We start from the raw sequence: 115,343 nt of genomic DNA, 5'->3' as shown, positions 1-115,343 counted from the left end.
GACCCGCGGCCCTTCCACGGCGTGATGCCGTACCGGGACGGGCGCATGCAGTCCTGGGCGTTCTCGCGCTGAGCGCGCGCGTCTTCAGTCGGCGCGTTCGACCTGGCGCGCGGGATCGGTGAGTTCGAGCCCGCGCAGGATCACGCCGGCCTGGGTGCGGTTGCGCACGCCGAGCTTCTCGAAGATCGCCGACAGGTGCGCCTTCACCGTGCGCTCCTGTACGTCCAGGCGGTCGGCGATCTGCTTGTTGAGCAGGCCGTCGGCGACCAGCGCCAGCACCCGGAACTGCTGCGGCGTGAGGCTGGCCAGGCGCGCGGCGAGGTCGGCGTCGCCGGGCGCGGATTCGGCGCGCGCGACGGCGCCGCGCAGCGCCGGCGGCAGCCATTCCTCGCAGGCCAGGACGGTGCGGATGGCGTCGCGCATCTCGTCCAGGCCGGCGCTCTTGGGGATATAGCCGGCCGCGCCGTGGTCGAGCGCGCGGCGTACCACCTGCGGATCCTCGTTCGCCGACACCAGCACCACCGCGACCGCGGGGAACTGGGCGCGGATCGCCGCCAGTCCGGCGAGGCCGTGGTTGCCGGGCATGTGCAGGTCCAGCAGCACCAGGTCGATGTCGGCGCGCGACTCCAGCGCGGCGAGGGTATCGTCCAGGGTGCCGGCCTCGATGGCGCCGGTGCCCGCGCCGGCCTCGACAGCTGCGCCGCGCAGCGCGGCGCGGAACAGCGGATGGTCGTCGGCGATGAGGAGGGTGGCCATGGCCTGCGTGCGCGGAGTTACTGCGTGGTCCAGCCGCCGTCGACCGGGAAGGACGCGCCGGTGACGTTGTGCGCTTCGCGCCGGCACAGCCAGACCGCCAGCGCGCCGATCTCGGCCGGCAGCGTCATGCGCATGCTCGGCTGCTTCTCGGCCACCAGCGCGCGCACGCCGTCGTCGCGGCTGCCGCCGTTGCGGCGGGCCTCGATCTGCGGCTCGATCAGCGGCGTTTCCACCCAGCCCGGGCAGATGCAGTTGACGGTCACGCCGCCGCTGTCCCGGCTGCCGGCAGCGGCATATTCCAGAGCCGCCACCTTCGACAGGCCGACGATGCCGTGCTTGGCCGCGACGTAGGGCGCCTTCTCCTTCGAGGCCACCAGGCCGTGCACCGAGGCGATGTTGACCACGCGCCCGTAGCCGCGTTCGGCCATGCCCGGCATCGCAGTGCGCATGGTGTGGAAGGCGGCGCTGAGGTTGATGGCGATGATGTCGTTCCACTTGCCGACGGGCATTTCCGCGAGCGATGCGGTGTACTGGATGCCGGCGTTGTTGACCAGCACGTCGACCGGGGACCAGGCGTCGATGTCGGCCATCATCGCGGCGATCGCGTCGGGGTCGCGCAGGTCGGCGTTGAAGTAGCGGGCGTCGCCGGCGCCGGCCTTGCGCACGGCGTCCAGCGCGGCCTCGATCTGCGCCGGGTCGCCGAGGCCGTTCACGGCAACGTGCGCGCCGGCTTCCGCCAGCGAGCAGGCGATGGCCAGGCCGATGCCGGAGGTGCTGCCGGTGACCAGCGCGGTGCGGCCGGAAAGGAAGGTGTCGGTCATGGCATGGGCCAGGCTGTGGGGAAGGGCCACGGTAGCAAATCGATGTGCCGCGTCCTTGCGTACGAAAGTACGATGCCGGCACCGGGAGCGACTGCTAGGGTGCTGCCATCCCCGGTTCCCTGAGGTGGCTTCCGTGCGCCAGACTCCGCTCCATTCGCCGCGCGCGCCGCGCCTCCGACTCATCGCCGCGGCCGCCGCGCTGGCCCTGTCCACGCTGGCCGGCTGCGCGAGCACCGCGCATCGCGCCGCGCCCACGGAGACCGCCGTGTTCGACCACCTGCGCAGCAGCACCCACCGCGACGGCGACGACCTGCTCACCGCGGGCCTGGGCCTCGACGGCCTGCGCGCGATGGCGCCGCCGGCCTTCGCCGATGCCGGGGCTCCCACCGTGGCCGAACTCCGCCGCCGCGCGCTGTGGAGCAACTGGCGCGGCATCGCCGACCTCGGTCCCGCCGGCGGCTACGGCACCCTGTACGGCAGCGTGGCCCCGGTGCCGGGTCGCGAATTCTCGGCCTATGCCACGGTGCCGGGCGCGACGCATCCGCACCGGGTGCTGGTACAGGTGCCGGATGCGTTCGACGCCGCGAAGCGCTGCGTGGTGGTGACCGCGTCCTCGGGTTCGCGCGGCATCTACGGCTCGATCGCCGTCGCCGGGGCTTGGGGCCTGCCGCGCGGCTGCGCGGTCGCCTATACCGACAAGGGTGCGGGCAGCGACTACTTCGACCTCGACGCGGGGCTGGGTTTCGGTGCCGATGGGCGCGTGGCCGGGCGCGATGCGGCCGACCTCGCCTTCGTCCCGGAGGCGCCGGCGGGCGCGACGGGCGTCGCCTTCAAGCATGCGCATTCGAAGGACAATCCGGAGGCCGACTGGGGCCGGCACGTGAAGCAGGCCGCCGAGTTCGCGCTGCACGCGCTGGACGAGGCCCGGCCCGCGGAGGCGCCCTTCACCTTCGACAACACCCGCGTCATCGCCGTCGGCATCTCCAACGGCGGCGGCGCGGTGCTGCGCGCGGCGGAGCTCGAGGGCGACTGGCTCGACGCCGTCGTCGCCGGCGAGCCCAACGTGTACGTCGACGCGCCCGGTGCACGCACGCTCTACGACTACACCACCGAGGCCGCGCTGCTGATGCCCTGCGTGCTGCTGGCTGTCGACGGCCTGCCGCAGCCGCCGCTGCTCGACCAGGTGCGTCCGCTGTACGCCGCGCGCTGCGCCTCGCTGGCCGCGGATGGGGTGCTGTCGGGCGCGGACACCGCCGCGCAGGCGCGCCAGGCCCGCGACCTGCTCGAGGCCGCAGGCTGGAGCGCCGAAGCGCTGCGCGCCGGCGCGCTCTCCGCGGGCTTCGACCTCTGGCGCGCGGTGGCGGCGACCTATGCCAGCGCCTACGGCCGCCACGGCGTGGGCGAGGGGCCGTGCGGCTTCTCGTTCGCGGCCCAGGGCAGCGACTTCCTGGCGCGCCCGGCCACGGCGGCCGAACGCGCCGCCTGGTGGGCGGACGCCAGCGGCATCCCGCCGGGCTCGGGCGTGGGCCTGGTCGATGCCGGCATCGCGCCGCCGGACCTGACGCTGAAGGGCCTGCAGTGCCTGCGCGGCCTGTGGACGGACGCGGGTGCCGACGCCGACCGCGTGCGCGCCGGCGTGGCCGCCACCCGCGCCGCGCCGCCGCGCGCCGGACTGCCGGTGGTGGTGGTGCACGGACTCGACGACGGCCTGATCCCGGTCGCCTTCAGCAGCGCGCCCTATGTCGGCCACGCGCGCGCCGCCGGCCGCGACGTGCGCTACTGGCAGGTGCGCAACGTGCAGCACTTCGACGGCTTCCTGGCATTCCCGGACTACGGCGCCCGCTACCTGCCGCTGCTGCCCTATGTGTACGAGGCCCTGGACCGGGTCGACGCGCACCTCGACGGCGCGGCGCTGCCGGCCGATGCCGTGATCGACGCGACGCCGCGCGGGGCGGCGCCGCTGGAGGCCTCGCACCTCGCCGTGCCGCGCTGAGGAAACGCGGCGGCGCGGACCGGTCCTGCTGGCGGCCGGGAGTGCGTCGTACTGCCGCATCCACGCCGGGTTTGGCATGCTGGATGCCCTCGCGGCCACCGGAACGCCCATGACCCGCCAGCGCCACTTCTCGATGCTCCGCGACTTCCACCTCGCGGACTGGTTCACCCTCGCCAACGCCTTCTGCGGCACCGGCGCGATCTTCGCGGCGATGCGCTACCTGCAGGAGGGCGGCGTCCGCGACCTGCTGCTTGGCATGGCGTTGATCCCGCTGGCCTTCGTGTTCGACGCCTTCGACGGGCGCATCGCGCGCTGGCGCAAGGTGGCCTCGACGCTGGGCCGCGAACTCGACTCGCTGGCCGACGTGATCTCCTTCGGCGTCGCACCCGCGGCCCTCGGCTATGCCTGCGGCCTGCAGGGCGGCTGGGACTGGGTGGTGCTGAGCTGGTTCGTCGGCTGCGGCGTCAGCCGCCTGGCGCGCTACAACGTCACCGCCGAAACGCTGGCCGACGGCGGCGACAAGGTGAAGTACTTCGAAGGTACGCCGATCCCGACCAGCGTCGCCATCGTCGGGCTGCTGGCGGTGGCCGCGTGGCAGGGCGCGATCGGCGACGCGATCTGGTTCGGGCAGTGGCAGCTCGGCCCCTGGCAGCTGCATCCGCTGGTGCTGGTGTATGCGCTGTCGGGCTCGCTGATGATCAGCAAGACCCTGCGCATCCCCAAGCCCTGAGCCGGCGCTGGCGCCGCCATGCGCGGTTGCTATGATCGGGCCAGGCGGACGGAGGCGGGCGATGCAGGGCAATCCACGGGACGATTTCGAGTCGCTGGCGCGGCGCTACTGGGCCGCATGGGGCGACGCGCTGCGCAGCGCCGCACCCGGCATGGGGGCGATCCCGGGCATGGGCGGGCCGCACATGCCGCCACCGGGCGTCGAGGCCTGGCAGGACTCGCTGGACTGGTGGGCGCGGCTCGCGCACGGCGGCCGCGCGGAGGCCGACGATGCGGTCGGCCATTTCAACCGGCAGGCGCGGCAGTGGTATGCGCGCATGCAGGAGGTGGCGGCGCGCTTCGCCGGCCAGGAGAACAACGCGGTGGACGTCGCGCGCGCCTGGAAGGAAGCCCTCGGCGCCGCCGGCGAGAACCCGTTCCCGGAGATGCTGCGCAGCCTGCGCGGCCACGGCCTGCAGGGCCTGGAGCAGTGGGTCGAGGACGCATCACCGTGGCTGCAGTCGATGCGCGACGAAAGCGCCTCCTGGCTGCGCATGCCGGCGTTCGGCGCCGGCCGCGAGCACCAGGAGCGCATGCAGCAGCTGGCCGGGCACATGGCCGAGTACCAGCAGGCGTCCAGCGCCTATGCCGCGCTGATGGCCAAGGCGCAGCAGGAGGCGTTCCTGATCTTCGAGAACCGGCTGATCGACCACGAGGAGCCGGGCCGCCAGCTGCAGTCGGCGCGCGCGCTGTTCGATCTCTGGATCGACGCCGCCGAGGAAGGCTACGCGGAAATCGCGCTGTCGCCCGAGTTCCGGGAGGTCTACGGCCGCCTGGTGAACGCGCAGATGCGCGTGCGCGCCGGCGTGCAGCGCATGGTCGAGGACGCGAGCGCGCAGCTGGGCATGCCCACGCGCAGCGAACTCGATGGCGCCCACCGCAAGCTGGCGCAGCTCGAGCGCGAAGTGCGCCGGCTGCGTGATGCGCTGGCCCGTTCGCCGCGGCCGGACGGCGCGCGTCGGCAGGCCGGGGATCCGGCGTCGGAGGCCGTGGCCGGCACGGCGCCGCGAGCCCGGGCCAAGGCCGTGTCGAAGCGAGGTGGCGGCGATACCGCCGCCGGGAAGCGTGCATCGCGGACGCCCGCGCGGACCGCGACGACGGCGGAGGCGACGCGGCGCCCCCGGGCCGCTGCTGCGACGGCTCCGAGCGCCGGTACCGCCGCGCGTGCGCCGAAAGCGCCTGCGAAGCGGACGTCGTTCGCGCGCAGCGGCTTCGGGGGTGCGATCTCCGGCGCCGTGCCGCGTGCCCCCGAACCGATCGCGAAGAAGGCCGGGAAGGATGCGAAGGCAGCGAAGCCAGCCGTGAAGAAGCCAGCGGGGAAGACGACTGGAAAGTCCGCGGGCAAGTCCGCGAAGAAGGGGAAGCGCTGACATGTACGGTCCGCTCAACATCACCCCCGCGGGACTCGCCGAAGAAGCGATGCGCCTGCAGCAGAAGCTGGCGGCCGGCCTGCAGGTGCTGCGCGAGGTCGACGACGTCGACTTCGGCGCCACGCGGCGCGAGGAGGTCTGGCGCGACGGCAAGGTCGTGCTCTACCGCTTCATCGGCGAGCGCGCGCCCAGCGTCGAGGTGCCGCTGCTGATCGCCTACGCGCTGGTCAACCGGCCTTACATGGTCGACCTGCAGGACAACAAGTCGCTGGTGCGCCAGCTGCTCGCGCGCGGCCAGGACGTCTACATCATCGACTGGGGCTATCCCGACCGCTCGGACCGCTTCCTCGACCTCGAGGACTACATCGAGCGCTTCATCGGCGGCGCCGTCGACCACCTGCGCGAGGCGTACGGTATCGACGCGATCAACCTGCTCGGGATCTGCCAGGGCGGCGCGTTCTCGCTGAGCTACGCCGCGCTCAACCCGGACAAGGTGCGCAACCTCATCACCATGGTCACGCCGGTGGACTTCCACACGCCGGACAACATGCTGTCGAACTGGACGCGCGGCATGGACGTGGACCTGTTCGTCGACACGCTGGGCAACGTGCCGGCCGACCTGATGAACATGTGCTACCTGACGCTGAAGCCCTGGCGGCTGTTCGTGCAGAAGTACGTCGGCATGGCCGACATCCTCGACGACAAGGCGGCGATGGAGGACTTCCTGCGCATGGAGAAGTGGATCTTCGACTCGCCCGACCAGGCCGGCGAGGCCTTCCGCCAGTTCATCACCATGTACTACCAGCGCAACGGCTTCGTGGAAGGCGGCATCGAGATCGGCGGCCGCGAGGTGCACCTGGGCATGGTCGAGATGCCGGTGCTCAACATCTACGCCGAGCAGGACCACCTGGTGCCGCCCTCGGCATCGAAGCCGCTGCGCGGGCTGGTCGGCACCGGTGACTACTCCGAACTGTCCTTCCGCGGCGGCCACATCGGCATCTACGTCTCTGGCCGCGCGCAGAAGGAAGTGCCCGACGCGATCCACGGCTGGCTGGCGCAGCGATGAACGTCGAACGTCCCAGGCTCGCCCGTCCGCTCGACGACCGCGTGCTCGCCGGCGTCGTCGGCGGCATCGCGCGCCGATTCGGCTGGAGCTCGACCCTGCTGCGCGTGGTCTACGTGGTGGCCTCGGTGCTCTCGGCCGCGTTCCCCGGCATCCTGGTGTACCTGGTGCTGTGGCTGCTGATGCCCGAGGACGGTTGAGCGCGCTGCGGGGCGCGGCGCGCGTGGCCGGGGGCGTCCTCGGCCTGGCGTGGACGCTGCCCAACACCCTGGTGGGCCTGGCCGTCGGACTGGCCGCGCTGCCGTTCGGCGCGCGCATGCGCCTGCGCGGGCCCGAGCTCGCCCTCGTCTTCGACGGCGTGCCCTGGGGGCCCGGCGGCGCGCTCACCCTGGGCAACGTCATCCTGCACACCGGCGACAGCCTCGACCGCGACTGCCTGACCTACGCCCACCGGGCGGGACTGTGCCGGCAGCCCGCCGTGCGCCTGGTCGACCACGAACGCGCGCACGTGCTGCAGTACATGGCGCTGGGGCCTTTCTTCCTGCCGCTGTACTTCCTGTGCGGCGGCATCGGCGTGCGCAACCGCTTCGAGCGCGCCGCCGACCGCTACGCATTGACCGGCCGCGGCTGGTGGCCGTGGCCAGGGCCGCCGATGGACGGTCGCCTGGATTGACGTCCGCCTAACGACCGCTGCGGTATCGTCGCCCCCGTCGAAGAAAAAGCCGGACGGCTCGACAGCCCAAGGCAATCGCTTCGACGACGAGAGGCTCAGCCGCCCGGGAACATCCCGGACGACTGGGCCTTTCACATGTCTTGCGCTGGGCCTGGACCTCGGGTAGACCCGAGGCTTCGGACTTCCCTGGAAGCGCTACTCTGGCGACTTCCGGAGGACACGCCATGAACCAAGTCTCGCTGGGTGACGGTCGCAGCGCCTGGTCGTTGTTCGTGCCGATCCTGCTCGCCGTCGCCTCCGGCATCCTGCTGGCCGACATCGTGCGCCACGTTGCCGGCACGGCCTTCGCCGGGGACGACGAGCCCGTGGTGGCCGTCGCGGCCGCGTCGCGCGCCGCGGGCGAGGGTGGGGCGGAGCCCGAGCCCGCAGTGGACGACGCGGCCGTCGTGACGGTCGGTCAGAGCAGCGGCGGCGACGTCGTGCTGCTGCCCGGTCCGATCACGGCGATGCGCGACGGCGCGGAGCGCGCCTGCATCAACGCCACCATCGCGCTGCGCCGGCCGAACGGCTGGGAGCAGGGCCTGGAGCACAGCGCGCCGCTGCGCTGCCGGGCCAGTTCGCCCTGACGGTGGCCGCGCTTCAGCCAGCGTGCTCCTGCATGCCGGGAATCGACAGGGTCGAATCCAGCGGCACCAAGGCGAGGCTGTCGCCCAGGGCGCGGCCCGCGGGTCCGAAGCGTCGTTCCACGAAGACCGCGCTGTCCGGGGCCACCACGACCAGCGTGCTGCATCGGGTGCCATAGGATTCGCCTCGAACGAAGGGCGGAGAGAGCATGCGCTCGAGCTCCAGGCCCACGCCCGTGTCGGGCAGCACGGCGTCCGGTGCGACGGTGGTGTCGGCGAGCGCGCCGAACAGGGGCTCGTATGCGTCGATCGCCTGCGGCGGATCGGCCAGGCCGGCCATCGAGCGCAGCCAGTCGTCGAGCGCCCGCGTCGCCGCCATGCTCTTGGGCCACGGCGCGTCGAAGGCGCCGTTCGACATGGCGTGGATGCCGGGTGCGACGGCGGCATGCCCCGCGCCGGGATGGTTGCTGGCATGGACCAGCGAGGCGCCGTCCCAGAACAGCGCATTGAACGGACCGTGGCCATTGGCGGCGGCGGGGCCGGCGGCGAAGGCCGCCGCGGACAGGTCGCCACGCACGAAGTCACGCACCAGCCACCCACGCGAACGCGGATACGCGCCGGCGGCGTGGCCGTTGCGCACATTGGTGACCGCCGCCAGCCGAGCGCGGCCCGACGCCTGCAGCCAGCCGCCACCCTGCAGGAGGTCGCGGCCGCCATACACGGCAGGGGCGTCGGGATCGGGGGCGGCGCTCGCCGTCGGGCGGGCGTGGAGTTCATCGCGGTTGGCGGCGATGACGAGCGGCCAGCGCGGATGCTGGCGCCAGGCGAGGGCGATCAGGCACATGCGGCCATCGTAGCCGGCGGGATCGCCCGGTGCGCGGAAGAAGTTTCCGGCCCAGCACCGTGGCCAGAGGCCACGGCCGTACGTCCCTGTAGGCGGCGCTCCGTCCGTTGGTGCGCTGTGCTGCCGGTCAGGACATGATGCGGACGAAGCGCTGGTGCCGGTATCGGCGCTGCCCCCGTCGCAGGGTCAGAAAAATCCTACGCTGGTGCCGGAAGTGGGACTCGAACCCACACGCTTTTAAGGGCGGCGGATTTTGAGTCCGCTGCGTCTACCGATTCCGCCATTCCGGCGCGGGCGCCAAGTATAGCGGCAGCGGACGCTCAGGCCGCCTCGTCGGTGCGCAGGGTGCTGTCCATGCGCAGGTGCCATTCGCCGGACACCGCCTCGAAGCGCGAGCACTGTTCCAGCGGCCCTTCGTACACGTGCAGCGACACCGCGATGGCGCTGGGGTCGGCGTTGCGGATCGTGTGGTACTCGTGCGGCGGGATCAGGCTGCCGGCGCTGCCGGGCCCGGCCTGCATGCCGCCGGCGGAGCGGAAGCGGAAGCGGTCGCCGTCGCGCTCGAGCAGCTGGAACTGGGTGATCTCGAGTTCGCCTTCCCAGACCCCCTCGACGCACCAGCAGCCGGCGTGGTCGTGGATCGGGGTGCCCTGGCCCGGGCCCCAGGTCATGGCCACCACGCTGTAGCCGTGCTCCGGGCTGCGATAGAGCTCGCGGCGGGCGTAATGGTCATCGATCGGGTGGTGCACGCAGTCGGGCAGGCGCACGCCGGGGTCGCGGATCAGCTCGCACAGCACGCCGCGCAGGGCCGCGGTGACCGCGTGGCAGTCGCCGGCCGCCAGGGCCTGGTCGATGCCCGCGACCAGCCGTTCGCGGCCTGGAAACGGGACGTCGGGGAGGGCGCCGCCGGTGCAATCGCTGGGCTTGCTCATGGCGTCGAGTGTACGACGGCCCGTCCGCCGCCCGCGCCGCGGCGCAGCATCCACGGTGTGCCGCGCCCCGGCGCGCGACTCACAGCGCCGCGAGGAAGCCGCCGATCGCGGGCGAGAAGCGCGCGAAGTCCACCAGGAACGCATCGTGTCCCTGTGGCGACTCCAGCGGCAGGAACTCCGCCGCCGAGCCCCCGGCGCGCAGGCCGTCGGCGATCTCCTCCTGCTGCTGCAGCGGGAACAGGATGTCGGTGTGCACGCCGATCGCCAGCGCGCGCTCGACCCGGATCTTCGCCAGGCCTTCGGCGGTGGTGCCGCCGCAGGATTCGCCGATGTCGAACCAGTCCATGCAGCGGCTGAGGTAGAGGTAGCAGTTGGGATCGAAATTGCGCACGAAGCGCCGTGCATGCGCCTCGAGGTAGCTCTCGACCTCGAACTCCAGTCCGAAGGGGTCCTCGTCGTCGCGGCGGTCGGAGTCCAGGCGCACGCGACCGAAGCGCCCGTCCCACTCCAGCGCCGAGCGGTAGGTGATGACGCCGAGCTTGCGCGCCATGCGCATACCGCTTTCGGGGTAGCGCGCGTCGTCGTAGTCGCCGTTGTTCCAGGCCGGATCGAGGCGGATGGCTTCGCGCTGCAGCGAGCGGATCGCGATCGAGAACGGCAGCGCGCGGGCCGCCCCCGAGACGTTGACGTGGCTGCGCGCGATGCCGGGATGCCGGGCAAGCAGGGCCAGTGCCGCCATCCCGCCCATCGAGTTGCCGATGACGCAGGCCAGTCGTTCGATGCCCAGCGCGCGCAGCACGTGCGCGGCGGCGTCGGCCACGTCCTCGATGGAGACGTCGGGGAAGGCGAGCCGGTACGGCTGGCCGGTGCCCGGATCGATTGAGGCGGGACCGCTGGAGCCCTTGCAGCTGCCCAGCGAGTTCACGCAGACCACGTGCCAGCGCGTGGTGTCCACCGCCTTGCCGGGACCGACCATGGCCTCCCACCAGCCGGGCGCGGGGTTGTCTTTGCTCGCCGCGGCATGCGCGTCGGGGGAGAGCCCGGTCAGGATCAGGATGGAGTTGTCGCCGGCGGCGTTGCGGCGGCCCCAGGTCTCGTAGGCGATGCGGCCCTGCGGGAGGACGCCGCCGCGCTTCATGGCGAAGCCGGCAGGCAGCTCGATCCAGCGCGTGCCGGGCGGGATGAATTCGGTCATGCGCGGCAGTTTACCGCCGCGGTGGCGCTCAGCAGACGCCCTGCGCCAGCAGCGCGTCGGCGACCCGGACGAAGCCGGCGATATTGGCGCCGTCGACATAGCTGACGCGGCCATCGCCGCGTGAGCCGTGCTCGACGCAGGTGGCGTGGATCCCGCGCATGATGCGCCGCAGGCGCGCGTCGACCTCGTCCGCGCTCCATGCCAGGCGCATCGCGTTCTGGCTCATCTCGAGGCCGGAGACCGCGACGCCGCCCGCGTTGCTGGCCTTGCCGGGCGCGTAGGGCACGCCCGCGGCTTCGAATACGCGCGCGGCCGCCGGCGTGACCGGCATGTTGGCGCCCTCGGCCACGCAGCGCACGCCGTTGCGCACCAGCGCGCGGGCGTCGTCCGCGTCGAGTTCGTTCTCGGTCGCGCAGGGCAGGGCGACGTCGACCGGCACCGACCAGGGGCGCCTCCCGGCCTCGTAGCGGGCGCCGACGCGCGCCGCGTAATCGCTGACGCGGCCGCCGTGCCCGTTGCGGATGTCCATCAGCGTGGCCAGCTTCTCGGGCGTGAAGCCTTCCTCGTCGACGACCATGCCGCTGGAGTCGGAGACGGTGACCACGGTCGCGCCCGACTGCATCGCCTTCTCGATGGCGTACTGCGCGACGTTGCCCGCCCCGGACACCGCGACCCGGAGGCCGTCGAACGAAGCGCCGGCGCGCTCGAGCATGTCCGCGGCGAAATAGACCGTGCCGTAGCCGGTCGACTGCGGACGCATCGGCGAGCCGCCGGTGGCGTCGCACTTGCCGGTGAACACGCAGTCGGCCCGGTTGGAGAGCCTGCGCACCATCCCCGCCATGTAGCCGATCTCGCGTGCGCCGACGCCGATGTCGCCCGCGGGCACGTCGACGTGCGCGCCGATGTGGCGCGACAGCTCGATCGCGAAGGCCTGGCAGAAGCGCATGACCTCGCCGGGGCTGCGGCCCTTGGGGTCGAAGTCCGACCCGCCCTTGGCCCCGCCCAGCGGCAGCGTGGTCAGCGCGTTCTTGAACGTCTGTTCTAAGGCGAGGAACTTCAGCACCGACAGGTCCACGCCCGGATGGAAGCGCAGGCCACCCTTGTAGGGGCCGAGCGCGTTGCTGTGCTGCACGCGGAAGCCGCGGTTGACGCGCACCTCGCCGCGGTCGTCGACCCAGGTGACGCGGAACATGATCGCGCGGTCGGGTTCGACCAGGCGCTCGAGGACGCCGCTGCTGGCCAGGCGCGGATGCGCGGCCAGGTGCGGCCAGACGCTCTCCACGACCTCGGCGACCGCCTGCAGGAACTCCGGCTGGCCCGGGTTGTGCCGGGCCACGTGGTCCAGGAAATCGGCGGCGCGGGCGTGCTTCATGCGCGGTGCGGCTCCGGAGGGATGCCGCACCGATGCTGCAATGCAGCAAGCGGCGCTGTCAAGGCGTCGGGTCGGCGCCGATCACCAGCTCGATGAGGTCCGTCGACGGCAGCGCGACGCGCACGGGTGCCGACTCGAGATCGGCGGCGCTGCGCTCGACGGTGCCGCTGGCCGTGATCCGCGCGGACACCAGCGCCGCGTCCAGCTGCGACAGCGTCTGCGTCGGCATCGGGCTGTCGCCGTCGTCGAGCACGATCTCCAGCGGCAGCGCGGACACCGGATGGCGCTCGGCCGCGACCGGCATCGGCGGGCCGTCGGGATGGCGAGCCATGACGAACACGGTGGCATCGCCATCGACCTGTCCGGCGAGCTCCGGCGCAAGGCTGATGCGCACGCGCAGGCCGCCGGCGGCGGGCGTGCCGGATACCGCGGCAGGCCGGCCCGCCGTGGGCGGAGCGGAAGCTCCGGTGGACGCGTCCAGCGGGGGCAGGCCGGCGGCTTCGCGCGCCTGCGCGATCTGCGGCCGCAGGCTGGAGGCGGTGGCCGCATCGACCTGGGGCAGGAGCGTTTCCCAGGTGGCCGCGGCCTCGGCGTCCAGGCCACGCTGGCGCTGGGCGACACCGAGGAACCAGCGTGCGCGCTGGTTGCCTGGCTGCAGCGCCAGCGCGCGTTCGAGCTGGGCCACGGCCGCGTCGTCGAAGCGGTTCTGCGGATGCGCCTGCGCGCTCGACTGCGCGACCTCGACCATCAGCGCCGGCTCGTCCGGCACCAGTGCCAGCGCCTTGCCGTAGGCCTCGTGCGCGGCGGCGTGGTCGCCCTGGACCGACATCGAGCGCGCGAGCAGGACCCAGCCCTCGGGCTGCTCCGGATTGCGCGCCAGCTCCTCGCGCAGCTGGGCCACGGCCTCGGCGAACTGTGCAGGATCCACCTGCGCATCCGGATCGACGCCGGCGGCGACCGGCGCGCGCGCGGCCGGATCCAGCGCGGCCGGCGTGCCGAGCAGCTGGTACAGCCCGAGCGACAGCACCGGCACGACGGCCATCACCGCCAGCCAGGTCCGCGGCGAACCGCGGCGCAGCGGCGCCGCCACGAGTGCGGTGGCCACCACGGCCGCGACCAGCACGGCAAGGAAGAACATGGGGGCCATCACCACTCCTGTCCGTCGTCGACGGGATCGGCCGCCACGCGGTTGGCCGATGCCCGTCGGCGCACCACGACCACCAGCACCACCGCGCCGGCCAGCAGCACCGCCGCCGGACCCAGCCACAGCAGCAGGGTGCCGCCGCCGAACGGCGGGCGGTAGAGCACGAACTCGCCGTAGCGTGCGACCAGGAACTCCTTGATCTCGGCGTCGCTGCGGCCTTCGCGCATGAGGTTGAACACCTCGCGACGCAGGTCGTGTGCGATCGGCGCGTCGGAATCGGCCAGCGACTGGTTCTGGCACATCACGCAGCGCAGCTCGAGGGTGAGCTCGTGGAAACGCTGCTCCTCGGCGCGGTCGCGGAATTCGAGCGGCTGCACGTTGCGCACCGCCTGGGCGGCGGCCGGCGGCGTCGCCAGCAGGCACATCGTCGCCAGCAGGGCGAGCAGGCACGCGGCGAGCGCGGACCGTGCGGCATGGATCGCAGGCGCGCTCATCCGCCGGCCCCCATCGCCTCGACCATCGGCGCGAGCACCTCGTCGACGATGGCGTCGTTCAGCGGGCCGACGTGCTTCCAGCGCACGATGCCCTCGGCGTCGACCAGGAAGGTTTCGGGGGCGCCATAGATGCCCCATTCGATCGCCGTCTGGCCTTCGTAGTCGGTGATCACCACCCAGTAGGGATTGCCGAACTGCTCGAGCCAGCGCAGCGCGTCCTCGGGCTCGTCCTTCCAGTTGTAGCCGATCACGCGGATCTTCTTCGTTTCCGCGTAGCGCGCCAGCACCGGATGCTCCTCCTGGCAGCCCGGGCACCAGCTGCCCCAGACGTTGAGGAGGTAGGGCTGGCCGCGCAGGTCGTCGCTGCCGACGCGGTAGCTGGCGTCGTGCAGCACCGGCAGCGAGAACTCCGGCGCCGGCTTGCCGATCAGGGGCGAGGGCAGGGATTCGCGGTCCGGCCGGTCGGAGCGGCTCACGCCCCAGGCCAGCAGCACCAGCAGCGCGATGAAGCCGCCGACCAGCAGGGTGGCCAGCAGCCTGCGGCCGCCGGCGGCGGTTTCGGGCGGCACAGGAGCGTTCATCGCGTGTCCTCCTTCCTCGTCACCAGCCGGAAGCGGCGGTCGAACGCCACCACCACCGCGCCCAGCGCCATCAGGATCGCGCCGGCCCAGATCCAGCGCACGAAGGGCTTCACGTGCAGGCGCACCGCCCAGGCCTCGTTGCCCAGCGGCTCGCCCAGCGCGACGAAGATGTCGGCGCGCACGCCGGCGTGGATGCCGGCGTCGGTCATGACTTGGCCGCCGCTGGCGTAGGCGCGCTTTTCCGGATGCAGCAGCACCAGCGGCCGGTCGTCGCGGAAGACCTGCACGTGGCCGCGGTCGGCCATGTAGTTCGGACCCTGTACACGGTCGACGCCGTCGAAGCGGAAATCGTAGCGGCCGATGGTCTGGGTCTGGCCCGGCAGCATCGGCACTTCGCGCAGCACGTTCTGCGCCTCGACCAGCAGCGCGCCGACCAGGAACACGGCGATGCCGAGGTGGCCCAGCACCATGCCCAGCATCTCCGGCGTGAAGCTCCGGCCCTTGGCGCGCAGGCGCGTCCAGACGAAGCGCAGCGTGCCCAGCCCGACCCAGGCGGCGGCGAACACGCCGAAGCCGGTCTTGACCGCGCCCTGCGGCGCCTGCACCCACGCCGCCACGCCCAGCCCCAGGGCCAGCGCGAACCACGGCGCGAGCAGTGCCAGTGGCTTCGACGTCTGCTCCTGCTGCCAGCGCACCAGCGGCCCGAACGGCACCAGCAGCACCAGCGGTGCCATCAGCACGATGAACAGCGTGCCGAAGTAGGGCGGGCCGACCGAGACCTTGCCCAGGCCGAGCGCGTCGGCCAGCAGGGGATACAGCGTGCCGAACAGCACCATCGCGCAGGCCGAGGCCAGCAGCAGGTTGTTGACCAGCAGCAGGGTCTCGCGGGATGCCGCCGAGAACGGCTTGCCCTGCGCCAGGCGCGGCGCGCGGGTCACGTACACCAGCAGCGCGCCGCCGATGACCGCGCCGAGGAAGACCAGGATGAAGAGGCCGCGCGAGGGATCGGCGGCGAAGGAGTGCACGCTGGTCAGCACGCCCGAGCGCACCAGGAACGCGCCGAGCAGCGACAGCGAGAACGCCGCGATCGCCAGCAGCATGGTCCAGCTGCCGAAGCTGCCGCGCTTCTCGGTGACCGCCTGCGAATGGATCAGCGCCGCGCCCACCAGCCAGGGCATGAAGCTCGCGTTCTCGACCGGATCCCAGAACCACCAGCCGCCCCAGCCGAGCTCGTAGTAGGCCCACCAGCTGCCCATCGCGATGCCCACGGTGAGGAAGGCCCAGGCGATGTTGGTCCAGGGCCGCGACCAGCGCAGCCAGCGCGCGTCGACCACGCCTTCCAGCAGGGCGGCGAGCGAGAACGCGAACGGCACCACGAAGCCGATGTAGCCGATGTACAGCAGCGGCGGATGGATGATCATCCCCGGGTCCTGCAGCAGCGGGTTCAGGTCATGGCCTTCCGCCGCCGCCGGCAGCAGGCGCTCGAAGGGATTCGAGGTGAACACCATGAACGACAGGAAGCCGACCGCGACCAGGCCGATGATGCCGAGTGCGCGCGCGCGGAAGCTCCACGGGATGCGTCGCGACAGCACCGCCACCGCCGCGTTCCACACCGCCAGCATCAGCGCCCACAGCAGCAGCGAGCCCTCGTGCGAGCCCCAGACCGCCGTGTAGCGGTAGACCAGCGGCAGCAGGCTGTTGGAGTTGTCGGCCACGTAGCGGACCGAGAAGTCGCCGGCGACGAAGGCCGCCGTCAGCAGCACGTAGGCGATGGCGACCAGCACCAGCTGCGCCAGTGCCGCGGGGCGCGTGACCGCGCCCAGGTCCTCGCGGCCGCGGGCGGCGCCCACGAGCCCGACAAGGCCCTGCAGCACGGCGAACACCAGCGCCAGGGCCAGCGCCGCCTGGCCGATCTCCGGCAGCATCAGCGACTGCCGTCCGCGGCCTGCGTCGCCGGCATCTCGACGTCGTGCTTCTCGTGCGCCAGGCCCATCTTGTCGGCCACTTCCTTCGGCACGTAGGTCTCGTCGTGCTTGGCCAGCACCTCGTCGGCGACGAAGGTGCCGTCGGCGCGCATGCGGCCGGTGGCGACCACCGACTGGCTCTCGCGGAACAGGTCGGGGAGGATCCCGGAATAGACCACCGGCATCAGCGCGTCACCGTCGCTGACCTGGAAACGCGCTTCCATCGAGCCGGGCGTGCGCTCGAACGAGCCCTTGGCGACCATGCCGCCGAGCCGGAACCGGGTTTCGCCGGAAGCGACGTCGGCGCCGGCGCGGCCGTCGAGCACCTCGGCCGGGGTGAACAGATAGGCGACGTTGCGCTGCAGCGCCGCGCCGACCAGCACCGCCACCAGGGCGGCCGCGGCGATGACGGCGAGCACGAACCAGAGGCGCCTGCGGCGGGTGGGATTCATCGGCCAAGCTCCGTGGGGCGGTCGTTGCGGGCGGGGCGCGCGGCGCGGCGCGCGGCGAGCCTGCGGGCGGCGCGCAGCTGGCGCGCGATGGCCAGGCGCGGGGCGATGTAGTCCCAGGCCAGCATCAGGGCGAACACCGCGTAGGCGGCGATGACGTATTCGCGATAGCTCATGCCTTGCCCGCCTCCGCGATGCGGCGCACCCAGTCCTTGCCCGCCTCGCGCTGCAGGTTGTCGGCGCGCGCGCGCGCCAGCAGCGAGCCCGCGAACCAGAACTTGGTGCCGATCACCATCCACACCAGCGGCGGCAGCATGCTCGGGTCCATCGAGGACTCGCCGAACACGCGGATGGTCTGGCCTTGGTGCAGCGAGTTCCACCACACCACCGAGTAGCGGATCACCGGCAGCATCACCACGCCCACCAGCGCCAGCAGCCCGGCCGCGCGCGCGGCGGTACGGCGGTCGTCGATGGCGTGGTACAGCCCGATCACGCCGAGATACAGGAACAGCAGCACCAGCTGGCTGGTCAGGCGCGGGTCCCAGTCCCACCACGTGCCCCACATCGGCTTGCCCCAGATCGAGCCGGTCGCAAGCGTGACCACGGTGAAGGCGGCGCCGATGGGCGCGCAGGCCATGGCCAGGATCTCGCAGAGCTTGATCCGCCAGATCAGCGCGATCGCCGAGTACAGCGCCATCAGCCCGAACACCAGCAGGCTCATCCAGGCCGCCGGGACGTGGATGTACAGGATCCGGAAGCTGTCGCCCTGCTGGTAGTCGGCGGGCACCTGGAACAGCGCGCCGTACACGCCCCAGCCCATCACCAGCGCGCCCAGCACGTAGCCCCAGGGGGCCCAGCGGGTGGCGAAGCGGTCGAAGTAGGGGGGCGATCCCAGCTGGTGGAACCAGCGGAGCACCGGGTTCATGTCGGACATCGGGTTTTCGCTGGCGGGAAGTGCCGGCCCGCGGGCCGGTCCCTGCCTGGGCCTGGGACTGGTTCGGGCCAACGCGTCATTCTTTCAGGTTTGGCACCGGCGGCCAAGCCGCGACGCTGGAACGCCGCGGTGCGGGCTGGCTGCGTTCAGGCGTGATCGTGGCCGGTTTTCGACGGCGCTGCACTGATCGCGGTCAATCTGTCCGGTTTGCGGTGGAATGTTGTCGATTCCGTGCGGGTTCACGCCGCGGGAGGCGGCTGGCGGGGGGAGCGCTCCGCCCCCCCCGCACGACCGTCGCCGGCTTCGTGGGAGTCAGAGCGCCGTGGCGCCGTGAGAGCGGCGGGTCACATCGAAGTTTCGTGGTCGCGTGTCTCCGAAGCCGCGCGCCACCAGCTACCGAAGCGGGGCGGTGCGGGGTGGGGATGGACAGCGCACATGGATGTGCGCGGTAGGCGAATCAGCCATGGATGGCTGCTTCGCCGGTCCGTCCCCACCCCGCAGCGACACGCTCCCTCACGAAGCCGTGGCAAGACTCAGGACAGCGCGATGCGGATCGCTGCGGCTGCGGCCAGCGGTGCCAGCACCAGCGCCGCGACCAGTCCAGCAGCGAGGAGCAGCAGGCCACCGCTGGCGTCGAAGCCCTGCGTTGCCGCGGTGACGCTGCCCGCGCCGAATACCAGCACCGGCACGTACAGCGGCAGCGCCAGCAGCGCCACCAGGATGCCCGAGCGGCGCATGCCCACGGTCAGCGCCGCGACCACCGCGCCGAGCAGCGCCAGCAGCGGCGTGCCGAGCAGAAGCGAGGCGAACAGCACGGGCCAGTCGGCGCGCGGCAGCGCCATCAGTTCGGCCAGCAGCGGCATCGCCAACACCAGCGGCAGCGCCGTCGTCGCCCAGTGCGTCGCCACCCGCACCAGCACCAGCCAGGCCAGCGGCACCGGCGCCAGCAGCCACTGCTCCAGGGAACCGTCCTCGGCATCGCCCCGGAACAGCGTGTCCAGCGCCAGCAGGCCCGACAGCAGCACCGCCACCCAGAGCGCGCCCGGCGCGACCCGCGCCAGCATCGCGCGGTCGCTGCCCAGCGCGAGCGCGAACAGCACCAGCACCAGCAGCGCGAACAGCGCCGGCTGCAGGCTGTCGCCGCGGCGGCGCCACAGCAGCTGCAGGTCGCGGACCGCGAGCGCGCGGGCGGCGGCCCACATCACGATGGCCGCTCCAGCACCAGCATCCGCGTGCGCACCGGCGGTGCCGCGTAGGCGCCGTGCGTGGTGACCATGGTCCCGCCACCCTCGCGCAGGTGCGCCTGGATCATGCGGTTGACCAGTTCGATGCCCTCGAGGTCGAGGTTGGCGTAGGGCTCGTCCATCAGCCACAGCGGTGCCGGCGACAGCCACAGCCGCGCCAGCGACAACCGCTTGCGCTGGCCGGCCGACATCTGCCGCGCCAGCGCGTCCTCGTAGCCGGCCAGGCCGACGGTGGCCATCGCGCCCTCCAGCGACATGCCCGGGCGGCTGCCGTGCAGCCCGCAGAGGAAGCGCAGGTTCTCCAGCGCGCTGAGGTCGGCCTTCTGCCCCGGCAGGTGGCCGAGGTAGCCGATCACCCGCGCGCGCAGCGCGGGATCCACCGGCCGCCCCTGCAGATGGACATCGCCATCGTCGGCGCGCAGCAGGCCCGCGAGCACCTTGAGCAGGGTGGTCTTGCCGGCGCCGTTGTCGCCCTGCACCAGCAGCGCCTCGCCTGCGGCGACCTCGAAATCGAGCGGGCCGAACACCGGCATGTCGTTGCGCGTGAAGCGCAGCGACCGGGCGGAGAGCAGGGGGGGCGACGGAGTGGCGGGTTCGGGCATGCTGCGGCACGGGCCGCGAGGGCGGCCGGACGGCGGCTATTCTAGCCAGTCGACCATCGGGACGTCCGGGAAGGCCGCGGGCTTCGTCGCCTGCATGCGCAGCCGCACCGGCTCGCCGCGCTCCCACCACAGCCCGCCAAGCTGCCCGAACTGGCGGCAGAGATCGTCGAGCAGCCCGCTGTCGACGTCGAACACCACCCAGCCCGGTTCGCGCCAGCTGCGGTTGCGCGCCGACGAGAACGAGGGAATGTGGACGATGCCGCGCGCGGCCAGTTCAAGCTCCAGCGCGGCATCCGCGCGCCGGTTGGAGGCTTCGTCCAGGGGCTGCGAGCACGGGTTCCAGGCAGACAGCAGCCCGAAACTGCGCACCCGCGGATGCAGCAGTTCGAGTCCTGGCACCGGCAGCCCGATCCGGATGTCGTGCCAGTCGCCGTCGCGGGCCCAGCGGTACACCGCGTCGAGGTAGGCGGTGGTCAGGCGTTGGACGTCGGCCTCGGTGGCGGCGGGGGGCGGGTAGTGCATGGAAGGATTTAACGCGATGCCGGCACGCTGCGTAAACTCGTCGATGCCCGGCACGTGGCCGGATGGAGGAACGCGCATGCCCGGCACCAAGCTCCCGAGGGTGGGAACCACCATCTTCACCGTGATGTCGCAGCTCGCGGCCGAGCACGGTGCGGTCAACCTCGGACAGGGCTTCCCCGATTTCGACGTGCCGCCGCGCCTGGTGGACGGGCTCGATCGCGCCATGCGCGCCGGCCACAACCAGTACGCGCCGATGACCGGCGTCGCCGCGCTGCGCGAGGCGATCGCCGACAAGACCGCGGCGCTCTACGGACATCGTCCCGATCCCGACGCCGAGGTCACCGTCACCAGCGGCGCCACCGAGGCGATCTTCAACGCCATCCACGCCGTGGTCCGCGCCGGCGACGACGTGGTGGTGCTCGATCCCGCCTACGACTGCTACGAGCCGGCGATCGACCTGGCCGGCGCGCGCGCGGTGCACGTGCCGCTGGATCCGGCGACCTTCGCCCCCGACTGGGCGCGGGTGCGCGCGGCGATCGGGCCGAAGACGCGCATGCTGATCGTCAACACGCCGCACAACCCGTCCGGCGCGATGCTCTCGGCCGACGACATGGCCGAGCTCGCGTCCATCGTCCAGGACACCGGCGTCTGGCTGGTCTCCGACGAGGTCTACGAGCACATCGTGTTCGACGGCGCGCGCCATGAATCCGCGCTGCGCTACCCGGAGCTGCGCGAGCGCGCCTTCGTGGTCTCGAGCTTCGGCAAGACCTACCATTGCACCGGCTGGAAGGTCGGCTACTGCATCGCGCCGCCGGGGCTGTCGCTCGAGTTCCGCAAGGTGCACCAGTACAACGTGTTCTGCACCTTCGCACCGGCGCAGCACGCGTTCGCTGACATGCTGCGCGAGGAGCCGGAGCATCATCTCGGCCTGGGCGCGTTCTACCAGGCCAAGCGCGACGCCTTCCGCGAGCAGCTGCTGGGCACGAAGCTGGAGCCGCTGCCGGTGCCCGGCGGGTATTTCCAGCTGGTCGACTATTCCGCGGTGAGCGATCTCGTCGACACGGAGTTCTGCCGCTGGCTGACCATCGAGCACGGCGTGGCCTCGATCCCGCTGTCGCCGTTCTACGAAAGCCCGCCGCCCGGCCAGCGCCTGGCGCGCCTGTGCTTCGCCAAGGCCCAGCCGACGCTGGACGCCGCCATCGAACGCCTCACCCGCCTGTAGCTGCTCCTGCAGCAGAGGTCGTCGGGTGCCACGTGGTCGTCCGGAAGGACTAGGATCTTGCCATGGACAACCTGCGCATCTCACTGGTCCAGGGCGACACGCTCTGGCACGACCCCGCCGGCAACCGCGAGTACTACGGCGACCTGATCGCGCCGCTGCGAGGCATCACCGACCTGGTGCTGCTGCCGGAAACCTTCACCAGCGGCTTCAGCAACGACGCCATCGGCCAGGCCGAGGACATGGACGGGCCGACGGTGCGCTGGATGCGCGAGCAGGCCGCCGCCCTGGCTGCGGTGGTCAGCGGCAGCGTCCAGCTGCGCGACGGCGACGGCGTCTACAACCGGCTGCTGTGGGTGCGGCCCGACGGGACGCTCGCGCACTACGACAAGCGACACCTGTTCACCTATGCGCGCGAGCACGAGCGCTACGCCGCCGGACGCGAGCGCCTGGTGGTCGAACTCCGCGGCTGGCGGATCAATCCGCTGGTCTGCTACGACCTGCGCTTCCCGGTGTTCGCGCGCAACACGCTCGATGCCGATGGCCGACCGGCCTTCGACCTGCAGCTGTACGTGGCCAACTGGCCGGCGGCGCGCGCCCAAGCGTGGAAGACCCTGCTGCGGGCGCGTGCGATCGAGAACCTCTGCTACGTCGCCGGGCTCAACCGCGTGGGTCGGGACGGCAACGGGCTTGCGTATTCGGGGGACAGTGCGGTGATCGACTTCCTCGGCGCCCCGCTGAGCGAGTGCGCCGACGAGGAGGTGGTCGTGACCACCACGCTGCTGGCGGGCGAACTGGCCGCCCACCGCGAGCGCTTCCCCGCGCTGGGCGACGGGGACGCGTTCACCCTGGCCTGAACTCAGGCGCCGCGGCGACCGCCGCCGCCGCCACCGCGCGGACCGCGCGGACCGGTGCCCTGCGGACGAGCACCCGGGCGCCCACCCGGCGCACCGCCGGGACGGCCGCCGGGCTTGCCGGCGCCACCAGGCCTGCCGCCACCGCCACCCGGGCGCGCCCCCCGCGGGCCGCGCGGGCGGTCATGCCCACCCGGCGTCGCGTGGTCGGACGGGAACACCGGCGCATTGCCGGGATGGCCATAGGGATGCGCCGCGCGCGCGGGCTTGCCGGCGCCGCCCGCGCGGGCCCCGCCGCCTGCGCCGCCAGGCTTGCGGCCGCCCGGCTTGCGCGCGCCGGGGCCGGCGTTGCGGTGGCCCGCCGGGCCGGTGTCCACGCCATCGGGCACGTACCAGCTGCGGAACGCGGCCGGATTACCCTCGGGCAGGGCGCGCTTGTCCTGGCGCTGCTTGAGCGGCCGGTGCGACTGCCGTGCCGCGGCTTCGCCGGTGACCGTCAGGCCGCCGGAGGGCTTGCGCGGTCCGCCGCGACGGCCGCGGTCCTCGCGCACGTGGTCGAAGCGGCGCAGCTCGCGGCCCTCGTCGGCCGTGGTGTGGCCGCCGACGTAGCCGTGGCTGCGGTGCTGGCCACCCACGTGCACGGTCGACTTGGCCGCGCGGCGCTGGCCGATCACCGGCAGCAGGGTGAGCGCGGCGGGGGCGCCGTCCTCGAGGCCCAGCTCGGTGCGCAGCGCCTGCACCTTCTCGTCGGCCAGCTCCTGTGACTGGCCGCGCAGCAGCGGCTGCGGCAGCTCGACCTGGCCGTAGCGGATGCGCTTCAGGCGGCTGACCTGGCAGCCCTGCGACTCCCACAGGCGGCGCACTTCGCGGTTGCGGCCTTCCTTGACGGTCACCTGGAACCACTCGTGCGAATCGGTGCCGCCGATGCGCTTGATCTCGTCGAACTTCGCCGGGCCGTCGTCCAGCGCGACGCCGCGCTGCAGGCGGTCGACGATGCCGTCGGGCACGGTCTCCATGCCTTCGGGCGCGCGCACGCGGCAGACGTATTCGCGCTCGACCTCGAAGGAGGGATGCATGAGCGCGTTCGCCAGCTCGCCGTCGGTGGTGAGCAGGAGCAGGCCGGTGGTGTTGATGTCCAAGCGGCCGATCGCGATCCAGCGCGCGCCCTTGAGCGCGGGCAGGGAATCGAAGATGGTCGGGCGGCCCTCGGGATCCTCGCGGGTGGTCACTTCGCCTTCGGGCTTGTTGTAGAGCAGCACGCGCGCGGGCTCGGTGAGCGCGCTGGCCACGAAGCTCTTGCCGTCGAGCTCGACGCGGTCGCCGCCGCGGATGCTCATGCCCAGCTGGGCGGTCTCGCCGTTGACCTTCACCAGGCCGTCGGCGATGCGCTGCTCGAGCGCGCGGCGCGAGCCCAGGCCGGCCTGGGCCAGCACCTTGTGCAGGCGTTCTTCCAGCTTCGGCGCTTCGGCTTCGGTGGTCGCGGCGGGGCCGCGCTTCAGCGACAGCTTGCGGCCGCCGGTCTTGTCTTGCGTCATTCTTCTTCCACTCCAGTGCTGTCGCCGTCGTCGGCGAGGGCATCGTCTTCATCGGTTGCCGCGGTCTGCGGCGGAACGTCCCCGGCGTCCGTGGCATCCACGGCGTCGGTTCCGGTGTCGGTTTCTGTATCCGTATCGCTGTCGCTGTCGCTGCCACTGTCGGCATCGCCACTGTCGGCATCGCCGCTGCCGGCGTCGATGTCGCCCAGCGGCATGGCCTCGTCGCCGTCCTGCTTCGCCTCCGGCTCGAACTGCAGCTGCGGCTCCAGCTCGCCGAAGTCCTTCAGCTCCGACAGCGGCGGCAGTTCGTCCAGGCGCTTGAGCCCGAAGTAGTCGAGGAAGCCCCTGGTGGTGCCGAGCAGCTCCGGCCGGCCCGGCATGTCGCGGTGGCCGACGACGCGGATCCACTCGCGCTCTTCCAGCGCCTTGATGATGTTGCTGTTGGTGGCCACGCCGCGGACCTGTTCGATCTCGCCGCGGGTGATCGGCTGGCGGTAGGCGATCAGGGCCAGGGTCTCGAGCGTGGCGCGGGTGTACTTCACCTGGCGCTCGGTCCACAGCCGCGCGACCCAGGCGTGGACGTCGGCCTTGACCTGGTAGCGCCAGCCGGAGGCGACCTCGACCAGCTCGACGCCGCGGTCGGCGCAGTCGGCCTGGAGGGCCTCGAGCGCCTGCGCGATCGCGCCGTCCGGCGCCGGCTCGTCGAGCGGGAACAGGCCGTTGAGCTGCACCACCGTCAGCGGCTGGCTGGACGCCAGCAGGGCGGCTTCGACGATGCGTTTGATCAGTTGCGGATCCATGCGTGTCCTGTTGCGGGTGGCGGTGCGTCAGCGCACCGCGTCGTCGTTCGCGACGCCGTCGTCGTCGTCGAACTCGCTGGCGAACTCCAGCGGGGCCTGGCCGTCGCCGCGATCCACCGCCAGCGACTTGACGTAGATCGGGGCCAGCGGCGCTTCCTGCACGACGTCGAGCAGGCGCTCCTTCGCGAGCTCCAGGATCGACAGGAAGGTCACCACCACCCCGAGCTTGCCCTCGCGCGCTTCGAACAGCTGCTCGAAGCGGTGGAAGGCGCCGTCCTCCAGCCGCGCGAGCAGTTCGCCCATGCGCTGGCGCACGCTCAGCGCCTCGCGCTTGATCGAGTGCCCGGTGAACAGCTCGGCGCGCTTGAGCACGTCGTGCAGCGCCATCAGCATCTCGCGCAGGTCGACCGGCGGCGGCTCGCGGTGCAGCGTCCGCTCCGGCACGAAGGCGCTGGCGGGCGCGGTGTCGCGGTCCATGCGGGGCAGGGTGTCGATGTCCTCCGCCGCCTGCTTGAAGCGCTCGTACTCCTGCAGCCGGCGGACCAGGTCGGCGCGCGGGTCGTCCTCGAGGCCTTCCTCCGACGGCGGCCGCGGCAGCAGCATCCGCGACTTGATCTCGGCCAGGATCGCGGCCATCACCAGGTACTCGGCCGCCAGCTCGAAGCGCAGCTCCTGCATCACGTCGATGTAGGACACGTACTGGCGGGTGATCTCGGCCACCGGGATGTCGAGGATGTCGAGGTTCTGGCGCCGGATCAGGTACAGCAGCAGGTCGAGCGGGCCCTCGAAGGCCTCGAGGATGACTTCAAGCGCGTCGGGCGGGATGTACAGGTCCTGCGGCAGCTGCATCAGCGGCTGCCCGTGCACCGTTGCCAGCGCGATTTCCTGCTGCATCGGCGCGCTCCCGGACGCGTGGGCGTCGGGCGCGGCGGCGGCAGCGGTGTCTGGACCGGCTTGGATCATCGGTGTCGCGGCCCCCTCCGGGCCACTCGAACTTGGGAACGCATGCGCCAGGCCCCGGGGCGGGACGCGGTGGCGCCTGTGCGGCCGGCGGCCGCGGGGCACTGCAGCCAGACCACTCCGGCCGGGCGCGACGGCAGGAGCCGTGGCGGCGCGGTGGCAGTGAGGTCGTGGGTGGGCCGGCGGGGGCAGGACGGGCGGACTGCGCCGCCGCTGCGTTCCGGCACTCGGAACCGGGATTCAGGGTAATGGCAGCGGAGAGGGCTGTCCAGCCCGGATCGCCGCGGGCTTCATGGCCGGTTGCGGCTACGATGTCGGCCCGCCACGCGTTTGGAGCAGAGTATGTGGTACGCGATCGAAGGCCGTGACGCCGCTGGCGTGCTGGACAGGCGCGTGGCCGCGCGCGCCGCCCATCTTGCGCGCCTGCAGGCGCTGCGCGACGAAGGCCGCCTGCTGGTCGCGGGGCCGTGCCCGGCCGTGGACGCGGAGGATCCGGGCCCGGCCGGGTTCTCCGGCAGCATCGTGATCGCGCGCTTCGATTCGCTGGAGGACGCGCGCGCCTGGGCGGACGCCGACCCCTACGTCGGCGCCGGCGTGTATGCGAGCGTCGAGGTGCGGCCGTTCCGCAAGGTGCTGCCCTGATCCTGGCCGGCGGCGGGGCTTTGCCGCTCGGGCTGTAACCGTTTACATTCGGGTCGATCCAGCGAGTCGGGGCCCGCATGGCGGTCACCATCAAGGACGTGGCGCGCGAAGCCGGGGTCTCGGTGGCCACCGTCTCGCGCGCGATCAATGGCCAGGAGGGCGTCGCGGCGGGGGTGCGCGACCGCGTGCTGGAGGTCGCCAGTCGCCTGGACTACGCCCCGCACCAGGCCGCACGCGCGCTCAGCAGCCGGCGCACCCGCACCGTCGGCGTGGTCCTGCCGGACCTGCACGGCGAGTTCTTCTCCGAACTGATCCGCGGCATCGGCCAGGAGGCGCGGGGGCACGGCCTGCACCTGCTGCTGTCCGCCCACCACGGCGATCCCGGCGAGCAGGGCTCCGCTCTGCAGGCGATGCGCGGCCGCGTCGATGGCGTGCTGGTGATGGCTCCGACCGACGGCGGCATCCTGCCGCTGGCCGGCCAGCTGTCCACGGCGCTGCCCGCGGTCCTCGTCAACGCCGCCGATCCGGAAGGCCGCTGGCCCGCGGTGGTGGTCGACGGCCATGCCGGGGCGCGCCGGATGACGCGGCACCTGCTGGACGCGGGCCGCCGCAGGATCGCCTTCGTGGCCGGCCCCGCCGACAACCGCGATGCGCGCGAGCGCCGGCGCGGGTACGAGGATGCGCTGCGGGAATTCGACCCCGCGGCCGGACGCGATCTTCGCCGCCAACGACGCCATGGCGATCGGCTGTCTGCGGGCCTGCGCCGACGCCGGCGTGGACGTGCCGGGCGAGGTCGCCGTGGCCGGCTTCGACGACATCCCGCTGGCCCGCCTCGTGCACCCGGCGCTCACCACCATGCAGGTAGATATCGCCGGGCTCGGGGCAAGCGCGTTGCGGCTGCTGGTGCAGTCGAGGGAGGGGGCCGGTGCAGGGGACGGCATCCGATCCATCGTGCCGCAGCTCGTCATCCGCGGATCCAGCCAGTGCGCCGGTTCCCGTCCCGGGCCATGACTGGCCCACGGAGACATTCGACATGAGTACGCACCGCCCGCGACACCTTCCCCTCCAGCGCTCGCTGCTGGCCGCCGCCCTGGCCTCGGGCCTGATGCTCTGCACGGCGCCGGCGCTTGCGCAGTCCACCGCCGCCACCGTGCGCGGGCAGGTCATGCTGGACTCCGCCCCGGCCACCGACGCCGAGGTCACCGCCACCAACCTGGTCACGGGCCTGCGCCGCAGCGTGCGCGTCACCAACGGCGGCTACAGCCTCGGCGGCCTGCCGCCCGGCAGCTACCGCATCGACGTCAGCGCCGGCGGCCGCACCGACAGCCGCAACGTCACCCTGCGGGTCGGCCAGACGGCCACGCTCGACCTCGGCGTGGGCGGCGTCGACGAGACCGCCACGGCAGGGGAGGCCGAAACGCTGGACACGGTGACCGTGACCGGCCAGGTGCTGGTCGAGACCCGCACCTCGGAGGTGGCCACCTACATCACGCCGAAGCAGATCCAGGCACTGCCGCAGGGCACGCGCAACTTCCTGGCCTTCGCCGACACCGTGCCCGGCGTGCAGTTCACCCAGGGCAGCGACGGGACCACCCGCCTGCGCTCGGGCGCGCAGGACTCCAGCGCGATCAACGTCTTCATCGACGGCGTGGGGCAGAAGAACTACGTGCTGCCCGGCGGCGTCAGCGGCCAGGACTCGACCCGCGGCAATCCGTTCCCGCAGGCGGCGATCGGCGAGTACAAGGTGATCACCTCCAACTACAAGGCCGAGTATGACCAGCTCGGCAGCGCCGCGATCACCGCGGTCACGCGCTCGGGCAGCAACGAGTTCGGCGGCAGCTTCTTCTGGGACCGCACGTCCACCGACTGGCGTGCGCCGACCGAGGGCGAGGAGGCATCGGGCGAGAAGGCCGAGTTCCGCGAGGAGCAGTACGGCGCCTCCTTCGAAGGCCCGATCATCCGCGACCGCCTGCAGTTCTTCCTCGCGTACGAGGCCAAGGAGTACGTCTCGCCGCGTTCGGTGGTGCCCGGCCAGGGCTTCGCGAGCACGCCGGGGCTGCTGCCGGCCGAATTGCAGCCGCTCGTCGGCACCTTCAGCTCACCGTTCAAGCAGGACATGTACTTCGGCAAGCTCAGCTGGCTGCCGGGCGACGCCCACCTGGTCGAGCTGACGGCCAAGGTCCGCGAGGAAACCGAGCTCGGCAACTTCGACGGCACGCGCACGCTGATGTACGGCAGCGCCAAGGACAACGACGATCGCCGGCTCGACCTGCGCTACCAGTTCAGCGGCGAGCGCTTCCTCAACGACTTCCACGTCGGCTACGAGGACGCGAGCTGGCGCCCGCGCGCCTACACCCTGGCGCCGGGCTACGTGCTGACCACCGCCAATCCCAACGACGTCATCCTCCAGGCCGGCGGCGGCCCGGATTTCCAGGACAAGGGACAGAAGGGCTGGTCGCTGCAGAACGACCTGACGTTCAACAGCTTCGAGTGGAACGGCCACCACACGATCAAGATGGGCGTGAAGTTCAAGGACATCGACATCACGTCGCTGGAGCAGAACCCGTACAACGCCCAGTATTACTACGACGTCGGCCAGGACACCTCGATCCCGTACCAGGTCCGCTTCGGCGCGCCGGTGGGCGAGGCGACCGGCGGCGTGACCACGTCCGGCAAGCAGTACGGGCTCTACCTCCAGGACGACTGGGAGGTCAACGAGCACCTCACGCTCAACCTCGGCCTGCGCTGGGACTACGAGACCAATCCCGCCTACACGGACTACGTGACGCCGGCCGACTACGTCGCGGCGCTGCGCGGCTGGGACAACATCAACGCGCCGGGCTCCGGCATCGACATCGAGGACTACATCAGCACCGGCTCGGAGCGCGACGACTTCAAGGACGCGTGGCAGCCCAGGCTGGGCTTCTCCTACGACCTGCGCGGCGACCAGCGCCACGTCATCTTCGGCGGCGCAGGGCGCTCGTACGACCGCAACCTCTTCAGCCAACTGGCGCTGGAGAGCACCAAGTACAGCTTCCCGCCGTATACCTACCAGTTCGACACCGCGGGCCACGACTGCGACGGCGCCAGTCCGACCTGCCTGGCCTGGGACGAGAGCTATTTCGATCCGGCGACGCTGCAGGCGCTGGTGGCGGCCAACCCCAATCTGGGCGCCGAACGCTACCTGATGCACAACGACATCAGGACGCCGTACTCGGACCAGTTCAGCCTCGGCATGCGCAACCTCTACGGCCCCTGGGTGACCGAGGTGACGCTGTCGCACATCACCAGCCACGACGGGCTGGTGTTCCATCTCGGCAACCGCCGGCCGGATGGCGACTTCTTCGCGCCGGGCACCACCTGGGGTCCGCCGTGGGACGACGGCGCGTTCGGCGTGCCGGGCTACGGCCGCCTGATCATCGGCACCAACGGGCTCGAGACCCGGGCCAACAGCCTCGCGCTGAAGATCGACAAGCCGTACACGCAGGCGTCGCGCTGGGGCATGACGTTCGCCTACACCTATACCGACGCCGAGCAGAATGCCAATACCACGTCGGGCGGAGCGTTCGACTATCCCGACCTCTCGGGCTTCGGCTGGCTCGCCTCGACCGGCGTGCCGAAGCACCGCATGGTCGCGACCGGCGTCTATGACGCGCCCTGGGGCATCACCCTGTCGGGCAAGCTGAGCCTGGCCAGCCCCAGTCCGCGCCAGGGCACCAACTGCCTCGCCGGGTGGAACGACTGCATCATCGATTACTACACGCCCGAGGGATCGATCGGCTTCAAGCAGTTCGACCTCGCGGCGCAGCGCACCTGGCAGGCCGGCGAGCGGCTGAGCTTCTACGTCCGCGGCGACGTGCTGAACGTGTTCGACTGGGTGAACTACGATGGCCGCGACGACTGGTTCGGTGCGCCCGGCGAGCCGAACCCGAATCTCGGCCGCCCGACCAGCCAGCTGTTGCCGACGCGCACGTTCAAGCTTTCGATGGGGTTCAACTGGTGATCGTGAGGCGACGCGACTGATGCGGATGCGGGGCCTGCCGTTGACACGCCTGCTGCCCTATGCCGCGTGCGTGCTGCTGCTCGCCGCGTGCGGACGCGGCGAGCAGCCGGCCAACGTCGAACCGCCGCGCCCGGGGCCGATCGAGGAGGTGGTGGTGACCGCCCCGCCGCCGGACGCGGTGAAGCCGGGCCCCGGGTCGCTGCCACCGCTGTTCCGCGACATCGAGAAGCGCACCTTCCAGTTCTTCTGGGACACCACCGACGAGCGCAATGGGATGACGCCGGACCGCTTTCCGTCGCGTCCGTTCGCGAGCATCGCGGCAATCGGCTTCGCGCTGACGGCGTACCCCATCGGCATCGAGAACGGCTGGATCAGCCGCCGGCAGGCGGTCGACCGGACGCTGCTGACGCTGGAGTTCCTGCTGGAATCACCGCAGGGTCCCGAGGCCACCGGCACCATCGGCCACCGCGGCTTCTTCTACCACTTCCTCGACATGCGCAGCGGCCACCGCTACGAGCCCTGGGTGGAGCTGTCGAGCGTGGACACGGGTCTGATGATGCTGGGCGTGCTGTTCGCGCAGTCGTACTACGACGGCGACGACCCGCGCGAGCAGCGCATCCGCGAGGTGGCCGACGAGCTCTACCGGCGCATCGAATGGCCCTGGATGCAGGTGCGGCCGCCGCTGGTGTCGATGGGCTGGTATCCGGAGCGCGGCTTCATCGAGCACGACTGGACCGGCTACGACGAGGCGATGCTGGTCTACATCCTCGCGCTGGGTTCGCCCACGCATCCGGTCGAGCCCGAGGCGTGGACGGCGTGGACGCGCACCTACGACGACAGCTGGGGCATTTTCCAGGGCCAGGAATACCTCAGCTTCGCGCCGCATTTCGGCCACCAGTACAGCCACGCCTGGATCGACTTCCGCGGCATCCGCGACGCCTATATGCGCGGGCGCGGCATCGACTATTTCGAGAACTCGCGACGCGCGACCTATGCCCAGCGTTCGTACGCGATCGAGAATCCGATGGGCTGGAAGGGCTATGGGCCCGAGATCTGGGGCCTGACCGCCAGCGATGGCCCGCAGCGCACCGACCAGGAATACGAGGGCCAGCTGCGCGAGTTCCGGCACTACAGTGCGCGCGGCGCCGGCATCGCCGTGGCCTTCGACGACGGTACCATCGCGCCAACCGCGGCGATCGCCTCGCTTCCGTTCGCACCGGAACTGGTGGTGCCGGCGACCGAGGCGCTGGTGGAGCGGCACGGCGAGTACCTGTATTCCAGCTACGGCTTCCTCGACGCCTTCAACCCCAGCTTCGAGTACGACATCCCGCTCAAGACCGGCCGCATCGTGCCGGGGAGAGGCTGGGTGGCCAGCGACTACATCGGCATCGACCAGGGGCCGATCCTGATCGGCATCGCCAACCACCGCAGCGGCTTCGTCTGGGAAGTGATGAAGCGGAATCCGTACATCCGCATCGGGCTGGAGCGCGCGGGTTTCACCGGTGGGTGGCTGGCGGAGCTGCAGGCGCGCGATGCGGCGGCAGACGAAGCCGCCGCGGGCGCCGAAGCCGAAGCTGAAGCTGAAGCCGAAACCGAAGCCGAAGCCGAAGCGGGTGCGGACGGTGCGGACGGTGCAGGCGGTGCGGAAGGCGAAGCGGGTAAGGAAAGCGAAACCCGTGCAGGGGACGGAGCCGCTGCGGCCGCGAACGCCGCCGGGCGCCGCGGCGAAGCGGGGGGCCGGACGACGGCCGCGCCCGCGATCGGCCTTCCGTCGCGCCGCGCGGCCTGACCCGCGTGGCCCGGCAGCGCTCCCTGTGGTGCCAGGCGGCCTGCGTCGCCGCGCTGGTCGCGGGCGCGGCGCTGGTCGCGGGCTGTGCGCGCAGCGGGGACGAGGCCACCACCACCATCCGCTTCTGGGCCATGGGCCGCGAGGCCGAGGTGGTGGCGGAGCTCCTGCCGGACTTCGAGCGCGAGCATCCGGGCCTGCGCGTCGAGGTCCAGGCCATTCCCTGGACCGCCGCGCACGAGAAGCTGCTGACCGCCTATGCCGCCGACGCGATGCCCGACCTGCTGCAGCTGGGCAACACCTGGATCCCCGAGTTCGCCGCGCTCGACGCGCTTGAGCCGCTGCGGCCGCGCGTCGACGCCTCGGCGGTGGTCGACGCCGCCGACTACTTCGCCGGCATCCTCGACACCAATGTCGTGAACGGCCAGCTGCTGGGCGTGCCCTGGTACGTCGACACGCGGCTGCTGTTCTACCGGCGGGACATCCTGCGCGAGGCGGGCGTCACCGGGGTGCCGCGCACCTGGGACGAGTGGGCCGCGGCGATGGATGCCGTGCAGCGCAATGCCGGCCCGGGACGCCACGCCATCCTGCTGCCGCTCAACGAGTTCGAACCCCAGCTCTCGCTGGCCCTGCAGCAGGAGGATCCGCTGCTGCGCGACGGTGGCACCCGCGGCAATTTCGACAGCCCCGGGTTCCGGCGTGCGCTCGCGTTCTACGCCCGCATCTTCGAGGAGGGCTGGGCACCCGCGCTGTCCGAGACCCAGGTGTCCAACGTCTGGGACGAGTTCTTCCACGGTTCCTACGCCTTTTACCTGTCCGGTCCCTGGAACATCCGCGAGTTCCGACGCCGCGCGCCGCCGGAGCTCGCCGGCGCCTGGGGCACGATGCCGCTGCCGGGGCCCGACGGGCCCGGCGCCGGCATCGCCGGCGGTACCAGCCTGGTGCTGCCGCGCGGCGGCGCGCGTGCCGATGCCGCCTGGCGGCTGGTGGAGTATCTCTCTCGCCCCGGGGTCCAGCGCCGCTTCCACGCGCTGAGCGGCAACCTTCCGCCGCGGCGCAGCGCCTGGGCGCATCCCGACCTGGCCGCCGATCCACTGGCCGCCGCGTTCCGTGACCAGCTCGAGCGCGTGCGCCCGACGCCCAAGGTGCTGGAGTGGGAGCGCATCGCGCAGGAGATCCGGCTGGTGACCGAGCGCGTGGTGCGCGGCGGGCTGTCGCAGGACCAGGCCGTGCGCGAGCTCGACGCCAGCGTCGACGCCATCCTCTCCAAGCGCCGCTGGATCATCGAAGGGGAGGCCCGCTGATGCGCGCCGGCGTCGCGGGCTGGATGTTCGTCGCACCGGCGCTGATCGTGATCGGTCTGTTCTTCGTGCTGCCGGTGGCGTCGGCCCTGCTGCTCAGCCTGACCGACTTCGACCTCTACGCGCTGGCCAACCCCGCCCACCTGCGTTTCGTCGCGCTCGACAACTACCTGGAGCTGCTGCGCACGCCGATCTTCTGGAAGGCGCTGTGGAACACCAGCTACTTCGTGGTGGTGGGCGTGCCGCTGTCGATCGCGGTGTCGCTGGCCGCGGCGCTGCTGCTGGACTCGCAGCTGGCGCGGGCGAAGGCCTTCTTCCGCACCGCGCTGTTCGCGCCGGTGGTGACCACGCTGGTGGCGGTGGCGGTGATCTGGCGCTACCTGTTCCACACCAGCTACGGCCTGGTGAACTGGGCGCTGGGCCACGTCGGCGTGTCCCCGGTCGACTGGCTGGGGGATCCACGCTGGGCGATGCCCACGATCATCGGCTTCGCGGTATGGAAGAACTTCGGCTACAACATGGTGATCCTGCTCGCCGGTCTGCAGGCGATCCCGCGCGAGCTCTACGAGGCGGCGCGCATCGATGGCGCGTCGACCTGGCGGCAGATCGTCCACATCACCCTGCCGGCGCTGGGGCCGGTGCTGCTGGTTGTGTCGGTGATCACGGTGTCGGGCTATTTCCAGCTTTTCGCCGAGCCCTACGTCATGACCCGCGGCGACCCGCTGCAGTCCACGGTCAGCGTGCTCTATTTCATGTTCGAGGAGGGCTTCCGCTGGTGGAACCTCGGCCGCGCCTCGGCGGTGGCCTTCATGCTGTTCCTGGTGATCCTCGGCGCCACCACGCTGCTGCTGCGCGCCGGCCGCAGGCGGGACCTGGTATGAGCCGGCCGGTCGGCGGTTCGCGGCTGCAGGCGCTGCTGGTCAACGGCGCGCTGGCGGCGTTCGCGCTGCTGGCGCTGGCGCCGCTGGCCTGGATGGTCTCGGTGTCGTTCATGCCGATGGGCGAGGCCTCGGGCTTCCCGCCGCCGCTGTTGCCCAGCGCGGTGACCCTGGACAACTACCGCGAACTGTTCGCGCGCACCGGCATCGGCCGCGCCTTCGCCAACAGCCTGCTGGTGTCGCTGGGCATCACGCTCGGGTCGCTGGCCATCAACACCGCGGCCGGCTACGCCTTCGCCAAGCTGCGATTCCGCGGCCGCGACCGCCTGTTCCAGGCGCTGCTGGCGGCGCTGGTGGTACCGGCGCAGGTGGCGATGCTGCCGCTGTTCCTGCTGATGAAGCAGCTCGGCCTGGTCAACACCCTGGGCGGCGTGGTGGTCCCGGCGCTTGCCGGCGTGTTCGGCATCTTCCTGGTGCGGCAGTACGCGCGCTCGATCCCGGATGCGCTGCTGGAGGCCGCGCGCATCGACGGCGCCGGCGAACTGCGCATCTTCGTGCAGGTGGTGCTGCCGATGCTGAAGCCGGTGCTGGTCACGCTGGCGATCTTCAGCTTCATGGCCGCCTGGAACGACTTCATGTGGCCGCTGATCGTGCTCGCCGACCAGGGGCAGTACACGCTGCCGGTGGCGCTGGCTGCGCTGTCGCGCGAGCACATCATGGACGTGGAGATGATGATGGCCGGCGCCGTGGTCACGGTGCTGCCGGTGCTGATGCTGTTCCTGGCGCTGCAGCGCTGGTACATGCAGGGCCTGCTGCTTGGCAGCGTCAAGGGATGAGGAGCGCGGACGGATGGCGGTGAGCGGGACGATGGGGCGCGGTGCGGGTGCCGCGGCACGGGCTGCGGGGCGGCGTGGCGGGTGGGGCAGGGCCGCGGTGGGGGCGCTCGCGGGCTGGCTGGCGTGCGCGTCGCCGGCGGCAGCGCAGGAAGTCCTGTCGACGCGGTTGCTCGACGGCTTCGAGGACTCCGCAGCGTGGCGCGTGGTCGCCTCCGACCAGGTCAGCGCCGCGATCCGCGCGGTCGACGGCGCCGAAGGCAGCGCCCTGTGCCTGGACTACGACTTCAACGGCGTCTCCGGCCACGCCGGCATCCAGCGCGCGCTGCCGCTGGATTTCCCCGTGAACTACCGCTTCGACCTCCAGCTGCGCGGGGACGCACCGGCCAACGACCTGCAGTTCAAGCTCGTCGATGCCAGCGGCGACAACGTCTGGTGGGCCAACCGCAGCTCGGTCGAGCCGCCCGCGCGCTGGACGCCGCAGCGCTACAAGGCGCGGCACATCGTCAAGGCCTGGGGGCCGGATCCGGATCCGCTGCTGCGCGCCAGCGCGTCGATGGAGTTCGTGGTCTACAACCGCGTCGGCGGCCGCGGCTCGGTCTGCTTCGACGCGCTGTCTTTCAGCGAGCTGGCGCCTCCCGACGACAGCCCCTTGCACGCGACCGCGCTGGCGACGGCGGGCGACGCCGCGGCGGCGGTCGACGGCGATGCCGCCAGCGCCTGGCGCGCGCCCAAGGTGGAAGGCGGCCAGCGGATCGTGCTCGACCTCGGCCGCGTGCGCGAATTCGGAGGGCTGGTGCTGGACTGGCTGCCCGGCCGTCAGGCGTCACGCTACCGCGTGCAGGTATCCGGCGACGGTGCCGCATGGCGCGACCTGCGCGACGTGCAGGGCAGCGATGGCGAGCGCGACTGGATCGCACTGCCGGAGTCGGAGGCGCGCTGGATCGCGCTGGACCTGCTCGACGGGCCGGGGGCGGAGTTCGCCCTGGCCGGCGCTACGGTGAAGCCGCTCGGCTTCAGTGCCCACCCCAACGACTTCGTGCGCGCGGTCGCCGCTGACCTGCCGCGCGGCCGCTACCCGCGCGGCTTCAGCGGCGAGCAGCCGTACTGGACCATCCTCGGCCTCGACGGCGGACTGCAGCAGGGCCTGATCGGCGAGGACGGCGCGGTCGAGGTCGCGCGCGGCGGCTTCAGCATCGAACCCTTCGTCGTCGCCGGCGGCCGCCTGGTGACCTGGGCCGACGCGGCACCGCGGCAGTCGCTCCAGGACGGCTACCTGCCGATCCCGAGCGTGGACTGGCGCCACGACGACTTCTCGCTGCGCGTCACCGCGTTCGCGGCCGGTACCCCCGAACGTTCGCAGCTGGTGCTGCGCTACCGGCTGGCCAACACCAGCGGGCGGCCGCAGGACCTGCAGCTGGCACTGGCCACGCGCCCGCTGCAGGTCAATCCGCCGGCGCAGTTCCTCAACACCCTCGGCGGCGTCAGCCGGATCAACGCGATCGCGGTCGACGGCGGCATGGTGTCGGTGGCGGGCGTGCCCCGGGTGTTCGCCAAGCAGGTGCCCGATGCCTCGTTCGCCTCGGCCTTCGACGCCGGCGACTTGGTCCGGCACCTCGCCGCCGGCAGGCTGCCCGCGACCACGCGCGTGGCGAACGATCCGGCGGGGCTGGCGTCGGCCGCGCTGGTCTGGCGCGCGCGGCTGGCGCCCGGCGCGGTGGAGAGCGTCGAGGTGATGGTGCCGATGACCGGCGGCAGCGCGCCGGCGCGGCGCTGGTGGGACGCGGAGGCGCTGCAGCAGGAGGTCGCGGCGCAGTGGCGCGGCAAGCTCGACCAGGTGCGGCTGGACGTCCCGCCCGAGGGCCAGGCGCTGGCCGACAGCCTGCGCACCGCGCTGGCGCACATGCTGGTGTCGCGCGTGGGGCCGCGGCTGCAGCCCGGCACGCGCTCGTACTCGCGCAGCTGGATCCGCGACGGCGCCATGATCTCCGAGGGCCTGCTGCGCATGGGCCGTGCCGACGCCGTGCGCGAGTACGTCGAGTGGTACGCGCCCTTCCAGTTCGACGACGGCAAGGTGCCGTGCTGCGTCGACGACCGCGGCAGCGATCCGGTTCCCGAGAACGACAGCCACGGCGAGCTGATCTTCAACATCGCCGAGTACTGGCGCCACACCGGCGACGACGCCTTCCTCGAGCGCATGTGGCCGCACGTGCTGGCCGCCTGGGAGTACATGGAGTCGCTGGCGCAGAGCGAGCGCACCGGGGCCAACCGCGCGCTGGACCCGGCCTTCTTCGGGATGATGCCGGCCTCGATCAGCCACGAGGGCTACTCGGCCAAGCCGATGCACTCGTACTGGGACAACTTCTGGGCGCTGCGCGGCTACAAGGACGCGGTGCAGGTGGCCGAAGCGCTGGGCAGGGCGGAGGACGCGGCGCGCATGGCCGCGGCGCGCGACCGCTTCCGCGCCGACCTGCTGGCCTCGCTCGACGCCGCCGCGACCCGCCACGCCATCGATTACCTGCCCGGCGCCGCGGAGCTGGGCGACTTCGATCCGACCTCCACCACCATCGCGCTCGCGCCCGGCGGCGAGCTCGCGCACCTGCCGCCCGACCGCGTGCACGCCACCTTCGAGCGCTACTGGCGCGAGTTCGCGCAGCGCCGCGACGGCGAGCGCGCATGGAAGGACTACACGCCCTACGAATGGCGCAACGTCGGCGCCTTCGTGCGCCTGGGCTGGCGCGAGCGCGCCTGGGACGCGGCGCGCTGGTTCCTCGACCACCGCGCGCCCGCGCCCTGGAACCAGTGGGCGGAAGTGGTGACGCCGACGCCGCGCACGCCGTTCTTCCTCGGCGACCTGCCGCACGCCTGGGTGGCGTCGGACTTCGTGCGTTCGGCGCTGGACATGTTCGCCTACGTGCGCGAGTCCGACGACAGCCTGGTGCTGGCGGCCGGCGTGCCGGCGTCGTGGCTGGACGGCCGTGGCGTGGCCCTGCACGGCATGCGTACGCCGCACGGCACGCTGGGCTACCGGCTGGCGCGCGAAGACGGACGGCTGGTGCTGGAGATCGCCGCCGACGCCGGCCTGCCGCCTGGCGGCCTGGTGCTGCCGTGGCCGTATCCGGGCGAACCCGGGCCCGCGAGCGTGGACGGCGTGACGGTCGCCTGGGATGGACGGGAGCTGCGCATCCCCCGCGCCGGCGCGCGCGTGGAGATCGCCGTGCCCTGAGGCGGATGCCGGGGCCAGCGCCGGACATAGGGTCGGCCCGGAGATGGAAGGCGACGCGCCCGGTGGTAGGTTCCGCGACGTGCGCGGCCCTCCCGGCGGCGCCTGACCGGAGCGCCCGTGTCCGTCAATCCGAACAGCCCCTACGGCCCCTTGCCCCATCAGCGGCCGGCGCCGCCGCCGCCGCCGGTCGAGACGCTGGCGGAGGCGACCGCGGACGAGGCCAACCGCACGGTCGAGGCCATGGACGCGCGGGCCAGCGAGCAGTTCCGCACGGACGTCGAGGCCCTCCCGGCAGGCCATCGGCAGGAGCTCCTGAACGGACTCGCGAGCAAGCTCGACGCGCAGAACCTGACGAAGATGCATGACGCCTTCGGCGCGCAGGCGGTCGGCGACGCGGTGGAACTGCGCGGCTCCGCCGCGGTCCGCAGCGAGTACCGCGACCTGACCGGAGGCGAGGCCGGTCCCGGGCTTCCCGGGGATCCCGACCTTCCGGGCCGCAACCAGGTCGAGGCCTCGCAGATCCAGCGCGCGCAGCAGGACTTTGAATCCAAGGGCATCGGCAACGGCGGCCTGCCGGCGCCCTACCTGCTGGGCACGCTCGCGGCCGATCACCGCACCGAGCCCGCCTATCTGGGCGAACTCGTCCGCCTGGCCGACGAGGCCGGCGCGCTCGACGGCGCGATGGGCGTGAACGCGTCGCTGTACTCGCGCGGCCCCGACGGCCAGTACACCCTGGCCGGCGCCGATGCCGACCGGGCGCGCGACGGCCTGGCGCTCGCCGTTGGCGTCGCCGTCGAGCGCGGCGTGCTCAGCGAGGGCCAGCTCCGGCATCGCGCCGCCGACGAGGGGCTGGCCGGCTGGGCCGACGTCGCCGGGCGGCTGGGGATCGCGAACGTCGGGCGCACCGACGCGACGCGCACCGTCGCGGAGGAGCTGCAGTCGCTGCAGGACGCGCATGACGAGGCGAAGTCGGAGGCCGACAAGCTCGACGAGGAGCTCAACACCTTCCTGCTGCGCGCCGGCCCGCTCACCGACGGGCAGCAGGCGAAGTTCATCGAGGCGTTCCGCACCGCAGACGACCACGCGGCGGTCTACGCCGCCGAAGCCGAGGCCGGCCAGGCGCTGGCGGACCACGTCACGGAGAACCGCGACGCGCTGCTGGAAGCCGCGGTGCGCGACCCCGCGATCGCGAGCCAGGTGGTCGACACCCTGGGCCGGCTGGCCGACTCCGGACATGGCGAGCTCGCGCTCGACCTGCTGGGCGAGATCCAAGGCGTGCCCGACTCGGCCCTGGGCGAGGCCTTCGCCGCCCACGCCGACACCCTGCAGGGCGAGCTGTTCGAGCGCATCTCCAGCGCCGCCGCGGTCGAGATCGTGGCCCGCCACGACGGCGACCTGCAGGCCGCCATCGCCGACCTGAAGGAGGCCTACCAGCCGTTCAAGGACGTCAAGGGCCTGTTCGACGGCGTCAAGGGCGGCATCGGCAGCTTCAGGGAAGGCATTGAGATGATGGACGCGGTCGCCGCGGGCGACTTCGACGTCCTGAAGAAGCTGGGCGACGGCTTCGCCGACTCCTCGCCGTTCTCGCGCGCGATGTCCGGCGTGGGCGTGGTGCTGGGCGCCGTCAAGGCCGGCCAGAGCGGCCAGTCCGGCGATTACCTCGAGGCCGTGCAGGGCTTCGCGTCCGCCGGCGAAAGCGGCCTGAACCTGCTCGCCGGCGCCACCAAGCACCTCGCCGACGCCGGCCGGCTGGCGCAGCATGGCGACGATGCGATCCGCTTCGCCACCTTCGCCTCGCGCCTGGCGCCGGGCCTGGGCGTGCTCGCCAGCGCGACCTCGGCGGCGATCAACGTGCAGAAGGCGGCCGAGGACGGCAACGTGGGCTATGCGCTCGCGGCGGTGGGCGACGTCTTCGGCGTGCTCGGCAGCGCCGTGGCCCTGGTGCCGGGCGCCGGCACTGCGGCGGGTGCGATCGTCAGCGGCATCGGCGCGGTGATCTCGGCCATCGGCGGCTTCATCGGCGACTCCATCGACAAGCACCAGACCCGCGAAGAACTCCGCTCCTATCTCAAGTCCACCGGCATGGACGCCGACACCGTCGAGCTGATGCTCGGCAGCGGCGAAGCCCAGAACAACGTCGCCGCGGAGCTCGGCGTGAGCGGCACGCAGTGGCAGCAGATGCTGGCCGACGACCCGGGGCTCGCGTATGCGCCGTACATCTTCAAGGAGGTCGCCGATGCCTACGGCCTCCGCGGCGAGCAGGCGGTGGAACTGTTCGCGAAGCTGCGCGACGACCATCCCGACGCCATGCTGGAACTGATGAAGGAGTTCGGCGAGAAGCCCATGGCCGGCGTGGACTACGGCCCGCTGGTGCGCGATTTCCTGGAGTCGGAGTTCCCGGCGGCGCACGGCTATGGCCGCGATCTCGAGGTGTCCGACACCCGGCCCGACGGCACTCCCAAGAGCGACGCCGAGCAGGCGGAGGACGACTACGCCGGCATCCGCGAGGGCACGCTGTCGGAGATCCACGGCAAGGCGGAGGCGCTGCTGGAGGCCAACGACAGCCACGAGTACCGGCTGCGCGTGCTCGAGCTGCTGTATGCCGACAACCGCTCCGACGCGGTGCTCGAGCTGGGCATCATGTACGGCGTGCATCCCGACGAGCTGCGTTGAGCGGTTCCCGCTGCGGCCGGGGGTCCGGCGTATGCTGGATCGCTCCGCCCGTGCCCGTGATGCAGCGGCTATCGGATCGGCTTCGGGCTCACGGGCACCAGAGGATCCTGAGCGGTGCGCCCGGCGTGGTGAAGGCGATGCGCACCGGGAACTCCATCGGGTCGTCGCCGGCCATGACCCGGTCGAGCAGCTCGCGCTTGCGGGCGCCGCGGATGAGCAGCAGCCGGGTCTCTGCGGGCGCGAGTCCCGCGGGCGTCAGGCTGATCCGGCGCGTCCAGGCACCGGCGCCCGGGCAGCCGGAGGCATCCACCGCGACGTAGGGGCGCGGCGAGGCGAGGGCATCCGCCAGCCCGATCATGCCCGGGAACAGCGATGCCACGTGCCCGTCCTCGCCCATGCCCAGCACCACCACGTCCGCCGGCCGGGCCGCGTGCATGTTGGCGGTGGTCACCGCCTCCTCGAAGCTGCGGCCGGCGCGGGTGATGGACTCGAAGCGCGTCGCCGCGGCGCGGTCGGTGAGCAGGCTCCCGCGCACCATGCGCGCATTGCTGTCGGGGTCGTCGGGCAGCAGCCAGCGCTCGTCGACCAGGGCCACGTCCACCCGATCCCAGGCCAGCGGCGCGCGGGCGAGCGCGGAATAGGCCGGTCCCGGCGTGCGCCCACCCGACAGCAGCAGGCGCGCCCGCGCATGTCCGTCCAGCGCGCGGCGCAGCGCCGCCGACAGCACGACGGCCGCCGCCCAGGCCCACTGCGTGCTGTCCTGGAACGACTGGAACTCGACGCCTTCGCGGAGCCGGGTGCCGCCGTGCGTTCCGGTGTGCGGGTGACTGTCGTGCATGCCGGCGCGGTCGTCCTCGGTCAGTAGGGCAGAGGGTCGGAGAGCGTGCGTCCGTTGCTGGCGATGACCTTCGAATACCAGCGCGCGCTGTCCTTCGGCGTGCGCTCCTGCGTGCCGTAGTTCACGTGCACGATACCAAACCGCTTGGAGTACCCGAGCGACCATTCCAGGTTGTCCAGCAGCGACCAGGCCATGTAGCCCCGGACGTCGACACCGGCGGCGATCGCGTCGTGGATCGCCGACAGGTGCTTGCGCAGGTAGTCGGTGCGCAGCGGGTCGCGCACGCGGCCGCCTTCGGCGACCGGTGGATCGAAGAAGGCGGCGCCGTTTTCGGTGATGTAGACCGGCAGGTCGCCGTAGGTGTCCTTGAACCAGAGCAGCAGGTCGGTCAGGCCCTGCGGGAACACTTCCCAGCCGGTCTCGGTATAGGTGCCCAGCGGCTGCCGCACGACGGCGGTCCTCTGCGGATAGCTGTCGCCGGCGGCGGTGACGCTGCGGGTGTAGTAGTTGATGCCGACGAAGTCGAGCGGCTGGCGGATCAGCGCGAAGTCCTCCGCCGGCCACTCCGGCCAGGCATCGCCGAAGATGTCCTTCAGTTCCGGCGGGTAACGGCCGAGCAGGGCGGGGTGCAGGAACTGCTCGTTCATGTACGCATGCGCGCGGCGCACGGCGGCGGCATCCGCGTCGGAGTCGCTGGCGGGGTATTTCGGCTCGATGTTCACCACCAGGCCGATCTCGTGCGCGCCCTCGGCCCGGTAGGCCTGCACCGCGGCGCCGTGCGCGCGCATCAGGTTGTGCGCGGCGATCGGTGCCTCGTAGCGGCTGCGGTGGCCGGGCGCCAGCGCGCCGTGCAGGTAGCCGCCGTCGGTGACCACCCAGGGTTCGTTGATCGTGGCCCACTTCTTCACCCGGCCGTCGAGCGCGCGGTAAAGGGTGGTGCCGTACTCGGCGAACCAGTCGGCGCAGTCGCGGTTGAGCCAGCCGCCGCGGTCGTCGAGCGCGGCCGGCAGGTCCCAGTGGAACAGCGTCAGCAGCGGCTCGATGTCGTTCTCGAGCAGTTCGTCGACCAGGCGCGAATAGAAGTCCAGGCCCTTCGGGTTGACGCGCCCCGTGCCCTCGGGGTGGATGCGCGACCAGGACACGCTGAAGCGGTAGGCCTTGAGGCCAAGCTCGCGCATCAGGCGCACGTCGTCCTTCCAGCGCTTGTAGTGGTCGCAGGCGACGTCGCCGGTGTCGCCGTTGAGGGTCATGCCCGGCGTGTGCGCGAAGCGCGTCCAGATGCTGGGGCCGGCGCCATCGGCCAGCGGCGATCCCTCGATCTGGTGGGCGGCGGTGGCCGCGCCCCAGAGGAAACCTTCTGGAAAGCGGAAGTCCCGCGCGGGGGCAGGGGAGTCGGACATGGGGGCTCCAGGGGGCGCGGCGTGCGCGGACAGGCGTTGGAAACGGTTACATTGCGAGGATAACGCAGCATCCCCGGCGCCGCATGACGGGGGAAACCAGCCGGGAGTGGCGATGGCCGAGGTCAGGCTCGAACACGTACGCAAGGTCTATCCGGACGGCCATGTCGCCGTGCACGACGCGAGCTTCGAAGCCGGCGACGGCGAGCTGCTGGTGCTGGTGGGCCCCTCGGGCTGCGGCAAGTCGACCCTGCTGCGGATGATCGCCGGCCTGGAGACGGTCGACGGCGGCACGCTGTCGATCGGCGGTCGCGTGGTCAATGACGTCGCTCCGCGCGACCGCGACATCGCGATGGTGTTCCAGAACTACGCGCTGTACCCGCACATGACGGTGGCCGGCAACCTGGCCTTCGGCCTGAAGCTGCGTGGCATGGACAAGGCCGCGATCGCCGCGCGCGTGGCGGACGCGGCGAAGACGCTGGGGCTGGAAGACATGCTGGAGCGCAGGCCCGCGGCACTGTCCGGCGGACAGCGCCAGCGCGTGGCGCTGGGGCGCGCGCTGGTGCGCCAGCCGCAGGTCTTCCTGCTCGACGAACCGCTGTCCAACCTCGATGCGCGGCTGCGCGCGGCGATGCGGGTGGAGATCGCGCGCCTGCACCGCAGCCTCGGCACCACCATGGTCTACGTCACCCACGACCAGGTCGAGGCGATGACGCTGGGCCAGCGCATCGTGGTGCTCGACGGCGGGCGCATCCAGCAGATCGATACGCCGATGGCGCTGTACGAGCGCCCGGCGAACCTGTTCGTGGCGACCTTCCTGGGCAGCCCGGCGATGAACATCCTCTGTGGCCGATTCGTTGGTGGCGCCGCGCCCGCGCTGCTGATGGACGACGGCCTGCGGCTGCCGCTGCCGGGGCTGCAGGCGCGGGAGGGTTGGGACGGCCGCAGCCTCGCGGTCGGCGTGCGGCCGGAGCACCTGGTGCCCGCGGAAGCGGATGACGACCCGTTCGACGCCACGGTCGAACTGGTCGAGCCGGTGGGGAGCGAGGTCCTCGTCAACCTGCGGGCCGCCGGGCACGACCTCGTCGCGCGCATGCCGCCTGCGCGGATGCCGCGCCGCGGCGACCGGCTGTCGCTTGCGGTCGCGCGCGGGCGGATGCACGTGTTCGAACCGGACACCGGCGCCAGGCTGGGGCCCGACGCGACAGGGTAGGCCGCCGCACGACCCTCAGTGGCCCGCGCCCGGGCCCGCGCCGGGCGGCGCCCGCACGCGCAGGTAGCGCGGAAAGCGCGGCAATCCGTTGCCGGTGAGGCCGTTGTGGCGGTACGTGACCAGGCTGCCCGGCGGCGGCGGTGCCGCACGCTCGGCATCTCCCAAGCCGCTCCCGATCCGGAAGCGGACGCCGTCGGCGCGCTCCACCAGCAGCGCGCCGGTCATCCCGGCGTACTTGCCGCGCCCGGGCAGGTGGGCGATCACGCGCGCCTCGGCGTCGTCATGAGGCTTGAGCTTGAGCAGGCCCGTGCTGCGGCCCGGCAGGTAGCGCGCGTCGCGGTGGTGGAGCATCAGGCCTTCGCCGCCCGCGGCGAGCACGGCGCGCAGGCGCGCCTGGAGTCCGGCGTCGTCGGCCACGCGCGACTGCGCCACGGGACGCAGCCAGGGTGGATGGCCGGCGCCTGCAAGCGCACGCATCGCCAGCACCCGGTCCTCGAACGTGCCCCCGTGGTCGGGAAGATCGAAGACCAGGAAGCGGACGTCGCGCCAGGGCGCAGCGTCCGCCGGGGGATTGCGCACCAGCGCGCCGGTGTCATCGAAGCGGCCGCGTCCCATCCAGAGTTCGCCGTCCATCGCCACGTCGGGCCAGCCCGCCGTGAACCAGGGCGGCGCGTCGATCGGGTACCCGCCGCGCGTCCACAGGCGTCGCCCGTCCCAGCGGGCGCGCACGCCGTCGAGCTTCTCGCTGATCCAGTACGCACCGATCCCGCCCGCCGCCGCCACGGCGCGCAGAGCGTCCACCTGGGCCGCCTGCATCGGCTCGGCCCGGCCGGCGGTGGCCAGTGCGCTGGCGGGAAGGCCTGCACAGGCCAGGGTGCAGGCCAGGGCGCCAAGGCGCAGCGCGGTTGTTCGGATGGCGGGGCGCGTGTCCATGGGGGTTTCCGGCCGGCGGGGGATCCAGCCTGTACGGCCGTCGTTGCACCGCGCATCGGCCGCCGCCGCGGGCCCGCGTCGGGCCACGGCCTGCCGGCACGTCGGTCGCAAGGCTCGGCGCGCGCCGCCGGATCGGCGATCATCACGGGGTCCCCGTTGCCTCTTCCCGATGAGCCCGCGATTCCACTTCGGCCCCTGCGTCCTGGACACCGCGACGCGCGAGCTTCGCCGGCATGGCGAACCCGTCACCCTGCAGGCCCGGGTGTTCGAATGCCTGTCGTACCTGATCGAGCACCGCGACCGCGCGGTGACGCGCGACGAGCTGGTACAGGCGGTGTTCCGGCGGAACGATGTCTCGGACGCACAGCTCGGGCAGGTGATCGTGCGCACCCGTCGCGCCGTTGGCGATGACGGACAGTCGCAGCACACCGTGCTCACCGTTCCCCGCTACGGCTTCCGCTGGGTGGCCGACGTGCGGGTCGAAGCCGAGAGCCCCGCGCAACCACCGGCACCGCAAGCCTCGCCCCCGCTGCAGCAGCCATCGCCCCGGCCGCAACCCCCGACGCAGCCCATGCTGCACGCGAGCGCGGGCCGCGTCGCCATTGCGGGCCGGCCGCGGCTCCGGCCGCTGGCGGTGGCAGGCGTGCTGTCGGCACTGGTTCTGCTGCTGGCCGCGGCCTGGTGGTGGCGCGGCGCAACGCCGGATGAAAGCGCCCGGCCGCCGGTCGCAGCGCCGGATGCGCACGCGGTGCCCGCGGCCACCGGTGCCCTGCTGGTGCTGCCGACGCAGGTGCCGGAAGGCGAAGAGCTGGCCTGGGTGCGACTCGGGCTCATGGACTACATCGGCGACCGCCTGCGCCGCGGCGGACTCGCCGTGCTTTCAAGCGAATCCGCACTGGCCGCGCACGCACGCGGCGCCACCGGCGATCCGGAGCAGCTGCGGGCCCTGCTCGGCACCGGCTGGCGCGTCGAAAGCGAGGTGGTCAGCACCGGCGCGGGCTGGTCCGTGCGCCTGGCCGCCCACGCCGCCGACGGCGTGACCCAGACGGCGTCCGCGCAGGCCGCGGACCTGGTGGAGGCCGCGCGTGCCGCGGCCGACCGCCTCGCGCCGCGGCTGGGAGGCGCCGCGCCGGAAGGCACCGAGGCCCCCGGCCTCGGCGAGCGCCTGCAGCGCGCCCGTGCCGCCATGCTGGCCGGCGAGCTCGGCGTCGCGCGCGCCATCCTGACCGCCGCGCCGGAGCTGCAGCGCGCCCAGCCCCGGCTGCAGTACCAGCTCGCACGCGTGGACTTCCGCGCTGGCGAACACATTCAGGGCCTGGAGCGACTGGACCGCCTGCTGGCGGAGGGCGGCGCGACCGAGCCGCTGTTCCGGGCCCAGGTGCTCAACGCGCGCGGGGCGATGCTGGTGCGCCTGGAGCGGCTCGAGGAAGCAGAGGCCGCCTACGATGCCTCGGTGCTGGAGTCGGAGGGGCATCCGGCCGAGCTCGGCCAGGCGCTGAGCGGGCGCGCCGTGGTCCATGCGATGGACGGGCGGTTCGACCAGGCGCTTTCGGACTTCTCCCGCGCGCGGGTGGCGCTGCAGAGCGCGGGCGACGCCCTCGCGGTCGCGCGCATCGACGCGAACCTCGGGATCCTCGAGAACGATCGCGGACGGCCGGCGCAGGCCCTGCCGCTGCTGGCCGAAGCCGAAGCGGCCTTCGCCGGCATGGGCGCCGTGAACGAACTCGCGACCGCGCTCGCCGCCCGGGCGAACGCCGAACTACGGCTGCTGCGCATCGACGAGGCCCTGGCGACCAGCGCGCGCGGGATGGAGGCGCTCGAGCGCGTGGCCGATCCGGGGCAGCGCGCCGAACTGGTGCGCGCGCGCGCGTCCTCCCTGCGCACGGCGGGGGAGCCCGACGCCGCCGCCGCGGTGCTCGCTACCAGTCCGCCGCCGGGGGCGGGGCTGTCGGCGCAGCTCGAGGCGGGCCTGCTCGAGGCCGACATCGCCCTGGACCAGGCGGAGCCCGCACGCGCACTGGCGCTCGCCGACGCCACCCTGGATGCCGTGCCGGCCGGCGTGCAGCCGGAAGCGCGCGCCTGGCTCCAGCTGCGGCGCGAGCAGGCGGCCCTGCAGGCCGACCGCCCGCCCCGGCGCGGCGACGAACCGGGATTCGGCGCCTTCGTTCCCGACCGGCTGCGCCATGCGCTTGGCCTGCTGCGCGCCAACCGGCCCGCTGCCGAGGTGGACGCGGCGTTCGCCGACGCGCTGTCGCTGGCCGAGCGACAGGGCGCCCCGGCCGGAATCGCCGAGGTCGTCCTGGCCCAGGCCGACTGGCTGCTGGAACACGGACGCATCGCCGAGGCGGCCGCCCTGGCGAACCGGATCGCGCCCTGGGCGGCGGGCGCCGGACCGGTGGCCCGGCTGCAGGCGCGGCTCGAACGGTTACCTCTCGAAAAACTTGAAGATCAGGACGTAAATAACTGAAGGAACGTGTTTCAGTCATGCATCCGTCATGCGATCGGAGTGTCGCGGCGGCGCGCCGGGGGCAGGCTCGATGCACCTTTCCACCCCGACGAGGTTCCTCCGTGAAGCCGATTCCCCTGGCGCGTCGCGCCCTGACAACCGCCCTGGTCCTGGCCCTGCCGTTTGCCGCGGCCGCGGCCGAACCGCTGGAACTGACGCTGCTGCGCGGCGGCGAGATCTCCGCGCCGCCCGTGGTCTCGGGGTCGCTGGTCTTCATGGCGACCGGCCGCGTGGTCGCGGCCTGGGACTACGCCGACCCGGCCCGTCCGCTGCGTCTTCCGGCAGCCGCCCCGGCCGGCGGCGCCATCAACGCCCTGGTGCGCGTGGGCGACCATCTTTATGGCAGTTGGTACGGCTATGACGGCAGCAGCGGCGTCACCACCTGGTCGCTGGCCGATCCGCGTGCGCCCCGGCGGCTGCGCGACGACACCGGCTACGGGCCGGGCGAGTACCGGCGCGCCGTGGGCATGACGGTGGCCAACGGCCACCTGTACCTCTTCGACAACGAGCAGGGCCTGCTGGTCTCCGACCTGGCCAACCCGGCCGCGCCCGTGTTCGAGGCCACCGGCCAGGACGGCCTGCCGGCGCAGTTCACCGACATCAGGGCCTACGGCAACACCCTCCATGCCAGCGGCCGCAACTGGTCGGGCAGGACGGTCTACGCCATCTACGACGTCTCGAATCCGCGGGCGCCGGTCCGCGTCGCCAACGAAGCCCTCGACGGGATCGACACCTTCCGCGTCCTCAGCGGGCCGCAGCAGGCGATCGGCATCGGCAACAACCTGACGGTCTACAACGTCGCCGCGGCCGTGACCACGCGGGGATCGATCGCGATCCCGCCGGCCACCGCCGGGGCGCGCGTCGGCGACCATGTCTACAGCTTCGGCTACGGTCCCGGCATGGGCGTCTGGAACGTGGCCGATCCGGACGCGCCCGCGCCCGTGCTGCAGTCGAAGATCGACGGCTTCGCCGGCCGGCACGGCACCGCGCTGGGGTCCAGCCACATGCTGCTGCAGACCACCACCGACCTCGTGCACACGCTGGACGTCAGCCGGCCCGGGGCACCGCAGCAGCTGGCCACCTCCTGGGTGCCGGGCGGCGTGCTGGCGGTGGACGCGGCGATCCACGAGGGCCGCACCGTGCTGCTGCAGGCCAACTACGGCCTGACCGTCAACGACTCCGACACCCTCGCGCCGCTGGCGCGGGTCGAAGCCAGCCTGCCGAAGAGCCTGGAAGGCCGCAGCTTCGAGCAGGTGGCGCTGGCCGGCGACATCGCCTGGATGGCCGCCTGGGGCTACGGCCTGGTGGCCGTCGACCTCGACGCCCAGGGCGGCCCGAAGGAGGTGGGCAGGCTGGAGCATCCCTTCGCCGCCACGCTGGCCATCGACGGCACGCGTGCCTACGTGGGGCGCTGGACCAACGGCGGCGGGCTCGCGGTGGTCGACATCGCCAATCCGGCCGCACCGGCCGTGCGCGCGGAGATCCCGTTGGCCAACCAGCCGTTCCGCATGCATGCCTCGGGCGGCTACCTGTTCGTCGCGCAGACCGCCGAGTCCGGTGCCGAACGGGGCGGAGGGCTGCAGGTGTACGACGTGTCCGGCCGCGGCGCGCCGGTGCCGGTCGCGCATGTCGACGACGGCTGCGGCTCGTCCTTCGACCTGTCCGTGGACGAGGCCGCCAACCGCGCCTACCTGGCCTGCGCGGACGGCCTGCGCGTGATCGACATCGCCACGCCGACCGCGCCCAAGGTCATCGGCCAGTACCTCGGCGGCGACGGCTTCAGCTACACCCGCGTCGCCCAGGCCGGCGACCGCGCCTGGTTCGCCGACGCGGCGGGCGTGCACGAACTCGACGTGGCCGACCCGGCGCACCCGGAGCTGGTCGCGCTCACGCCGATGGGCGGCAATCCGCCGTCGCGCCTGCTGGCCACGGAGGACCAGCGCCTGCTGGCCCTGGGCGGCAACACCGGCGTCCACGTGCTGGGACCGGACGCGCGCCTGCTGCGCCCCCGCGAGCCGGCGACCGGCCTCTCGGGCGCCCAGGGCGACGACTACCTGTTCGCGGTGCGGGTGCCGGCCGGAGTGCGCAACTTCACTGTGCTCACGGCCGGCGGCAGCGGCCGGCTGCGGCTGGAGTCGCGCCATCAGGCGGTGCCGGAAGACGGCGTGGCCGACGCGACGGGCACCGGCAACCTGCGCGTCCAGAAGCCGGCGCCGGGGCTCCACTACATCCGTGCGACCGGCACAGCGGCCTTCGACGGGGTCAGCCTGCACGTGGTGTTCTGAGGGGTGGCGGGGGCGGCATCCGGCCAGCCGGGTGCCGCTATACTGCGGTGATTGCGGCCTCCGGGCCGCATTCACGCTGTAGTTCCCGTCACCGACCGCGCCACGGCCTGCCCGTGCGACGCCGAGGCCACCGACCGCCGCATGCGCCTGTCCACGATCAAGCTGTCCGGATTCAAGTCCTTCGTCGACCCGACCGTCCTGCACCTGCCGACCAACATGACCGGCGTGGTGGGGCCGAACGGCTGCGGAAAATCGAACATCATCGACGCGGTGCGCTGGGTGATGGGCGAGAGCTCGGCCAGCCGGCTGCGCGGCGACTCGCTGACCGACGTGATCTTCTCCGGCTCCACCGCGCGCAAGCCGGTGTCGCAGGCCACGGTCGAGCTGATCTTCGACAACTCCGACCACACCATCACCGGCGAATTCGCCGCCTTCAACGAGATCTCGGTCAAGCGCCTGGTCTCGCGTGACGGCCAGAGCAGCTACTACCTCAACGGCGCGAAGTGCCGGCGCCGCGACATCACCGACCTGTTCCTGGGCACCGGCCTGGGGCCGCGCAGCTACTCGATCATCGAACAGGGGATGATCAGCCAGATCATCGAGGCGCGGCCGGAGGAGCTGCGCGTGTACCTCGAGGAGGCCGCCGGCATCTCCAGGTACAAGGAGCGCCGCAAGGAAACCGAGACCCGCATCCGCCACACCCGCGAGAACCTCGACCGCCTCAACGACCTGCGCGAGGAAGTCGGCAAACAGCTGACCCATCTGGCGCGCCAGGCGCGGCAGGCCGAGCAGTACACCGCGATCCAGGCCGAGCGCCGGATCCGCGACGCCGAGTGGAAGGCGCTGGAGTTCCGCGCGCTGGACGCGAAGCTGTCGGGCATGCGCGAGAAGCTGGCGCAGGACGAGACCCGCCTGCAGCAGCTGATCGCCGAACAGCGCGAAGCCGAGCGCGAGCTCGAGGAAGGCCGGGTGAAGCGCGAGGAGGCCATGGACGCGCTCAGCCGTGCCCAGGCCGCCGGCTACGAGGTGGGCGGCACGCTCGCCCGCATCGAGCAGCAGATCGCCCACCAGCGCGAGCTGTCGCAGCGCCTGCTGCGCGCCCGCGAAGAGGCCGAGGACGCGATCGCCGAGCTGGCGCAGCACATCAGCGGCGACGAGGAGCGGCTGGCGATCCTGGAAGAGTCGATCGCCGAGGCCGAGCCCGCGCTCGAGGCCCTGCGCGAAAGCGACGAAACCCGCCAGGATGCGCTGCGCGACGCCGAGGCCGCGCTGGCCGACTGGCAGGAGCGCTGGGACGCGTACAGCCGCGAGGCCGGCGAGGCCGCGCGCGCCGCGGATGTCGAGCGCACCCGAGTCGACTACCTCGACCGCCAGTCGCTGGAGTCCGACCGCCGCCGCGAGGCGCTGTCGGCCGAGCGTTCCGGCCTGGACCTGGAGGCGCTGGCGGAGGCGTTCGAGAGCGTCGCCGAGGAACACGAGGCGCAGAAGATCGCGCTGGAAGGGCTGAACGAAGGCCTGGAAGCACGCAAGCAGGCCGCGCTCGACCTGCAGGACCAGCAGCGCGCCGCGCAGCAGGAGATCTCCGAAGTCCGCAAGCAGGCCCAGGAGGCCCGCGGCCGCCTGTCCTCGCTGGAGACGCTGCAGCACGCGGCGCTGGGCCAGGAGCAGGGCGCGGCGATGGCCTGGCTGCGCCAGCACGGGCTGGATTCGTCCACGCGCGTCGGCGAGGCGCTGGAGGTCGAGGCGGGCTGGGAAAACGCGGTCGAAGGCGCGCTCGGGCAGATGATCGAGGGCGTGCTGGTCGACAGCCCCGGGACGCTGGTCGAGGCGCTGGCCGACCTGGGCGAGGGCCGCATCGCGCTGGTGTCGTCGGAGCGCGGCGATGAGGAATTCGCGTCGACTTCGCTGGCGTCGCGCGTGCGCGGGCCGCTGGCGATCCGCCGGCTGCTGTCACGCCTGCACGTCGCCGATTCGCTGGCCGAGGCGCGTGCGCTGCAGGCGCGGCTGGAGCCTGGCGATTCGGTGATCACCCGCGACGGCGAGCGGCTCGGCGCCGGCTGGCTGCGGGTGCTGCGCTCCGGCGCGGCGCGCCAGGGCGCGCTGCTGCGCGAGCGCGAGATCCAGGGCCTGCGCGACGACATCGAGCAGCTGCAGGTCCGCGAAGGCGAGCTGGAAGAGGCGCTGGCCAGCGGCCGCGAGCGCCTGCTGGCCGCGGAGCAGGCGCGCGAGGACGCGCAGCGCCAGCTCTACCACGCACACCGCGGCATCTCCGAGCTCGCCGGCCGGCTGCAGGGCCAGCAGGGGCGCCTGGACGCGGCCCGCAACCGCATCGAACGCATCGACGCCGAGCTGGCGCAGCTGGGCGAATCCATCGCCGGCAGCGGCGAGCAGGCGCGCGAGTCACGCGGCCGCCTGGAAGACGCGGTCACGCGCATGGCCGAACTCGAGGAGATCCGCCGCGGGCTGGAGGCCGAGCGTGCGCGCTTCGCCGCCGCCCGTGACGAGGCCCGCACCGCGGCGCGCGAGTCGCGCGAGCAGGCACACGCGCTGGCGCTGCAGCTGGAAACCCAGCGCACCCAGGCCAACGGCCTGCGCCAGGCCCTGCAGCGCATGGGCGGCCAGCGCGGCCAGCTCGATACCCGCCTGGGCGAGATCACGACCCAGCTTGCCTCCGGCGACAGTCCGGTCGACGACCTGGAGCAGCAGCGCCAGGCCGCGCTCGCGCAGCGCGTGCGCGCCGAAGAGCTGCTGTCGCAGGCGCGCAGCGCGCTCGACGGCGTCGATGCCGGGCTGCGCCAGTACGAGCAGGTCCGCCACCAGCGCGACGAGCAGGCGCTCGCCCAGCGCGAGGCGATCGCCCAGCGCAGACTCGACCAGCAGGCGCTCGCGATCCACGCCGAGCAGCTCACCGCCGCGGTCACCGAGGCCGGCTTCGTGCTCGAGGAGGTCGTCGCCGGCCTGTCCGAAGAGGCCGAAGCCGGTGCCTGGGGCCGCATGGTCGCCGACTTCGACGCGAAGCTGCGGCGCCTGGAACCGGTCAACCTGGCTGCGATCCAGGAGCATGCCGAGGCCGCGCAGCGCAAGGAATACCTCGACAGCCAGGACGCCGACCTCAATTCGGCGCTGGAGACGCTCGAGGATGCGATCCGCAAGATCGACCGCGAGACCCGCGGCCGCTTCAAGGACACCTTCGACCGGGTCAACTCCGGCGTGCAGGAGATCTACCCGCGCCTGTTCGGCGGCGGCCATGCCTACCTGGAACTCACCGGCGAGGACCTGCTCGACACGGGCGTCGCGATCATGGCGCGCCCGCCGGGCAAGCGCGTGTCCAACATCTCGCTGCTGTCCGGCGGCGAGAAGGCGATGACCGCGGTCGCGCTGGTGTTCGCGATCTTCCAGCTCAACCCGGCGCCGTTCTGCCTGCTCGACGAGGTCGACGCGCCGCTGGACGAGGCCAACGTCGGCCGCTTCAGCGCGATGGTCACCGAGATGAGCGAGAAGGTGCAGTTCCTGTTCGTGACCCACAACAAGGCCACGATGGAGGCCGCGAAGCAGCTCTCGGGCGTTACCATGCGCGAGCCCGGCGTCAGCCGGCTGGTGTCGGTGGACCTCGCGGAAGCCGCGCGCCTGGCCGGCGCCGCCTGACGTCCGACGAATCTTTTCTACACGGAGACCACGATGACTGACACCTGGCTGCTGCGGATCGGGATCCTGGTCGTCGGCGTCCTGCTGTTCGCGGCCATCTGGTATTTCGGCACCCGCCCGCGCAGTCCGCAGGGTCGCCGCGTCCCGGCGAAGGACGCGCCCGCCTCGCGCGAGGAGCGCATGGAGCCCACGCTGGGCGCGCAGCTCGAGCGCGAACTGGGCGAGGGCGCGGATGCCGCCGGCGAGGACACGGTGCAGGCCGAGATGGAACTGCTCGACGGTGCCGTGGGCGGCACCGCCGGCGCCACCGTCAGCCAGTACGGCCGCCGCGTCAGCGACGAGTTCGACAGGATCGTGACCCTCTACATCGCCGCGCGTGCCGGCAACGTGCTGCGCGGACCGGACATCGTGGTCGCCGCCGAGAAGGCGGGGCTCACGTTTGGCCACCTCAGCGTCTTCCACCGCCTGGTCAGCGGCCATCCCGAGCGGGGCCCGGTGTTCAGCGTGGCCAACATCCGCAAGCCGGGCAGCTTCGAGATGGACGGCATCCAGTCGATGGAGACGCCGGCGATCGCGTTCTTCCTGACGCTCCCGGCGCCGGTGCCGGCGCTCGAGGCCTGGGATGCGATGCTGCCCACCGCCGAGCGCATGGCCGACCTGCTCGACGGCGTGCTGCTCGACGAGCAGCGCAACGCGCTCGGACGCCAGCGCATCGCGCACCTGCGCGAGGAGATGCGCACCTACGACCGCGAGCACGAGGTCCAGATCACCCGCAGCCCGAGCTGGTAACCGCAGCAGAAACGGCAGGAGCCGCTGTAGGAGCAGCTACAGCTGCGACCAGTCCCGCCACGAGCCCCCCCCTCCCTACAGCCGCTCCCACGAAGAACGCGCGCCCCCGCCGCTGTAGCGGCTCCCGTGAAAGCGGGGGACAATCCGGGGCATGTCCCAGTCTCCCCTCGAGCGCGCCGCCGAACTGCGCCACCTGATCGACGACGCCAACCACCGCTACCACGTGCTCGACGAGCCGGCGATCCCGGACGCCGAGTACGACCGCCTGCTGCGCGAGCTGGATGCGCTGGAGGCCGCGCATCCGGAGCTGGCGACCCCCGATTCGCCCACGCAGCGCGTCGGCAAGCTGCCGTCCCCGAAGTTCGCCGAGGTCAGCCACACGGTGCCGATGCTCTCGCTGGGCAACGCCTTCAGCGAGGACGAGGTGGCCGAGTTCGTCGAACGCATCGTCCGCGAGACCGGCGAGGACGCGCCGGTGTTCTCGGTGGAACCGAAGTTCGACGGCCTTGCGATCAGCCTGCGTTACGAGGACGGTCTGTTCGTGCGCGGCGCGACCCGCGGCGACGGCGCCACCGGCGAGGACGTTACCGCCAACCTGCGCACGGTGAGGGCGATCCCGCTGCGGCTGCGCGGCGGTGAGGCGGTGGGCGAGGGCGGCGACGCCATCGCTGCCGACGGTGCGGCCGGTCCGGGCATTCCGGCGGTGCTGGAGGTCCGCGGCGAGGTCTACATGCCGCGCGCGGGCTTCGCGGCCTACAACGACTGGGCGCTGGCGCACGGCGCGAAGCCGCTGGCCAATCCCCGCAACGGCGCAGCCGGCTCGCTGCGGCAGCTCGATCCCGCGGTCACCGCGAAGCGCCCGCTGGCCTTTTTCGCCTACTCGCTGGGCGAGGTGTCCGGCGCGCGCGTGCCGGACACCCATTCCGGCGTGCTGGCCTGGCTGCGTGGCCTCGGGCTGCCGGTGTCGCCGCTGGTCGAGTGCGCGACCGGCCTCGCCGGCGTCCTCGACTACTACCGCCGCATCGGCGAGGCCCGCGACGCGCTGCCGTACGACATCGACGGCGTCGTCTACAAGCTCGACAGCCACGAGCTGCAGGCCGACCTCGGCTTCGTCTCGCGCGCGCCGCGCTGGGCGATCGCGCACAAGTTCCCGGCGCAGGAGGAGGCCACGATCGTCGAGTCGATCGAGGTCAACGTCGGCCGTACCGGCGCGGTCACGCCCTGGGTGCTGATGCAGCCGGTGCACGTCGGCGGCGTGACCGTGACCCGCGCGACCCTGCACAACGCCGACCAGGTCGCACGGCTGGACGTGCGCGTGGGCGACAGCGTGATCGTGCGCCGCGCCGGCGACGTGATCCCGGAAGTCGTGCGCGTGATCCCCGAGCGCCGGCCGGAGGGCACGACGCCGTGGCGGATGCCGGACCGCTGCCCGGTCTGCGGCTCGGAGATCGTGCGCGAGGACGGCGAAGTGGTCGCGCGCTGCAGCGGCGAGCTGGTATGTGCGGCGCAGCGCGTGCAGGGCCTGTTCCACTTCGCCTCGCGGCGGGCGATGGACATCGAGGGCCTGGGCGAGCGCCTGATCCAGGCGCTGGTCGACTTCGGCCAGGTGGAGAGCGTCGCCGATCTCTACCGCCTCGGCGTCGACGACTTCGTCGAGATGAAGCGCCGCGCCGACGAGCGCGACGGCACCACGCCGGAGACGGTCAAGGCCGGCAAGGTCGCGACGAAGTGGGCGGAAAACCTGGTGGCCGCGATCGAACGCAGCCGCGAGACCACGCTGGAGCGCTTCCTGTTCGCGCTTGGGATCGAGCACGTCGGCGAGAGCACGGCCAAGGTGCTGGCCGCCTGGTTCGGTGATCTCGACCGCATCCGCCGCGCGCCGTGGCCGCTGTTCAAGCGCGTGCCCGACATCGGCGACGAGGTCGCACGCGCGCTCGGCCACTTCCTCGACCAGCCGGGCAACCAGGCGGTGATCGACGGCCTGCTGGCCGCGGGCGTGCGGATCACCGACGCGCATCCGCCGTCGCCGAAGCTGCGCGAAGGGCTCACGCTTTCGCAGCTGCTGGCCGACTCCGGCATCCCGAAGCTGACGCCGCTGCGCGCGAAGCAGCTGGCTGACGCCTTCCCCGACGCCGCGGCGCTGCTCGACCAGGAGCGCCACAACTTCGTGATCGCCGGGCTGCCCGACGAGACCGCGACCGCGATGGCGGAGTGGCTGTCCGACGACGCCAACGCACGCATGCTGCTGGCCGCGGCGGCCATGCAGTCCGAACTGCTGGCGGCATTGCCCGAAGGTGCGGAGGCGGCCACGGGGCCGCTGGACGGCGTCACCGTGGTGATCACCGGCACCCTTGATTCAATGGGTCGCGACGAGGCCAAGGCCAGGCTGGAGGCGCTGGGCGCCAAGGTCTCGGGCAGCGTCTCGAAGAAGACCGGTTTCCTCGTGGCGGGCGCCGAAGCCGGCTCCAAGCTGGCCAGGGCCACGGAGCTGGGCATCGAGGTCTGGGACGAGGCGCGGCTGCTGGCCTTCCTCGAGGTGCATCCGTGAGCGCGACGGCCGGTGCGACGCTGTCGCTGCGCGCGCTGGAGCCTGGCGACCTGCCGGTGCTGCTCGACATGCTGCGGCGCTTCTATGCCGAGGACCGGATCCCGCTCGACGAGTCGCGCGTGCGACGCGGACTGGAGCAGCTGCTGGCAGATGCGGCGCTTGGCGCCGCACTGTTCGCCGAGGTCGAGGGCGAGCGCGTCGGCTACCTGGTGCTGGGCTGGTGCTTCAGCATCGAACAGGGCGGCCGCCACGTGCTGGTCGACGAGCTGTACCTGGAGCCGGCGGCGCGCGGCCGCGGCCTGGGCGGCGCGCTGCTGGCGGCCGCCTGCGACTGGGCCCGCGGGCAGGGCGCGGAGGTCGCGCGCCTGGAGGTGAACCGCCACAACCCGCGCGCGAAGGCGCTCTACCTGCGCCACGGCTTCCGCGACGACGACCGCGACATCCTCAGCCTCGCGTTCGCGGGAGACGGCGCATGAGCCACGAGGCGCTGCGCCTGCGCGCGCGGCTCAACCGCCTGGTGCGCGATTTCTTCGACGCCCGCGGCGTGCTCGAGGTCGAGACCCCGGTGATGTCGCGCGCCGGCAACACCGATCCCAACATCGCCTCCTTCACGCTCGAGTTCAGCGGCCGCACCGACGGCGCGCCGCGCACGCGCTGGCTGCGCACCTCGGCCGAGTTCCCGATGAAGCGCCTGCTGGCCGAGGGCCTGGGCGACTGCTACGAACTCGGCCGCGTGTTCCGCGACGGCGAGGCCGGCGGCCGCCACAACCCCGAGTTCACCATGCTCGAGTGGTACCGCGTGGGCTGGACGCTGGATCCGCTGGTGGACGAGACCGCGGCGCTGGTGCAGGCGGCGCTGGCCCTGGTCGGACGCGAGGCGACGCTGCGCAAGGCCTCCTTCCGCGACGTCTACCGCGAGGCGCTCGGCCTCGATCCGATGACCGCCTCCGTCGGCGAGCTGCAGGCGGCCTTTGCCGGAGACGTCGATCCCGAAGGCCTGACCCGCGACGACTGGCTCGACCTGCTGATGACGCACCGCATCCAGCCGGCGTTTCCCGCCGATCAGCTGCTGGCGATGCACGACTACCCGGCCTCGCAGTGTGCGCTGGCGAAGGTGGCGCGGCGCGGCGACGTCGACGTGGCCGAGCGCTTCGAGCTCTACCTCGGCCCGCTGGAGCTGGCCAACGGCTACCACGAGCTCACCGACGCGGCCGAACAGCGCGCGCGCTTCGAGCGCGACCATGGCGTTCGTGCCGCCCGCGGCGTGGCGCAGCCCCCGATCGACGAGGCGTTGCTGGACGCGCTGGCCACTGGCATGCCGGAATGCTCCGGCGTGGCGCTGGGCATCGACCGGCTGCTGATGGCGATGCTCGGCACCGGCGCGATCGCCGACGTGCTGGCCTATGACTTCGGGCGCGCGTAAGCGTGGTCGCAGCTTTAGCTGCTCCTACAGATGACCGCGCCGGACCTTGTAGGAGCAGCTACAGCTGCGACCCCCGGCATCTCCCCACGCCCACCCGACAGCGCGGAATTGGTCACCACCCCCCACTTGCCTGGAATCCCCGCATGACCGACGCCATCGACTACGCCCGTTACGACCGCATCCGCCCGATCCGCTGGACCGGCGAGGCGCTCGAACTGCTCGACCAGCGCAAGCTGCCGTTCGCCACCGACTACGTCACCTGCACCGACAGCGACGCCGTCGCCGCCGCGATCCACGCGCTGGCCGTGCGCGGCGCGCCGGCGATCGGGATCGCCGCGGCCTGGGGCGCGGTGCTGGCCGCGCGCGACATCGAGGCCGATGACGCCGCGCAGGCCGCCGAACGCCTCGAGCCGGCCCTGCAGCGTCTCAACGCCGCGCGCCCGACCGCGGTGAACCTGGCCTGGGCGCTCGCACGCATGCGCGCCGCGCTGTTCCGCGCGCAGGCGGGCGAGGGCAGCGACTGGCGCGCCGCGCTGGAGGCCGAGGCGCGCGCGATCGAGACCGAGGACCTCGCCGCCAACCACGCCATGGGCGTGCTCGGTGCTTCGCTGATCGAGGCCGGCAGCGGCGTGCTCACCCACTGCAACACCGGTTCGCTGGCCACCGCCGGCTTCGGCACCGCGCTGGGCGTCATCCGCGCCGGCGTCGCCCAGGGCCGCGTCGAGCGCGTCTACGCCGGCGAGACGCGACCCTGGAACCAGGGCGCGCGGCTCACCGTCTGGGAACTGCAGGAAGACGGCATCGACGCCACCCTGATCGCCGACGCCGCGGCCTCGCACCTGATGAAGGGCGGCGGCGTGCAGTGGGTGGTGGTGGGCGCCGACCGCATCTGCGCCAACGGCGACGTCGCCAACAAGATCGGCACCTACCAGCTGGCGATCGCCGCGCGCCACCACGGGGTGAAGTTCATGGTGGTGGCGCCGTCTTCGACCGTCGACATGGACACCGCCTCGGGTGATCTCATCGAGATCGAAGAGCGCGACCCCGCCGAGCTGCTGGCCGCAGGCGGCAGCCGCACGGTGGCCGAAGGCGTGCAGGCCTGGAACCCGGTGTTCGACGTCACGCCGGCCGCGCTGGTCGACGCGATCGTGACCGAGCGGGGCATCGTCGAACGCCCGGATCTGTCGGGAATGCAGGCGCTGTTCGGCCGCTGAGCGCGTCGCCGTCTGCCATCGGTATACGCGCCTGCAGGAGCCGCTATCGCGGCGATTGGCCTGTCGCGATGGCGACCGTTGCCGTGTCGCGAGGTGGTCGCCGCGATAGCGGCTCCTGCAGGATGCCGTCCGGTAAGTGTCCCGGGTTCCAGAAGCACCCGTCCGCCGCCGCAAGTCCTTGATTTCCAGCGGTATCGGGCGGGCGGAGACCGCGCCGTTGTGATAGAATCCACAGGTTCTGTCCAGCCTGCGCGCGAGGTCGGCGCGGCAGCCGCGGGCAGCCCCGTGAACCACTTTCGAAAGGGTCGCAATGGCCGAGCTCGCCAAGGAAATCATCCCGGTCAATCTCGAGGACGAGATGCGCCGCAGCTACCTCGATTACGCCATGAGCGTGATCGTGGGGCGCGCGCTTCCCGACGTCCGCGACGGCCTGAAGCCGGTGCATCGGCGCGTGTTGTTCGCGATGACCGAGCTCGGGGCCCACAGCAACAAGCCCTATTACAAGTCGGCGCGCATCGTCGGTGACGTGATCGGTAAGTACCATCCGCACGGCGACCAGTCGGTCTACGACACGCTCGTCCGCATGGCGCAGCCGTTCTCGCTGCGCTACATGCTGGTCGACGGGCAGGGCAACTTCGGCTCCATCGACGGCGACTCCGCGGCGGCGATGCGTTACACCGAAGCGCGCATGTCGCGGCTCGCGCACGAGCTGATGGCCGACATCGACAAGGAAACCGTCGATTTCCAGCCCAACTACGACGAAAAGGAGCTGGAGCCGACGGTCATGCCGACCCGGTTCCCGAACCTGCTGGTCAACGGCTCGGCCGGCATCGCGGTGGGCATGGCCACCAACATCCCGCCGCACAACCTGGGCGAGGTGATCGACGCGCTGATCGCGCTGATCGACAACCCGGAGATCGACATCGACGGGCTGATGGAATACATCCCCGGCCCCGATTTCCCCACCGGGGGCATCATCAATGGCGTCGGCGGCATCCACCTCGGCTACCGCACCGGCCGCGGCCGCGTGCGCATGCGCGCCAAGGCCGACATCGAAGTGGCCGACAACGGCCGCGAGTCGATCATCGTCACCGAGATCCCGTACCAGGTGAACAAGGCGCGGATGATCGAGAAGATCGCCGAACTGGTGAAGGAGAAGAAGCTCGAGGGCATCAGCGAGCTGCGCGACGAGTCCGACAAGGACGGCATGCGCATCTACATCGAGATCAAGCGCGGCGACTCGGCCGAGGTGGTGCTCAACAACCTCTACCAGCAGACGCAGATGGAGTCGGTGTTCGGCATCAACATGGTGGCCCTGGTCGACGGCCGCCCGAAGCTGCTGAACCTGAAGGATTTCCTCGAGGCCTTCGTGCGCCACCGCCGCGAGGTGGTCACGCGCAGGACGATCTTCGAGCTGCGCAAGGCGCGCAACCGCGCCCACATCCTGGAAGGCCTGACGGTCGCGCTCGCCAACATCGACGAGATGATCGAGCTGATCAAGACCTCCGAGAACCCGCAGGTCGCGAAGGAACGGATGCTGGCGCAGCTGTGGCAGCCGGGCCTGGTCGGCGCGCTGCTGGGCGCAGCCGGCGCCGAGGCCTCGCGCCCCGAAGACCTGCCCGCCGGCGTCGGCCTGCTTGCCGACGGCTACCAGCTGACCGAGGTCCAGGCGCAGCAGATCCTGGAGATGCGCCTGCACCGCCTGACCGGCCTGGAGCAGGAAAAGCTGACAGAGGAATACAGGCTGCTGCTCGAGACCATCCGCGGCCTGATCGAGATCCTCGAGGATCCGGACGTGCTGCTGGAGGTGATCCGCACCGAGCTGCGCAACGTCAAGGAAGAATTCGGCGACGCGCGCCGCAGCGAGATCCGCGCCAGCGAGGAAGACCTCGACATCCTCGACCTGATCGAGCCCGAGGACGTGGTGGTGACCGTGTCCCAGGCCGGCTATGCCAAGCGCCAGCCGGTGAGCGCCTACCGCGCGCAGAAGCGCGGCGGCCGCGGCCGCAACGCGGCGGCGACCAAGGACGAGGATTTCATCGCCCAGCTGTGGCTGGTCAACACCCACGACACCCTGCTGGCCTTCACCAGCCGCGGCCGCGTGTTCTGGCTGCCGGTGCACCAGCTGCCGGAGGCCGGCGCCAACGCGCGTGGCCGCCCGCTGATCAACTGGATGCCGCTGGAAGAGGGCGAGAAGGTCCAGGCCGTGCAGCCGGTGCGCGAGTACCGCGAGGACCAGTACGTGTTCTTCGCCACCGCGCGCGGCACGGTCAAGAAGACCCCGCTGACCGAGTTCGCCTTCCGCCTGGCGCGCGGCAAGATCGCGATCAACCTGGAGGAGGGCGATGCCCTGGTCGGCGCGGAACTGACGGACGGTTCGCGCGACATCCTGCTGTTCGCCAGCAACGGCAAGGCCGTGCGCTTCGACGAATCGACGGTGCGCGCCATGGGCCGTACCGCCACCGGCGTGCGCGGCATCCGCCTGGCCGAAGGCGAGTCGGTGGTGGGCCTGATCGTGGCCGGGTCCGCGGCCAGCGTCGAGGAGTCCGAGGATGACGACGCGGTCATCGAGGGCAGCGCCGAGGTGGTTGAATCCGGCGAAGGCGAGCAGGACGGCGAGGCGGATGCCTACATCCTGACCGCCACCGCCAACGGCTACGGCAAGCGCACCCGCCTGTCCGAGTATCCGCGCAAGGGCCGCGGCACCCAGGGCGTGATCGGCATCCAGACCACCGAGCGCAACGGCGCGCTGGTGGCGGCGGTGCTGCTCAGCCGCGAGGACGAAGTGCTGCTGATCTCCGACGGCGGCACCCTGGTGCGCACCCGCGCCGCCGAGATCTCGGTGGTCAGCCGCAACACCCAGGGCGTGACCCTGATCCGCCTGGGCGAGGGCGAGCGCCTGCAGGCCATCGAGCGCGTGGACGGTTCGATCGGCGACGGTGACGACGACGGCGATGGCGGCCAGGACGCCGCCACCCCCGAAGCAGACTGACCCCGACGCCATGCAGGGGCAGCGATAGCTGCTCCTGCAAGGGGTGTGTCGTGCCCCCGCATGTCACGGCACTCCTATACTGCAGGCGACTCCTGCTGACGACGGACGCGCCATGAAGGGAATCGGATGCTCGACCGGCCTGCGGCTGCTCGCCGCAGGTGCCGTGCTGCTGGCGCTCCTGGCCGTGGGCTGCAAGCGCAACGAGGGCGGTCAGCTCCCGGCACCCAGCGGCGAGGCCATCGTCGCCGAGCGCGCCACGGTGGACGGCTTCGGCCTGGTCCGCGCCTGGCCCGACGAGGAAGAAGGCTCGCTGGCGCTGGCCGTCGAGTTCTCGCAGCCGCTGGTGGGCACGCAGGACTTCGACCGGCTGCTCACCTTCGCCGAACCGGTGGGCGAGGACAGCAGCTGGAGCCTGGACGACGAGGGCCGGATCCTGCGCTTCCCCTTCGTCGAGGCCAATCGCGACTACACCCTGCGCATCTCGGCCGCGCTGACCGCGGCCGATGGCAGCACGCTGGGCCGCGACATCGAGCGGAAGGTGCACACCGGCGAGCTGAAGCCGGCCGCCGGCTTCGCGTCCCAGGGCAGCGTGCTGCCGGCGCGTGAATCGCGCGGGCTGCCGGTGGTGTCGGTGAACGTGGCCGAGGTCGACGTCGAGTTCCTGCGCGTGCGCGAGTCCGAGCTGCCGCGCTTCTTCGCCCACTACCAGCGCGGCGGCCGCCGCAGCGGCTGGGAGCTCGACAGCGACTACCGGCGCAGCCGCAGCGTCGCCGGCATGGCGGACCCGGTCTACGTCAACCGCTTCGTGCTCGGCGGCGAGCGCAACGAGCGCGCGGTCACCTACCTGCCGCTGCAGGACATCGCCGAGCTGCAGCAGCCGGGCCTGTACTTCGCCACCATGAAGCGCGCCGGCAGCTTCGACGGCATGTACGACACCGCCTTCTTCAGCGTCAGCGACATCGGCCTGCACGTGCGCGCCCACGCCGACCAGCTGTTCGTGCACACCGCATCGCTGCGCGACGGCAGCGCGCTGGGCGGCGTGGACCTGAAGGTGCTGGGCGACGATGGGCAGCCGGTGTTCAAGGCCCAGACCGACGGCAACGGCAACGCCGTGCTGGAGCACAGGCTCGACGCCGCGCAGGTGCTGGTCGCGAGCCGCGGCAGCGACGTGTCCATGCTGCCCTTCAACCAGCCGGCGCTGGATCTCTCCGAGTTCGCGGTGGCCGGGCGCAGGCAGGCCTGGTTCGAGGTCTTCGCCTGGTCGGGCCGCGATCTCTACCGTCCCGGCGAGACCGTGCGCGTCTCGGCACTGCTGCGCGACGCCGACGGCAAGCCGGTGCCGGCCGCGGCCGCCGGCAAGGCGCAGCCGCTGTTCGCGCGCCTGAAGCAGCCCGACGGCAAGGTGTTCGTGGAATCGCGCCTGGAGCCCGGCGCGCAGGGCTATTACCGCTTCGAGAAGGAGATCCCGGTCGAGGCGCCCACCGGCCGCTGGCAGGTCGAGTTCCGCACCGACCCGGCCAGCAAGGAGCTGGTGCAGGGCATGGACCTGCGCATCGAGGAGTTCCTGCCCGAGCGCATGAAGCTCGAGCTCGACAGCGCGCAGCAGCGCCTGGCCAGGGGCGATGCGCTGAAGATGGACGTCACCGGCGCCTATCTCTACGGCGCGCCGGCCGCGGGCAACCGCTTCACCGCACGGCTGGCGGTGGCGGTGGAGCAGCATCCGCTGGAGTCGATGCCGGGCTGGTTCTTCGGCGATCCCACGGTGACGCTGCCGCGCGAGGCCAGCGACGTGGTCGATACCGCGCTCGACGACGAGGGCAAGTTGCAGCAGACCCTGGTCCTGCCCGCGGAGGTCCGCGGCGACACGCCGGTGTCGGTGGTGGTCGCGGGCAGCCTGTACGAGACCGGCGGCCGCACGGTCAACCGCAGCCTCGAGCGCGTGCTCTGGCCCGCCGATGCGCTGGTCGGCGTGCGCCCGCTGTTCGACGACGCCGAAGGCAGCGACGCCAATGCGAAAGCCGGCTTCGAGATCCTGCGCGTGGACGCCCAGGGCACGCCGCGTCCGCTGGCCGGCCTCGAGCTGAAGCTGGTGCGCGAGCGCCGCGACTACCACTGGAACTTCGACGAAGAGGACGGCTGGACCTACAGCCACACCAGCCGCTTCGAGGTGGTGGAGACACGCAGCGTCGATGCCGGCGCCAGTGCAACGCGCGTCGACTTCCCGGTGGAGTGGGGCGAGTACCGGATCGAGGCGCGCGACCCCGAGACCGGCCTGGTCACCCGCTACCCCTTCCGCGCCGGCTGGAGCTGGGACGACGACAACCGCGGCCTCGACGCGCGCCCGGACAAGGTCAAGCTGGCGCTGGACCGCACCGGCTACCGCGCCGGCGACACCCTGGAAGTGACGGTCACCCCGCCGCATCCGGGCAAGGGCCTGCTGCTGGTCGAGAGCGACAGGCTGCTCTACGTGCAGGCGATCGACGCCCGGGCGGGCAGCACGTTCAACGTGCCGGTGACCGAAGACTGGGAGCGCCACGACGTCTACGTGACCGCCCTGGTGTTCCGGGGCGGCAGCGCCAGCAGCAAGGTGACGCCGGCGCGCGCGGTGGGCGTGGCCCACGTACCGATGGCGCGCGGCGACCGCCAGGTGGCCGTCGGCCTGTCGCTTCCGAAGCAGGCCAGGCCCGACGACACCCTGCGGGTGACGCTCGCGGTGCCCGGGCTCGCCGGCAGGACCGCGCACGCCACCGTGTCCGCCGTCGACGTCGGCATCCTCAACATCACCCGCTATCCGGTGCCCGATGCCGGCCGCCACTTTTTCGCCCAGCGTCGCCTGGGCGTGGACGCCTACGATGTCTACGGCCGCGTGATCGAAAGCCTTGAAGGCGGCACCGCGCGCCTGCGCTTCGGCGGCGACCAGGGCCTGGAGGCGCTGCCGCAGGCGCGTCGTCCGACCGCGCGGGTGCAGACGGTCGACCTGTTCTCCGGCCCCGTGAAGCTCGATGCCAAGGGCAATGCCACGGTCGAATTCACGCTGCCCGACTTCAACGGCACCCTGCGCGTCTCCGCCCTGGTGTTCGGCGATGACGCCTACGGCCACCGCGATGCCGAGCTGCTGGTACGCGCGCCGCTGGTCGCCGAGGCCAGCATGCCGCGGGTGATGGCGCCGGGCGACCGCGCCACGGTGACCCTGGACCTGGCCAACTTCACCGGCAGGGCCGGCGACTTCCGCGTGCGCGTGGACGGCGTCGGGCCGCTGCGAGTGGAGCAGGGCACGCGCGAGGCGAAGCTCGCGGTTGACGGCCGCGGCACGCTGTCCTTCCCGCTGCGTGCGCTCGACGGCCACGAGGTCGGCAAGGTGCGCGTGCGCGTGGACGGCGAAGGCGTCGCGGTCGATCGCAGCTACGAGCTGCCGGTGCGTGCGCCCTGGCCGCAGCTGCTGCGCTCGCGCAGCCTGGTGCTGGATCCGCTGGCCCCGGTGGTGCTCGATCCGGCCCTGGCCGAAGGCATGCTGCCGGGCTCGGTGAACGCGCGCCTGGGCCTCAGTGCCACGCCGCCGATCGCCTTCGCCGCCGCGCTCGAGGGCGCGCTGCGCTATCCCTACGGCTGCGCCGAGCAGACCACCAGCAAGGGCTATGCGGCCCTGGTGCTGGATACGCCCACGGCCGAATCCTGGGGCATGAGTCCGCTGCCCGACGGTGCACGCCGCCAGCGCATGGAAGGCGCGCTGGGCCGGCTGGCGGCGCTGCAGACCAGCTCGGGCCACTTCAGCATGTGGGGCGGCAGCGGCGACACGCAGCCGATGCTGACCCCCTATGTCGCCGAGTTCATGCTCGACGCCCGCGAGGCCGGCTTCGACGTGCCCGAGGCGATGCTGCAGCGCGCCCTGTCGCGCATGTCGGAGGACCTGCTGTCCGACGGCGAGCAGTTCTACGGCAGCGACAACCGCAGCCACCTGCGCCTGGCCTACAAGGCGCATGCCGGCTACGTGCTTGCACGCGTGAACCGCGCGCCGCTGGGCACGCTGCGCGCGCTCCACGACGGCTACCGGAAGTCGGCACGCAGCGCGATGCCGCTGGCGCATCTCGGCCTGGCGCTGTCGCTGCAGGGCGACAAGGCGCGCGGCGACACGGCGCTGGACGAGGCGTTCGGCTGGAACGGCGACCGCCCGGGCTGGCTCGGCGACTACGGCACGCCGCTGCGCGACGCCGCGCTGATGCAGGCGCTGGTGCACAAGCACGACGTCGCCACGCCGAAGCGCAGCGCCGCGCTGCGCGGGCTCGGCGCCGAGCTCGACGCGCGGCGCAAGGCGCGCTGGTTCTACCTGAGCACCCAGGAGCAGGCGGCCATCGCGCGCCTGGGACGCGAGCTGGCCGGATCCGGCAGGACCTTCAGCGGCAGGCTGAGCGAGGCCGGCGTGGAGGAGGCGCTGGCGCCGATGCGCCGCTTCTCCCGCGTCTACGGCCATGAAGCCCTGGCGGCGGGCGTGCGCCTGGTGCCGGAAGGGCAGGCTCCGATGTACGCGAGCATGGACGTGGCCGGCATCCCGCGCAGTGCGCCGGCGCCCGAGGCGAGCGTGCTGAAGGTCGAGCGCCGCTGGTACACCCCCGACGGCAAGCCCTGGACGCCGCGCCCGCTGCGCGAAGGCGAGGCGCTGGTGGTGCGGGTGACCCTCACCGCCGACCGGAGCATGCCCGACGCGCTGCTGACCGAGCTGCTGCCGGCGGGCCTTGAGGTCGAGAACATGAACCTCGGCGACGCCTCGGCCTGGGCCGACGTGGTCGTCGGCGGCATCCGCCTCGATGACCGCGGCGACGCCGCCGAGCTGCTGCACGAGGAGTTCCGCGACGACCGCTACGTCGCCGCGCTGAAGCTCGATGCCGGCCGCGCCGCCGACGTCTTCTACCTGGTGCGCGCGGTCACGCCGGGCGAATACGCGGTGCCGCCGCCGCTGGCCGAGGACATGTACCGTCCGGAGCTGCGCGGGGTGGGGCAGGCGCAGCCGGAGCGGCTGACGGTGGTGCAGCCGTGACCGCCGGAGCCTGCTCCGCCCAAGCCATCAGGGGCGCGCTGTCGTCCCGAAACGAAGCCCCTGTCGTGCCTCGGGCGCGGTCTGGTCCGGATGACCCGGGGCAGCGCCGGTCCTGATCCCGGCAGCGCCGGCGCCGCGCCCGCCACGGTCGACGCCGGCTGCCCGCGCGGACGGCTTCGGCGCGTCCGTGCGGTCCTGCGCTGGGGCAGCGTCGCGCTGCTGCTGTCGCTGCTGGTCCTGGACCTGGCCTTTCCACCCCCGCTGCCGGAAGCACGCGACCACGCGACCCTGGTCACCGCGCGCGACGGCACGCCGCTGCGCGCCTTCGCCGATGCCGACGGCGTCTGGCGCTACCCCGCCTCCGAGGCGACGGTGTCGCCGCTCTACATCGAAGCGCTGCTCACCTACGAGGACCGCTGGTTCCGCCACCATCCCGGCGTGAACCCGGTGGCCCTGCTGCGCGCGGCCTGGCAGGCGGCGCGCAGCGGGCGCATCGTCTCGGGCGGTTCCACCCTCACCATGCAGGTGGCGCGCATCCTCGAGCCGCATCCGCGCACGCTGGCGGGCAAGGCACGGCAGATCCTGCGTGCCCTGCAGCTGGAGGCGCATCTCTCCAAGGACGGGATCCTGACGCTCTACCTCGAGCGCGCGCCCTTCGGCGGCACCATCGAAGGCGTGGAGGCGGCGAGCTGGGCCTACCTCGGCAAGCCGGCGGCGCGGCTGTCGCATGCCGAGGCCGCGCTGCTCGCGGTGCTGCCGCAGGCGCCGACCCGGCTGCGCCCTGACCGCGCGCCGGAGGCCGCGCAGCGCGCACGCGACAAGGTGCTTGAACGGATGGCCGTCGGCGGGCGCTGGAGCCGCGCCGAAGTCGACGACGCCCGGATCGAGCCGGTGGTCGCCCGCGCCCTGCAGCCGCCGCTGTCGGCGGCGCTGCTGGCCCAGCGCCTGCGTGCGCGCGATCCGGCGGCCGAACGCATCCGCTCGACCATCGACGCCTCCCTGCAGCGCATGCTGGAAGAGCGACTGTCCGCCCATGTCGGCCAGCTCCCCGAGCGCACCTCGGCCGCGCTGCTGGTGGTCGACAACGCCAGCATGGAGGCGCGGGCCTACCTCGGCACCGCCAGCTTCGGCGATGCCGCGCGCCTGGGCCACGTGGACATGGTGCGCGCCTGGCGCTCGCCGGGCTCCACGCTCAAGCCCTTCCTCTACGGCATGGCGCTCGACGATGGCCTGGTGCATTCGCAGAGCCTGCTGGTCGATGCGCCGCAGTCCTTCGGCGGCTACCGTCCCGGCAACTTCGACGCCGCCTTCAACGGTCCGGTCTCCGTGGCCGATGCCCTGAGGCTGTCGCTCAACGTGCCCGCGGTGGACCTGCTCGACCGCGTCGGGCCGGCGCGCTTCGCCGCCCGCCTGGACCATGCCGGCATCGGCCTGCGCTTCCCGCGCGGCTCGCAGCCCAACCTCAGCCTGATCCTCGGCGGCACCGGGGCGCGGCTGGAGGACCTGGTCGGCGCGCACGCCGCGCTGTCGCGAGGCGGCATTGCCGGACGCGTGCGCTATGCGACGGGCGATCCGGTGGTCGACCGCCGCCTGCTGTCGCCGGGCGCGGCCTGGATCGTGCACGACATCCTCGCCGCCAACCCGCGGCCGGGCGAGCGCGTGGACACCTTCGATACCGGCGGTCGCCAGCGCGTGGCCTGGAAGACCGGCACCAGCTACGGCTATCGCGACGCCTGGGCGCTGGGCACCACCCGCGACTACACCGTGGGCGTCTGGGTGGGGCGGCCGGACGGCACGCCGCTGCCCGGCCAGTACGGTGCGGTGACCGCGCTGCCGCTGCTGTTCCGGGTCTTCGACAGCCTGCCGCGGCGGCCGGGTGACGCGCGCCTGCCGCAGCCGGCGAGCGTCGCCTCGCGCAGCGTGTGCTGGCCGCTGGGCACCGCGCTGGAACGCCAGCCGGAGGCTGCCTGCCGGCGGCGCATGGACGCCTGGGTGCTCGACGGCGTGGTGCCGCGGACCTTGCCCGAGCGCGAGGCCCGTCGCTGGAGCGCGGGCCTGGAACGGATCGAAGTGGATGCCGACAGCGGCCGCAGGCTGTCGGCCAGCTGTTCCGCGCCGCACCGGCGGGAACTGCGCCACGTGGCGCGCTGGCCCGCACTCGCTGCTCCCTGGCTGGGCGCCGCGGACCGTGCCGCCGCGCGCCTGCCGCCGCTGGCGCCGGACTGCGCCGATGACGGGCGCGGCGGTGCCCTGGCGCTGCGGATCGACGGAGTGAACGACGGCGCGCTGCTGCTGCGCGCGCCTGGATCGGAGCGGCCGCCGCGCCTGGCCCTGCGCGCGACGGGTGCGGAAGGCGAGGTGCAGTGGCTGCTCAACGGCCGCCTGGTCGGCCGCACCCGCGGCGGCCAGCCGCTCTGGCGCGAATTCCCCGACGCCGGACGCCAGCAGCTGACCGCGCTGGCCGAGGGCGGCGCTTGGGCCAGCCTGGCCTTCGACGTCGCCCCCTGAGCGGCCGGCGGGAGACCTGCCGGCCGGCGGAACCTCAGATCGCGCCCAGCACGTGCTCGGCCGACGACACCCTGAATTCGCCCGGCGCCTCGACGAACAGCTGCTTGACCACGCCGTCCTCGGCGTAGAGCGCGAAGCGCTTGCTGCGCAGGCCCATGCCAAAGGCGCTGGCGTCCATTTCCAGGCCGAGCGCACGCGCGAAATCGCCGTTGCCGTCGGAGAGCATGCGCAGGCCCTGCGGCACGTTCTGGCTCTCGCCCCAGGCCTGCATCACGAAGGGATCGTTGACCGCCATGCAGGCGACCTCGATGCCGCGCTCGCGGAAGGCGTCGAACTTCTCCACGAAGCCGGGCAGGTGTCGCTCCGAGCAGGTGGGCGTGAACGCGCCAGGCACGGCGAACAGGACCACCTTGCGGTGCGCGAAGATCGTCGGCGTGTCGATGGTGTGCACGCCGTCGTCGATGTGCTTGAGGGTGACTTCGGGGATGGCGTCGCCGGGCTGGATGGGCATGGGGGGGCTCCGTGTTCGCGGTGGGCGGCGAGGGGTTCGCGCGCCATGCCGCCATGGTGCCACGGCGTGCTGCACGGGGCTTGCCTTGTCGCGCGCCGCCCCGATATTGCTACCCTGCCGCGGCCGCCGCGCCCCGTTGCCGCGCGACTGGAGCATGCATGCAGTTCAAGGACTACTACGCCATCCTCGGCGTCGAACCCAGCGCCGGCGATGCCGAGATCAAGACCGCCTACCGGCGGCTTGCGCGCAAATATCACCCCGACGTCAGCAAGGAGTCCGACGCCGAGGACCGGTTCAAGGCCGTCAACGAGGCCTACGAGGCGCTGCGCGACCCCGAACGCCGCAAGGCCTACGACCAGCTGCGCTCCCGTGGCTACCGTCCCGGCGACGACATCCATCCGCCGCCCGGTGGCTTCGGTGGCAACGGTGGCGGGCAGGACTTCGACTTCGAGGAGGTCTTCGGCGGCGGCGGCGGTGGCAACGGCGGCTTCAGCGACTTCTTCGAAAGCCTGTTCCGGCGCCAGGCGCAGGAGCGCGGCGGGCCGGGATTCGGCGCGCCACCGCGTGGCGACACGCGCGCACGTCTCGTGGTGCCGCTGGAGACCGTGCACAAGGGCGGCGCGATGCGCATCGCCGTCAACGGCCGCACGCTGGAAGTGAAGGTGCCCAGGGGCATCCGTCCGGGCCAGGTGATCCGCCTGGCGGGGCAGGGCGAGCGCGGTGGCAACCTGTTGCTGGAGGTCGAATACGCCACCGATGCACGCTTCGAGGTCGACGGCCGCAACATCCTCTACGCGCTGGAAGTCGCGCCCTGGGAAGCCGCGCTGGGTGCCAGCGTCAGCGTGCCGACGCTGGGCGGCACGGTCGAGCTGAAGGTGCCCGCGGGCTCGGAAGCCGGTCGCCGGCTGCGCCTGCGCGGCCGCGGGCTGCCGGGCAGCGGTGGCCAGGCCGACGGGGACCAGATCGTGGAGCTTGAAGTGCAGGCGCCCGCGCCCCGCGACGAAGCGCAGAAGGTCGCCTACGACGCGCTGAGGGAGGCGTTTTCCGGGGAGTGGCGGCGGCGCTGAGGGGTCGCCCGCCGGCTCAGGCCGCTGACGGCGGCGGATCGTCGCTGATCGCCGAGCTGATGACCTGCGACAGCTCGGTGTCGCTGAAGGGCTTGGTGATGTAGGCGCGCGCGCCCTGGCGCATGCCCCAGACCTTGTCGGTTTCCTGGTCCTTGGTCGTGACCAGGATGACCGGGATGTGCTTCGTGGTCGGGTCGCGGGTGATCGAGCGCGTGGCCTGGAAGCCGTTGAGGTTCGGCATCACCACGTCCATCAGGATCAGGTCCGGCAGCTCGCGCTTCGCGGCCTCGACGCCGGCGGCGCCGTCTTCCGCAGTCAGCGCTTCGTGGCCCAGGCTCTCGACGATGCGGCGGATGCCCATCAGCTGCGACGGCGAATCGTCGACGATCAGGATGCGCGCCATGTTGTCCCCCATTCAAGTCCGGCGATTGTAGCCGCCGGAACCGGGGCTGCAAACGCTCGTGCGGTTACAGACGGACGAGCGTGCGTCCGAGCGATCCGCCGGCCAGCATGGACGCGAACACGCCCGGCAGCCCGTCCAGCCCGACCTCGCGCGTGCAGATGCGGTCGAGGTGGCGGGGCTTCCACTCGCTGGCCAGGCGCCGCCAGACCTCGTCGCGGATGTCGCGCGCGGTGCCGGCCGAGGCCACGCCCAGCAGCGAAACGCCGCGGATGATGAAGGGCATGACGGTGGTCGGCAGGTCGTGGCTGGCGGCGAGGCCGGCGCTGGCGACGTTGCCGTAGGGCGCGGTCTGCGCCAGCAGGCTGGCCAGCATGGGGCCACCGACGTTGTCGAGGCCGCCGCCGAAGCGCGCGGACTCCATCGGACGCGTGGTCGCCAGGGCGTCGCGCCCGATCACCCTGGCCGCGCCGATCGACGCCAGGTAATCCGCCTGCTCCGCCTTGCCGCTGACCGCGTGCACCTCGTAGCCGGCGCTGGAGAAGATGTCGACCGCGAGCGAGCCGACGCCGCCGGTCGCGCCGGTGACGGCCAGCGGGCCCAGGTCGGGATGCTGGCGGTTTTCGGTCATCCGCAGCAGGCCGAGGGCGGCGGTGAACCCGGCGGTACCGAGCACCATCGATTCGCGCAGCGACAGTCCGGCGGGAAGCCGGATCGCCCACTTCGACTCCACGCGCACGTAGTCTGAATAGCCGCCGTCGCGGGTCTCGCTGAGCCCGCAGCCGGTGACCAGGACTTCGTCGCCCTCGCGGAAGGCCGGATCGCTGGAGGCCACCACGTGGCCGGCGACGTCGATGCCGCCGACCAGCGGAAAGCGGCGCAGGATCTTGCCCTGGCCGGTGCCGGCCAGCGCGTCCTTGAAATTGACCGAGGAATAGGCCGTGCGCAGCACGACCTCGCCCGGTGACAGGTCGCCGAGGGCGACCTCTTCGATGCCGCTGCGATAGCCGGCGTCGTCGCTGTGGATACGGAAGGCGCGGAAGGTGCGCGGGATGGTCATGCCGTCTTCTCCTGCGACGCCGCGAACGCGCGGCCCGCGACGATTATCCGCGATCCCCGACGGAACTGTAGGAGCAGCTGCAGCTGCGACCTGGGCGAAGCGCGGAGATGCGGGTCGCAGCTGTAGCTGCTCCTACAGGAGGGGTGGCGGCACTGGCGGCGGCCTCAGCGCAGCTCGCGGCTGCGCTTCTCGTCGAGCCACTTGGACGCCTGAGCCGGCCGGTAGCCGCGCATCCACTCGAACATCGCCTCGATGTCGTCGCCGGTCCACATGTCCTCGCGCTGGCCGGGATGCAGGAAGCGCTCTTCGACCATGCGGTCCATCATCGCGACCAGGGGCCGGTAATAGCCGTTGACGTCGAGCAGGGCGCAGGGCTTTTCGCTGATGCCGAGCTGCCGCCAGGTGAACATCTCCACGATCTCCTCGAGCGTCCCGAAGCCGCCGGGCATGGCCACGAAGGCGTCGGCGAGGTCGAACATCCGCGACTTGCGCTGGTGCATCGAATCGACGACCTCGAGCTCGGTCAGGCCGGCGTGCGCCACCTCCATGTCGACCAGGTGCTTCGGGATCACGCCCACCACCTCGCCGCCCGCGGCCAGCACCGCATCGGCGATCGTGCCCATCAGGCCGATGTTGCCACCGCCGTAGACCAGGCGGATCCCGTCGCGGGCCATGCGCGTGCCGAGCGCGATCGCGGCCTCGCCGTAGGCGGGGTGGGCGCCGCTGTTGGAACCGCAGTAGACGCAGAGGCTTTTCATGCTTGGAGGCTCTTCATGATCGGTGGCCGGGGAGGCCGGCCGTGGCGGCCCCGGAAAGGACGACGCCGGGCTGGGCCCGGCGCCGGTGCGGCAGAATGCGGGCGGCGCTTGCACGCCCCGCCGCAGTCCTCAGTTGGCCTTGTGGATCGCGCGCTTGTCCACGGCCATGGCGGCGTCGTGGATCGCTTCCGACAGGCTGGGGTGGGCGTGGCAGATGCGGGCGAGATCGTCGGCGGAGCCCTTGAACTCCATGGTCAGCACGCCCTCGTGCACCAGCTCGGAGACGTTGGCGCCGACCAGATGCATGCCGAGCACGCGATCGGTTTCGGCATGCGCCAGCACCTTCACGAAGCCCGCCGGCTCGACCATGGCCACGGCGCGGCCGTTGGCGGCGAAGGGGAAGCTGCCCGACTTGTACGGCACGCCTTCTTCCTTCAGCTGCTGCTCGGTCTTGCCGACCCAGGCCAGCTCCGGCTCGGTGTAGATCACCCAGGGGATGGTGTCGAAGTTGACGTGGCCGGGGAGGCCCGCGATCAGCTCGGCCACCGCGATGCCTTCCTCGAAGCCCTTGTGCGCCAGCATCGGGCCGCGCACGCAGTCGCCCACGGCCCAGACGCCGTCGACGCCGGTGTGGCAGTGCTCGTCGACCTCGATCTGGCCGCGCTCGGTCAGCTTGACGCCGCTGCCCTCGGCCAGCAGACCCTTCGACGCGGCCTTGCGACCGACGGCGACGAGCAGCTTGTCGACGGTGATCGTCTCCTCGCCCTTCTTGTCGGCGAAGGTGACCTGCACTTCCTTCTTCTTGCCCTTGCCGGTGACCTCGGCCTTCGAGACCTTGGCGCCCAGGCGGATGTCCAGGCCCTGCTTCTTGAACTCGCGCGCCGCGACCTTCGAGACCTCGGCGTCGGCCGCGGCCAGGAAGTCCGGCATCGCCTCGAGGATCACCACCTCGGCGCCCAGGCGCTTCCACACGCTGCCCAGCTCGAGGCCGATCACGCCGGCGCCGATCACGGCCAGGCGCTTGGGCACTTCGGTGAAGTCCAGCGCGCCGACGTTATCGACGATGGTCTCGCCGTCGAACTTCGCGAACGGCAGCTCGATCGAGTCCGAGCCCGCGGCGATGATGACGTTCGTGCCGGTCAGCTCGACCTCGCTGCCGTCATGCTGCTTCACCTTCACCAGGCGGTCGGCGTGCAGGGTGGCGAAGCCGTAGTACGGCGTCACCTTGTTGGCCTTGAACAGCTGTGCGATGCCGCCGGTGAACTGCTTCACGATGGCGTCCTTGCGGCCGACCATCTTCTCGACGTCGATCTTCGGGTTGCTGGCGGTGATGCCGTGCTCGCCGAAGATGTGCTGCAGGTTGTGGAACTGGCGCGAGCTGTCGAGCAGCGCCTTGGACGGGATGCAGCCCACGCGCAGGCAGGTGCCGCCGAGTGCCGGCTTGCCGTCCTTGCCCAGGGCGGCGTCGATGCAGGCGACCTTCATGCCGAGCTGCGCGGCGCGGATCGCGGCGTGGTAGCCGGCCGGGCCGGCGCCGATCACGACAACGTCAAACTGTTCAGCCATTTCGATTCCTCGATGTCCTCCCCCCGCACGCGGGGGAAGGTGCCCCGAAGGGGCGGATGGGAGCGGTCTCGCGGGAGGAGCGGCTTACATCCCCAGCAGCATGCGGTGCGGGTTCTCGAGCTGGTCCTTGATGTCCACCAGGAACTGCACCGCGTCCTTGCCGTCGATGATGCGGTGGTCGTAGCTGAGCGCGATGTACATCATCGGCGCCGCCACGATCTGGCCGTTCTCGACGATCGGGCGCTCCTTGATGGTGTGCATGCCGAGGATCGCGGACTGCGGCGGGTTGACGATCGGCGTCGACATCAGCGAGCCGAAGGTGCCGCCGTTGGTGATGGTGAAGGTGCCGCCCTGGAGGTCGTCCAGCGACAGCTTGCCGTCGCGCGCCTTCACGGCGTAGTCGCCGATCGCCTTCTCGACGTCGGCGAAGCCCATGCGCTCGACGTTGCGCAGCACCGGGGTCACCAGGCCGCGGTCGGTGGAGACCGCGATCGAGATGTCGGCGTAGCCGTGGTAGATGATGTCGTCGCCGTCGACCGAGGCGTTGATCACCGGGTACTTCTGCAGCGCGGCGGCGGCGGCCTTGGCGAAGAAGCTCATGAAGCCGAGCTTGACGCCGTGCTGCTTCTGGAAGCTCTCGCCGAGCTCCTTGCGCATGGCCATGACCTTGCCCAGGTTGACCTCGTTGAACGAGGTCAGCATCGCGATCGATTCCTTGGACTGCATCAGGCGCTCGGCGATGCGCTTGCGGATGCGGGTCATCGGCACGCGCTCTTCCGGACGGTGGCCGCCGGAGACGCCGGCGGTCTTGCCCGAGGCGTAGTTGACCAGGTCTTCCTTGGTCACCGCGCCGCGGCGGCCGGTGCCTTCGACCTGCGAGGGATCGATGCCCTGGGTGACGGCGGTGAAGCGCGCGCCCGGGGGGAGCTCGGCGCCGCCGGACACCGGGGCGGGACGGGTGGAGGCGGGCGCCTTGGCCTCTTCCTTCGCAGCCTCGGCCTTCGGCTGCACCTGCTGGGCGCCGGCGGCCGGCTCGGCCTTCGGCGCCTCGGCCGACTTCGCCGGGGCGGCGCCTTCCTCGATGATCGCCAGCACCTGCTGGCTGGTGACGGTGTCACCCTCGGCGTACTTCAGCTCCCTGATCACGCCCTCGACGGTCGAGGGGACTTCGAGCACGACCTTGTCGGTCTCGAGGTCGACGATGTTCTCGTCGCGCGCGACGCTGTCGCCCACCTTCTTGTGCCAGGTGGCGATGGTGGCGTCGGAAACGGATTCGGGGAGTACCGGTACCTTGATCTCGGTGGCCATGGTGTGGATGCGTCCTGGTCGTAATCGGTGTGGGGGTCAGTCGGCGGCGAAGACGCTGCCGACGGGCGAGGCGAGGGCGTCGTCGACCAGCTTCTGCTGTTCGGCGACGTGGTCGGAGAAGAGACCGACCGCGGGCGAGGGCGAGCGCTGGCGACCGGCGTAGTGCAGCTCGAGGGCCGCCGGCACGCAGTGCTGCAGGTGGTGGCGGATCTGGTACCAGGCGCCCTGGTTCTGCGGCTCTTCCTGGCACCAGATGACGCTCGTCGCCTTCTTGAACCGGGCGAGCTCGGCCGACAGCGCCTCGCGCGGGAAGGGATAGAGCTGCTCGACGCGCACCAGGGCGACGTCGTCCTGGCCGCGCTTTTCCAGCTCCTCGAGCAGGTCGTAGTAGACCTTGCCCGAGCACAGGATCACGCGCGTGACCTTCTTCGGATCCGCCGAGGCGTCGCCGATCAGGTGCTGGAACCCGCCCTTGGCCAGTTCGTCCAGGGTTGACACCGCCAGCTTGTGGCGCAGGAGCGACTTCGGGCTCATCACCACCAGCGGCTTGCGGGTGGTCATGCGCATCTGCCGGCGCAGCATGTGGAAGGCCTGGGCGGGGGTGGACGGCACGCAGACCAGCATGTTGTCCAGCGCGCACAGCTGCAGGAAGCGCTCCAGGCGCGCCGAGCTGTGCTCGGGTCCCTGGCCTTCGTAGCCGTGCGGCAGCAGCAGGGTCAGGCCGCTGATGCGGCCCCACTTGGCCTCGCCCGAGGCGATGAACTGGTCGATCACCACCTGGGCACCGTTGGCGAAGTCGCCGAACTGGCCCTCCCAGATGCACATCGTGTTCGGGTCGGTGGTGGAGAAGCCGTACTCGTAGGCCATCACCGCCTCCTCGCTGAGCAGCGAGTCGATCACGGTGGCGCGCTCCGGCGAATCCACCAGCTGGCGCAGCGGCAGGTGGTAGCTGTCGGTCTTCTGGTCGTGCAGGATCGCGTGGCGGTGCGTGAACGTGCCGCGGCCGACGTCCTGGCCGACCAGGCGCAGGCCGAAGCCCTCGTCGAGCAGGGTGGCGTAGGCCAGGTTCTCGGCGAAGCCCCAGTCGGCCGGGATCTCGCCCGCGGCCATCTTCCTGCGGTCGTCGTAGACCTTGGCCACGCGCGAGTGCAGCTGCACGTCTTCGGGGATCGTGGTGATGGCCTTCGCGAGCTCCTTGAGCTTCGCCGGCTTGACCGCGGTGTCGGCCTTGTCGGTGAGCTTGCCCGCGACCAGCTTGCCCCAGTCGACGAACAGGCCGCTGTCGGCCGGCGTCTTGCCGACTTCGGCCAGCTCGGTGGTGACCTCGCCGGCGTCGAGCTTGTCGCGGTAGCGGTCGACCAGCGCCTGGCCGCCCTTGTCCTCCAGCACGCCGGCGGACTCGAGCTGCGATGCGTAGAGCTCGCGCGTGGTCCTGTGCTTGCGGATGACCTGGTACATGACCGGCTGGGTGATCGCCGGCTCGTCGGCCTCGTTGTGGCCGTGGCGGCGGTAGCAGACCAGGTCGATCACCACGTCCTTACGGAATTCCTGGCGGAAGTCGTAGGCCAGGCGCGCGGCGAAGGCCACGGCCTCCGGGTCGTCGGCGTTCACGTGCAGCACCGGCGCGCCGATCATCTTGGCCACGTCGGTGCAGTACAGCGTGGAGCGCGCGTCCTCGCGGGCGCTGGTGGTGAAGCCCACCTGGTTGTTGATCACCACGTGCACGGTGCCGCCGACGGCGAAGCCGCGCGCCTGCGACATCTGGAACAGCTCCATGACCACGCCCTGGCCGGCGAATGCGGCGTCGCCGTGGATCAGGATCGGCATCACCTTGCGGCGCTCGCGGTCCTGGCGGCGCTCCTGGCGCGAGCGCACCGAGCCGGCGACCACCGGGTCGACGATCTCGAGGTGCGAGGGGTTGAAGGCCAGCGCCAGGTGTACCGGGCCGCCCTCGGTGACGACGTCGGCGGAGAAGCCCATGTGGTACTTCACGTCGCCGGCGTGCGCCAGCTCGTTGTGCTCGAACTTGCCTTCGAACTCGTTGAACAGCTGGCGCGGGCTCTTGCCCAGGGTGTTCACCAGCACGTTCAGGCGGCCGCGGTGGGCCATGCCGATCACGATGTCCTTGACGCCGCTGTTGCCGGCGCGGCGGATCACGGTGTCGAGCAGCGGGATCAGCGAGTCGCCGCCCTCGAGCGAGAAGCGCTTCTGGCCGACGTACTTGGTGTGCAGGTAGCGCTCGAGGCCCTCGGCCGCGGTCAGGCGCTCGAGGATGCGGCGCTGCTCGTCGGCGGTGAGGCTGTAGCGGCCACCGGCCTGCTCCATGCGCTCGTACATCCAGCGGCGCTGGTCGGCCTGCGGGATGTGCATGAACTCGGCGCCGATCGGGCCGGCGTAGGTCGCGCGCAGCAGGGCGAGCAGGTCGCGCAGGCGCATGCGCGGGGCGCCGCCGAAGGTGCTGGTGCCGCCGGCGGCGGGGCCGGTGGCGAACTCGGTGTCGAGGTCGGCGTCGGACAGGCCGTGGAAGGGCAGGTCGAGGTCGGGGGCGTCGATCTTCTCGGCCATGCCCAGCGGATCGGTGTCCGCCTGCAGGTGGCCGCGCGAGCGGTAGGCGGTGATCAGCTTCAGCACCGAGCCCTGCTTGCGCTGGGCTTCAAGGTCGCCGCCGCCGGTGCCGGCGGCCACGATCACGCCGGCCTTGGCCTCGCGTCCGGCGCGGGCCACCGCGTCCATGACCACGGAGTGGGGCACGTCGCCCGCTTCGCGGCCCTTGAAGGCGTCGAACCAGGTCTTCCACTTGTCGCCGACGCTGTCGGGGTCCACGAGATACTGCTCGTACAGGTCCTCGATGTAGGCGGCGTTGGCGCCGAGCTGGGAGGACTGCGCAAACTGCTTCAATAGATTGGCCACGATGGCGTCGGAGAACTCAGAAGGAGGAGGGGAAGAGGCGTTTCGATGGTGCGACGCCTGTTCAGGCGTGCAACCGCGCAATTATAGCCCCGCCTGCGCGAATGAGGCGGCGACGGACGCGACGGAAACGCATTGTTGCCGGGCCGGCATGGCGCGCGGCCGCCACCCTGTCCCGCGGTTGTGCCGGGACTCAGATTCCGAGGGCGCGGTATTCGCTGCAGGGACGGGCGCGCTCCCAGAACGGCTCGAAGACGCCGCGCAGGTGGCGGGCCCGGCCGGGCGCATCGAGCCGGGTCTCGCCTTCCCAGCGGTTGCCGAGCGGCCGGAACAGGTGGCCGCCGCGGTCGTTGGCGATGAAGGCCGAGGGCCATGCGCGATCGACCTGCTCCTCGACCGCGCGGAAGGCGATCGCGCTGGGCAGGCGCTGGCCGAGCGCGATCAGCGGCGCGAGCGCACGCTGCGGTACGGCCGGCTCCTGCACCAGGATGCGGATCGCACACTCCCCGCGCGTGGCGAGCCGGCGGATGGCGTCGACTACGGCGGCCTGGTCGAGCAGGCCGGGATCGAGTTCGCGGGTGTAGATGTCCAGCTGGCGGCGGGCGCCCGCCACCACCCCCAGGGTCGCGGCGATGGCCGCGGCGCGGGATTCGACGAGGTTCAGCGCATCGATCAGCAGCCGCATGCCCTGGTGCTCGATGCCGGCCTCCTGGAAGCGCTCGCCGGCGGGCAGGAAGCCGGCGCGCGCGTAGAAGCCGATCGCGCTGGCCTGGGCGTGCAGCGAGACCTCGCGCCAGCCAAGCGTGCGCGCCTGATCGACCAGGGCCACGAGCAGGGCCTCGCCGACGCCGCGGCCCCGCCATTCCGGCAGCACCGCCATGCGCCCGATGCTGCGCGCCGGCGTGAGCCGGCCGGTGCCGATCGGTTCGCCCGCGGCGTCGCGCGCGATCACGTGGTGGCAGTCGGGATCGAGGTCGTCCCACTCCAGCGCCAGCGGCACGCCCTGTTCCTCGACGAACACCGCCTCGCGCACGCGCCGCAGGTCCGGCAAGCCCTGCACGTAGTCGGAGGACTGGATCCGGAACGCGTCGCCGTCACCCATGCTCAGTCCCCCTGGTCGACGCTGTCTTCGTCTTCGAGCCGGTAGTGGCCTTCCGCCAGCAGGGCGGCGACGCAGTCGCGGCCGGCCGCCGAGAGCCGGTTCCAGCCGGCGGCGTCCACCGGGTCGGCGGCCGCCAGCCGCTTCGCATCCGCGATCGGCAGCCGCCACGACTGGCCCGCCACGTACAGGCTCGCGCCCGTCGTCGCGCGCCGCCAGGCCACGCGCGTCCAGGGATAGCGCGCCAGCACCAGGCCGTCCTCGAGCGCCCGCGCCAGCTGCTCGACGTCCACCGGCCCGGCGTCGCCCTGGTCGGCCCCCGGGCCCGTGCCGGGACCGGCCGCGGCGCGGTAGACCGTGATGAAGCGGCCGAACCAGTCGCCCAGCGCGTCGGCGTCCGCCATGCGCACGGCGTTGAGCGCCTCGACCACGCGGCCCATCGCGGCGGCGTCGATTTCCCAGGGATCCTTCGCGGCCTCCAGGGTCGGGTCGGCGTAGCGCAGGGCCTCGTCGGCCTCCGCGGCGAGCGTGTCGACGTAGTCGCCCATCAGCTCCGCCACCGAGGGCGCGCGCATGCCCAGCGAGAAGGTCAGGCAGGGGTCCTCGGCCACGCCGTGGTGCGGCACCAGCGGCGGCAGGTACAGCATGTCGCCCGGCTCGAGCACCCAGTCGTGGGTGGGCGTGAATTCGCGCAGCAGCTTGATCTCGACGTCGTCGCGGAAGTCCAGCGGCGGCTGGCCGCGACCCATGGCGTCGGAGGCGTCGATCTGCCAGCGGCGGTGGCCCATGGCCTGCAGCAGGAAGACGTCGTAGTGGTCGACGTGTGCACCGACCGAACCGCCGGTGGCGGCGAAGCTGACCATGACGTCGTCCACCCGCCAGCGCGGCAGGAAGTTGAACGCCGGCAGCAGGGCGGCGATGTCCGGGTCCCACTTGTCCATGTCCTGGACCAGCAAGGTCCAGTCGCGGTCGCCCAGGCCCGGGAACACCTCCTCCGGGAACGGGCCGCTGCGCACGGTCCAGGCGTCGCGGGCGCGGTCGTGCTGGATCAGGCGGGCAAGCACGCCCTCCTCGCAGGCCAGGCCGGCGAGGTCCTCGGGCTCGACCGGCGAGACGTAGCCGGGGAAGGCGCCGCGGACCAGCAGCGGGCGCTTGTGCCAGTAGTCGCGCAGGAAGGCGCGCGGCGCCATGCCGAGCGGCTGGCCGGCGCGGGCCTGGACCTCGAAGGGAAGGGCTGCGGGGCGCTTGGCCATGTCGTGTTCCTGATGGTCGGCGCCGTCAGACGGCGCGGGCCTGGGCTTCGGCCAGGCCGGTGTAGGCGGCGGGGGTGAGTTCGAGCAGGCGGGTGCGCTCGGCTTCGGGCAGGTCCAGGCCGGCGACGAACTCGCGCATCGACGCGGCGTTGATGCCCTGGCCGCGCGTCAGTGCCTTGAGCTGCTCGTAGGGGTTGGGCAGGCCGTGGCGGCGCATCACCGTCTGCACGGCTTCGGCCAGCACTTCCCAGGCGGCGTCGAGGTCGGCGGCTAGGCGCTCGGGGTTGGCGCTGAGCTTGCCGAGGCCGCGGCCGAGCGCGTCGAAGCCGATCAGTGCGTGGCCGAAGGCGGTGCCGACCGCGCGCAGCACGGTGGAGTCGGTGAGGTCGCGCTGCCAGCGGCTGACCGGGAGCTTGGTGGCGAAGTGCTCGAACAGCGCGACCGCGATGCCGAAGTTGCCCTCGGCGTTCTCGAAGTCGATCGGGTTGACCTTGTGCGGCATGGTCGAGCTGCCGACTTCGCCGGCCTTCACCGCCTGTTTGAAATAGCCCAGCGAGATGTAGCCCCAGACGTCGCGGCAGAGGTCGATGAGGATGGTCGCGATGCGCTTCTGCACGTCGGCGATCTCGGCGACGCAGTCGTGCGGCTCGATCTGGGTGGTATAGGGATTGAAGTCCAGGCCCAGCGATTCGACGAAGCGCTGCGAAAACGCCGGCCAGTCGACGTCGGGATACGCGGCGACATGCGCGTTGTAGTTGCCGACCGCGCCGTTGGCCTTGCCGGTGAGCGACACGGCCACCAGTTGCGCGCGCTGGCGCTCGAGGCGCGCGACCACATTGGCGAGCTCCTTGCCGACGGTGGTGGGCGAGGCGGTCTGGCCGTGGGTGCGCGAGAGCATCGGTAGGTCCGCCAGCTCGTGCGCCATGCCGCGCAGGGTGGCGGTGACGCCGTCGAGCGCGGGCAGCATGACCTCGCGGCGGGCGGCGTCCAGCATCAGGCCGTAGGACAGGTTGTTGATGTCCTCGCTGGTGCAGGCGAAGTGCACGAACTCCAGGGCCGGGCCAAGCTCGGCGTCGTCGGCCAGGCGCTCCTTGATGAAGTACTCCACCGCCTTGACGTCGTGGTTGGTGGTGCGTTCGATCTCCTTCACGCGGGCGGCGTCGGCGGGGGAGAAGTCGCGGGCCAGGGCGCGGAGGCGGGCGGTGGCGGCGTCGCCGAAGGCGGCGAGTTCGGGAATGCCGGGTTCATTGGCCAGGGCCAGCAGCCATTCGATCTCGACGCGGACGCGGGCGTGGACCAGGCCGAACTCGGAGAACACCGGCCGCAGGGCCTCCACCTTGCCGGCATAGCGGCCATCGAGCGGGGAGAGGGCGAGCAGCGGGTCGAGGGCGGGCATGGCGGCGTCTGGCGGTTGGCGGCCGGTCATTCTACCTGTGGATGTCGGGGGCGGCCGGTGGCCGGGGATGCCCAGGTGCGCGGGCTTCGGCGGGACGCGTGCCACTGCGTGGTGGGGACGGACCGGCGAAGCAGCCATCCATGGCTGATTCGCCTACCGCGCACGTCCATGTGCGCTGTCCGTCCCCACCGTGCAGTGTCCCGCTGCGGCGGGATTGGAGTCTTGCGGCTTCGGCTGCTTTCGTCGGCCAGACATCCGGCGAGCGAACGCTTCTGGTCGACGCCCGATGCCGCGGTGAGCTACTTCACGGAGCCGACGGCGGTCGGGCAGGAGTTGGAGGGCGGGGGGAGTGCGGAGAGTGGGCCAGGGATGGCCCACGCCCCCGCTTCCAGCCATGGATGGCTGGCGGCGGGGCGGAGCACTCCCCCCGCCCTCCGCCTCCTGCGGCGGCATCCCCACGAAGAAAGCGACCCGCTAACGCGACGGAGACACTGCGAAACTCGACGCGGGCTGATGCGGCGCGCGGGTATCCTCGGCGGCGACAACCGTGCTGGAGGACGACATGGCAGACAACGGGTTCCGGATCGAGCACGACAGCATGGGCGAGCTGCAGGTGCCTGCCGATGCGCTGTGGGGCGCGTCGACGCAGCGGGCGGTGGAGAATTTCCCGGTCAGCGGGCGGCCGATGCCGCGGGGCTTCATCCGCGCGCTGGGACTGGTCAAGGCCGCGGCGGCGGAGGCGAACGCGGGCTTCGGGCTGCTGCCCAAGGGGCTGGCGGCGTCGATCCGCAAGGCGGCGCGCGAAGTGGCCGCCGGCCAGCACGATGCGCAATTCCCCGTCGACGTCTACCAGACCGGATCGGGCACCTCGTCGAACATGAACGCCAACGAGGTCATCGCGACCCTGGCGACGCGGACCGGGCGCAAGCCGGTGCATCCCAACGACCACGTGAACCTGGGGCAGAGCTCGAACGACGTGGTGCCGACCGCGCTGCGCGTGTCGGCGCAGCTGGCCGTGGTGGAGGATCTACTGCCGGCGCTGAAGCACCTGCGCCGGAGCATCGACCGCAAGGGCCGGTCGCTGGGCAAGGTGGTCAAGACCGGGCGCACGCACCTGATGGACGCGATGCCGCTGACCTTCGCGCAGGAGTTCGGCGCCTGGTCGTCGCAGCTGGCGTCGGCCGAGGCGCGCTTCGCCGACACCCTCAAGCGGCTGCGGCGGCTGCCGATCGGCGGTACCGCGATCGGGACCGGGATCAATGCCGATCCGCGCTTCGGGCAGGCGGTGGCGCAGGCGCTGTCCGATGCCACCGGCACGCGCTTCGAGTCGGCCGGCGACAGGTTCGAAGGCATCGCCTCGCAGGACGATGCGGTGGAGCTGTCGGGCCAGCTCAACGCGCTGGCGGTGGCGCTGACCAAGATCGCCAACGACCTGCGCTGGATGAACGCCGGCCCGCTGGCGGGGCTGGGCGAGGTCGAGCTGCCGGCGCTGCAGCCAGGCAGTTCGATCATGCCGGGCAAGGTCAATCCGGTGATTCCCGAGGCGACGGTGATGGCCTGCGCCCAGGTCATGGGACACCACGTGGCGGTGACGGTGGCCGGGCAGACCGGCAACTTCCAGCTCAACGTGGCGCTGCCCCTCGTTGCGAACAACCTGCTGGAGTCGGTCGGGCTGCTGGCGGCGGTGTCGCGGCTGCTGGCCGACAAGGTGATCGACGGACTGAAGGTGCGCCGCGACGTCGTCGAGGCGGCGCTGGGCCGGAACCCGATCCTGGTGACGGCGCTCAATCCGGTGATCGGCTACGAGAAGGCGGCGGCGATCGCGAAGCAGGCCTATCGCGAGGGGCGGCCGGTGCTGGAGGTGGCGGTCGAGGCCACCGGGATGCCCGAGGAGAAGCTGCGCGCGCTGCTCGATCCGCTGGCGCTGACGCGCGGCGGCATCCACGGCGGCTGAGCCGGGAACGCGGCCATCCCGCGCCTACGGCGGGGATGGCGCGGGTTCGGGCACGAGCAGGGTGTCGCAGGGGCTGGCATCGAGGATCTCGCGCGCGACGCTGCCGATCAGCAGGTGGAACAGCGCGCCGCGCCCTTCGCAGGCCGCGATGACCAGGTCGGCCCCGGAGGCGATGGCGTGTTCGGCCAGGCGGGACGCGGCGTCGCCGTGCGCGACCGCAGCCGACAGGCCGCCATGGCCGGCCTCGGCCAGGAACGTCCGCGCGGCCTGCAGGGTCGCGTCGCGGACATCGTCGATGCCGCTGTCGCGGTCACCATCGCGCAGGCCGAGGTAGGGCACCTCGAAGGCGGTGAACAGGCTCCTGGCGGTCGCGGGGAAGAGGTCCCGGGCCACGTCGAGCGCGCGCGTGGACGCCGGCGACAGGTCGCTCGCGACCACGACGCGCGCGTAGGCGGCGTGGGCGCGGTCGCGTACCACCAGCAGCGGCAGGCGGCCGTGGCGCACCAGCCAGTCCACCGTGCTGCCGGCGAGATGGCGGCCGAAGAACGCGTCGTGGGCCACGCCGGTGACCAGCAGGCTGCAGCCGGTCTCGGTGGCGACCGCATCGATGCACTCGCCAACGCGCCCTTCGCGGACCAGCAGTTCGAAGTCCAGTCCTTCGGCGGCGGGACCGACGTCGCGGCGCAGCCGTGCGGCGGCCCGGAGCGCGGCTTCGCTCGCCTGCAGCGGCGGGGCGTCGCCCAGGCGCGGCGGCGGTGACGCCGGGGGTTCGACCACGGTCAGCACCACCAGCCTGGCCCGCCACTCGCGCGCCAGCGCCACCCCGCGGTCCAGGGCGCGATCGCAGCGGCCGTCGAGGTCGGTGGCAAGCAGGATGGCGCGCGCTGCGCCGGGCTTCCAGACGATGTCGCGCATGGTGTCCCCGGGTCCGTCGCCACGCCGCGGGCTGCGGCGTGGCCGTGCCCGAGTCTAGCGGCAGGCGGCCGGGGCTGCCCGCTGCCGCGCTGGGGCCTCAGCGCTTGCGCGGCAGTTCGACGCGGCCCTTGACGCCGGCATGGTCGACCGAACCGCTGCCGAGCGCACGTACGCGCAGGTCGCCACCGACGCCATCGATGTCGACGTCGCCGGAGCCGACCGAGCCGAACACGACGCTGCCGGCGATGCGCTGGAGTTCGATGTCGCCCGAACCCAGCGAGCCCACGTCGACGCTGCCGCCGACGTCCGCGAGCTCGAGGTCGCCGGAGCCGACGCTGCCCACGCGCGCGTCACCGCGCACGCCGCGGACGTCGGCGTCGCCGGAGCCGATCGACCCGAGATCGAGGCTGCCGATGTCGGCCAGCGTGATGTCGCCGGAGCCCACGCGCGCCTCCACGGCACCGCGGATCCGGCGCGCCCCGGCGTCGCCCGAGCCGACGGTGAGGCCGAGTGCGGCAAGCCCGGTCGCCCGGACGTCGCCCGAGCCGACCGACACCTCGACCTGCAGTCCGTCCGGGACGCTGCCGGCGAGGTCGAGGTAGGCATAGCGGTTGCCGAGACTCCAGCCCGTCCGGTCCTCGCGGACCATGCGCACCACCAGGGTGTCGCCCTCGCGGGACTGTTCGATCCGCAGCCGCGACAGTTCGCCGGCGCTGGAGCCGCAGGCCCGGCCCGACAGCCCACCGGTGCGGCCGGGCTGGCCGTCCAGGCGCAGCTGGCCGTTGCCGACGTGGAATTCGATCGTGCGCGCATCGCCGATGTCGAGCGCCAGCGACTGCGGCGCCTCGTGGGCGCAGGCGCGGCCATCATCGGCCCGTGCGGTGGGTGCGGCGGCCAGCGCGAGCGCCAGCACGGACAGGGGCAGGGACAGGGGCAGGGACAGGGCGATCGGTCGCATCGTGGCCTCGCTGGGTCTGGATGGGGCGGTGAGGGGTGGGCGGGGCGGGCGCCGGTGCGCGGACCTCAGGCCGCGGTGCCGGCATCGGCATCGGCATCGGCGTCGCGCTCGCCGTCGCCGACGGCGTCGCACTTGTCCACGTCCTCCGGCGTCATCGTCGCGTAGGGCGCGAACTCCGGCAGCGCCGCCGCCAGCGCCTGTTGGCTGTCATACAGCGACGGCAGGAGCGCGCACAGCCGCTGGGCCTCGTCCTTGATCCGGTCCGCTTCGGCCGCGATCCGTGCCTCGTACGCGCGGCGGCCTTCCTCGCCGCCGAACACCGCCTCGCCGATCCCGCTGAGCGCGGTGCCGGCGATGTCGGCGCCCTCGACGCCGATGGCCATGCCGGCGAGGGCCACGCCTTCGAGATGGCGACGGTGCTCGATCAGCAACGCGCGCTGCGCGGCCGTGGTCGCCACCTGCGTGCCGGCGACCAGCAGGTCGCCCCCGGGGGTGATCTCGGCCCTGGGCAGCTTGCTGTCAGCGGGGGCGCTGCCGTAGCTGCGCCCGTCAATGTTGATCCGGGTGCCCTCGCCGAGCGTGATGTTGCCGGCAAGCAGCTTCTCGCCGGCCTTGTCGATCGCCTCGGCGGCCTTGCGGCCGATGAAGCTCCGGTCGGCATCCGGGGTGGCGTCGGCCGCCGCCGCGGTGTCGCGCTGCGCCTGCGGCGGGCGGTCGCAGCCGGCGGCGGCGAGGCAGGACACGGCGGCGGCCAGCAGGAAGGAGCGGTGGATCGCGGATTTCATGGAGGAGCCTCCTCGGGGTGCCATGGGACTCAGCCCTCGTCGCGCCAGCGGCGCAGGCGAGTGGCGAGCAGCAGCATCGCGATGCCCACGGCCGCGCCGATCCACATTTCCGGCTGCAGCAGGTTCGACCACACGCCGGGCGGCGAGACCAGGGCCAGCATCGAATCCTGCCCGGCGTCGAATCCGCCGATGCGGTGGAGGTCATGACGGGTCAGCGGCACCACGCCCAGCAGCAGGCGGGCGACGACGTGGCCCCAGAACCATTCGGCGTCGAGGTTGAACAGCCGCATCACGCTGAACATGCTCACGAACACGCCGGACAGGATCGGCACCAGCAGCGCCCAGAGGAAGGGCACGCTGCGCGCCCAGGCCGAGCACAGCATCAGCCAGCCCACCGTGGGCAGGGCCCAGACCGCGTACACCGGGATCGCCGCCAGCACATAGGCCGAGACCTGGAAGGGATGGCCGGGACTCCAGATCAGCTCCCAGGGATTGCCGCCGTGGGCCATGACCATGACGCTGAGCAGCAGCAGGAAGGCGAACATCGTCGCGATCGCGGCCAGCGTCGCCACCAGCGGGATGACCAGGGTGGCGGTCGTGACCTTCGACAGCACGGTCTCGCCGTCCGAGAGCGGCAGCGACTTCCAGAACAGCACGCTGCGGTCCTTGCGCTCGTCGTACAGCGCGCCCAGGCAGTAGAAGAACATCACGAACACCATGACGATGTAGGGCCAGGCCGAGGCCATCAGCATCGTCATGTCGATGCCGCTGGCGAGCTGCGCCTTGTCCTCGGCACTCAGCTGCTCGGCGAGCACGCCGAGGTCGAGGCCGTTGATCGACATCGTGGTGCCGTCGTCCAGGTTGACGGTGGCGTCGCTGTCGGCGTTGCGGATCCCGACCGCGGCGATCACGAAGAACACCGCGGTCAGCAGGAGCGAGATCGCGCCGGCGATCACCGGCGCCCAGAGGATGCCGCCGCGGTGCTCCCAGAACTCGCGCCGGAGCAGCAGCGGGAAGCGGTGGGTCGCGTGGGCCGGGGCCTTTGCCACCGGCAGGGTTTCGGCTGTGGCGTTCATGCGTAGGTGCCCTTCATGGTGGCGACGAAGAGGTCGGCGAGGCCGGGGGTGCGGGTCTCGCCATACGGGGCCAGCGCGCTGCGCTCGACGCCGTCGAACAGCATCACGGTCTTGCCGAAGGGCAGGCTGCGCTCGTCGATGGGCGAGAGCGCGCGCGCGGCCTCGGCCTGGCCGGCGTCGACCAGCACTTCGGTGAAGCGCTGCGCGAGGTCGTCCATGGGCGCGTCGAGCACGATCTTCCCGTCGCGGATGAACAGCGCGTCGGTGAGGATATGCTCGACCTCCTCCACCTGGTGGGTGGTGATGACGATGGTCTTCTCCTCGTCGAAGTAGTCCTCCAGCAGGCGCTGGTAGAACTCCTTGCGGTAGAGGACGTCCAGGCCCAGCGTCGGCTCGTCGAGCACCAGCAGGCGGGCGTCGATGGCCATCACCAGGGCCAGGTGCAGCTGCACGATCATGCCCTTGGACATCTCGCGCACGCGCATCTTCGGCGTCAGCTTGGTGCTGGCAAGGAAGCGCTCGCAGCGGGCGCGGTTGAAGCGCGGGTGCACGCCCTCGACGAAGGCGATGGCCTCGCGCACCCGCATCCAGCGCGGCAGCACGGCGACGTCGGCGATGAAGCAGACGTCGTTCATCAGGTCGTTGCGCTGGCTGCGCGGGTCGCGGCCCAGCACCGACAGGTCGCCCTGGAAGGGGATCAGGCCGAGCACGGCCTTGAGCGCGGTGGTCTTGCCGGCGCCGTTGGGGCCGACCAGCCCTACGATGCGCCCCGACGCGATGCGGAAGCTGGCGCCGTCCAGCGCGGGCTTGCCCTTGTAGGCCTTGCGCAGGCCGCGGGCATCGATGACGGCGGTGTCCTGGCTGTTCATGCGGAATCCCCTTCGCGCAGCAGTTCTTCGGGTGAGAGGCCGAGCAGGCGGATGCGCTCCAGCACCTGCGGCCATTCGTCGGTCAGGAAGCGTTCGCGCTCGTTGCCCAGGAGCTTCTTCGAGGCCTGGTCGGTCACGAACATGCCCAGGCCCCGGCGCTTCTCCACCAGGGCCTCGTCGGCCAGCTCCTGGTAGGCACGCGACACGGTGATCGGGTTCAGCTGGTACTCGGCGGCGACCTGGCGCACGGAGGGCAGGGCGTCGCCGGGCTTGAGCTGGCCATCGAGCATCATCGCGATGACCCGCTCCTTCAGCTGGCGGTAGATGGGAGCGCCGTCGCTCCACTGGATGCCGGACATGGCTTCAGCCTCCGATGCGGCGGACGCCGCGGGCAAACGAGAAATAGGGCATGGCCAGTCCCCGGCGACCCACCGTCCGGCTCCTGCGCTCGACGGCGTCGGCGTCGGGCGCGGACTCCACCGCCGGGGCCGCGCCGGATACTGGCGCGGGGTCGAGGGCCGGCGCGGCCAGCAGGGCGATGGCGACCAGGGCAAGGCCACTGGCGGTGAGGGCGATCAGGCTGTTGTCGAGCTTGCGGTTCATGGCGGCCGTCCTGCTCTGGGTGACTGGTGTTGTATGCAACTATAACACCACCACACACCCCGTCAAGCACCCCGATGACCAACCGATGGCAGGGGTGGGGGCCGTGCATTGCCGGGGCCGGCCCGTCCCGCGACAATAGGGACAGTCGCCGCCAGACGCGGCCCGAGTCCAGGAGCATCCCCTGATGAAGTCCACGCTGCGCGGCCTGGCCGCGTTGTCCCTCGCCGCGGCCCTGTCGCTGGCACCCGCCATTGCCCAGGAGAACGCCGTGCCGACCACCGAGCGCGAGAAGAACAGCTACATGATCGGAATGGACGTCGGCCGCTCCATCGAGGCCGTCGGCCCCGACCTGGACCGCGAGGCCTTCCTGCGCGCGGTCCGCAACGCATTCGACGGTGGCAAGCCGCTGCTGTCCGAGGCGGAGGCGGCCGAGGTCGGTCCCGCGCTGATGCAGCGCGTGGGCGTCCGCAGCGGCCAGCCGATGCCGGGCATGGCCCCGGGCAGCGAGCCGCCGCCGGTGGCCAGGGACAAGGTCGGCCTGCTGGTGGGCGCCGACGTCGGCCGTTCGCTGGCGCCGCTCAAGGACGAGGTCGACATGGACGTGTTCGGCCGCGGCGTCGCCACCGTGCTCGACGGCGGCAAGCCGCTGATGGACGAGGCCGAACTGGCGTCGGTCCGCGAGGCGTTCACCACGCGCATCCAGCAGCGCATGCAGGAGGAGAGCGCGGCGGCCGCGCGCGAGAACGCCGCCGCAGGCGCCGAATTCCTCGCCGGCAACCGCAACGCCAAGGGCGTGGTCACCACCGGTTCCGGCCTGCAGTACATGGTGCTGCGCCAGGGCTCGGGCCCGCGTCCGCCGAACGGCTCGGCCCAGGTGCGCGTGCACTACGAGGGCCGCCTGCTCGACGGCACCGTCTTCGACAGCTCCTACGCCCGCAACGACCCCGCGACCTTCGGCCTCAACCAGGTGATCGCCGGCTGGACCGAGGGCCTGCAGCTGATGCCGGTGGGCGCGAAGTACCGCTTCTGGATCCCCGCCGAGCTGGCCTACGGCCGCAACGGCTCGCCGGGCAGCATCCCGCCGAACTCCACCCTCGTCTTCGACGTCGAACTGCTGCAGCTGCCCTGAGCGCAGCCCGTCCCATTCCTTCCGAGGTCATTCCGATGAACACGTTCGCACGCGCCACCGCGACCAGCCTGCTGGCCGCTTCGCTCCTCCTCGCCCTGGGCGCCTGCAAGAAGATCGATCCCGATGCGCCCAGGCCGGCCAAGGCCGGCGCGACGCCGTCCTCGCTCGAGATCAAGGGCCTGCCCACCGAAGAGGAGCAGGCCGGCTACGCCATCGGCCTGCAGATCGGATCCACGCTGGCCGAGATCAAGGACGACGTCGACTTCGACGCCATCGTCAAGGCCATGCGCACCTCGATGAACGGCGAAACGCCGCTGATGGACGAGGCCCAGGCCCGCCAGGCCTTCGAGGCCTTCGGCCAGCGCATGCAGTCGCGCATGGCCTCGGGCAACCGCGACGCCGGCAAGGCCTTCCTCGACGCGAACGCGAAGCAGGAAGGCGTGCAGGTCACCGCGTCGGGCCTCCAGTACAGGGTGCTGACGGAAGGCGAAGGCCCGAAGCCGGGTCCGGACAGCCGCGTCAGCGTGCACTACAAGGGCTCGCTGCTCGACGGCACCGTGTTCGACAGCTCCTACGACCGCGGCGAGCCGGCGGTGTTCACGCTCTCGAGCGTGGTCCCGGGCTGGCAGGAAGGCCTGCAGCTGATGCCGGTCGGCAGCAAGTACATGCTGTGGCTGCCGAGCGAGCTGGGCTACGGCGACACCGGCACGCCGGGCGGCCCGATCGCGCCGGGCAGCGCGCTGGTGTTCGAGGTCGAACTGCTCGACATCGTCGACGAGGCGGAATAAGCGATGCGGGTCAGCATCTTCGGCACCGGTTACGTCGGCCTGGTCACCGGCACCTGCCTGGCCGAGGTCGGGCACGACGTGCTCTGCGTGGACGTGGATGCGGGCAAGGTCGAGCGGCTGCACCAGGGCATCATCCCGATCTACGAGCCCGGCCTCGAGCCGATGGTGAAGGCCAACCACGCCGCCGGCCGGCTGGACTTCACCACCGACGCCGCGCGCGCGATCGCGCACGGCGAGGTGGTCTTCATCGCCGTCGGCACGCCGCCCGACGAGGATGGCAGTGCCGACCTGCAGTACGTGCTGCAGGTCGCGCGCACCATCGGCCAGCACCTGGAGGCGCCGGCCATCGTGGTCGACAAGTCGACGGTGCCGGTGGGCACCGCGGACCGCGTGCGCGCGACCATCGCCGGGGTGCTCGAGGCGCGTGGCGCCGACATCGCCTTCGACGTCGTCTCCAACCCCGAGTTCCTGAAGGAGGGCGCCGCGGTCGAGGACTGCATGCGCCCGGACCGCATCGTGCTGGGCGTGGACCATCCGCGCGCGGCCGAGAAGCTCAAGCGCCTGTACGCGCCCTTCAATCGCAACCATGACCGCTTCGTGGTCATGGACGTGCGTTCGGCGGAGCTGACCAAGTACGCGGCCAACGCAATGCTGGCGACCAAGATCAGCTTCATGAACGAGATCGCCAACATCGCCGAGCGCGTGGGCGCGGACGTGGAGATGGTGCGCAAGGGCATCGGTTCGGACCCGCGCATCGGCTGGCACTTCATCTATCCGGGCGCCGGCTACGGCGGCTCGTGCTTTCCCAAGGACGTGCAGGCGCTGGCGCGCACCGCGCAGCAGGTCGGCCATGAGCCCCTGCTGCTGGACGCCGTGGAAGCGGTCAACGAGCGCCAGAAGGGCCATCTGCACGAGCTGGTGACGCGCCACTACGGCGACGGCGGCATCGCCGGCAAGACCTTCGCCGTCTGGGGCCTGGCCTTCAAGCCCGACACCGACGACATGCGTGAAGCCTCCAGCCGCCGCCTGCTGGCCCAGCTCTGGGAGTCGGGGGCGCGGGTGCGCGCCTATGATCCGGAGGCCGCCGACGAGGCCCGCCGGATCTTCGGCGAGCGCGACGACCTCGTGCTCTGCGCGTCCGCCGCCGATGCGCTCGACGGCGCGGACGCCCTCGTGGTGGTGACCGAATGGAAGCAGTTCCGCAGCGCCGACCTGGCCCAGGTCCGCGCCAGGCTCGGCGACGCGGTGCTCTTCGACGGCCGCAACATCTACCGCCCGGAAGACGCCGAGGACGCCGGCCTGGCGTACTACGGCATCGGCCGCGGCCGTTCGGTGCGGGCGCAGTGACGACCGCGGCCGACATCGAGGCCCGCGTGGTGGAACTGGAGACGCGGCTTGCCTTCCAGGAGCAGGCGATGGCGGAGCTGAGCGACGCCCTGGCCGGTGCCAGGCTCGAGCTGGCGCGCAACGACCTGCTGCTGCGGCGCGCCCTCGAGGAGCTGCAGGCCAGCCGCCCCGGCGTCACCGCCGATCCCGCCGACGAACCCCCTCCGCCGCATTACTGAAGACCGATGAGCGATACGTTGCGCGACCAGCTGCTGGGCCTCGGCTTCAAGCCGACCCCCGGCGCAGAGAAGCCGAAGGCGCCGCGCCGCCAGGACGGCCAGGGCGGCAAGGGCCGTGCGCCCGATGCGCGCGGCGGCAAGGGTGGCCGGCCGGGCGGCGAGGGTGGCCGACGGCAGGCCCAGCCGACCGGAGCCGGCAGGGGCCAGGCGGACGCGAAGCGCCCGGGCGGTGGCACGCGCCCGCGCCGGCCGGAGGGCGACATCGACCTCGCCAAGGCCTATGCCATTCGCGCCCAGCGCGAAAAGGACGAGCGCATCCGCGCCGAGCGCGAGAAGCAGGAAGCCGCGCGCCTGCGCCGCGAAGCGCAGGCGAAGCTGGCCACGCTGCTCGACGGCAAGGGACTCAACGCCGCCGACGCGGAGCATGTGCGCCACTTCGACTACGGCGGCAAGATCAAGCGCGTGCACGTCACCGCCGACCAGCTGCGCGCGCTCAACGCCGGCGAGCTCGGCGTCGTCCAGCTCAACGGCCGCTACCTCCTGGTCACCGCCGCGCTCCTGGCCGAAGCCGAAGCCGTGTTCCCCGCGGCCGTCGCCCTGAAGGTCGACCCCGACGCCCCGGCCGGCGACGACCCCTACGCCGACCCGAAGTACCAGGTGCCGGACGATCTCGTCTGGTGAGGGGCTGGAAACGCCCTGACACGGATCTACGCGGATGAGGGCGCTGCACGGTTCAGGCAGGAGCTTTTTTCACCACGGATGACGCGGATCACGCGGATTTACGCGGATCTGGCCGAGGCAAGAGTGGTGCATGTTCTGATAGGGCATCGCGCGACTCCACTCGGCGCGCGCAGACCTTCCTTAAAGGCACTGCTCTATCCGCGTAAATCCGCGTGATCCGCGTCATCCGTGGTAAAGCCTTTCCGCTCTTTCCACACCCTCCGCTCTATCCGCGCAGATCCGTGGCAAGGCTTTTCCTCCGCGGCACCACCCAGATCCAGGCGATGACACAGCCGAGCAGCGCGAAGCCGCCGGCGGCGAGGAAGGCGAGGCGGCCGTCGCCCCAGGGCCAGAGCTGGCCGGCAACAAGGGCGCCCAGCACGCCGCCCAGGCCCGACGAGAAGCCGTAGAACAGGCCCTGGGCGTGGCCGTTGAGCCGCCCGGGAAAGTACGTCGCCAGCATCTGCATGGCCGCGGCGAAGAACGCGGCGAAGCCCAGCGCATGCGTGGCCTGGGCCACGAGCATCACCGGCATGCTTTCCGGCCAGAGCGCGGTGGCCCACCAGCGCAGCACGGCGCTGGCCATCGACACCAGCAGCAGCCAGCTCGGGTCCCAGCGGCGGAAGATGCCGGAGATGGTGAAGAACACGGCGACCTCGAACACCACGCCCACCGTCCACAGCAGGCCCAGCGTGGACGTCGAGTAGCCGAGCCCGTCCATGTAGACCGAGAAGAAGGTGTAGTAGGGGCCGAAGGACAGCTGCTCCAGGAAGGCCGCCACCAGGAACGCCGCCACCCTCGGCTGGCGCACGATCGCCCAGAACTCGCCGCCCGCCCGCCCCCGCGGGCCGACGTGGCCGGCATCGCGGTTGACGAACGCGCTCGCGGCCATCAACGCGAACAGCGGCAGCATCGCCCAGGGCAGGATGCCGGCGCCGTGGCGCTCGATCAGCCAGCCGAAGCCGGTGGTCACCAGGATGAAGCCGATCGAGCCCCAGACCCGGATCGTGCCGTAGCGATGCGCGTCGGCGCCGAGGTGGCCGAGCGTGATCGCCTCGAACTGCGGCATCACCGCGTTGTAGAAGAAGCAGAACGCCACCATCGCCGCGAACAGGGTCCATTCCGGCTGTTCCGGCAGGAAGCAGGCGAAGCTCGCCACCGTCAGCACGCAGCCGATGCGCAGCCAGCGGATCGGCTTCGGGGACGCGCCGGCGATCGTGGCCCAGGTGCTGGGTGCCACCACCCGGGTCGCGTACCAGAGGCTCATCATCACGCTGATCGCGGTGATGCCCATCCCGCGCGACTGCAGGTGCATCGCCCAGTAGGGCGTGAACGCGCCCAGCGCCGCGTAGTAGGCGAAGTAGAAGCTCGACAGCCGCACCACCGGTGCCGCCGCGGCGCTGCGCGCGTGTTCGATCATCGACGTGCCGGTGCGGTGCTCAGTCGGGATCGTAGTCGAGGTTGGACGCCAGCCACTGTTCGACCTGGGCCAGCGGCACGCCACGGCGCTTCGCATAGTCGGCCGCCTGGTCCTTGCCGACCCGCCCGACGACGAAGTACTGGCTCTTCGGGTGGCTGAAGTAATAGCCCGAGACCGCCGCGGTGGGCAGCATCGCGAAGCCGTCGGTCAGCTCCATGCCGGCGTTCCCGGGGGCGTCGAGCAGCGCGAACAGCTGCGCCTTCGGGCTGTGGTCGGGGCAGGCCGGATAGCCGGGCGCAGGGCGGATGCCGCGGTAGGCCTCGGCGATCAGGGCGTCGTTGTCGAGCGCCTCGCCGGGCGCATAGCCCCAGAATTCCGTGCGCACGCGCCGGTGCAGGTGCTCCGCCAGGGCTTCGGCCAGGCGATCGGCGAGCGCCTTGAGCAGGATCCCGCGGTAGTCGTCGTGGTCGGCGCGGAAACGCTCCAGGTGCGGCTCGATGCCGATGCCCGCGGTGACCGCGAACATGCCCATCCAGTCCCGCAGGCCGGTGGCCTTGGGCGCGATGAAGTCGGCCAGGCAGAAGTCCGGGCGTTCGACCGGCTTGTCCACCTGCTGGCGCAGGAAGGGGACGATGAGGGTCTCGCCGGGCGCGACCTCGAGCTCGACGTCGTCGCCGACGCCGGCCGCCGGGAAGAGTCCGAACACCGCCTTCGCGACCAGCCACTTCTCGCGGATGATCGTGTCGAGCATGTCGCGCGCGTCGCGGTAGAGCTCGCTGGCGGCGGCGCCCACGACCTCGTCCTCGAGGATGGCCGGGAAGCGGCCGGCCAGCTCCCAGGCCTGGAAGAACGGCGTCCAGTCGATGGTGTCGACCAGGTCGGCCAGCGGGTATTCGTCGAATACGGTGATCCCGGGCCTGGCCGGCGCGGGCGGCACGTAGGCGTCCCAGCCGCCGTCGAAACGCTGGCCGCGGGCCTTGTCCAGCGGCACCAGGCGCTTGGCGTCGCCGCGGTTGCGGTGGCGCTCGCGGATGCCGGCGTAGTCGGCCTCGTTGGCGGCGACGAAGGGTGCGCGCAGGTCCGCCGACACCAGCGACTGCGCCACGCCCACGGCGCGCGAGGCGTCCTTCACCCAGATCGTGGGCGACCTGTAGTGCGGATCGATCTTGAGCGCGGTATGCGCGCGCGACGTGGTGGCGCCGCCGATCATCAGCGGGATGGTCAGCCCCTGGCGCTGCATCTCGCGCGCGACGTGGCCCATCTCCTCGAGCGAAGGCGTGATCAGGCCGGAGACGCCGACCAGGTCGGCGTTCTCGGCGACCGCCGTGTCGATGATCTTCTGCGCCGGCACCATCACCCCGAGGTCGATCACCTCGAAGTTGTTGCAGGCCAGGACCACGCCGACGATGTTCTTGCCGATGTCGTGGACATCGCCCTTGACGGTGGCCATCACCACCTTGCCGTTGTTCTTCCCGGTGTCGCCGGTGCGCAGCTTTTCGGCCTCGATGAAGGGCAGCAGGTAGGCCACGGCCTTCTTCATCACACGCGCCGACTTCACCACCTGCGGCAGGAACATCTTGCCGGCGCCGAACAGGTCGCCGACCACGTTCATGCCGTCCATCAGCGGGCCTTCGATCACGTCCAGCGGTCGCGTCGACAGCAGGCGCGCCTCTTCGGTGTCCTCGACCACGTACTGGTCGATGCCGTGCACGAGGGCATGGCTGAGCCGCGCGCGCACGTGCTTGCCGCGCCACGCCAGGTCCTCCTCCTGCTTCCGGCCCTTGCTGCCGCGGTAGCGCTCGGCCAGCGCGAGCAGGCGCTCGGTGGCGTCCGGGCGGCGGTTGAGGATCACGTCCTCGACGTGTTCGCGCAGTTCGGGATCGAGGTCGTCGTAGATCGGCATCGCGCCGGCGTTGACGATGCCCATGTCCAAGCCCGCGGCGATCGCGTGGTACAGGAACACCGAATGGATCGCCTGGCGCACGGTCTCGTTGCCGCGGAACGAGAACGAGACGTTGGAGACGCCGCCGGAGACGTGGCAGTGCGGCAGCGTCGCGCGGATGACGCGCGTGGCCTCGATGAAGTCCACCGCGTAGTTGTTGTGCTCCTCCAGCCCGGTCGCGATGGCGAAGATGTTCGGGTCGAAGATGATGTCTTCGGGCGGGAACCCGACCTGGTCGACCAGGATCCGGTAGGCCCGGGTGCAGATCTCGACCTTGCGCGCGGCGGTGTCGGCCTGTCCGTCCTCGTCGAAGGCCATGACCACGGCCGCCGCGCCGTAGCGCAGCACCTTGCGCGCCTGCCCGATGAATTGCTCCTCGCCCTCCTTGAGCGAGATCGAGTTCACCACGCCCTTGCCCTGCAGGCACTTCAGCCCGGCCTCGATCACCTCCCATTTCGAGGAGTCGACCATCACCGGGATGCGCGCGATGTCGGGCTCGGACGCGATCAGGGTGAGGAAGCGCGTCATCGCCTTCGCCGAATCGATCAGGCCCTCGTCCATGTTGACGTCGAGGATCTGGGCGCCATTGGCGACCTGCTGGCGGGCGACCTCGACCGCCTCCTCGAAGCGGTCTTCCTTGATCAGCTTCCGGAACTGCGCGCTGCCGGTGACGTTGGTGCGCTCGCCGACGTTGACGAACAGCAGCTCCGGAGTGATGACCAGCGGCTCCAGCCCCGACAGCCGCGTGTGCCTGGGCGTGCTCATCGGGACACCCCGCCGTTTTTTTGCCACGGATTTACGCGGGTGCGCCGCGGATCTACACGGATAAAGCGGGAAGAGCAGAAAAAGCGAGGAGCATTTTTTGCCACGGATTTACGCGGATTAAAGCGGATAGAGCAAAAGCCGCTGGAAGTGGGTTCGGAGCGGCCGGCGACAGTACGCGGCGAACCACTTTCACCGACCTCCCCAAGACTTGCCTCGGCCAGATCCGCGTTAATCCGCGTAAATCCGTGGCAAAAAAATGCTTTTGCCTTATCCGTGAAAATCCGCGGCGCATCCGCGTAAATCCGTGGCAAAAGAACTCTCACGCCGCCACCTCCAGCGAAGCCAGCGACCGCGGCGGGAGGCCCCGGACGGCGTCGGCGATGGCGCGGATGTGGGCCGGGGTGGTGCCGCAGCAGCCGCCGACCAGGTTCAGCAGGCCCGAGCGGGCGAACTCCTCCAGCATCGTCGCCATCTCCTCCGGCGTCTCGTCGTATTCGGCGAAGGCGTTGGGCAGGCCGGCGTTGGGATGCGCGCTGACCAGGCAATCGGCGACCCGCGCCAGGGTCTCGACGTGCGGGCGCAGCTCCTTCGCGCCGAGCGCGCAGTTCAGGCCAACGGCCAGCGGCCGCGCGTGCGCGACCGAGATGTGGAAGGCCTCGGCGGTCTGGCCAGAGAGCGTGCGTCCGGAGGCGTCCGTGATGGTGCCCGAGATCATCACCGGCAGCCGCGCGCAGCGGGCGTCGAAGGCCTCCTCGATCGCGAACAGCGCGGCCTTGGCGTTGAGGGTGTCGAAGATGGTCTCGACCATCAGCACGTCGGCGCCGCCGTCGATGAGCCCGTCGATCGCCACGCGGTAGTCCTCGCGCAGGGCGTCGAAGCTGGTGTTGCGGAAGCCCGGGTCGTTGACGTCGGGACTGATCGAGGCGGTGCGGCTGGTGGGGCCGATCACGCCGATGGCGAAGCGCGGCTTGCCGGGCGTGGCGGCTTCCGCGGCGTCGCAGGCGGCGCGGGCCAGGCGCGCGCCCTCGAGGTTGAGCTCGCGCACCAGGTGCTGCAGGCCATAGTCGGCCTGGCTGACGGCGGTCGAGTTGAACGTGTTGGTCTCGACCAGGTCCGCGCCCGCCGCGAGGTAATCCGCGTGCACGCCGCTGATCAGCTCCGGGCGGGTCAGGCTCAGCAGGTCGTTGTTGCCCTTGAGGTCGTGCGCGGCGCCGTCTCCGGGGTGCCGCGCGTCGAAGCCGGCGGCGAAGCGTTCGCCGCGGTAACCGGCCTCGTCCAGCCGGTGGCCCTGGATCATCGTGCCCATGGCGCCGTCGATGACCAGGATGCGTTCGGTCAGCGCGGCTTCGAGCAGCGCGACGCGGCCTGGATGGAGCCAGGGGAGGACGCTCATGGGGCGCCTGCGATCAGGGAGATGACTTCGAAGTGCGGCGGGCGCTTTTCGCGGGTGACGGTCTCGCACGAATGCAGCGCCAGGCCGGCCTTGTCGACGAAGCGGCGCAGCTCCTTTTCGGTGAAGCCGAGGTTGACGTGGCCGAAGGCCTCGACTGCCGCCCGGTGGCCGTGGCGGGCGAGGCTGGTGAGCAGCAGGCGGCCGCCCGGGCGCAGCACGCGCGCGGCCTCGGCCACCGACAGCGCGGGCTTCTCCGCATAGGTGAGGGCGTGCATCAGCACCACCAGGTCGAAGCTGCCGTCGTCGAAGGGCAGTGCGTGCATGTCCGCCTCGCGCACTTCGACGTTGCGGTAGCGCTTCAGGCGCTCCTGCGCCGCCGCCACCACGCGCGGGCTGGCATCGATGCAGACGTAGCGATGCGCGTGCGGCGCCAGCAGTTCGGCCAGCACGCCGTCGCCGGAGGCGATGTCGAGCACGTCGCCGGTTTCCAGCAGCGGTAGCGCCGAGCGCGCCATCGCCTCCCAGGTGCGGCCCGGCGAATAGTGGCGCTCCATGTCGCCGGCCACCGAATCGGCCCAGTTCTGGTCTGCGGCGCGCATTGCCAGCACACCGGCCACGCGCTCGGCGTCCTGGCGCAGCAGCGGATCGTCGCTGCCGTCGCGGAGCGTCTGCCACAATGCGCGCTGCGCGGGATCCAGGCGGTCCTCGTCGAAGCGGTAGTAGGCGGACACGCCCGCGCGCCGGTCGCGGACCAGTCCGGCTTCCTTCAGTCGGGCGAGGTGGGTGGAGACGCGGGGCTGGGCCAGGCGCGTGATCGCGGAGAGTTCCGCGACCGTGAGCTCCTCTCCGTCCAGCAGGGCCAGCAGGCGTACGCGGGTGGCGTCGGCGAGTACCTTGAGGTGGCTCGACCAGGCTTCGAGATCCATCGATATATCTTCGCATCGCGATATAGAGATGCATTGTCGAACGGCGTCGGCGCCGGGTCAAGGCCACGAGGCCCGCACGAGGACTGCCGGCGCGTCGCGCGGCGCACCGGCTGTCGATGCGGCGCCGTGGGCAGGCTAGAATGGCGCTCTTGTTTTCAGGCCGTCGCCCGGGCGCGGCGCATACAGGAGCAGCGCGTGGATTTCAGCTTCACCGAAGAGCAGTTGATGATCCAGGACGTGGCCCGCCGCATCGCGCAGGAGAAGATCGCGCCGAGCGCCGAGCACCACGACCAGACCGGCGAATTCCCCCTCGACAACATCCGCCTACTGGGCGAGAACGGGCTGATGGGCATCGAGGTGCCGGAAGCCTACGGTGGCGCCGGCATGGACCCGGTCGCCTACGTGCTGGCCATGGTCGAAGTGGCCGCCGCCGACGCCGCGCACTCCACCATCATGTCGGTCAACAACTCGCTGTTCTGCAACGGCATCCTGACCCACGGCACCGAGGCGCAGAAGCAGCTGTATGTCTCCGCCATCGCCGAGGGCCGCGAGATCGGCGCCTTCGCGCTGACCGAGCCGCAGTCGGGCTCCGACGCCACCGCCATGCGCTGCCGCGCCGTGAAGCAGGCCGACGGCAGCTTTGTCGTCAACGGCAAGAAGAGCTGGATCACCTCGGGCCCGGTGGCGAAGTACATCGTGCTGTTCGCGATGACCGACCCGGACAAGGGCGCGCGCGGCATCACCGCCTTCGTCATCGACACCGCGCGCCAGGGCTTCGGCCGCGGCAAGACCGAGCCCAAGCTCGGCATCCGCGCCTCGGCCACCTGCGAGATCGAGTTCAACGACTACGTGGTGAACGCCGACGAGGTCCTGGGTAACGAGGGCGAGGGGTTCAGGATCGCCATGGGCGTGCTCGACGCCGGCCGCATCGGCATCGCCAGCCAGGCCATCGGCATCGCCCGCGCTGCGTACGAGGCCACGATCGAATACGTGAAGGAGCGCAAGGCCTTCGGCCAGCCGATCGGCGCGTTCCAGATGACCCAGGCCAAGATCGCCGACATGAAGTGCAAGCTCGACGCGGCCCTGCTGCTGACGCTGCGCGCGGCGTGGGTGAAGGGCCAGGGCCAGCGCTTCAGCAACGAGGCCGCGATCGCCAAGCTCACCGCCTCCGAGGCCGCCATGTGGATCACCCACCAGGCGCTGCAGATCCACGGCGGCATGGGCTATTCCAAGGAAATGCCGATCGAGCGCTATTTCCGCGACGCCAAGATCACCGAGATCTACGAGGGCACCAGCGAGATCCAGCGTCTGGTGATCGCCCGGCATGAGACCGGGCTGCGCTGACGCCACCGACGACCGTGCAGCCCGTGCGCAAACCCTGCCACTGCCCGCGCCCCGAACCGGTTCCCATGCGGGACACCGAGCCGGTGGCGCGCCGCCGTTCCTGACGATACGACTTCCTTGGCCCGTGCCTGTGCGCGGGCCTCATTGCATCCGGATACCGACATGAGTACTGCTCCCAAGAAGGCTTCCACCCGTTCGAAGGCCGCCAGGGCCGCCAACGCCGCGGCAGACGACCGCCGCGCCACCGCGCGCGACGGCCGGCTGCTCGATCCCGTGCTGGCCGCGGTGCGCAAGCGCGCGGGCAAGTCCGGCGGCGACGACGCCGCCACCTTCGCCGCCGCGTTCTACCAGCGCATGGGGGAGGACGAGATCAACCTCCACGAGGCCGACGGCTGGGCCGCGCTGGCGACCGATTTCCTCGCCGCGATCGGCAAGCGCAAGCCCGGCACCGCGATCGTGCGCCTGTTCAACCCGACCCTGGCCTCGCACGGCTGGGAGACCCAGCACACGGTGCTGCAGATCGCCAACGACGACATGCCCTTCCTCGTCGACTCGGTGACCATGGCCCTGGCCGAACTGGGCGTGGGCGTGCACGTCCTCGGCCATCCGGTGGTGCAGCTCGGACGCGACCGCGCCGGCAAGCTGTCGGGCGTGGGCCAGGGCATGGCGGAATCGCTGATGCACCTGGAGATCGACCGCCAGACGCCCGAGGGCTGCGCGCGCATCGAGGCCGCCGTGCGCGGCGTGCTCGAGGACGTGCGCCTGATCGTGCGCGACTGGCAGGCGATGCGCACGCGCATGGAAGAGGTGGCCGAGGGCCTTTCGAGTGCCGCGCTGCCGGTGTCCCACGCCGAGCGCGCCGAGATCCAGGCCTTCCTGCGCTGGGCCGCCGACAACCACTTCACCTTCTTCGGCTACCGCGAGTACGAGGTGGTGAAGACCGGCCGCGACGAGGTGCTGCAGGCCGTCGAGGGCAGTGGCCTGGGCCTCCTGAGCTGCCGCGACGTCGGCAAGCCGCGCCTGCTGAGCACGGTCGGTGCGCAGCGCACCGAGCGCACCGTCGAGCCGCTGATCCTGACCAAGACCAATGCGCGCTCCACCATCCACCGCCCGGGCTACATGGACTACATCGGCGTGCTCGGCTTCGACGCCAAGGGCACGCGCGCGACCAGCGAGAAGCGCTTCCTCGGCCTCTACACCTCCAGCGCCTACAACCGCCGTCCCTGGGACATCCCGATCGTGCGCGACCGCCACGAGCAGGTGATGGGCGCCTCGGGCCTGGCCGACACCGGCCACAGCGGCAAGGCGCTCAAGCACATCCTCGAGACGCTGCCGCGCGACGAGCTGTTCCAGGCCTCCAGCGGCGAACTGCAGCGCGTGGCCAGCGGCATCCTCGGCCTGCAGGAGCGCGTGCGCAGCCGCCTGTTCCTGCGCCGCGACCACTACGGCCGCTACTACTCCGTGCTCGCCTACGTGCCGCGCGACCGCTACAACACCGAGGTCCGCCTGCGCGTCGAGGCGATGCTGAAGGAGACGCTGGGCGCCGACCACGTCGACACCAACGTCAGCCTCGGCGAATCGCCGCTGGCGCAGCTGCACATGCTGGTGCGCCCGCGCACCGGCGAGGCGGTCGAGGTCGACGAGGCCGCGCTGCAGGCGCGCCTGGCCGCGATCGTGCGCAACTGGCAGGACGACCTGCGCGAGGCGCTGATCGAGGCCGAAGGCGAGGCCCGCGGCCTCGGGCTGGCCTCCACCTGGGGCCGCGCGCTCCCCGTGCCCTACATCGAGCGCGCCACGCCCGCCGTGGCCGCCGGCGACGTCGCCAGGCTCGACGCGCTGGCCGGCCCGGACGACCTCGGCCTCAGCCTCCAGCGCGCCGCCCTGCACCAGCCGGGCGAGGGCGCGCTGCGCCTGAAGCTCTACCGCGCCGGCCGCGACGTGCCGCTGTCCGACGTGCTGCCGATGATGGAGAACATGGGCCTGCGCGTGATCGCCGAGCATCCGCACCGCCTGGAGATCCCGTCCGCCGACGGCGCCGCGCCGCGCGTGGCCTACATCCAGGACTTCGAGGTCGAGGTCGCCGGCGGCGCCGAGCCCGACGCTGCCCGCTTCGAGGAGGCCTTCGCCCGCATCTGGCGCGGCGACGCCGAGAACGACGGCTTCAACCGCCTGGTGGCCGCGGCCGGCCTCGGCTGGCGCCAGGTGTCGATGCTGCGCGCGTACTGCAAGTACCTGCTGCAGGTCGGCGTGCCGTTCTCGCAGAGCTACGTCGAAGAGACCATGGTCCGCAACCCGGCGCTGGCCGGGAAGCTGGTCGAGCTGTTCGAGGCGCGCTTCGACCCCGCGATCGCCGACAAGGCCCGCAAGCCGGCCATCGAAGCGGCGCACGCCGCGATCCGCGAGCTGCTCGAGGGCGTCGCCAGCCTCGACGAGGACCGCATCGTGCGCAGCTACGTCGGCGTGATCGACGCGACGCTGCGCAACAACTATTACCAGGCCGACGCCGAGGGTCGCCCGAAGGACTACATCGCCTTCAAGTTCGATTCGTCGCGCGTGCCCGACCTGCCCAAGCCGCGCCCCTACCGCGAGATCTTCGTCTGCGGCCCGCGCGTGGAAGGCACCCACCTGCGCTTCGGCCCGGTGGCGCGCGGCGGCCTGCGCTGGTCCGACCGCCGCGAGGACTTCCGCACCGAAGTGCTGGGCCTGGTGAAGGCGCAGATGGTGAAGAACACGGTGATCGTGCCGGTCGGCTCCAAGGGCGGCTTCATCGTCAAGCGCCCGCCGGTCGGCGGCGACCGCGACGCGATCCAGGCCGAGGGCATCGCCTGCTACAAGCGCTTCATCAGCGGCCTGCTCGACCTGACCGACAACCTGACCGTGGCCGGCGACATCGTGCCGCCGGCCAACGTCGTGCGCCACGATGATCCGGATCCCTACATGGTGGTGGCCGCCGACAAGGGCACCGCGACCTTCTCCGACATCGCCAACGGCCTGTCGCGCGACTACGGCTACTGGCTCGACGACGCCTTCGCCTCCGGCGGCTCGGTGGGCTACGACCACAAGGGCATGGGCATCACCGCGCGCGGTGCGTGGGAGTCGGTCAAGCGCCACTTCCGCGCGCTCGGCATCGACTGCCAGAAGCAGGACTTCACCGCGGTCGGCATCGGCGACATGTCCGGCGACGTGTTCGGCAACGGCATGCTGCTGTCGAAGCACATCCGCCTGGTCGCGGCGATGGACCATCGCCACATCTTCGTCGACCCCAACCCCGACTCGGCGGTCTCGTACAAGGAGCGCCAGCGCCTGTTCAAGGTGCCGCGCTCGAGCTGGGACGACTATGACAAGTCGCTGATCAGCAGGGGCGGCGGCGTGTTCTCGCGCAGCGCCAAGTCGATCCCGGTGTCGCCGGAGATGCGCACCGCGCTCGGCCTCGCCGACGGCACCACCGCGATGAGCCCCAACGAGCTGATGTCGGCAGTGCTGAAGGCGCCGGTCGACCTGCTCTGGAACGGCGGCATCGGCACCTACGTCAAGGGCGCGGCCGAGACCCACGCCGACGTCGGCGACCGCGCCAACAACGCCATCCGCGTCAACGGCGGCGAGCTGCGCTGCCGCATCGTGGGCGAGGGCGGCAACCTGGGCATGACCCAGCGCGGCCGCATCGAGGCCGCGCAGGCGGGCGTGCTGCTCAACACCGACTTCATCGACAACTCCGCCGGCGTCGACACCTCCGACCACGAGGTGAACATCAAGATCCTGCTCAACGGCCAGGTGCAGGCCGGCAAGCTGAAGATCGAGGAGCGCAACAAGCTGCTGAAGGCGATGACCGACGAGGTCGCCGGCCTGGTGCTCAACGACAACTACCGCCAGAACCAGGCCATCAGCCTGATGGAGCGGATGAGCGTGTCGCGCCTGGGCTCCAAGCAGCACTTCATCCAGACCCTGGAGTCGCAGGGCCTGCTGGACCGCCAGATCGAGTTCCTGCCCAGCGACGCCGAGCTCGCCGACCGCAAGGCGCGCAACCTCGGCCTGACCCGCCCGGAGCTGGCGGTGCTGCTGTCGTACTCCAAGCTGGTGGCGTTCGAGCAGCTGCTGAACTCCGACATCCCGGAGGACCCGTACCTGTCGCGCGAACTGCAGCGCTACTTCCCGCAGCCGCTGCAGGCGAAGTACGCCAAGGCCATGGAGCAGCACCGCCTGAAGCGCGAGATCATCGCCACAGCGGTCACCAACTCGACCATCAACCGCATGGGCGCGACCTTCCTGCTGCGCATGCAGGAAGACAGCGGGCGCACGCCGGCCGAGGTGGCCAAGGCGTTCACGATCACCCGCGAGACCATCGAGGCGCGCACGCTGTGGGCGCAGATCGATGCGCTGGACGGCAAGGTGCACGAGTCGGTGCAGATCGACGCCCTGCAGGTGATCTGGGCGCTGCAGCGTTCGTTCACGCGCTGGCTGCTGGCGCGCCCGGGCGCGTTGCCGACCATCACCAGCGCGGTGGAGCGCTACCACGACGGCTTCCAGGCGATCTATGCCGGCGAGGACATCCTCACCGCCGCGCAGCGCCCGGCCTACGAGCAGTCGCTGGTCGACTGGCGCGCCAAGGGCCTTCCGGACGTGCTGGCCAGCCAGCTGGCCGCGCTGCCGTACCTCGAGGCCAGCCCCGACATCATCGAGCTGGCGCGCGAGCGCAAGCGCAAGCCGGTCGAGGTGGCGCGCGTGTACTTCCGCCTCGCCGACGCGCTGAACCTGCCCTGGCTGGTGCAGCAGATCGACGCGCTGGCGGTGGACGGGCGCTGGCACGCGGTCGCCCGCGGCGCGCTGCGCGACGAACTCGCCGCGCAGCAGCGCGCCCTCGTGGGCCAGGTGCTGTCGATGCCGGGCCGCGACGCCGACGCCAAGGTCGCGCAGTGGATCGGCCGCGACGACGCCGCGCTGCGCTTCACGCTCGGCATGCTGTCCGAGCTCGCGACGCAGACCTCGCTCGACTACCCGACCGCCTCGGTGGCGGTGCGCCGCCTGGCGCAGCTGGCCAGCGCGGGCTGAGGCAGGCCATCACCCGCCCTCCGCCCATGGCGGGCGAGGGCGGGGCTTCGCCGGCCATGGCCGCGGGTTATGCTGCGGCCATGACCGGATCGCCGCGTATTGCCTTCCTCGCCAGCCCTGCGCCCGACGCGCAGGCCGCGCTGGCGGAGTTCACCGCGCGCCATGGCCAGTGCGCGCCCGACGAGGCCGACATCATCTGCGCCCTCGGTGGCGACGGCTTCATGCTGCAGACGCTGCATCGCCACGGCGGGCTGGGCAAGCCCGTGTACGGGCTGAAGCTCGGCACCGTCGGCTTCCTCATGAACCACTACCAGGGCGAGTCCGGCCGCGTGCCCGACCTGATGTCGCGCCTGGAGGGCGCCGAGCCCGCCGTGCTGCGGCCGCTGGAGATGGTGGCGGCCACCGAGTCCGGCGCCAGCGTCGGATCGCTGGCCTACAACGAGGTGTCGCTGCTGCGCCAGACGCGCCAGGCCGCGCACGTCTCGATCGAACTCAACGGCCAGGTGCGCCTGGACGAGCTGGTCTGCGACGGCGTGATGCTGGCGACGCCGGCCGGCAGCACCGCGTACAACTATTCCGCGCACGGCCCGATCCTGCCGCTGGGCTCGAGCGTGGTGGCACTGACGCCCATCGCCGCCTTCCGCCCGCGGCGCTGGCGCGGCGCGCTGCTCAAGGCCGACACCGTGGTCCGCTTCCGCGTGCTCGATCCCTACAAGCGCCCGGTCAGCGCCACCGCCGACTCGCACGAGGTGCGCGACGTGGTCGAGGTCACCATCCAGGAGTCGCGCGACCGCACCGTGACCCTGCTGTTCGATCCCGAGCACAACCTGGAAGAGCGCATCCTCAGCGAACAGTTCGAGGCCTGAGCCGGCCGCCCCGGGGTCTCGCCGCATGCGACGGCCTTCGCCCATACTGGCGCCATGCCCTCCGATGTCCTGCCGCCGCTGATCGTCGCCATCTCCTCGCGGGCCCTGTTCGACCTCGAGGACAGCCATGCGCTGTTCGAGAGCGACGGCATCGAGGCCTATGCCGAGCACCAGCGCGCGAAGGAGGACGAGATCCTCGAGCCGGGCATCGCCTTCCCGCTGGTGCGCAAGCTGCTGGCGCTCAACGAAGGCGCCTCGCCCGAGGCACCGCGGGTCGAGGTGATCCTGCTGTCGCGCAACTCCGCCGACACCGGGCTGCGCATCTTCAATTCCATCCAGCACCACGGCCTGGCGATCGCGCGCGCCACCTTCACCTCGGGCGAGCCGACCTGGCCCTACATCCGCCCGTTCGGCGCGCAGCTGTTCCTGTCGGCCAACCCGGAGTCGGTGCGCGCGGCGCTGGAGAACGGCGTCGCGGCCGCCACCATCCTGCCGGCCAAGGCGCCGGCGCACCGGCACGACCAGCTGCGCATCGCCTTCGACGGCGACGCGGTGATCTTCGGCGACGAGGGCGAGCGGGTCTCTCGCGAGGCCGGCATCGAGGCCTTCCACCGCCACGAGATCGAGCGCGCGCGCGAGCCGCTTTCCGGCGGTCCGTTCCGCGGCTTCCTCGATGCGCTGCACCACCTGCAGGCGGCCTATCCGCCAGGCGAGGCCTCGCCGATCCGCACCGCGCTGGTCACCGCGCGCTCGGCGCCCGCGCACGAGCGCGTGATCCGCACCCTGCGGGAGTGGGGCGTGCGCCTGGACGAGGCGCTGTTCCTGGGCGGCCGTGCCAAGGGGCCGTTCCTCGACGTGTTCGGTGCCGATATCTTCTTCGACGACTCGCAGCACAACATCGACTCCGCGCGCCAGCACGTGGCGACCGGACACGTACCGCACGGGGTGTCGAACGCCGGCTGAGTCCGCGCCTGGACCCGGCGTCCGTCCGGGCCGTGAAAACGACGCGTGTTACGATAGCCGGAGTTTCGCGCAAATTTGCCGCTCATGGCCGATGTTCGCCGGATTTCCGGTGGCAGCCGGTCCGCGTGCTGCGTGATGCCGACGCCTGCTCCCCCGGGACGCGGGCGCCTCCCGAGGCGGGTCCGGCAGCTCCTGCCGCCGTCCATCGGGGAAACAGCCCGCGCAGCCGGGCAGCCGTGCGTCCTCCAGCGGGTCCTCCCGGGCCCCGGATTGGCGCGTTCCCGCGCGATCCATCGCGCCTGGCCGCGCCCGAAGGCGCGTGCCGCGACAGGAGAAGACACAGCATGACCCAACGAATCGCCGTCCTCGGCGCCGGCCCCAGCGGCCTGGCCCAGCTGCGCGCCTTCGATGCCGCCCGCCGCGCGGGCGCCGAGGTGCCCGAGATCGTCTGTTTCGAGAAGCAGTCCGATCTCGGAGGCATGTGGAATTACACCTGGCGCACCGGACTGGACCAGCACGGCGAGCCGGTGCACGCCAGCATGTACCGCTACCTGTGGTCGAACGGGCCCAAGGAGTGCCTGGAGTTCGCCGACTACAGCTTCGAGGAGCACTTCGGCCGGCCGATCGCCTCGTACCCGCCGCGGCCGGTGCTGCGCGACTACATCATGGGCCGGATCGAACGCAGCGGCCTGCGTGACCAGATCCGCTTCAACACCGCGGTGCATTCGGTCGAATACAACGAGGAGACGGCCAAGTTCACGGTGACCGTGCGCGAGCTCGAGGACGACCGCATGGTGAGCGAGGAGTTCGACTGGGTGGTGGTGGCGACGGGCCACTTCTCCACGCCCAACGCGCCGGCGTTCGAGGGCCTGTCGCAGTTCCCGGGCCGGGTGCTGCATGCGCATGATTTCCGCGATGCCTGCGAGTTCACCGGCAAGGACCTGCTGCTGGTGGGCAGCAGCTATTCCGCCGAGGACATCGGCACCCAGTGCTACAAATATGGTGCGAAGTCGGTGACCTTCAGCTACCGCAGCGCGCCGATGGGCTACGACTGGCCGGAGGCCTTCAGCGAGCGCCCGCTGCTGACCCGCGTGGAGGGCAACACCGCGCACTTCGTCGACGGCAGCAGCCAGGACGTGGACGCGATCATCCTGTGCACCGGCTACCAGCACCACTTCCCGTTCCTGCCCGACGCGCTGACCCTGCGCACCGGCAACCGGCTGTACCCGCGGGACCTCTACAAGGGCGTGTTCTGGATCGACAACCCGAAGCTCGTCTACCTCGGGATGCAGGACCAGTACTACACCTTCAACATGTTCGATGCCCAGGCCTGGCTGGCGCGCGACGTCATCCTCGGCCGCACCGCGCTGCCGGATGCCGCCGCCATGCGCGCCGACAGTGAGGCCTGGTTCGCGCGCGAGAACGCCTGTGCCAGCGTCGACGACGACATCGATTTCCAGGCGGCCTACGTGCGCGACCTCGTCGACCGGACCGACTATCCGGAGTTCGCGATCGAGGACGTGGCGGCGATGTTCAAGGAGTGGAAGCGCGACAAGCAGGCCGGCATCCTCGATTACCGCGACAGGAGCTACCGCTCCACCATCACCGGCACCCTCGCGCCGCCGCACCACACGCCGTGGATGCAGGCGATGGACGATTCGCTGGAGGCGTTCCTGGACGGAACGCGCGAGCTGGAGGACCAGCCCGCCGTCGCCGGGGCCGTGCGGGCGGCAGAGCCGGTGCGACGCAGCGCCTGAGCGCCGGACGCGCCGCTCAGGCGGGCGGCAGCCGGATGTCCGACAGGCGCCACTGCAGGCCGTGGCGCGTCAGCACCAGCACCAGCTCGTCGCCATCGTCGAGGCTGACCGTGGCCGAGGCGCGCGAGAACGATTCGAAGCGCAGCCTCGGGGCCGGGACCGGCTCCGGGGCTGCGCTGGTGCCGGCACGCGACGGCGGTGGCACGTTGGCGGCCCGCTCCCAGACCTTGCGGCCCTCCATGATCGCCGCCAGGCCGGTGGGCGTGACCATGGCGTCGACCAGTCCTCCGGCCAGCCCGGTGGCTACGGTCAGGCCGAAGGCGGCGAACGCCCCGGACTGCGCATCCACGCCGGCCGCGCGCACGATGCGGTCCTGCACCTGCGGCCTCAGGCTGGCGCGCAGCGCCGGGAAATCGACGTGGCGCGCCAGCGCCCGCGCGTCGCCGGCCTGGACCGCCTCGCGGATGCCGGCCACCGCGCGCCACGGCCCGCTGGCGGTCCACGCCAGCAATGCCAGCAGCACCAGCGCCGCGATCCAGCCGAGTGCCTTCAGCCTGCGGGAATCGGCCATGGTCAGAACTCCAGGTCCAGTGCCGCGCAAAGATAGTCCACCAGCGGTGCGAGTTCGCGCAGGTCCTTGGCCAGCACCTGGCGCAGCTTCGGGCCGGTGACCGTATCGTCGTCCAGCGGCCGCCAGGCCACGAAGCTGCGGTGGCGCAGATCGTCGATGAAGGCGAAGTCCGCCGGGAAGCCGCGCGGCGGGCGCACCAGCATGTCCTCTTCGTCGAACGCGTAGCGACGGCGGAAGGCGGGGGCGTGCGCGGCGGCCGTCCAGCCCGCCGGATTGTCGACGATGAACTGGCGGATACGGCGCAGCGTCGGCGACTCGGGACGCCAGATGCCGGCGCCGACGAAGCAGCCGTCCGGCTGGATGTGCAGGTAGTACAGCGGCGTGGCCAGTTCCTGGCGGCGGGCATGGAACAGGCGCGCGCCCTGCCAGGTCTTGTAGGGGCGCTTGTCGTTGGCGAAGCGGGTGTCGCGCTGGATGCGGTAGAGCGAGCCGCCCACGCTGCGCGGGTCGGCGCGGAAGTGCAGGCTGACCGCGGCGAGGTCGGGCTGCAGGTCGGTGATGAGCCGCTGCAGCGGGTCGCGCACGTGCGCCTCGTAGTCCTGCTTGTGGGCGTGGAACCAGGCGCGCTCGTTGTGGCGCGCCAGCGAGCGCAGGAAGCGGAAGGTCCGGTCGGTGAAGTAGGTGGTCATGGCGTGGGAGCAGGGTGGCCGGGGCCGCCGGCCTCGGCATTGCCGGCGGTCGCGTTGTCGGCCGGGGGCAGGCCGGCCGCAAGCCCGCGGCCCCAGTCCTCCAGGCGGTCGAGCAGGGCCTGGCGCGCGGCGTCGCCAGCCGACTCGGCGCGCAGGCGGGTGATGTCGTCGAAGTAGGTCTGGAAGGTGTGTTCGGACAGCCCGCCGTCGGCATGCAGGCGCCGGCGTCGGTACCCGTCCCAGCGCAGCCGCGCTTCGACATCCAGCGTGTCCGGCCAGTTGCGGGCGCGGTAGCGGAACAGCAGTTCGGCCAGGCGCGGGTCCTGGAACCCGTAGTCGGTGGTTCCCAGCTGCGCCGGAGGCGTGGCGCGCACGCGGGCCATGCGCGCCTTGTCGCCGTCGCCGACGAAGCCGTCGTAGAGCGCGGCGTCGACGTCCGGCCGCTCGCGCGGGTCGCGCTCGCGGGCGAACACGTGGCGCACCTTCTCCGCGATCGCGGGGCCGTGCGCGCGGATGCGGGCGGCGCGGGCCTCGGCGGTCTCGCGATCGATCCCCAGGCGCTCCAAGTCCGCCGGGCGCAGGTGGTTCCACTGCACCAGCGCGGGGCAGCGGTTGGTGTGCACTTCCTTCAGCGGCACGCGCGACACGCCCTCGGGCAGGTCGGCCGAGCGCACGTACAGGCGCGCGGCGATCTCGTCGGCCGACAGCGCCAGCAGCCCGTCCGGGTCGCTGTCGAGGTCGTAGACGATGACGCGGTTGCCGATCTGCGGATGCACCGCCACCGGCACCACCGCCGCCGCGCACAGGCGCGAGGCCGGATAGCGCTGCGAGACGTGCAGCAGCGGCGTCATCGCGAACGGGTCGAGCATGCCGGCGACGTGGCGCTTGTCGCGCAGCGCCAGCGCGTACTGCCAGAGCCGTGGCTGGGCGGTCCGGAACAGCCGGGCCAGCCCGATCAGCGCGCGCACGTCCGACAGCGCCTCGTGCGCGTCGCCGATGCGCACGCCGTTGGCCTCGGCCAGGTATTCGAGCCGGAACGACGTGGCACCGTCGTCGCGACGGGGCCATTCGATGCCCTCGGGTCGCAGCGCGTGCGCCAGGCGCATCACGTCGAGCAGGTCCCAGCGGCAGTTGCCGTTGCGCCACTCGCGCTCGTAGGGATCGTGGAAGTTGCGGAACAGGCCGTGGCGCACGAACTCGTCGTCGAAGCGCAGCGAGTTGTAGCCCAGCGTGCAGGTGCCCGGCCGGGACATCTCGTCGGCGATGCGGGCGAAGGCCTCGGCTTCGGACAGGCCGGCGAGCGCGTCCTGCGGGGCGAGCCCGGTGACCATCGAGGCGCCGGGCGAGGGCAGCAGGTCGTCGGCAGGGCGCACGAGGAACTCGATCGGCTCGCCCAGCTCGACGAGGTCGGCATCGGTGCGGATCGCGGCGAACTGCGCGATGCGGGTGCGCCGCGGATCGGTGCCCCAGGTCTCCAGGTCGTAGAACAGGAAACTGTCGGTCACGCCGGGCTGTCCTCCAGCGGGGTCAGGGCCGCCTCGACCACCGGATCCAGCGCCGCGATGTCCACGTCATCCAGCGAGGATCGGCCCCGCGTCGCATCCTCCAGGATCACCCGCTGCACTTCGCTGCGCTCCAGCGCCAGCGAGTAGGGGATGCGCATGAAGGTGACCATGGCGTAGTGCGGGATGAAGCGGGTGGGATGGCGTGCCTGCAGCGCCAGCTCCAGCTCGCGCTGCAGCAGGAAGCCGGGGTCGTCGACCAGGTCGCGCATCTCGATGTAGTTGTCGAGCGCCATCTTCTGGATGGCGGCGGCGTCGGGCATGCGCCGGGCTTCGAAGGCGGCGTAGGCCGCCGCGAGGTCCCGGGTCGCATCCAGCTGCCGCGCCAGCGCCACGCAGTCCTCGAAGGCGCAGTTCATGCCCTGGCCGTGGAAGGGCACCATCGCGTGCGCGGCGTCGCCGATCAGCACCGCGTCGCCGCCGAGGTGCCAGCGCTCGAGGTAGAGCGTTCCCAGCGTGCCGATCGGGTTGGCGTCGAAGTCGTGGTCGAGCCCGGGGATCAGCGGCAGCGCATCGGCGAAGTCGCGTTCGAACAGCGCCCTCGCGGCGGCGGCGTCGGGCACGGTCTCGAAGCTCGGGTCACCGTTGCCTTCGTCCTGCGTCGCCATGAACAGCGTCACCGTGAACGTGCGCTCGTCGTTCGGCAGCGCGATGCACATGTAGCGCCCGCGCGGCCAGATATGCAGCGCGTTCGGCTCGATGCGGAAGTCGCCATCCGGCGCGGGCGGGATCTCCAGCTCCTTGTAGCCGTGGCCGAGCCATTCGGTGCGTTCGCCCAGGTCGGACCTCGCGCGCATCTGCCCGCGCAGCGTGGAGCCGGCACCGTCGCAGCCGATCAGGGTGGCGAAGCCGACGCGGTGCAGTTCGCCGCCGCCGCGGTAGAACGCCCGCTTCGCCACGAAGTCGACCGATTCCAGCCGCCGGTCGAAATGGATCCGTGCGCCGGCGGCTTCGGCTGCGTTGATCAGGGTGATGTTGAGTTCGCCGCGGCTGACCGACCAGATCACCTCGCTGTCGTCGCGGCCGTAGCGCTGC

General features: G+C 71.7%; 87 protein-coding genes, 1 tRNA gene and 3 pseudogenes (2 of these 91 cut by a window edge). 43 read left to right on the top strand and 48 right to left on the bottom strand.

Going from position 1 to position 115,343, the window contains the following annotated elements; genetic code table 11:
• A protein-coding gene (locus H9645_RS01735; protein ID WP_191728003.1) for an NUDIX hydrolase crosses the window boundary here: on the top strand, positions 1-72 show its end. It extends 414 nt beyond the left edge of the window; the window shows 72 of its 486 coding nt (coding positions 415-486); its start codon lies beyond the left edge, outside the window; its stop codon occupies positions 70-72.
• 12 nt (positions 73-84) lie between these two features.
• Here the strand turns inward: H9645_RS01735 and H9645_RS01730 are convergent, their stop codons facing one another.
• Both H9645_RS01730 and H9645_RS01725 read right to left on the bottom strand, forming a co-directional pair.
• Positions 85-756 (bottom strand): response regulator, encoded by a 672-nt coding sequence (locus H9645_RS01730; protein WP_191728002.1) that lies wholly within the window; start codon positions 754-756, stop codon positions 85-87.
• Between the two features lie 17 nt (positions 757-773).
• Positions 774-1,607 carry a 3-hydroxybutyrate dehydrogenase gene (locus H9645_RS01725; RefSeq protein ID WP_318240476.1) on the bottom strand — a complete coding sequence of 278 codons (834 nt, stop codon included), beginning with the start codon at positions 1,605-1,607 and terminating at the stop codon, positions 774-776.
• Positions 1,608-1,710: 103 nt separating this feature from the next.
• On the opposite strand from H9645_RS01725, the gene H9645_RS01720 reads away from it, so the two are divergent.
• From H9645_RS01720 to H9645_RS01690, 7 genes are all read left to right on the top strand, one after another.
• Positions 1,711-3,570, top strand: coding sequence for a 3-hydroxybutyrate oligomer hydrolase family protein (locus H9645_RS01720; protein ID WP_318240475.1), 1,860 nt, complete (start codon positions 1,711-1,713; stop codon positions 3,568-3,570).
• A gap of 109 nt (positions 3,571-3,679) precedes the next feature.
• On the top strand, positions 3,680-4,300 hold the full coding sequence (locus H9645_RS01715; protein ID WP_189494935.1) for a CDP-alcohol phosphatidyltransferase family protein: 621 nt from the start codon (positions 3,680-3,682) through the stop codon (positions 4,298-4,300).
• 61 nt (positions 4,301-4,361) lie between these two features.
• The gene (gene phaE, locus H9645_RS01710; RefSeq protein WP_191727999.1) at positions 4,362-5,708 is read left to right on the top strand and encodes a class III poly(R)-hydroxyalkanoic acid synthase subunit PhaE; all 1,347 of its coding nucleotides are present in this window, start codon (positions 4,362-4,364) and stop codon (positions 5,706-5,708) included.
• A 1-nt stretch (position 5,709) separates the two neighbouring features.
• On the top strand, positions 5,710-6,774 hold the full coding sequence (gene phaC, locus H9645_RS01705; protein WP_191727998.1) for a class III poly(R)-hydroxyalkanoic acid synthase subunit PhaC: 1,065 nt from the start codon (positions 5,710-5,712) through the stop codon (positions 6,772-6,774).
• Complete coding sequence (locus H9645_RS01700; RefSeq protein ID WP_189494940.1) at positions 6,771-6,971, top strand: PspC domain-containing protein; 201 nt, start codon at positions 6,771-6,773, stop codon at positions 6,969-6,971. Before phaC ends, H9645_RS01700 begins: the two co-directional genes overlap by 4 nt.
• Entirely contained in the window at positions 6,968-7,444 is a 477-nt protein-coding gene (locus tag H9645_RS01695) for a hypothetical protein (RefSeq protein ID WP_425490183.1), read from the top strand. Before H9645_RS01700 ends, H9645_RS01695 begins: the two co-directional genes overlap by 4 nt.
• A 224-nt stretch (positions 7,445-7,668) precedes the next feature.
• Positions 7,669-8,070 carry a hypothetical protein gene (locus H9645_RS01690; protein ID WP_191727997.1) on the top strand — a complete coding sequence of 134 codons (402 nt, stop codon included), beginning with the start codon at positions 7,669-7,671 and terminating at the stop codon, positions 8,068-8,070.
• Between the two features lie 13 nt (positions 8,071-8,083).
• On the opposite strand, the gene H9645_RS01685 is transcribed toward H9645_RS01690, so the two are convergent.
• The 15 genes from H9645_RS01685 to H9645_RS01615 all read right to left on the bottom strand — a co-directional run bounded on the left by H9645_RS01685 (position 8,084) and on the right by H9645_RS01615 (position 20,422).
• Entirely contained in the window at positions 8,084-8,911 is an 828-nt protein-coding gene (locus H9645_RS01685; protein ID WP_191727996.1) for an NRDE family protein, read from the bottom strand.
• Between the two features lie 203 nt (positions 8,912-9,114).
• A tRNA-Leu gene (locus tag H9645_RS01680) sits at positions 9,115-9,201 on the bottom strand.
• 30 nt (positions 9,202-9,231) lie between these two features.
• Positions 9,232-9,843: a cysteine dioxygenase family protein gene (locus H9645_RS01675; protein ID WP_191727995.1), complete on the bottom strand. Its 612-nt coding sequence runs from the start codon at positions 9,841-9,843 to the stop codon at positions 9,232-9,234.
• Positions 9,844-9,922: 79 nt separating this feature from the next.
• A complete protein-coding gene (gene metX / locus H9645_RS01670) occupies positions 9,923-11,038 on the bottom strand; it encodes a homoserine O-acetyltransferase MetX (RefSeq protein ID WP_191727994.1) in 1,116 nt (371 codons plus the stop codon).
• 28 nt (positions 11,039-11,066) lie between these two features.
• Positions 11,067-12,410: an NADP-specific glutamate dehydrogenase gene (gdhA, locus tag H9645_RS01665; RefSeq protein WP_191727993.1), complete on the bottom strand. Its 1,344-nt coding sequence runs from the start codon at positions 12,408-12,410 to the stop codon at positions 11,067-11,069.
• A gap of 58 nt (positions 12,411-12,468) precedes the next feature.
• Positions 12,469-13,557 carry a c-type cytochrome biogenesis protein CcmI/CycH gene (locus H9645_RS01660; RefSeq protein ID WP_225217906.1) on the bottom strand — a complete coding sequence of 363 codons (1,089 nt, stop codon included), beginning with the start codon at positions 13,555-13,557 and terminating at the stop codon, positions 12,469-12,471.
• Positions 13,557-14,048, bottom strand: coding sequence for a cytochrome c-type biogenesis protein (locus tag H9645_RS01655; protein ID WP_191727991.1), 492 nt, complete (start codon positions 14,046-14,048; stop codon positions 13,557-13,559). The genes H9645_RS01660 and H9645_RS01655 overlap by 1 nt, the downstream gene beginning before the upstream one ends.
• Positions 14,045-14,629, bottom strand: a complete 585-nt coding sequence (locus tag H9645_RS01650; protein ID WP_191727990.1) for a DsbE family thiol:disulfide interchange protein — start codon at positions 14,627-14,629, stop codon at positions 14,045-14,047. Before H9645_RS01650 ends, H9645_RS01655 begins: the two co-directional genes overlap by 4 nt.
• Positions 14,626-16,554, bottom strand: coding sequence for a heme lyase CcmF/NrfE family subunit (locus H9645_RS01645; protein WP_191727989.1), 1,929 nt, complete (start codon positions 16,552-16,554; stop codon positions 14,626-14,628). The genes H9645_RS01650 and H9645_RS01645 overlap by 4 nt, the downstream gene beginning before the upstream one ends.
• Positions 16,554-17,045 carry a cytochrome c maturation protein CcmE gene (gene ccmE / locus H9645_RS01640; protein ID WP_191727988.1) on the bottom strand — a complete coding sequence of 164 codons (492 nt, stop codon included), beginning with the start codon at positions 17,043-17,045 and terminating at the stop codon, positions 16,554-16,556. Before ccmE ends, H9645_RS01645 begins: the two co-directional genes overlap by 1 nt.
• The gene (gene ccmD / locus H9645_RS01635) at positions 17,042-17,218 is read right to left on the bottom strand and encodes a heme exporter protein CcmD (RefSeq protein ID WP_191727987.1); all 177 of its coding nucleotides are present in this window, start codon (positions 17,216-17,218) and stop codon (positions 17,042-17,044) included. The genes ccmE and ccmD overlap by 4 nt, the downstream gene beginning before the upstream one ends.
• The gene (locus H9645_RS01630) at positions 17,215-17,967 is read right to left on the bottom strand and encodes a heme ABC transporter permease (protein WP_191728445.1); all 753 of its coding nucleotides are present in this window, start codon (positions 17,965-17,967) and stop codon (positions 17,215-17,217) included. Before H9645_RS01630 ends, ccmD begins: the two co-directional genes overlap by 4 nt.
• 542 nt (positions 17,968-18,509) lie before the next feature.
• The gene (ccmB, locus tag H9645_RS01625; protein WP_191727986.1) at positions 18,510-19,178 is read right to left on the bottom strand and encodes a heme exporter protein CcmB; all 669 of its coding nucleotides are present in this window, start codon (positions 19,176-19,178) and stop codon (positions 18,510-18,512) included.
• Positions 19,178-19,822, bottom strand: coding sequence for a heme ABC exporter ATP-binding protein CcmA (gene ccmA, locus H9645_RS01620; protein ID WP_191727985.1), 645 nt, complete (start codon positions 19,820-19,822; stop codon positions 19,178-19,180). The genes ccmB and ccmA overlap by 1 nt, the downstream gene beginning before the upstream one ends.
• 36 nt (positions 19,823-19,858) lie before the next feature.
• The gene (locus tag H9645_RS01615; RefSeq protein ID WP_191727984.1) at positions 19,859-20,422 is read right to left on the bottom strand and encodes a DUF3293 domain-containing protein; all 564 of its coding nucleotides are present in this window, start codon (positions 20,420-20,422) and stop codon (positions 19,859-19,861) included.
• Between H9645_RS01615 and H9645_RS01610 the strand changes: the two genes are divergently transcribed.
• On the top strand, positions 20,421-21,566 hold the full coding sequence (locus tag H9645_RS01610; protein WP_191727983.1) for a pyridoxal phosphate-dependent aminotransferase: 1,146 nt from the start codon (positions 20,421-20,423) through the stop codon (positions 21,564-21,566). The two genes, H9645_RS01615 and H9645_RS01610, sit on opposite strands and share 2 nt — an antisense overlap.
• Positions 21,567-21,628: 62 nt before the next feature.
• The gene (locus H9645_RS01605) at positions 21,629-22,420 is read left to right on the top strand and encodes an amidohydrolase (RefSeq protein WP_191727982.1); all 792 of its coding nucleotides are present in this window, start codon (positions 21,629-21,631) and stop codon (positions 22,418-22,420) included.
• 2 nt (positions 22,421-22,422) lie between these two features.
• On the opposite strand, the gene H9645_RS01600 is transcribed toward H9645_RS01605, so the two are convergent.
• The 3 genes and pseudogenes from H9645_RS01600 to H9645_RS01590 all read right to left on the bottom strand — a co-directional run bounded on the left by H9645_RS01600 (position 22,423) and on the right by H9645_RS01590 (position 25,646).
• On the bottom strand, positions 22,423-23,952 hold the full coding sequence (locus tag H9645_RS01600; RefSeq protein WP_191727981.1) for a pseudouridine synthase: 1,530 nt from the start codon (positions 23,950-23,952) through the stop codon (positions 22,423-22,425).
• A gap of 250 nt (positions 23,953-24,202) precedes the next feature.
• Positions 24,203-24,752: pseudogene (scpB, locus tag H9645_RS01595) on the bottom strand (SMC-Scp complex subunit ScpB); the annotation flags it as partial.
• A 27-nt stretch (positions 24,753-24,779) separates the two neighbouring features.
• Positions 24,780-25,646: a segregation and condensation protein A gene (locus H9645_RS01590; protein ID WP_318240474.1), complete on the bottom strand. Its 867-nt coding sequence runs from the start codon at positions 25,644-25,646 to the stop codon at positions 24,780-24,782.
• 408 nt (positions 25,647-26,054) lie between these two features.
• Between H9645_RS01590 and H9645_RS01585 the strand changes: the two genes are divergently transcribed.
• The 9 genes and pseudogenes from H9645_RS01585 (at position 26,055) to H9645_RS01545 (ending at position 41,054) form a co-directional block, all read left to right on the top strand.
• Positions 26,055-26,354 carry a YciI family protein gene (locus H9645_RS01585; protein ID WP_191727978.1) on the top strand — a complete coding sequence of 100 codons (300 nt, stop codon included), beginning with the start codon at positions 26,055-26,057 and terminating at the stop codon, positions 26,352-26,354.
• Positions 26,355-26,431: 77 nt separating this feature from the next.
• Positions 26,432-27,365, top strand: a pseudogene (locus H9645_RS01580) (LacI family DNA-binding transcriptional regulator).
• A gap of 22 nt (positions 27,366-27,387) precedes the next feature.
• Complete coding sequence (locus H9645_RS01575; protein WP_191727977.1) at positions 27,388-30,357, top strand: TonB-dependent receptor; 2,970 nt, start codon at positions 27,388-27,390, stop codon at positions 30,355-30,357.
• Between the two features lie 25 nt (positions 30,358-30,382).
• Complete coding sequence (locus H9645_RS01570) at positions 30,383-32,146, top strand: glucoamylase family protein (protein ID WP_425490196.1); 1,764 nt, start codon at positions 30,383-30,385, stop codon at positions 32,144-32,146.
• A 23-nt stretch (positions 32,147-32,169) separates the two neighbouring features.
• Entirely contained in the window at positions 32,170-33,447 is a 1,278-nt protein-coding gene (locus H9645_RS01565) for a sugar ABC transporter substrate-binding protein (protein ID WP_425490195.1), read from the top strand.
• Positions 33,447-34,325: a carbohydrate ABC transporter permease gene (locus H9645_RS01560; protein ID WP_191727975.1), complete on the top strand. Its 879-nt coding sequence runs from the start codon at positions 33,447-33,449 to the stop codon at positions 34,323-34,325. The genes H9645_RS01565 and H9645_RS01560 overlap by 1 nt, the downstream gene beginning before the upstream one ends.
• Positions 34,322-35,158: a carbohydrate ABC transporter permease gene (locus H9645_RS01555; RefSeq protein ID WP_191727974.1), complete on the top strand. Its 837-nt coding sequence runs from the start codon at positions 34,322-34,324 to the stop codon at positions 35,156-35,158. Before H9645_RS01560 ends, H9645_RS01555 begins: the two co-directional genes overlap by 4 nt.
• A gap of 97 nt (positions 35,159-35,255) precedes the next feature.
• The gene (locus tag H9645_RS01550) at positions 35,256-38,381 is read left to right on the top strand and encodes a discoidin domain-containing protein (RefSeq protein WP_425490182.1); all 3,126 of its coding nucleotides are present in this window, start codon (positions 35,256-35,258) and stop codon (positions 38,379-38,381) included.
• A 117-nt stretch (positions 38,382-38,498) separates the two neighbouring features.
• The gene (locus H9645_RS01545; protein ID WP_191727973.1) at positions 38,499-41,054 is read left to right on the top strand and encodes a phage tail family protein; all 2,556 of its coding nucleotides are present in this window, start codon (positions 38,499-38,501) and stop codon (positions 41,052-41,054) included.
• A gap of 88 nt (positions 41,055-41,142) precedes the next feature.
• Here H9645_RS01545 and pgl read toward each other — a convergent pair whose 3' ends face one another.
• Together pgl and H9645_RS01535 are read right to left on the bottom strand one after the other, a co-directional pair.
• A complete protein-coding gene (gene pgl / locus H9645_RS01540; protein ID WP_191727972.1) occupies positions 41,143-41,892 on the bottom strand; it encodes a 6-phosphogluconolactonase in 750 nt (249 codons plus the stop codon).
• A 20-nt stretch (positions 41,893-41,912) separates the two neighbouring features.
• Entirely contained in the window at positions 41,913-43,292 is a 1,380-nt protein-coding gene (locus H9645_RS01535) for a GH1 family beta-glucosidase (RefSeq protein ID WP_191727971.1), read from the bottom strand.
• Positions 43,293-43,404: 112 nt separating this feature from the next.
• Here H9645_RS01535 and H9645_RS01530 point away from each other — a divergent pair, with 112 nt between their 5' ends.
• Positions 43,405-44,502, top strand: a complete 1,098-nt coding sequence (locus tag H9645_RS01530; RefSeq protein WP_191727970.1) for an ABC transporter ATP-binding protein — start codon at positions 43,405-43,407, stop codon at positions 44,500-44,502.
• 15 nt (positions 44,503-44,517) lie between these two features.
• Here the strand turns inward: H9645_RS01530 and H9645_RS01525 are convergent, their stop codons facing one another.
• Positions 44,518-45,435: a DNA ligase gene (locus tag H9645_RS01525; RefSeq protein WP_191727969.1), complete on the bottom strand. Its 918-nt coding sequence runs from the start codon at positions 45,433-45,435 to the stop codon at positions 44,518-44,520.
• A gap of 169 nt (positions 45,436-45,604) precedes the next feature.
• On the opposite strand from H9645_RS01525, the gene H9645_RS01520 reads away from it, so the two are divergent.
• The 11 genes from H9645_RS01520 (at position 45,605) to pbpC (ending at position 70,377) form a co-directional block, all read left to right on the top strand.
• A complete protein-coding gene (locus H9645_RS01520) occupies positions 45,605-47,902 on the top strand; it encodes a winged helix-turn-helix domain-containing protein (RefSeq protein ID WP_191727968.1) in 2,298 nt (765 codons plus the stop codon).
• Positions 47,903-48,003: 101 nt separating this feature from the next.
• Positions 48,004-50,226, top strand: a complete 2,223-nt coding sequence (locus H9645_RS14315; RefSeq protein WP_191727967.1) for an LVIVD repeat-containing protein — start codon at positions 48,004-48,006, stop codon at positions 50,224-50,226.
• A gap of 141 nt (positions 50,227-50,367) precedes the next feature.
• Entirely contained in the window at positions 50,368-53,871 is a 3,504-nt protein-coding gene (gene smc / locus H9645_RS01510) for a chromosome segregation protein SMC (RefSeq protein ID WP_191727966.1), read from the top strand.
• Between the two features lie 33 nt (positions 53,872-53,904).
• The gene (gene zipA, locus H9645_RS01505; RefSeq protein WP_191727965.1) at positions 53,905-54,660 is read left to right on the top strand and encodes a cell division protein ZipA; all 756 of its coding nucleotides are present in this window, start codon (positions 53,905-53,907) and stop codon (positions 54,658-54,660) included.
• Between the two features lie 151 nt (positions 54,661-54,811).
• A complete protein-coding gene (ligA, locus tag H9645_RS01500; RefSeq protein WP_191727964.1) occupies positions 54,812-57,208 on the top strand; it encodes an NAD-dependent DNA ligase LigA in 2,397 nt (798 codons plus the stop codon).
• On the top strand, positions 57,205-57,684 hold the full coding sequence (locus H9645_RS01495) for a GNAT family N-acetyltransferase (RefSeq protein WP_318240473.1): 480 nt from the start codon (positions 57,205-57,207) through the stop codon (positions 57,682-57,684). The genes ligA and H9645_RS01495 overlap by 4 nt, the downstream gene beginning before the upstream one ends.
• Positions 57,681-58,631 carry an EF-P lysine aminoacylase EpmA gene (gene epmA / locus H9645_RS01490; RefSeq protein WP_191727963.1) on the top strand — a complete coding sequence of 317 codons (951 nt, stop codon included), beginning with the start codon at positions 57,681-57,683 and terminating at the stop codon, positions 58,629-58,631. Before H9645_RS01495 ends, epmA begins: the two co-directional genes overlap by 4 nt.
• A 143-nt stretch (positions 58,632-58,774) precedes the next feature.
• The gene (gene mtnA, locus H9645_RS01485) at positions 58,775-59,845 is read left to right on the top strand and encodes an S-methyl-5-thioribose-1-phosphate isomerase (protein ID WP_191727962.1); all 1,071 of its coding nucleotides are present in this window, start codon (positions 58,775-58,777) and stop codon (positions 59,843-59,845) included.
• Positions 59,846-60,155: 310 nt separating this feature from the next.
• Positions 60,156-62,837 (top strand): DNA gyrase subunit A, encoded by a 2,682-nt coding sequence (gene gyrA, locus H9645_RS01480; RefSeq protein WP_191727961.1) that lies wholly within the window; start codon positions 60,156-60,158, stop codon positions 62,835-62,837.
• Positions 62,838-62,949: 112 nt separating this feature from the next.
• On the top strand, positions 62,950-67,869 hold the full coding sequence (locus H9645_RS01475) for an alpha-2-macroglobulin family protein (protein ID WP_191727960.1): 4,920 nt from the start codon (positions 62,950-62,952) through the stop codon (positions 67,867-67,869).
• 90 nt (positions 67,870-67,959) lie between these two features.
• On the top strand, positions 67,960-70,377 hold the full coding sequence (pbpC, locus tag H9645_RS01470; RefSeq protein ID WP_191727959.1) for a penicillin-binding protein 1C: 2,418 nt from the start codon (positions 67,960-67,962) through the stop codon (positions 70,375-70,377).
• Positions 70,378-70,411: 34 nt separating this feature from the next.
• Here pbpC and H9645_RS01465 read toward each other — a convergent pair whose 3' ends face one another.
• Positions 70,412-70,888: a peroxiredoxin gene (locus H9645_RS01465; RefSeq protein WP_191727958.1), complete on the bottom strand. Its 477-nt coding sequence runs from the start codon at positions 70,886-70,888 to the stop codon at positions 70,412-70,414.
• A 158-nt stretch (positions 70,889-71,046) separates the two neighbouring features.
• Here H9645_RS01465 and H9645_RS01460 point away from each other — a divergent pair, with 158 nt between their 5' ends.
• The gene (locus H9645_RS01460; RefSeq protein ID WP_191727957.1) at positions 71,047-71,955 is read left to right on the top strand and encodes a DnaJ C-terminal domain-containing protein; all 909 of its coding nucleotides are present in this window, start codon (positions 71,047-71,049) and stop codon (positions 71,953-71,955) included.
• 16 nt (positions 71,956-71,971) lie between these two features.
• Here H9645_RS01460 and pilH read toward each other — a convergent pair whose 3' ends face one another.
• The 9 genes from pilH to purB form a co-directional block, all read right to left on the bottom strand.
• A complete protein-coding gene (gene pilH, locus H9645_RS01455) occupies positions 71,972-72,358 on the bottom strand; it encodes a twitching motility response regulator PilH (protein WP_191727956.1) in 387 nt (128 codons plus the stop codon).
• 64 nt (positions 72,359-72,422) lie between these two features.
• On the bottom strand, positions 72,423-73,415 hold the full coding sequence (locus tag H9645_RS01450; protein WP_191727955.1) for a YhdH/YhfP family quinone oxidoreductase: 993 nt from the start codon (positions 73,413-73,415) through the stop codon (positions 72,423-72,425).
• Positions 73,416-73,579: 164 nt separating this feature from the next.
• Positions 73,580-74,173: an LOG family protein gene (locus H9645_RS01445; protein WP_191727954.1), complete on the bottom strand. Its 594-nt coding sequence runs from the start codon at positions 74,171-74,173 to the stop codon at positions 73,580-73,582.
• A 129-nt stretch (positions 74,174-74,302) separates the two neighbouring features.
• The gene (lpdA, locus tag H9645_RS01440) at positions 74,303-75,739 is read right to left on the bottom strand and encodes a dihydrolipoyl dehydrogenase (RefSeq protein ID WP_189495034.1); all 1,437 of its coding nucleotides are present in this window, start codon (positions 75,737-75,739) and stop codon (positions 74,303-74,305) included.
• An 84-nt stretch (positions 75,740-75,823) separates the two neighbouring features.
• Complete coding sequence (gene sucB / locus H9645_RS01435) at positions 75,824-77,047, bottom strand: dihydrolipoyllysine-residue succinyltransferase (protein WP_191727953.1); 1,224 nt, start codon at positions 77,045-77,047, stop codon at positions 75,824-75,826.
• Positions 77,048-77,083: 36 nt separating this feature from the next.
• Positions 77,084-79,957: a 2-oxoglutarate dehydrogenase E1 component gene (locus H9645_RS01430; RefSeq protein WP_191727952.1), complete on the bottom strand. Its 2,874-nt coding sequence runs from the start codon at positions 79,955-79,957 to the stop codon at positions 77,084-77,086.
• 190 nt (positions 79,958-80,147) lie between these two features.
• The gene (locus tag H9645_RS01425; RefSeq protein WP_191727951.1) at positions 80,148-81,056 is read right to left on the bottom strand and encodes a GNAT family N-acetyltransferase; all 909 of its coding nucleotides are present in this window, start codon (positions 81,054-81,056) and stop codon (positions 80,148-80,150) included.
• Positions 81,057-81,058: 2 nt separating this feature from the next.
• The gene (locus tag H9645_RS01420; protein WP_191727950.1) at positions 81,059-82,306 is read right to left on the bottom strand and encodes a ribosomal protein uL16 3-hydroxylase; all 1,248 of its coding nucleotides are present in this window, start codon (positions 82,304-82,306) and stop codon (positions 81,059-81,061) included.
• Between the two features lie 25 nt (positions 82,307-82,331).
• Positions 82,332-83,702, bottom strand: coding sequence for an adenylosuccinate lyase (gene purB / locus H9645_RS01415; RefSeq protein ID WP_191727949.1), 1,371 nt, complete (start codon positions 83,700-83,702; stop codon positions 82,332-82,334).
• Positions 83,703-84,264: 562 nt separating this feature from the next.
• Between purB and H9645_RS01410 the strand changes: the two genes are divergently transcribed.
• Complete coding sequence (locus tag H9645_RS01410; RefSeq protein WP_191727948.1) at positions 84,265-85,656, top strand: class II fumarate hydratase; 1,392 nt, start codon at positions 84,265-84,267, stop codon at positions 85,654-85,656.
• Between the two features lie 24 nt (positions 85,657-85,680).
• Here H9645_RS01410 and H9645_RS01405 read toward each other — a convergent pair whose 3' ends face one another.
• The 7 genes from H9645_RS01405 to H9645_RS01375 all read right to left on the bottom strand — a co-directional run bounded on the left by H9645_RS01405 (position 85,681) and on the right by H9645_RS01375 (position 90,862).
• Positions 85,681-86,571 carry a universal stress protein gene (locus H9645_RS01405; protein WP_191727947.1) on the bottom strand — a complete coding sequence of 297 codons (891 nt, stop codon included), beginning with the start codon at positions 86,569-86,571 and terminating at the stop codon, positions 85,681-85,683.
• A 97-nt stretch (positions 86,572-86,668) separates the two neighbouring features.
• Entirely contained in the window at positions 86,669-87,529 is an 861-nt protein-coding gene (locus H9645_RS01400; protein WP_191727946.1) for a DUF4097 family beta strand repeat-containing protein, read from the bottom strand.
• Between the two features lie 65 nt (positions 87,530-87,594).
• On the bottom strand, positions 87,595-88,314 hold the full coding sequence (locus H9645_RS01395; RefSeq protein ID WP_191727945.1) for a YggN family protein: 720 nt from the start codon (positions 88,312-88,314) through the stop codon (positions 87,595-87,597).
• Positions 88,315-88,343: 29 nt separating this feature from the next.
• Positions 88,344-89,390, bottom strand: coding sequence for a hypothetical protein (locus tag H9645_RS01390; RefSeq protein ID WP_225217904.1), 1,047 nt, complete (start codon positions 89,388-89,390; stop codon positions 88,344-88,346).
• Positions 89,387-90,259, bottom strand: a complete 873-nt coding sequence (locus tag H9645_RS01385) for an ABC transporter ATP-binding protein (protein WP_191727944.1) — start codon at positions 90,257-90,259, stop codon at positions 89,387-89,389. Before H9645_RS01385 ends, H9645_RS01390 begins: the two co-directional genes overlap by 4 nt.
• The gene (locus H9645_RS01380; RefSeq protein WP_189495056.1) at positions 90,256-90,618 is read right to left on the bottom strand and encodes a GntR family transcriptional regulator; all 363 of its coding nucleotides are present in this window, start codon (positions 90,616-90,618) and stop codon (positions 90,256-90,258) included. The genes H9645_RS01385 and H9645_RS01380 overlap by 4 nt, the downstream gene beginning before the upstream one ends.
• Positions 90,619-90,622: 4 nt before the next feature.
• Complete coding sequence (locus H9645_RS01375; RefSeq protein WP_191727943.1) at positions 90,623-90,862, bottom strand: hypothetical protein; 240 nt, start codon at positions 90,860-90,862, stop codon at positions 90,623-90,625.
• A 184-nt stretch (positions 90,863-91,046) separates the two neighbouring features.
• On the opposite strand from H9645_RS01375, the gene bamJ reads away from it, so the two are divergent.
• Genes bamJ through H9645_RS01350 form a run of 5 tightly spaced genes read left to right on the top strand, consistent with a single transcriptional unit; the run spans position 91,047 to position 95,025 of the window.
• Positions 91,047-91,991 (top strand): BamJ family beta-barrel-assembly machinery protein, encoded by a 945-nt coding sequence (bamJ, locus tag H9645_RS14105; RefSeq protein WP_191727942.1) that lies wholly within the window; start codon positions 91,047-91,049, stop codon positions 91,989-91,991.
• A gap of 35 nt (positions 91,992-92,026) precedes the next feature.
• A complete protein-coding gene (locus tag H9645_RS01365) occupies positions 92,027-92,779 on the top strand; it encodes an FKBP-type peptidyl-prolyl cis-trans isomerase (RefSeq protein ID WP_191727941.1) in 753 nt (250 codons plus the stop codon).
• 3 nt (positions 92,780-92,782) lie between these two features.
• Positions 92,783-94,126 carry a UDP-glucose dehydrogenase family protein gene (locus H9645_RS01360; protein WP_191727940.1) on the top strand — a complete coding sequence of 448 codons (1,344 nt, stop codon included), beginning with the start codon at positions 92,783-92,785 and terminating at the stop codon, positions 94,124-94,126.
• Entirely contained in the window at positions 94,123-94,344 is a 222-nt protein-coding gene (locus H9645_RS01355; protein WP_191727939.1) for a SlyX family protein, read from the top strand. Before H9645_RS01360 ends, H9645_RS01355 begins: the two co-directional genes overlap by 4 nt.
• A 6-nt stretch (positions 94,345-94,350) precedes the next feature.
• Positions 94,351-95,025, top strand: a complete 675-nt coding sequence (locus H9645_RS01350) for a DUF2058 domain-containing protein (protein WP_191727938.1) — start codon at positions 94,351-94,353, stop codon at positions 95,023-95,025.
• Between the two features lie 265 nt (positions 95,026-95,290).
• On the opposite strand, the gene H9645_RS01345 is transcribed toward H9645_RS01350, so the two are convergent.
• The 4 genes from H9645_RS01345 to H9645_RS01330 form a co-directional block, all read right to left on the bottom strand.
• Complete coding sequence (locus tag H9645_RS01345) at positions 95,291-96,484, bottom strand: MFS transporter (protein ID WP_191727937.1); 1,194 nt, start codon at positions 96,482-96,484, stop codon at positions 95,291-95,293.
• Positions 96,485-96,503: 19 nt separating this feature from the next.
• Positions 96,504-99,218, bottom strand: a complete 2,715-nt coding sequence (metH, locus tag H9645_RS01340; protein ID WP_318240472.1) for a methionine synthase — start codon at positions 99,216-99,218, stop codon at positions 96,504-96,506.
• A gap of 292 nt (positions 99,219-99,510) precedes the next feature.
• Entirely contained in the window at positions 99,511-100,584 is a 1,074-nt protein-coding gene (locus tag H9645_RS01335) for a homocysteine S-methyltransferase family protein (RefSeq protein ID WP_191727935.1), read from the bottom strand.
• Positions 100,581-101,510, bottom strand: coding sequence for an ArsR/SmtB family transcription factor (locus H9645_RS01330; protein ID WP_191727934.1), 930 nt, complete (start codon positions 101,508-101,510; stop codon positions 100,581-100,583). The genes H9645_RS01335 and H9645_RS01330 overlap by 4 nt, the downstream gene beginning before the upstream one ends.
• 195 nt (positions 101,511-101,705) lie before the next feature.
• Here H9645_RS01330 and H9645_RS01325 point away from each other — a divergent pair, with 195 nt between their 5' ends.
• From H9645_RS01325 to H9645_RS01305, 5 genes are all read left to right on the top strand, one after another.
• A complete protein-coding gene (locus tag H9645_RS01325) occupies positions 101,706-102,854 on the top strand; it encodes an acyl-CoA dehydrogenase family protein (protein ID WP_191727933.1) in 1,149 nt (382 codons plus the stop codon).
• A 162-nt stretch (positions 102,855-103,016) separates the two neighbouring features.
• Complete coding sequence (locus H9645_RS01320; protein ID WP_191727932.1) at positions 103,017-107,900, top strand: NAD-glutamate dehydrogenase; 4,884 nt, start codon at positions 103,017-103,019, stop codon at positions 107,898-107,900.
• 80 nt (positions 107,901-107,980) lie between these two features.
• Positions 107,981-108,766, top strand: a complete 786-nt coding sequence (locus H9645_RS01315) for an NAD kinase (protein ID WP_191727931.1) — start codon at positions 107,981-107,983, stop codon at positions 108,764-108,766.
• Positions 108,767-108,820: 54 nt separating this feature from the next.
• Positions 108,821-109,729: a 5'-nucleotidase gene (locus H9645_RS01310; protein ID WP_191727930.1), complete on the top strand. Its 909-nt coding sequence runs from the start codon at positions 108,821-108,823 to the stop codon at positions 109,727-109,729.
• A 344-nt stretch (positions 109,730-110,073) separates the two neighbouring features.
• A complete protein-coding gene (locus tag H9645_RS01305) occupies positions 110,074-111,486 on the top strand; it encodes a flavin-containing monooxygenase (protein WP_191727929.1) in 1,413 nt (470 codons plus the stop codon).
• 16 nt (positions 111,487-111,502) lie between these two features.
• Here H9645_RS01305 and H9645_RS01300 read toward each other — a convergent pair whose 3' ends face one another.
• The 4 genes and pseudogenes from H9645_RS01300 to H9645_RS01285 all read right to left on the bottom strand — a co-directional run.
• Positions 111,503-112,057 (bottom strand): DUF2939 domain-containing protein, encoded by a 555-nt coding sequence (locus tag H9645_RS01300; RefSeq protein WP_191727928.1) that lies wholly within the window; start codon positions 112,055-112,057, stop codon positions 111,503-111,505.
• A 2-nt stretch (positions 112,058-112,059) separates the two neighbouring features.
• A complete protein-coding gene (locus H9645_RS01295; RefSeq protein WP_191727927.1) occupies positions 112,060-112,746 on the bottom strand; it encodes a DUF2461 domain-containing protein in 687 nt (228 codons plus the stop codon).
• Between the two features lie 68 nt (positions 112,747-112,814).
• Positions 112,815-114,251 (bottom strand): annotated as a pseudogene (gene sbcB / locus H9645_RS01290) (exodeoxyribonuclease I); the annotation flags it as partial.
• On the bottom strand, positions 114,248-115,343 hold the 3' portion of the coding sequence (locus H9645_RS01285) for an FAD-dependent oxidoreductase (RefSeq protein ID WP_191727925.1). It continues 278 nt past the right edge of the window; the window shows 1,096 of its 1,374 coding nt (coding positions 279-1,374); its start codon lies off the right edge, out of view — the gene reads right to left on this strand; it ends in the stop codon at positions 114,248-114,250. The pseudogene sbcB and the gene H9645_RS01285, both read right to left, overlap by 4 nt.

The organism is Luteimonas colneyensis, from assembly GCF_014836665.1.
Taxonomy (GTDB): domain Bacteria; phylum Pseudomonadota; class Gammaproteobacteria; order Xanthomonadales; family Xanthomonadaceae; genus Luteimonas; species Luteimonas colneyensis.
This window is presented reverse-complemented; position numbering and strand designations above follow the sequence as displayed.

Bases quoted from the DNA above. Each gene is read 5' to 3' on its own strand.
- H9645_RS01730 (WP_191728002.1), bottom strand. From the start codon at position 756: ATGGCCACCCTCCTCATCGCCGACGACCATCCGCTGTTCCGCGCCGCG.
- H9645_RS01715 (WP_189494935.1), top strand. From the start codon at position 3,680: ATGACCCGCCAGCGCCACTTCTCGATGCTCCGCGACTTCCACCTCGCG.
- phaE (WP_191727999.1), top strand. From the start codon at position 4,362: ATGCAGGGCAATCCACGGGACGATTTCGAGTCGCTGGCGCGGCGCTAC.
- phaC (WP_191727998.1), top strand. From the start codon at position 5,710: ATGTACGGTCCGCTCAACATCACCCCCGCGGGACTCGCCGAAGAAGCG.
- H9645_RS01700 (WP_189494940.1), top strand. From the start codon at position 6,771: ATGAACGTCGAACGTCCCAGGCTCGCCCGTCCGCTCGACGACCGCGTG.
- H9645_RS01690 (WP_191727997.1), top strand. From the start codon at position 7,669: ATGAACCAAGTCTCGCTGGGTGACGGTCGCAGCGCCTGGTCGTTGTTC.
- H9645_RS01685 (WP_191727996.1), bottom strand. From the start codon at position 8,911: ATGTGCCTGATCGCCCTCGCCTGGCGCCAGCATCCGCGCTGGCCGCTC.
- H9645_RS01675 (WP_191727995.1), bottom strand. From the start codon at position 9,843: ATGAGCAAGCCCAGCGATTGCACCGGCGGCGCCCTCCCCGACGTCCCG.
- metX (WP_191727994.1), bottom strand. From the start codon at position 11,038: ATGACCGAATTCATCCCGCCCGGCACGCGCTGGATCGAGCTGCCTGCC.
- gdhA (WP_191727993.1), bottom strand. From the start codon at position 12,410: ATGAAGCACGCCCGCGCCGCCGATTTCCTGGACCACGTGGCCCGGCAC.
- H9645_RS01660 (WP_225217906.1), bottom strand. From the start codon at position 13,557: ATGGCCCCCATGTTCTTCCTTGCCGTGCTGGTCGCGGCCGTGGTGGCC.
- H9645_RS01655 (WP_191727991.1), bottom strand. From the start codon at position 14,048: ATGAGCGCGCCTGCGATCCATGCCGCACGGTCCGCGCTCGCCGCGTGC.
- H9645_RS01650 (WP_191727990.1), bottom strand. From the start codon at position 14,629: ATGAACGCTCCTGTGCCGCCCGAAACCGCCGCCGGCGGCCGCAGGCTG.
- H9645_RS01645 (WP_191727989.1), bottom strand. From the start codon at position 16,554: ATGCTGCCGGAGATCGGCCAGGCGGCGCTGGCCCTGGCGCTGGTGTTC.
- ccmE (WP_191727988.1), bottom strand. From the start codon at position 17,045: ATGAATCCCACCCGCCGCAGGCGCCTCTGGTTCGTGCTCGCCGTCATC.
- ccmD (WP_191727987.1), bottom strand. From the start codon at position 17,218: ATGAGCTATCGCGAATACGTCATCGCCGCCTACGCGGTGTTCGCCCTG.
- H9645_RS01630 (WP_191728445.1), bottom strand. From the start codon at position 17,967: ATGAACCCGGTGCTCCGCTGGTTCCACCAGCTGGGATCGCCCCCCTAC.
- ccmB (WP_191727986.1), bottom strand. From the start codon at position 19,178: ATGTGGGCCGCCGCCCGCGCGCTCGCGGTCCGCGACCTGCAGCTGCTG.
- ccmA (WP_191727985.1), bottom strand. From the start codon at position 19,822: ATGCCCGAACCCGCCACTCCGTCGCCCCCCCTGCTCTCCGCCCGGTCG.
- H9645_RS01610 (WP_191727983.1), top strand. From the start codon at position 20,421: ATGCCCGGCACCAAGCTCCCGAGGGTGGGAACCACCATCTTCACCGTG.
- H9645_RS01615 (WP_191727984.1), bottom strand. From the start codon at position 20,422: ATGCGCGTTCCTCCATCCGGCCACGTGCCGGGCATCGACGAGTTTACG.
- H9645_RS01605 (WP_191727982.1), top strand. From the start codon at position 21,629: ATGGACAACCTGCGCATCTCACTGGTCCAGGGCGACACGCTCTGGCAC.
- H9645_RS01600 (WP_191727981.1), bottom strand. From the start codon at position 23,952: ATGACGCAAGACAAGACCGGCGGCCGCAAGCTGTCGCTGAAGCGCGGC.
- H9645_RS01590 (WP_318240474.1), bottom strand. From the start codon at position 25,646: ATGCAGCAGGAAATCGCGCTGGCAACGGTGCACGGGCAGCCGCTGATG.
- H9645_RS01585 (WP_191727978.1), top strand. From the start codon at position 26,055: ATGTGGTACGCGATCGAAGGCCGTGACGCCGCTGGCGTGCTGGACAGG.
- H9645_RS01575 (WP_191727977.1), top strand. From the start codon at position 27,388: ATGAGTACGCACCGCCCGCGACACCTTCCCCTCCAGCGCTCGCTGCTG.
- H9645_RS01570 (WP_425490196.1), top strand. From the start codon at position 30,383: ATGCGGGGCCTGCCGTTGACACGCCTGCTGCCCTATGCCGCGTGCGTG.
- H9645_RS01560 (WP_191727975.1), top strand. From the start codon at position 33,447: ATGCGCGCCGGCGTCGCGGGCTGGATGTTCGTCGCACCGGCGCTGATC.
- H9645_RS01555 (WP_191727974.1), top strand. From the start codon at position 34,322: ATGAGCCGGCCGGTCGGCGGTTCGCGGCTGCAGGCGCTGCTGGTCAAC.
- pgl (WP_191727972.1), bottom strand. From the start codon at position 41,892: ATGCACGACAGTCACCCGCACACCGGAACGCACGGCGGCACCCGGCTC.
- H9645_RS01535 (WP_191727971.1), bottom strand. From the start codon at position 43,292: ATGTCCGACTCCCCTGCCCCCGCGCGGGACTTCCGCTTTCCAGAAGGT.
- H9645_RS01530 (WP_191727970.1), top strand. From the start codon at position 43,405: ATGGCCGAGGTCAGGCTCGAACACGTACGCAAGGTCTATCCGGACGGC.
- H9645_RS01525 (WP_191727969.1), bottom strand. From the start codon at position 45,435: ATGGACACGCGCCCCGCCATCCGAACAACCGCGCTGCGCCTTGGCGCC.
- H9645_RS01520 (WP_191727968.1), top strand. From the start codon at position 45,605: ATGAGCCCGCGATTCCACTTCGGCCCCTGCGTCCTGGACACCGCGACG.
- smc (WP_191727966.1), top strand. From the start codon at position 50,368: ATGCGCCTGTCCACGATCAAGCTGTCCGGATTCAAGTCCTTCGTCGAC.
- zipA (WP_191727965.1), top strand. From the start codon at position 53,905: ATGACTGACACCTGGCTGCTGCGGATCGGGATCCTGGTCGTCGGCGTC.
- ligA (WP_191727964.1), top strand. From the start codon at position 54,812: ATGTCCCAGTCTCCCCTCGAGCGCGCCGCCGAACTGCGCCACCTGATC.
- epmA (WP_191727963.1), top strand. From the start codon at position 57,681: ATGAGCCACGAGGCGCTGCGCCTGCGCGCGCGGCTCAACCGCCTGGTG.
- mtnA (WP_191727962.1), top strand. From the start codon at position 58,775: ATGACCGACGCCATCGACTACGCCCGTTACGACCGCATCCGCCCGATC.
- gyrA (WP_191727961.1), top strand. From the start codon at position 60,156: ATGGCCGAGCTCGCCAAGGAAATCATCCCGGTCAATCTCGAGGACGAG.
- H9645_RS01475 (WP_191727960.1), top strand. From the start codon at position 62,950: ATGAAGGGAATCGGATGCTCGACCGGCCTGCGGCTGCTCGCCGCAGGT.
- pbpC (WP_191727959.1), top strand. From the start codon at position 67,960: ATGACCCGGGGCAGCGCCGGTCCTGATCCCGGCAGCGCCGGCGCCGCG.
- H9645_RS01465 (WP_191727958.1), bottom strand. From the start codon at position 70,888: ATGCCCATCCAGCCCGGCGACGCCATCCCCGAAGTCACCCTCAAGCAC.
- H9645_RS01460 (WP_191727957.1), top strand. From the start codon at position 71,047: ATGCAGTTCAAGGACTACTACGCCATCCTCGGCGTCGAACCCAGCGCC.
- pilH (WP_191727956.1), bottom strand. From the start codon at position 72,358: ATGGCGCGCATCCTGATCGTCGACGATTCGCCGTCGCAGCTGATGGGC.
- H9645_RS01450 (WP_191727955.1), bottom strand. From the start codon at position 73,415: ATGACCATCCCGCGCACCTTCCGCGCCTTCCGTATCCACAGCGACGAC.
- H9645_RS01445 (WP_191727954.1), bottom strand. From the start codon at position 74,173: ATGAAAAGCCTCTGCGTCTACTGCGGTTCCAACAGCGGCGCCCACCCC.
- lpdA (WP_189495034.1), bottom strand. From the start codon at position 75,739: ATGGCTGAACAGTTTGACGTTGTCGTGATCGGCGCCGGCCCGGCCGGC.
- sucB (WP_191727953.1), bottom strand. From the start codon at position 77,047: ATGGCCACCGAGATCAAGGTACCGGTACTCCCCGAATCCGTTTCCGAC.
- H9645_RS01425 (WP_191727951.1), bottom strand. From the start codon at position 81,056: ATGGGTGACGGCGACGCGTTCCGGATCCAGTCCTCCGACTACGTGCAG.
- H9645_RS01420 (WP_191727950.1), bottom strand. From the start codon at position 82,306: ATGGCCAAGCGCCCCGCAGCCCTTCCCTTCGAGGTCCAGGCCCGCGCC.
- purB (WP_191727949.1), bottom strand. From the start codon at position 83,702: ATGCCCGCCCTCGACCCGCTGCTCGCCCTCTCCCCGCTCGATGGCCGC.
- H9645_RS01410 (WP_191727948.1), top strand. From the start codon at position 84,265: ATGGCAGACAACGGGTTCCGGATCGAGCACGACAGCATGGGCGAGCTG.
- H9645_RS01405 (WP_191727947.1), bottom strand. From the start codon at position 86,571: ATGCGCGACATCGTCTGGAAGCCCGGCGCAGCGCGCGCCATCCTGCTT.
- H9645_RS01400 (WP_191727946.1), bottom strand. From the start codon at position 87,529: ATGCGACCGATCGCCCTGTCCCTGCCCCTGTCCCTGCCCCTGTCCGTG.
- H9645_RS01395 (WP_191727945.1), bottom strand. From the start codon at position 88,314: ATGAAATCCGCGATCCACCGCTCCTTCCTGCTGGCCGCCGCCGTGTCC.
- H9645_RS01390 (WP_225217904.1), bottom strand. From the start codon at position 89,390: ATGAACGCCACAGCCGAAACCCTGCCGGTGGCAAAGGCCCCGGCCCAC.
- H9645_RS01385 (WP_191727944.1), bottom strand. From the start codon at position 90,259: ATGAACAGCCAGGACACCGCCGTCATCGATGCCCGCGGCCTGCGCAAG.
- H9645_RS01380 (WP_189495056.1), bottom strand. From the start codon at position 90,618: ATGTCCGGCATCCAGTGGAGCGACGGCGCTCCCATCTACCGCCAGCTG.
- H9645_RS01375 (WP_191727943.1), bottom strand. From the start codon at position 90,862: ATGAACCGCAAGCTCGACAACAGCCTGATCGCCCTCACCGCCAGTGGC.
- bamJ (WP_191727942.1), top strand. From the start codon at position 91,047: ATGAAGTCCACGCTGCGCGGCCTGGCCGCGTTGTCCCTCGCCGCGGCC.
- H9645_RS01365 (WP_191727941.1), top strand. From the start codon at position 92,027: ATGAACACGTTCGCACGCGCCACCGCGACCAGCCTGCTGGCCGCTTCG.
- H9645_RS01360 (WP_191727940.1), top strand. From the start codon at position 92,783: ATGCGGGTCAGCATCTTCGGCACCGGTTACGTCGGCCTGGTCACCGGC.
- H9645_RS01350 (WP_191727938.1), top strand. From the start codon at position 94,351: ATGAGCGATACGTTGCGCGACCAGCTGCTGGGCCTCGGCTTCAAGCCG.
- H9645_RS01345 (WP_191727937.1), bottom strand. From the start codon at position 96,484: ATGATCGAACACGCGCGCAGCGCCGCGGCGGCACCGGTGGTGCGGCTG.
- H9645_RS01335 (WP_191727935.1), bottom strand. From the start codon at position 100,584: ATGAGCGTCCTCCCCTGGCTCCATCCAGGCCGCGTCGCGCTGCTCGAA.
- H9645_RS01330 (WP_191727934.1), bottom strand. From the start codon at position 101,510: ATGGATCTCGAAGCCTGGTCGAGCCACCTCAAGGTACTCGCCGACGCC.
- H9645_RS01320 (WP_191727932.1), top strand. From the start codon at position 103,017: ATGAGTACTGCTCCCAAGAAGGCTTCCACCCGTTCGAAGGCCGCCAGG.
- H9645_RS01315 (WP_191727931.1), top strand. From the start codon at position 107,981: ATGACCGGATCGCCGCGTATTGCCTTCCTCGCCAGCCCTGCGCCCGAC.
- H9645_RS01310 (WP_191727930.1), top strand. From the start codon at position 108,821: ATGCCCTCCGATGTCCTGCCGCCGCTGATCGTCGCCATCTCCTCGCGG.
- H9645_RS01305 (WP_191727929.1), top strand. From the start codon at position 110,074: ATGACCCAACGAATCGCCGTCCTCGGCGCCGGCCCCAGCGGCCTGGCC.
- H9645_RS01300 (WP_191727928.1), bottom strand. From the start codon at position 112,057: ATGGCCGATTCCCGCAGGCTGAAGGCACTCGGCTGGATCGCGGCGCTG.
- H9645_RS01295 (WP_191727927.1), bottom strand. From the start codon at position 112,746: ATGACCACCTACTTCACCGACCGGACCTTCCGCTTCCTGCGCTCGCTG.